The organism is Rhodococcus sp. 05-340-2 (genome assembly GCF_002258915.1).
Taxonomy (GTDB): Bacteria; Actinomycetota; Actinomycetes; order Mycobacteriales; family Mycobacteriaceae; genus Rhodococcoides.
Genome location: NZ_NOYU01000027.1, coordinates 692,058 through 807,400, shown reverse-complemented (window position 1 = coordinate 807,400; position 115,343 = coordinate 692,058). Strand labels below are relative to the sequence as shown.

81 protein-coding genes and 1 pseudogene (2 of these 82 cut by a window edge) are annotated in these 115,343 nt (G+C 65.0%); 31 read left to right on the top strand and 51 right to left on the bottom strand.

All coding sequences use genetic code 11. The features are described from left to right. From CH271_RS18660 to CH271_RS18650, 3 genes are all read right to left on the bottom strand, one after another. Positions 1–364: the 5' end (the start) of a DEAD/DEAH box helicase gene (locus CH271_RS18660; protein ID WP_037189258.1), read on the bottom strand. 1,358 nt of this gene lie to the left of the window's left edge; only the first 364 of its 1,722 coding nucleotides appear in the window; its start codon is at positions 362–364; its stop codon lies beyond the left edge, outside the window. A 277-nt stretch (positions 365–641) separates the two neighbouring features. Beyond that, positions 642–1,598, bottom strand: a complete 957-nt coding sequence (locus CH271_RS18655) for a M56 family metallopeptidase (protein ID WP_037189259.1) — start codon at positions 1,596–1,598, stop codon at positions 642–644. Between the two features lie 23 nt (positions 1,599–1,621). Continuing rightward, on the bottom strand, positions 1,622–2,038 hold the full coding sequence (locus CH271_RS18650; RefSeq protein ID WP_032398122.1) for a BlaI/MecI/CopY family transcriptional regulator: 417 nt from the start codon (positions 2,036–2,038) through the stop codon (positions 1,622–1,624). 199 nt (positions 2,039–2,237) lie between these two features. Here CH271_RS18650 and CH271_RS18645 point away from each other — a divergent pair, with 199 nt between their 5' ends. Continuing rightward, positions 2,238–3,539, top strand: a complete 1,302-nt coding sequence (locus tag CH271_RS18645; RefSeq protein WP_094634607.1) for an alpha/beta hydrolase — start codon at positions 2,238–2,240, stop codon at positions 3,537–3,539. Positions 3,540–3,607: 68 nt separating this feature from the next. Then, positions 3,608–6,175: a bifunctional lysylphosphatidylglycerol flippase/synthetase MprF gene (locus CH271_RS18640; RefSeq protein ID WP_373453584.1), complete on the top strand. Its 2,568-nt coding sequence runs from the start codon at positions 3,608–3,610 to the stop codon at positions 6,173–6,175. Positions 6,176–6,184: 9 nt separating this feature from the next. On the opposite strand, the gene CH271_RS18635 is transcribed toward CH271_RS18640, so the two are convergent. The 3 genes from CH271_RS18635 to CH271_RS18625 form a co-directional block, all read right to left on the bottom strand. After that, entirely contained in the window at positions 6,185–7,054 is an 870-nt protein-coding gene (locus CH271_RS18635) for an ABC transporter ATP-binding protein (protein WP_037189260.1), read from the bottom strand. Further along, a complete protein-coding gene (locus CH271_RS18630) occupies positions 7,051–8,064 on the bottom strand; it encodes a FecCD family ABC transporter permease (protein ID WP_358372084.1) in 1,014 nt (337 codons plus the stop codon). The genes CH271_RS18635 and CH271_RS18630 overlap by 4 nt, the downstream gene beginning before the upstream one ends. Positions 8,065–8,147: 83 nt before the next feature. Further along, positions 8,148–9,623, bottom strand: a complete 1,476-nt coding sequence (locus tag CH271_RS18625) for a FecCD family ABC transporter permease (protein ID WP_094634435.1) — start codon at positions 9,621–9,623, stop codon at positions 8,148–8,150. A 207-nt stretch (positions 9,624–9,830) separates the two neighbouring features. On the opposite strand from CH271_RS18625, the gene CH271_RS18620 reads away from it, so the two are divergent. The 8 genes from CH271_RS18620 (at position 9,831) to CH271_RS18585 (ending at position 17,041) form a co-directional block, all read left to right on the top strand. Then, positions 9,831–10,568, top strand: coding sequence for a hypothetical protein (locus CH271_RS18620; RefSeq protein ID WP_371828430.1), 738 nt, complete (start codon positions 9,831–9,833; stop codon positions 10,566–10,568). Positions 10,569–10,837: 269 nt separating this feature from the next. Continuing rightward, a complete protein-coding gene (locus CH271_RS18615) occupies positions 10,838–11,254 on the top strand; it encodes a PaaI family thioesterase (RefSeq protein ID WP_037189975.1) in 417 nt (138 codons plus the stop codon). A gap of 5 nt (positions 11,255–11,259) precedes the next feature. Beyond that, positions 11,260–12,540, top strand: coding sequence for a DUF6986 family protein (locus CH271_RS18610; RefSeq protein ID WP_143546069.1), 1,281 nt, complete (start codon positions 11,260–11,262; stop codon positions 12,538–12,540). A gap of 85 nt (positions 12,541–12,625) precedes the next feature. Further along, the gene (locus CH271_RS18605; RefSeq protein ID WP_094634434.1) at positions 12,626–13,258 is read left to right on the top strand and encodes an urease subunit gamma; all 633 of its coding nucleotides are present in this window, start codon (positions 12,626–12,628) and stop codon (positions 13,256–13,258) included. Then, positions 13,258–14,979: an urease subunit alpha gene (locus tag CH271_RS18600; protein WP_037189264.1), complete on the top strand. Its 1,722-nt coding sequence runs from the start codon at positions 13,258–13,260 to the stop codon at positions 14,977–14,979. Before CH271_RS18605 ends, CH271_RS18600 begins: the two co-directional genes overlap by 1 nt. After that, on the top strand, positions 14,979–15,635 hold the full coding sequence (locus tag CH271_RS18595; RefSeq protein WP_037189265.1) for an urease accessory protein UreF: 657 nt from the start codon (positions 14,979–14,981) through the stop codon (positions 15,633–15,635). Before CH271_RS18600 ends, CH271_RS18595 begins: the two co-directional genes overlap by 1 nt. Before the next feature lie 38 nt (positions 15,636–15,673). Beyond that, positions 15,674–16,378 carry an urease accessory protein UreG gene (gene ureG, locus CH271_RS18590; protein WP_094634433.1) on the top strand — a complete coding sequence of 235 codons (705 nt, stop codon included), beginning with the start codon at positions 15,674–15,676 and terminating at the stop codon, positions 16,376–16,378. Between the two features lie 6 nt (positions 16,379–16,384). After that, positions 16,385–17,041, top strand: coding sequence for an urease accessory protein UreD (locus CH271_RS18585; RefSeq protein ID WP_094634432.1), 657 nt, complete (start codon positions 16,385–16,387; stop codon positions 17,039–17,041). 113 nt (positions 17,042–17,154) lie between these two features. Here CH271_RS18585 and CH271_RS18580 read toward each other — a convergent pair whose 3' ends face one another. From CH271_RS18580 to dapA, 6 genes are all read right to left on the bottom strand, one after another. Next, on the bottom strand, positions 17,155–18,558 hold the full coding sequence (locus tag CH271_RS18580; protein WP_037189268.1) for an NAD(P)/FAD-dependent oxidoreductase: 1,404 nt from the start codon (positions 18,556–18,558) through the stop codon (positions 17,155–17,157). A 97-nt stretch (positions 18,559–18,655) separates the two neighbouring features. Further along, on the bottom strand, positions 18,656–19,456 hold the full coding sequence (locus CH271_RS18575; RefSeq protein ID WP_094634431.1) for a HugZ family pyridoxamine 5'-phosphate oxidase: 801 nt from the start codon (positions 19,454–19,456) through the stop codon (positions 18,656–18,658). A 23-nt stretch (positions 19,457–19,479) separates the two neighbouring features. Then, a complete protein-coding gene (locus tag CH271_RS18570) occupies positions 19,480–20,157 on the bottom strand; it encodes a GAP family protein (RefSeq protein WP_094634430.1) in 678 nt (225 codons plus the stop codon). A 7-nt stretch (positions 20,158–20,164) separates the two neighbouring features. Beyond that, positions 20,165–20,731 (bottom strand): isochorismatase family protein, encoded by a 567-nt coding sequence (locus CH271_RS18565; protein WP_094634429.1) that lies wholly within the window; start codon positions 20,729–20,731, stop codon positions 20,165–20,167. A gap of 33 nt (positions 20,732–20,764) precedes the next feature. Continuing rightward, positions 20,765–23,149, bottom strand: a complete 2,385-nt coding sequence (locus CH271_RS18560) for an ATP-binding cassette domain-containing protein (RefSeq protein ID WP_094634428.1) — start codon at positions 23,147–23,149, stop codon at positions 20,765–20,767. 6 nt (positions 23,150–23,155) lie between these two features. Beyond that, positions 23,156–24,100: a 4-hydroxy-tetrahydrodipicolinate synthase gene (gene dapA, locus CH271_RS18555; protein ID WP_256986444.1), complete on the bottom strand. Its 945-nt coding sequence runs from the start codon at positions 24,098–24,100 to the stop codon at positions 23,156–23,158. 72 nt (positions 24,101–24,172) lie between these two features. Here dapA and CH271_RS18550 point away from each other — a divergent pair, with 72 nt between their 5' ends. Then, positions 24,173–25,072: a LysR family transcriptional regulator gene (locus tag CH271_RS18550; RefSeq protein WP_094634426.1), complete on the top strand. Its 900-nt coding sequence runs from the start codon at positions 24,173–24,175 to the stop codon at positions 25,070–25,072. On the opposite strand, the gene helR is transcribed toward CH271_RS18550, so the two are convergent. Together helR and CH271_RS18540 are read right to left on the bottom strand one after the other, a co-directional pair. Further along, complete coding sequence (helR, locus tag CH271_RS18545; protein ID WP_179274671.1) at positions 25,033–27,249, bottom strand: RNA polymerase recycling motor ATPase HelR; 2,217 nt, start codon at positions 27,247–27,249, stop codon at positions 25,033–25,035. The two genes, CH271_RS18550 and helR, sit on opposite strands and share 40 nt — an antisense overlap. Before the next feature lie 197 nt (positions 27,250–27,446). Continuing rightward, entirely contained in the window at positions 27,447–29,642 is a 2,196-nt protein-coding gene (locus CH271_RS18540) for a sensor domain-containing protein (RefSeq protein ID WP_094634424.1), read from the bottom strand. Positions 29,643–30,474: 832 nt separating this feature from the next. Here CH271_RS18540 and CH271_RS29600 point away from each other — a divergent pair. Further along, positions 30,475–30,846, top strand: a pseudogene (locus CH271_RS29600) (GNAT family N-acetyltransferase); the annotation flags it as partial. A 138-nt stretch (positions 30,847–30,984) separates the two neighbouring features. On the opposite strand, the gene CH271_RS18530 reads toward CH271_RS29600, so the two are convergent. Continuing rightward, complete coding sequence (locus CH271_RS18530; RefSeq protein WP_052047483.1) at positions 30,985–31,374, bottom strand: transcriptional regulator; 390 nt, start codon at positions 31,372–31,374, stop codon at positions 30,985–30,987. Further along, positions 31,371–31,865, bottom strand: a complete 495-nt coding sequence (locus CH271_RS18525) for a hypothetical protein (protein ID WP_094634422.1) — start codon at positions 31,863–31,865, stop codon at positions 31,371–31,373. The genes CH271_RS18530 and CH271_RS18525 overlap by 4 nt, the downstream gene beginning before the upstream one ends. Positions 31,866–31,945: 80 nt before the next feature. Between CH271_RS18525 and CH271_RS18520 the strand changes: the two genes are divergently transcribed. The 4 genes from CH271_RS18520 to CH271_RS18505 all read left to right on the top strand — a co-directional run bounded on the left by CH271_RS18520 (position 31,946) and on the right by CH271_RS18505 (position 36,009). Further along, on the top strand, positions 31,946–32,419 hold the full coding sequence (locus CH271_RS18520; RefSeq protein ID WP_094634421.1) for a hypothetical protein: 474 nt from the start codon (positions 31,946–31,948) through the stop codon (positions 32,417–32,419). A 123-nt stretch (positions 32,420–32,542) separates the two neighbouring features. Continuing rightward, positions 32,543–33,217, top strand: a complete 675-nt coding sequence (locus tag CH271_RS18515) for a hypothetical protein (RefSeq protein WP_143546068.1) — start codon at positions 32,543–32,545, stop codon at positions 33,215–33,217. 47 nt (positions 33,218–33,264) lie between these two features. Next, positions 33,265–34,416 carry a GNAT family N-acetyltransferase gene (locus CH271_RS18510; protein WP_094634604.1) on the top strand — a complete coding sequence of 384 codons (1,152 nt, stop codon included), beginning with the start codon at positions 33,265–33,267 and terminating at the stop codon, positions 34,414–34,416. A 513-nt stretch (positions 34,417–34,929) separates the two neighbouring features. Next, on the top strand, positions 34,930–36,009 hold the full coding sequence (locus CH271_RS18505; protein ID WP_094634420.1) for a GGDEF domain-containing protein: 1,080 nt from the start codon (positions 34,930–34,932) through the stop codon (positions 36,007–36,009). A 60-nt stretch (positions 36,010–36,069) separates the two neighbouring features. Here the strand turns inward: CH271_RS18505 and CH271_RS18500 are convergent, their stop codons facing one another. The 3 genes from CH271_RS18500 to CH271_RS18490 all read right to left on the bottom strand — a co-directional run bounded on the left by CH271_RS18500 (position 36,070) and on the right by CH271_RS18490 (position 38,832). Next, entirely contained in the window at positions 36,070–37,743 is a 1,674-nt protein-coding gene (locus CH271_RS18500; RefSeq protein ID WP_256986442.1) for a cation:proton antiporter family protein, read from the bottom strand. A 209-nt stretch (positions 37,744–37,952) separates the two neighbouring features. Then, positions 37,953–38,408, bottom strand: a complete 456-nt coding sequence (locus CH271_RS18495) for a tellurite resistance TerB family protein (RefSeq protein ID WP_032398482.1) — start codon at positions 38,406–38,408, stop codon at positions 37,953–37,955. Positions 38,409–38,499: 91 nt separating this feature from the next. Further along, positions 38,500–38,832: a hypothetical protein gene (locus tag CH271_RS18490; protein WP_094634419.1), complete on the bottom strand. Its 333-nt coding sequence runs from the start codon at positions 38,830–38,832 to the stop codon at positions 38,500–38,502. 192 nt (positions 38,833–39,024) lie between these two features. On the opposite strand from CH271_RS18490, the gene CH271_RS18485 reads away from it, so the two are divergent. From CH271_RS18485 to pabB, 3 genes are all read left to right on the top strand, one after another. Beyond that, complete coding sequence (locus tag CH271_RS18485) at positions 39,025–39,363, top strand: RNA polymerase-binding protein RbpA (RefSeq protein WP_027497120.1); 339 nt, start codon at positions 39,025–39,027, stop codon at positions 39,361–39,363. A 281-nt stretch (positions 39,364–39,644) separates the two neighbouring features. Beyond that, positions 39,645–40,034: a chorismate mutase family protein gene (locus tag CH271_RS18480; RefSeq protein WP_230596206.1), complete on the top strand. Its 390-nt coding sequence runs from the start codon at positions 39,645–39,647 to the stop codon at positions 40,032–40,034. Positions 40,035–40,044: 10 nt separating this feature from the next. Further along, entirely contained in the window at positions 40,045–42,117 is a 2,073-nt protein-coding gene (pabB, locus tag CH271_RS18475) for an aminodeoxychorismate synthase component I (protein WP_094634418.1), read from the top strand. 55 nt (positions 42,118–42,172) lie between these two features. Here the strand turns inward: pabB and CH271_RS18470 are convergent, their stop codons facing one another. The 7 genes from CH271_RS18470 to CH271_RS18440 form a co-directional block, all read right to left on the bottom strand. Continuing rightward, positions 42,173–42,769: a hypothetical protein gene (locus tag CH271_RS18470; protein WP_037189282.1), complete on the bottom strand. Its 597-nt coding sequence runs from the start codon at positions 42,767–42,769 to the stop codon at positions 42,173–42,175. Positions 42,770–42,869: 100 nt separating this feature from the next. Next, a complete protein-coding gene (locus tag CH271_RS18465) occupies positions 42,870–69,641 on the bottom strand; it encodes a non-ribosomal peptide synthetase (RefSeq protein WP_094634417.1) in 26,772 nt (8,923 codons plus the stop codon). Positions 69,642–70,305: 664 nt separating this feature from the next. Then, a complete protein-coding gene (gene lnt, locus CH271_RS18460; protein WP_373453574.1) occupies positions 70,306–71,898 on the bottom strand; it encodes an apolipoprotein N-acyltransferase in 1,593 nt (530 codons plus the stop codon). Then, entirely contained in the window at positions 71,888–73,441 is a 1,554-nt protein-coding gene (locus CH271_RS18455; RefSeq protein ID WP_094634603.1) for an amidohydrolase, read from the bottom strand. The genes lnt and CH271_RS18455 overlap by 11 nt, the downstream gene beginning before the upstream one ends. A 59-nt stretch (positions 73,442–73,500) precedes the next feature. Beyond that, entirely contained in the window at positions 73,501–74,037 is a 537-nt protein-coding gene (locus tag CH271_RS18450) for an FxsA family protein (protein WP_037189285.1), read from the bottom strand. 80 nt (positions 74,038–74,117) lie between these two features. Beyond that, positions 74,118–74,774: a response regulator gene (locus CH271_RS18445; protein WP_094634415.1), complete on the bottom strand. Its 657-nt coding sequence runs from the start codon at positions 74,772–74,774 to the stop codon at positions 74,118–74,120. 16 nt (positions 74,775–74,790) lie between these two features. After that, positions 74,791–75,954 (bottom strand): sensor histidine kinase, encoded by a 1,164-nt coding sequence (locus tag CH271_RS18440; RefSeq protein ID WP_037189287.1) that lies wholly within the window; start codon positions 75,952–75,954, stop codon positions 74,791–74,793. Between the two features lie 17 nt (positions 75,955–75,971). Between CH271_RS18440 and CH271_RS18435 the strand changes: the two genes are divergently transcribed. Genes CH271_RS18435 through CH271_RS18425 form a run of 3 tightly spaced genes read left to right on the top strand, consistent with a single transcriptional unit; the run spans position 75,972 to position 79,641 of the window. Beyond that, on the top strand, positions 75,972–76,739 hold the full coding sequence (locus CH271_RS18435; RefSeq protein WP_094634414.1) for a TSUP family transporter: 768 nt from the start codon (positions 75,972–75,974) through the stop codon (positions 76,737–76,739). 11 nt (positions 76,740–76,750) lie between these two features. Then, entirely contained in the window at positions 76,751–78,277 is a 1,527-nt protein-coding gene (locus CH271_RS18430) for a TldD/PmbA family protein (protein WP_256986440.1), read from the top strand. Then, on the top strand, positions 78,274–79,641 hold the full coding sequence (locus CH271_RS18425; RefSeq protein WP_094634412.1) for a metallopeptidase TldD-related protein: 1,368 nt from the start codon (positions 78,274–78,276) through the stop codon (positions 79,639–79,641). Before CH271_RS18430 ends, CH271_RS18425 begins: the two co-directional genes overlap by 4 nt. Positions 79,642–79,653: 12 nt before the next feature. On the opposite strand, the gene CH271_RS18420 is transcribed toward CH271_RS18425, so the two are convergent. The 3 genes from CH271_RS18420 to cobN form a co-directional block, all read right to left on the bottom strand. After that, positions 79,654–80,079: a VOC family protein gene (locus CH271_RS18420; protein ID WP_037189993.1), complete on the bottom strand. Its 426-nt coding sequence runs from the start codon at positions 80,077–80,079 to the stop codon at positions 79,654–79,656. An 86-nt stretch (positions 80,080–80,165) separates the two neighbouring features. Then, positions 80,166–80,546, bottom strand: coding sequence for a PPOX class F420-dependent oxidoreductase (locus CH271_RS18415; RefSeq protein ID WP_094634411.1), 381 nt, complete (start codon positions 80,544–80,546; stop codon positions 80,166–80,168). A gap of 18 nt (positions 80,547–80,564) precedes the next feature. After that, positions 80,565–84,170: a cobaltochelatase subunit CobN gene (cobN, locus tag CH271_RS18410; protein ID WP_094634410.1), complete on the bottom strand. Its 3,606-nt coding sequence runs from the start codon at positions 84,168–84,170 to the stop codon at positions 80,565–80,567. A gap of 232 nt (positions 84,171–84,402) precedes the next feature. On the opposite strand from cobN, the gene cobG reads away from it, so the two are divergent. From cobG to cobJ, 3 genes are all read left to right on the top strand, one after another. Then, complete coding sequence (gene cobG, locus CH271_RS18405) at positions 84,403–85,533, top strand: precorrin-3B synthase (RefSeq protein ID WP_094634409.1); 1,131 nt, start codon at positions 84,403–84,405, stop codon at positions 85,531–85,533. 68 nt (positions 85,534–85,601) lie between these two features. Continuing rightward, positions 85,602–86,228, top strand: coding sequence for a precorrin-8X methylmutase (locus tag CH271_RS18400; RefSeq protein WP_094634408.1), 627 nt, complete (start codon positions 85,602–85,604; stop codon positions 86,226–86,228). Then, complete coding sequence (gene cobJ / locus CH271_RS18395; RefSeq protein ID WP_094634407.1) at positions 86,225–87,718, top strand: precorrin-3B C(17)-methyltransferase; 1,494 nt, start codon at positions 86,225–86,227, stop codon at positions 87,716–87,718. Before CH271_RS18400 ends, cobJ begins: the two co-directional genes overlap by 4 nt. Here cobJ and CH271_RS18390 read toward each other — a convergent pair. From CH271_RS18390 to CH271_RS18380, 3 genes are read right to left on the bottom strand one after another with little or no spacing between them, the layout of a single operon-like run. After that, positions 87,694–88,464, bottom strand: coding sequence for a cobalt-precorrin-6A reductase (locus CH271_RS18390; RefSeq protein WP_094634406.1), 771 nt, complete (start codon positions 88,462–88,464; stop codon positions 87,694–87,696). The two genes, cobJ and CH271_RS18390, sit on opposite strands and share 25 nt — an antisense overlap. Next, positions 88,443–89,699, bottom strand: coding sequence for a precorrin-6y C5,15-methyltransferase (decarboxylating) subunit CbiE (gene cbiE, locus CH271_RS18385; RefSeq protein WP_256986439.1), 1,257 nt, complete (start codon positions 89,697–89,699; stop codon positions 88,443–88,445). The genes CH271_RS18390 and cbiE overlap by 22 nt, the downstream gene beginning before the upstream one ends. Further along, positions 89,672–90,430: an SDR family NAD(P)-dependent oxidoreductase gene (locus CH271_RS18380; RefSeq protein WP_094634405.1), complete on the bottom strand. Its 759-nt coding sequence runs from the start codon at positions 90,428–90,430 to the stop codon at positions 89,672–89,674. The genes cbiE and CH271_RS18380 overlap by 28 nt, the downstream gene beginning before the upstream one ends. A gap of 45 nt (positions 90,431–90,475) precedes the next feature. Here CH271_RS18380 and CH271_RS18375 point away from each other — a divergent pair, with 45 nt between their 5' ends. Beyond that, positions 90,476–90,889, top strand: coding sequence for a TIGR03618 family F420-dependent PPOX class oxidoreductase (locus tag CH271_RS18375; protein WP_037189297.1), 414 nt, complete (start codon positions 90,476–90,478; stop codon positions 90,887–90,889). Between the two features lie 21 nt (positions 90,890–90,910). Here CH271_RS18375 and CH271_RS18370 read toward each other — a convergent pair whose 3' ends face one another. Together CH271_RS18370 and CH271_RS18365 are read right to left on the bottom strand one after the other, a co-directional pair. Beyond that, positions 90,911–91,489: a nucleotidyltransferase family protein gene (locus tag CH271_RS18370; RefSeq protein ID WP_094634404.1), complete on the bottom strand. Its 579-nt coding sequence runs from the start codon at positions 91,487–91,489 to the stop codon at positions 90,911–90,913. Further along, the gene (locus tag CH271_RS18365; protein WP_037189299.1) at positions 91,486–92,628 is read right to left on the bottom strand and encodes a M24 family metallopeptidase; all 1,143 of its coding nucleotides are present in this window, start codon (positions 92,626–92,628) and stop codon (positions 91,486–91,488) included. The genes CH271_RS18370 and CH271_RS18365 overlap by 4 nt, the downstream gene beginning before the upstream one ends. A gap of 27 nt (positions 92,629–92,655) precedes the next feature. Between CH271_RS18365 and CH271_RS18360 the strand changes: the two genes are divergently transcribed. Then, the gene (locus CH271_RS18360) at positions 92,656–93,633 is read left to right on the top strand and encodes a 5'-3' exonuclease (RefSeq protein ID WP_037189998.1); all 978 of its coding nucleotides are present in this window, start codon (positions 92,656–92,658) and stop codon (positions 93,631–93,633) included. Positions 93,634–93,652: 19 nt separating this feature from the next. Here the strand turns inward: CH271_RS18360 and CH271_RS18355 are convergent, their stop codons facing one another. From CH271_RS18355 to pafA, 7 genes are all read right to left on the bottom strand, one after another. Beyond that, positions 93,653–94,561 (bottom strand): DUF4333 domain-containing protein, encoded by a 909-nt coding sequence (locus tag CH271_RS18355; protein ID WP_094634403.1) that lies wholly within the window; start codon positions 94,559–94,561, stop codon positions 93,653–93,655. A gap of 94 nt (positions 94,562–94,655) precedes the next feature. Further along, positions 94,656–97,430: a DEAD/DEAH box helicase gene (locus tag CH271_RS18350; RefSeq protein ID WP_179274668.1), complete on the bottom strand. Its 2,775-nt coding sequence runs from the start codon at positions 97,428–97,430 to the stop codon at positions 94,656–94,658. Between the two features lie 27 nt (positions 97,431–97,457). Then, positions 97,458–98,429: a twin-arginine translocase subunit TatC gene (gene tatC / locus CH271_RS18345; protein ID WP_037189300.1), complete on the bottom strand. Its 972-nt coding sequence runs from the start codon at positions 98,427–98,429 to the stop codon at positions 97,458–97,460. A 110-nt stretch (positions 98,430–98,539) separates the two neighbouring features. Then, positions 98,540–98,806, bottom strand: coding sequence for a Sec-independent protein translocase subunit TatA (gene tatA, locus CH271_RS18340; protein WP_037189301.1), 267 nt, complete (start codon positions 98,804–98,806; stop codon positions 98,540–98,542). A gap of 86 nt (positions 98,807–98,892) precedes the next feature. Next, positions 98,893–99,888: a helix-turn-helix transcriptional regulator gene (locus CH271_RS18335; protein ID WP_037189302.1), complete on the bottom strand. Its 996-nt coding sequence runs from the start codon at positions 99,886–99,888 to the stop codon at positions 98,893–98,895. Continuing rightward, complete coding sequence (locus CH271_RS18330; protein ID WP_037189303.1) at positions 99,885–100,877, bottom strand: helix-turn-helix transcriptional regulator; 993 nt, start codon at positions 100,875–100,877, stop codon at positions 99,885–99,887. The genes CH271_RS18335 and CH271_RS18330 overlap by 4 nt, the downstream gene beginning before the upstream one ends. Positions 100,878–100,938: 61 nt before the next feature. Next, entirely contained in the window at positions 100,939–102,297 is a 1,359-nt protein-coding gene (gene pafA / locus CH271_RS18325) for a Pup--protein ligase (RefSeq protein ID WP_170944814.1), read from the bottom strand. Positions 102,298–102,395: 98 nt separating this feature from the next. Between pafA and CH271_RS18320 the strand changes: the two genes are divergently transcribed. Next, positions 102,396–103,865, top strand: coding sequence for a bifunctional phosphatase PAP2/diacylglycerol kinase family protein (locus CH271_RS18320; protein WP_094634600.1), 1,470 nt, complete (start codon positions 102,396–102,398; stop codon positions 103,863–103,865). Between the two features lie 33 nt (positions 103,866–103,898). Here CH271_RS18320 and prcA read toward each other — a convergent pair whose 3' ends face one another. The 5 genes from prcA to arc all read right to left on the bottom strand — a co-directional run bounded on the left by prcA (position 103,899) and on the right by arc (position 109,339). Then, positions 103,899–104,672: a proteasome subunit alpha gene (prcA, locus tag CH271_RS18315; protein WP_094634402.1), complete on the bottom strand. Its 774-nt coding sequence runs from the start codon at positions 104,670–104,672 to the stop codon at positions 103,899–103,901. Beyond that, entirely contained in the window at positions 104,669–105,610 is a 942-nt protein-coding gene (prcB, locus tag CH271_RS18310; protein WP_037189305.1) for a proteasome subunit beta, read from the bottom strand. Before prcB ends, prcA begins: the two co-directional genes overlap by 4 nt. Continuing rightward, on the bottom strand, positions 105,607–105,801 hold the full coding sequence (locus tag CH271_RS18305; protein WP_008716348.1) for a ubiquitin-like protein Pup: 195 nt from the start codon (positions 105,799–105,801) through the stop codon (positions 105,607–105,609). Before CH271_RS18305 ends, prcB begins: the two co-directional genes overlap by 4 nt. Positions 105,802–105,995: 194 nt before the next feature. After that, positions 105,996–107,495: a depupylase/deamidase Dop gene (gene dop, locus CH271_RS18300; RefSeq protein WP_037189306.1), complete on the bottom strand. Its 1,500-nt coding sequence runs from the start codon at positions 107,493–107,495 to the stop codon at positions 105,996–105,998. 80 nt (positions 107,496–107,575) lie between these two features. Continuing rightward, a complete protein-coding gene (arc, locus tag CH271_RS18295) occupies positions 107,576–109,339 on the bottom strand; it encodes a proteasome ATPase (protein WP_037190008.1) in 1,764 nt (587 codons plus the stop codon). A gap of 184 nt (positions 109,340–109,523) precedes the next feature. On the opposite strand from arc, the gene CH271_RS18290 reads away from it, so the two are divergent. Beyond that, the gene (locus CH271_RS18290) at positions 109,524–110,009 is read left to right on the top strand and encodes a hypothetical protein (RefSeq protein WP_256986465.1); all 486 of its coding nucleotides are present in this window, start codon (positions 109,524–109,526) and stop codon (positions 110,007–110,009) included. 36 nt (positions 110,010–110,045) lie between these two features. On the opposite strand, the gene CH271_RS18285 is transcribed toward CH271_RS18290, so the two are convergent. Further along, positions 110,046–110,912 carry a tRNA (adenine-N1)-methyltransferase gene (locus CH271_RS18285; RefSeq protein ID WP_052047554.1) on the bottom strand — a complete coding sequence of 289 codons (867 nt, stop codon included), beginning with the start codon at positions 110,910–110,912 and terminating at the stop codon, positions 110,046–110,048. A 320-nt stretch (positions 110,913–111,232) separates the two neighbouring features. Between CH271_RS18285 and CH271_RS18280 the strand changes: the two genes are divergently transcribed. Together CH271_RS18280 and CH271_RS18275 are read left to right on the top strand one after the other, a co-directional pair. Next, positions 111,233–112,111 carry a RecB family exonuclease gene (locus CH271_RS18280; RefSeq protein WP_373453583.1) on the top strand — a complete coding sequence of 293 codons (879 nt, stop codon included), beginning with the start codon at positions 111,233–111,235 and terminating at the stop codon, positions 112,109–112,111. Further along, on the top strand, positions 112,108–112,920 hold the full coding sequence (locus CH271_RS18275) for a thioesterase family protein (protein WP_037189307.1): 813 nt from the start codon (positions 112,108–112,110) through the stop codon (positions 112,918–112,920). The genes CH271_RS18280 and CH271_RS18275 overlap by 4 nt, the downstream gene beginning before the upstream one ends. Positions 112,921–112,934: 14 nt before the next feature. Here the strand turns inward: CH271_RS18275 and hisG are convergent, their stop codons facing one another. The 4 genes in view from hisG to metH are tightly spaced (at most 49 nt apart) and all read right to left on the bottom strand, a layout consistent with a single transcriptional unit that may run on beyond the window. Further along, a complete protein-coding gene (gene hisG, locus CH271_RS18270) occupies positions 112,935–113,786 on the bottom strand; it encodes an ATP phosphoribosyltransferase (protein WP_037190018.1) in 852 nt (283 codons plus the stop codon). A 48-nt stretch (positions 113,787–113,834) separates the two neighbouring features. After that, entirely contained in the window at positions 113,835–114,098 is a 264-nt protein-coding gene (locus CH271_RS18265; protein WP_032378490.1) for a phosphoribosyl-ATP diphosphatase, read from the bottom strand. 49 nt (positions 114,099–114,147) lie between these two features. Further along, on the bottom strand, positions 114,148–114,819 hold the full coding sequence (locus CH271_RS18260) for an HAD family hydrolase (RefSeq protein WP_094634399.1): 672 nt from the start codon (positions 114,817–114,819) through the stop codon (positions 114,148–114,150). Further along, on the bottom strand, positions 114,812–115,343 hold the 3' end of the coding sequence (gene metH, locus CH271_RS18255) for a methionine synthase (RefSeq protein ID WP_094634398.1). The gene runs 3,038 nt beyond the window's last position; 532 of the gene's 3,570 nt are visible here — the last part of the coding sequence; the start codon falls outside the window, past its right edge; the stop codon is at positions 114,812–114,814. Before metH ends, CH271_RS18260 begins: the two co-directional genes overlap by 8 nt.

Sequence of the window (115,343 nt, the reverse complement as noted above, 5' to 3'; positions counted from 1 at the left end):
CGAGGGATTCGACGACCTGGAACGCGAGCTCGCGGGTGGGGACCAGCACGAGCGAACGCGGGCGCTTGGCAGCCGGGCGGTCGGTGTGCAGCGACAGGCGCTGCAGGATCGGCAGGCCGAAGGCAAGGGTCTTGCCCGAGCCGGTCTGCGCACGACCGAGGACGTTCTTACCGGCGATCGCGTCGGGAAGTGCCTTCTCCTGAATGGGGGAGGGCACGGTGATCGAGTTGCGCGCCAATGCGGCGACGACTGCCTCGGGCAGTCCGAGATCGGCGAAGGTGAAGGCCGGTGCCGCTGCGGGCGTCGGGACTGCCGTGGTGTCGGAAGTGGTGGAAACGGGTGTGTTGGAAACAGCGTGGGTCACGCAGTAAAGCCTCTCCGGATTACGGGCACGCCAATAAGCCCGAAGCTGAGAGCACCCGAAGAACCGGGAAACACGAAAAACAGCCAGAACACATTGATACGAGCCAGGGCACTGTCACCTGGCCATCAGAATGCAGATGAGAACTGCATAAAGTGGGGCTGTTTGTGCCATTTCGATTGCTAGGTCGCGATGGCGACCGGTCTCTACTGTACGGGACGCAGCGCGAATTGTTCGAGTCGAGTCGATGTGACCTGTGCGACCCCGATCGCGTACGGACTCACCCGACGAGCTTGCTCAGTTCCTCCAGCCACGGCATGGCCACGTAGATCGTCGGAAGAACGAGGATCACGACGGCCGCCGCGTAGGCGGCCGCGGCGATGCGCACATCGCTGCCCGGGCCGCTCAAGCGCTGAACACGGATGAGGGTGTGCGGACCTCCGGCCGCCATCGCGCCACGCGGTGCGGTGGACCCGGCGCACGTGACCAGTGCCCTGGCCAACGGAGTGGGCCCGGTGACCTTGACTGCCGAGTCGTCTGCGAGCAGCTCGACCAGCAGCTGCACACTGCCGAGTGCCGACTTGCTGCGGACGATCCGTGGGAACGCTTCGTTGACGGCGGTGAACGCTTCGAGGACCAGGTCGTGGCGGGCGCGCAGGTGCGACCGCTCGTGACTGAGGATGGCGGTGATCTCCGCCTCGGAAAGGCTGGCCAACGTTCCCCGGCTGAGAACTACCCGCTGACGCAGACCGGGTAGGCAGTACGCGATCGGTTCGGCCGCGTCGAGTACGCGGATATCTGCATCGCGAAGACCACGAAAAGGGTTCTCGCCCAAGTCGCTTCGATCGAGAAGATCGACGAGCACGCGATGCCTGGATCGTCGACGACGGGTTCTGACCGCTACCCGAACGACCGAGAACATGAGCTTGGCACCGATACCCAGCGTGATGGCGAGGACGACGACGTAGAGGATCCACAGGGGGAGACCGAGCGCGTCGATCTCGTCGGTGGGTGCCGTGGTGGGGCGACCGTCCGGTCCTGGGACCAGCAACAGTCCGCCGATCGCGAGACCGGAGCTGAAAGCCGAGAGCACCGCTGCGAGAGCGATTGCCTGCCACAGCACGAGCGCCGCGCGCGGTGACCGGTACGGCCAGCTCGCGCGAGCGAGCACTGCCGGAACCGGCCCAGCCAGGATCAGCGCGAGTACTGCGAATACCAGCGCAGTCGTCGAGTTCATGTCCTCACTTACTGCCGCGAGCGTCAGTCCGTCGGACGGCCATCTCCAGCCGAAGGGGACTTCGATGTCGATTGTGCCACTTCCAACGCGGCCAGCGCCTCACGGAGGGCGGCGGCTTCGTCGGCCCCCACCTGACCGACGAAGTGCACGAGTGCCGCTGCGCGTCCACCCGATGCCGGTGCCTGCGACAGCGCGTCGACCATGAGGCTCGCGACCAGCTCGTCGCGGCCGTGCAACGGTGCGTACCGGTGCGCTCTGTCGTCGCGTTGCTGCACGACCAGCTTCTTCTTCGCGAGTCGCTGCAGCACCGTCATCACCGTCGTGTACGCGAGTTCGCGATGCGTCGCAAGTGCCTCGTGGACCTGTCGAACGGTCTGGGGATCCGACGACTCCCACAGATGGTCCATCACTGCGCGCTCTAGTTCACCAAGACCAGCCATTCGTCCGAGTCTACGGCTACTCCGACGCGGATGCGTACTACTCGTGGTAGTACCGACCGCCGAGGCAGTGTGCGTTCGGTCATAGTCGCCGCTGCCGGATTTCGGCGGGTCACCATCGACGCGGTGTCGCGGACGAATATTCTGACGGTAGTTCGTGCCGCATCTCGGTCCGAATCCGTCAGACGAGCGGAGCTCTCACGTGGATTGGTTCGATTCCCTTTCTTTGATCGACGGACCGTTGCCTGTCATCGTTGTCGTCGCCGGAGTACTCGGCGGTGTGTGGCTGCTCGTCTCCCGCTCGCGGCGGTACATGACGCGTGGGCTCCCGATTGCGGCAACGGCGGCCGTCGTGGTCACCGTGATCGGTTACCTGATCGTCGAAAAGGTGTGGCGACCACTCCCGGATCCGATCGAGACGTCCATCTATGTCTGGATCGGGGTCGGCCTCGCGTCCCTGTTCGCGGTGACCCCACGTTCGGTCGCGGCGCACGGGGTTGTGGGTACGTTCGCGTCGGTCGTCGCGGCCGTGCTCGTTGTCGCAGTCTCGGCGCTGAACATCAACCTGAAGTTCGAGGCGTATCCGACCGTGGGTACTGCACTGGGGGTCGAATCCGCGAGCCGCATTCAGTTCTCCGACGTGCCTGCGGCGGTTTCTCGGACCGTCACCGGAACGCCGCTCGATTCCGTATGGACCTCACCGGCAGGAATGCCGTCCGCAGGACGGATCACCTCGGCTGCCATCCCGGCCACGGCGTCGAACTTCTCTGCCCGCGACGCGCAGATATACCTTCCCCCTGCCTATTTCTCCGATCCACGTCCGCTGCTGCCGGTACTCGTACTCCTCGCCGGGCAGCCGGGCGACCCGGAGGACTGGCTCAACGGCGGCAAGCTCGCCGAGACGATGGACGACTTCGCCCGCGACCACGCCGGCCTCGCGCCTGTTGTGGTCGTGGCCGACGGCACCGGTTCGCCGATCGACAACCCGCTGTGCGTCGACTCACCGCTGGGCAACGTCGACACGTACCTCTCGCGCGACGTACCCGACTGGATCGACAGTTCTCTTCAGGTCGATCCGGATCGACGACACTGGGCGATCGGTGGACTGTCCTACGGCGGAACGTGTTCCATCCAGATGGCGACAAACCATCCTGACGTCTATCCCACCTTCCTCGACCTGTCGGGTCAGACCGAGCCCAGTCTCGGAGACAGGGACCGCACCGTCCGGGAGGCCTTCGGCGGAAATCCGGCAGCGTTTGCTGCCGTGAACCCACTCGACCTGCTGAAATCGCGTCAGTACCCCGATTCGGCCGGGATTTTCGTCGTGGGGTCGGACGACAACGACTACAAACCCGGTCAGCAAGAGATGTACAACGCGGCGAAGGCTGCCGGAATGGATGTGCAGTACGTGGAGGTTCCGGGCGGACACAGCTTCGCGGTGTGGTCGGAGGGGCTCCGACGCGAGCTGCCGTGGCTGGCAACGAGAACAGGGTTGATTTCGTGAACGTGACCGATCCGGAACGACCGTCCGCGGCGGACGCCGAACCACCCACACCCGCCGAACCGTCGTGGATGTCCCAGCGCGCCGAGTCACTGAGATCGGCTGCGTCTGCCGTGATGCGCCAGCTGCGGCGGGTGTGGGCGCTCATCGTGTTCGGTGCCGTGGGAGCACCGGTCAGTTTCGCTTTGCTCGCCGTCGTCTGGGTGATGGGGATCGTCGCTGCGGTCGTGGACAACCGGGGCGAGATGGACAAGTACTTCGCCGTGGGCATCATGCCGTTCGAGCACTGGCACCTGTGGACCCCGCTCACCTCGGGTCTGGCGGCACCCGACATCGCCGGTTGTGTGGTGGCCACGGTCGGGGTGCTGCTCGCCGCCGCACCGATCGAGCGGCGTATCGGATCGCGTCGCTTCGCCGTCGCCGCGTTCGTGACGCAGGTGGCCGGTTCGCTGTTCGGCCTCGGTCTCGCGGTCCTGGCCAAGACCTTCGACGCGGACTGGGGATTCCGGTTGCACGTCGGAACCGCTGTGGGCCCGACGACCTGGATCTTCGGTGTGGTCCTGGTCGCAACCTCGCGGATGGATACGTTGTGGCGCAGGCGAATCCGCGTCGGTGTGCTGGCCCTGCTGGTGACGTTGGCACTGTTCGGTGGACACCTGCAGGATGTCGTTCGGCTCGCTGCGGCGGTGATCGGTCTGATCGTGGGCCCGTGGATCGTCGGCCGATCGGCACGGGGCCCTCGATTGGCGGGTACCCAACGCGAAGGCCGAGTGCTGGTTGCGCTGATCGTCGCCGCGAGCGCCCTCGGCCCGGTGCTGGCGGCCCTGAGTCCCAATGCCGTCGGGCCGTTCGCTGTACTTCGTGATGTGGTGCGGGGGGTTCCGTACACGGCGGCCGAGGTGCGCGAAATCTGCGCCGACGCAACCACCGATCCGGTCGAATGCCGTCGTGGTCTGCTCGATCTCAGACTCGGGGGAGTCGGTCCGACGATCCTGAGCATCATGCCGTCCCTTTTCCTGCTCGTGGTCAGTGACGGCCTGCGTCGAGGCAGGCGTTTCGCGTGGGCGATGGCGGTGGTCTCGCAGGGAATTCTGCTCGCACTGTCGGTGGCCAACTTCGCAATCCGGTTCCTCGAGTCCGGTGACGACCAGTCCCTGTTCTACGGATTGGAATCGCCGACGGCGTACCGCACTGCGGTGCCGTTCCTGCTGCCACTGATCGTGTTGCTGGTCCTGATCGTCACGCGCAAGTTCTTCGACGTCTCGGCACCTTCGGGTACCTACCGTCGATGGGCGGGCTCGGTGGTCGGAGTGGCAGTCGGACTCGCCCTGATCTACTCGATCGGTGGATATCTGGCCCGTGATGGCTTCGCCGATTCACCGTCCTTCGGCGGATTGCTGGTGGACTTCCCGCAACGACTGGTTCCCCCGGTCTACCTGCAGTGGCTCGAACCCGCCCTGCTACCGCAGAGCACGCCGACGACCCTGCTCTTCGAGTGGACCGGCGTGGTGTTCTGGGTGGTGGTCTGTGTGCTCGCCGCCAGCACGTTCCTCACCCCGGTGTACGGCACCGAGACCGACGCCACCGAACGCGCTCGCGGATTGCTCATGTCGAGCAGTGGGTCTGCTCTGTCGTGGATGACGACCTGGCGCGGCAACAAGTACTGGTTCGGTCCGGACGGTCGCAGCTACGTCGCCTACCGGGTCATCTCCGGCGTGGCACTGACCACCGGCGATCCCGTCGGTCCGCGGGAGTCCTTGCGGGACAACGTCGTCGACTTCGCCGAGTTCGCGTCCGAGAACGGCTGGATCCCGTGCTTCTACTCGGTCACTCCCGAGGTCCGCCGCATCACCGACTCCCTCGGTTGGGGTGGAATCCAGGTCGGTGAGGAAACGGTTCTCGACCTGGACGGAATTGCGTTCACCGGCAAGCGATTCCAGGACGTGCGGACTGCCTTGAACAGAGCGAAGAAGGCCGGCGTCGTCGCCGAGTGGATTCGTTTTCCTTCTGCTCCGCTGGCGATCACGGACCAGATCACTGCGATCTCGGAGGAATGGGTCGCGGACAAGGGCATGCCCGAGATGGGCTTCACCCTCGGCGGTCTCGAGGAGGTCGACGACGAGAACGTGCGGTGCCTGATCGCCGTCGACGAGCACCGGACCGTGCACGGCGTGACCTCGTGGATGCCGGTGTACGAGGACGGCGTCATCGTCGGATGGACGCTCGACTTCATGAGACGCAGATCCGAGGGCTTCCGGCCCACGATGGAGTTCCTCATCGCATCGGCCGCTCTGCTGCTCGAGCAGGAGGGGGCCCGATTCCTCAGTCTCTCGGGCGCACCCCTGGCCAAGGTCGACGAGAAGCAACCCGAACACGTCTCCAGTGTCGAGCAGTCGACGCTGTCGGGGCTGCTCGAGCGGCTGCTGGACGTTCTCGGACGCACGCTCGAACCCGTTTACGGATTCCGTTCCCTACTGGCGTTCAAGTCGAAGTTCCAGCCTCGCTACGAGCCGATGCACATGACCTTCGCGGATCCGGCCGCACTGCCCAGCATCGGCAATGCGATCGGCCGGGCATATCTGCCGGACGTGTCGATCGGTCAGGGTGTCAAGCTGGTGCGCACGATGATCGAGCGGTGAGACTGCGCGCTACCGCTCGGTGGAAGCACCTGCGGTGGTGTGACTCTCGGACCGTACGGGTCCACCGACCGACCCGTACACGTGCCGGGTGCCGATCGGAACGATGAGGGGACGATCGGACATCGGATCGTCGATCACGGCGGCTTCGAGGCCGAACACGTCGAGGAGCAGTTCCTCGGAGATGACGTCCTGTGGCCTGCCGGACGTGACGATCCGGCCCTGCTTCATCACGATCAACCGGTCGCTGTAGCGAATCGCCAGGTTCAGATCGTGCAGGACCATGACGATGGTGCGGCCGAGTTCGTCGTGTAGGCGGTCGACGAGATCCAGGACCTCGATGGAGTGCGCCAGATCGAGGTAGGTGGTCGGCTCGTCGAGCAGAAGGATGTCGGTGCCCTGGGCCAGTGCCATCGAGATCCACGCGCGTTGCCGTTGGCCACCGGACAGTTCGTCGACGGGTCGGTCGGCGAGGTCACCGACTCCGGTCAGTTCGAGTGCGTTCGCCACCTCGGCCTCGTCGTCCGAGCTCCACTGCCTGATCCACGACTGGTGCGGGTGACGACCTCGCGACACGAGATCTGCGACGGTCAGTCCTTCGGGAGCGGTCGGTGCCTGAGGCAGCATCCCGAGGGTGCGTGCCACTTCTTTGGTCTTCATCGAAGAGATGGCCCGACCGTCGAGCATCACGCTGCCGGCCTTGGGCTTGAGCAGACGGCCGAGCGAACGCAGCAGCGTCGACTTTCCACAGCCGTTGGGTCCGATGACCGTGGTGATGACCCCGGTGTGGATCTCGAGATCGAGGTGCTCGACGATGACGCGGTCGCCGTAACCGAGGCTCAGATCGTTCGCGATCAGACGCGAGGTGTGGCTGGTTGTCATACGGAGGCCTTTCGATTACTGCGAACGAGTAGGTAGAGCAGGAACGGTCCGCCGAGGGCCGAGGTGACGATGCCGACCGGAAGCTCAACCGGCAGAATCGTGCGCGCGATCAGATCGCTTGCCACGACGAGCAATCCACCGAGCAGTGCCGACGCGATGATCGGCGGGCCGGGCGTTCGCAGCACCCTCAGCGCGATCTGAGGAGCGGCGAGCGCGACGAATCCGATGGGCCCCGCGGCGGCGGTCGCGATCGCGGCGAGTGCGACGGCAGCGAGCAGCATCATGGCCTGACTGTGTTGCAGGCGAACACCGAGCGATCGTGCGTTGTCGTCGCCGAGCCGCAGGGCACCCAGTGTGAACGTCGCGACGACGGTTCCGCCGCCGACGAGGACGACTGCGATGGCCACCGGCCAGACCGCGCCCCAATCGGCTCCGTTGAGCGACCCGTTGAGCCAGACCTGGGCACGGGAAACATCGTTGATATCGGCGCTGATCAGCAGCCAGCCGATCACCGCGGTGAGCATCGCGTTGACGGCGATTCCGACCAGAATGAGGCGGAACCCGTCGACGCCCTTGCGCCAGGCGAGGGTATAGATCGCGATCGCGGTGAGCACCCCGCCGATCAGTGCAGCGAGAGGAAGGCCGAGGGTGGCGAGCAGCCCGCTGAAACTGCCGCCACCGCCGAGCACGATCAGTGCGACTGCCGCGGCACTGGAACCGGCGGTGATGCCCAGGATGTCCGGGCTGGCGAGGGCGTTGCGGGAGATCGACTGCGTGATCGCGCCGGATATGCCGAGGGCGGCCCCGACGAGGAGCCCGGTCAGTGATCGGGGCAGTCGCAGGTCCATCACGATGAATCGTTCGATCCTCGAACCGCCGCCGAGCAGTACGTCGAGTACCTGCGCGATCGACAGCGGGAAGTCGCCTCGGCCGATGTTCACGCACATGACCAGCACCAGTGCCGCCGCCAGGAGGACGGTCGTCAGGACCATCAGTGGGCGTCGGACCATCGAGATCGGACCGAAGCGGAACGCCGGCCGGGTGCGAACGCGACCCTGGCCGGGCGTCGGTGTGGGGGACTTCAGGTCGGCGGTCACAGGCCGACCAACTTCCGGCGTCGGACGAGAGCGATGAAGAACGGCGCTCCGATCAGTGCCAGAACGATGCCGACCTGAAGCTCGCCCGGGCGCACCACGACTCGCCCGATGACGTCGGCGATCATGAGCATCACGCCGCCCATGAGACCCGCATAGGGCACGAGCCAGCGGTAGTCGGGACCGGTCACCGCGCGGGCGATGTGCGGAACGACGAGGCCGACGAACGCAATGGGCCCGCATGCTGCGGTCGCTGCGCCGGTGAGCAGCGTGATGGCGAGGATGCCGACGGTGCGGGTGACCCCGATGTTGGTCCCGAGCGATCGTGCGACGTCCTCGCCGAGGCTCATGACGTTGAGGCCGGGTGTGCTCGCCAACGCTATGAGGACACCGATCACCAGGAACGGCAGGACCTGCCACAGTACGTCGAGACCGCGTCCTGCAACGGATCCGACCACCCAGAAGCGGTAGCCGTCCAAGCTGGTCTGATCGAGCAGTACGACGGCGTTGGTCATGGCCGAGAGAAAGAATGCGACGCCGGCTCCGGCCAGCGCGAGATTGACCGGACTCGATCTGCCGGACCCGATCGACGACAGGCCGAACACCACGATGCTCGCCACCGCCGAACCGGCGAACGCGAACCACAGGTACTGACTCGGTGAGGTGAACCGGAACAGGTAGATGGCCATGACGACGAAGAACGCCGCCCCGGAATTGAGGCCGAGCAGGCTGGCGTCGGCCAACGGATTGCGGGTGTGCCCCTGGATGAGAGCGCCTGCGATGCCTAGCGCAATTCCTACGACCAACGCGAGCACCGTGCGGGGAACTCGCAGCGTGCGCACGATGATGTCGGTGTCGGTGCCCGTCGAATTCAGCAGGGCGTGGGCGATTTCGGCGAAGGTCAGTGGTCGCGCGCCGATGGCGATGCTGGCCAGTATTCCGGCTACGAGAGCTGCGACCAGGACGGCCAAGCCGAGCAATCTTCGGCGCCGAATCGCGGCGACCGAACCGTCCTTGGGAATCGGCTCGAATCCCTCCGCTGCCGCGGTCTTCTCTCGAACGATCTCGGACGACGAAGCGTCGATCCCGAACTGGCGCCGGAGGGCACGGCGAACACCGATGGGACCGTGCGTGGCGCTGTCACGCAGTGTCAGACCCATCCAGCGGCGGCCGGTGCTCTGGCCTTCGTTGCCGTCGCGGTAGCCGCGATTCCAGACGAACAGGGCTACGGCGACGCCCACCGCGATGGTGCCGAACACGATTCGGTCCGCCTGGCCGCCGCCGTTGTCGTCGCGAAGAGCATCGACGATCGACCAGCCGACGAACAGAGGGACCAGCACGATCAGTGCGTCGATCGCGGCTGCAGCGATGCGGGAGCTACGCGGCGGCGGCCCGGTGGGCACGTCTTCGGTCCCGTACGGCTCGTCGGAAGACCGGCGTGCGCCGTGGGGGCCGAGTAGCGGAGCTGTTGTCACAGTGCTCGTGACTCCTCGCTGTTTTCGAAGGGACTCGGTTTAGGTTACGGAACCCTTCCTCGACATGTGAGGTGAGGTAAGGGTAGCGGTGCCTGACCCGCTTTACGATCTGGTTAGGCTAACCTACATTCAGTGGGTAGGGGTGCGACGCGTGCACCCGCCGAGAACCTAAGGAGCGATCAGGTGTCAGTTGCAACAGCGTCATACATGGGCTGGGCCGATGTGCATCGATTCTCGAGTCGATCCGGCGGGGCGGCGCTGTTGGCCGACTCGTGCGCGACCCTGCGTGCACTCAACCCCGATTACCCGCGGATGTACGCGGTGGCAGCCATGGCGAACGAGGGCAAACGCCGTTGGTGGCAGTTGGCGGTGGGTCTCGACGACGGTCGCGTCGAGCAGATGTATCGACGATCGCTCGAGGATCTCGATGTTCCCGAGGCTGCGGCAGTGCAGGTCGCAACGGCCCTCATTCACGCCGTCGTCGGACGCGTGGCCGCGTTGCTGGTTCTGGAGGCACGCGCCTGGGATCCGGGCATCGACAATCTGTGGATCCACATGGACAGTGACGGCGGGATCGATTGGGCTGGAGTGGCATCGCCGATCCTGCGAGTGCTGCCCGAGGATTCCGCTGCGGGTGAGCCCGGCACGGTCACACTTCCGTGTGAACAGGCCCTGTTGGTCTGGACTGCGCATCGATGCACGACGTCGCTCGGCGCGGTGTTCCGGGCGATCGCCGACCGCGCACCGCTGGATGCGCGTGTCTTCTGGGCTCTGGTGGGTGACGCCATCCTCGGGGCCTCGACGTATGTGCCGATTCTGGCGGGGGCGAGCGCATCGGCAGGTGCGCGCCGGGGGCAGATGCTGCTCGACGCCATGGTCGCCGCCGGTGCTCCCGTGCGATCACGCGTCGGGGTTCCGGGGCGAGCGAGACTGCGGGCATCGTGAAGGCCTTGCGCCACAACTAAGGTTTGCCTATGCTGACTTCGTACCAACGGACCGCGCCGGAGTCCTGAGGGCTGCAGTGACTCCCGGTCCTTGCCACGGTGGGTCTCTCGTTCTTCGACGAACGAGAGGCCCACCGATTTTTTGTGGGTCGATCGTCGTGTATCTCTGAACGGGAGTCGACAGCCGAGTCGGCCACACTCTCGACGCAACCGGAAGGCATAGCAATGACGGACTCGAACGGCACCACGGGGGAGACCTCCTTCGACACGATGACGCCGGAACAGCTCACCGAATTGTGTGCAGGAGGGTTCGACGGGGCCGTCGGCCTCCGATACCTCGAGGTCTCCGGCGACAAGGTACGCGCGGAATGGACCGTCACCCCGCAGCTTCATCAACCGGCGGGAATCATGCACGGGGGCGTGCTGTGCTCGGTGGTCGAGTCGGTGGCGAGTATCGGTGGATCGGCCTGGTTCGGCTCCAGGGGACACGTGGTCGGCACCAACAACAACACCGACTTCCTGCGCGCGTCTCGATCGGGAACCCTGACCGCGCACGGACATCCGATTCATCGGGGCCGCACCCAGCAGCTCTGGCAGGTCGACATGACGGACGAGAGTGGACGCCTGGTTGCTCAGGGCAAGGTCCGGCTGGCGAATATCGAAAACACCGCGCATCTGGGACAGTGATGCCCATGACGGGACACAGCGACAGCGCCGACTCTTCCTTCCGGTCGGGCGCAACGGGACTGACTGCCGACGCGTTCGATCGCCTCGAATCACTCTTCGGTCCCATCGACGACGAACTCGCGCAGCATTATCCGGGTGACCGAGTCGGTGGCCAGCCCTCTCACACCGTCTATGTGTCGGCCGCGGATGCGTCGGCGGCTGTGCCGGCCGAATGGGGTGCCGCCGCCCTGGCAATCCTGGACGCCCACCCCGAGGCGTTCGCCGGACTCGACACCCAGAACGCACTGCCCCTCGTGCGCGACCGGCTCGGCCGTGCGCCCATCCAGGACCTCAGATTCGATTTCGAGGACGGTTACGGATGGCGATCCGATGTCGTCGAGGACCGTCACGCGACCACGGTCGGGGCTGCCCTGGCCACCCTTGCCGACGATCCGGCCGGTCCGACGTGGCTCGGAATTCGCGCCAAAGGGCTTGCCGCACATGAGCGTCGGCGTGGAATCCGCACCCTCGAGCTGGTCCTGGACGGAGCCGGGGGAGTACCGGACGGCTTCGTGTTCACCGTACCCAAGCTCCGTGCCGTCGAGCAGGTAGCCGCTGTGGTCGCCTTGTGCGAGGAACTCGAACGTGCGCACGGTCTGCCCGATCGAGCCCTTCGATTCGAGCTGCAGATCGAGAGCCCACAGGCGGTGATCGGGGCCGACGGCACGGCGACCCTCGCGCGGGCGATCACCAGGGCGGACGGCCGCTGCACCTCCCTGCACTACGGGACCTACGATTACAGCGCCGCCTGCGGAATCACCTCTGCGCAGCAATCACTCGCCCATCCGGTGGCAGACCATGCGAAGAACGTGATGTTGGTGGCAGCGGCACAGACCGGGGTGTGGGTGTGCGACGGTTCGACCCAGGTGGTGCCGACGGGCGATCCGACGCAGGTGGCGGCATCCGCTCGTCGACACTTCGAGCTGGTCACCAGATCCCTCGAGCGCGGCTTCTATCAGGGTTGGGACATGCATCCCGGCCACCTGGTGACGCGATGGTCGGCGACATTCGGCTTCTTCCGTCAGGCCATGCCGGTCGCTGCTGCTCGGCTGGGCAGCTACCTCGATCGCCAGGGTGGTGAGGTGATGGACGAGCCGGCGACGGCTCAGGCGTTGGCAGGTGTTCTGGTGCGGGGCCTGGATTCGGGCGCGTTCGGCATCGCCGAGCTGCAGAACGTGTCTGCTGGCATCGACCGAGACGTGCTGCGGGGGCTGCTCGATCGATCGGTGACGGTGCCTCTCGGATGAGGTGCGTCGGCGCGCTCCGCTGCCGGTAGGTCGCAAGCGTGTCAGAATTGCCGGGCACCATCACCGATCGGGACGGAGAACTCCAATGCGGTTGTCTCCGCACGAGCAGGACCGACTGCTCGTCAGCTACGCGGCCGAACTCGCTCGGCGTCGCCAAGCACGCGGCCTCAGACTCAATCACCCCGAGGCGATCGCGGTCATCACCGATCACCTCCTCGAGGGGGCCCGCGACGGCCGATCGGTCGCAGACCTGATGTCCTCGGGTCGCGAGGTTCTCGATGCCGACGACGTGCTCGACGGTGTGCCCGAGTTGCTCCCCGAGGTCATGGTCGAGGCGACCTTCCCCGACGGTACGAAGCTGATCACGGTGCACGAGCCGATCTCGCCCAAGCGCGGTGACGGTCACCTGATTCCGGGCGAGATCATCACCGTCGCAGGCGACATCGAGATCAACGAAGGCGCCGAGGTGATCTCCATGACCGTCGTCAACGCGGGAGATCGGCCGGTGCAGGTGGGCAGCCACGTGCATTTCCCGCAGTCGAATGCAGCTCTGCAGTTCGACCGCGAACGGGCGCACGGCTGTCGCCTCGACATCCCTGCGGGCACGGCGGTGCGTTTCGAGCCCGGCATCGAACAGACGATTCGGCTCGTGCCCCTCGGTGGCACGCGCGAGGTACACGGATTGAGCATGACACCTCCCGGAAAGTTGGACAGCTGATGGCGCGCATGAGTCGCAGTCGATACGCCCAGTTGTTCGGCCCTACCACGGGTGATCGAATCCGCTTGGCAGACACCGATCTTCTGATCGAGGTCACCGAGGACCGCAGTGGCGGACCCGGCAACGCCGGTGAAGAGGCCGTCTTCGGCGGCGGCAAGGTCATTCGAGAGTCGATGGGTCAGTCCAGGGCAACCCGCGCCGACGGTGCGCCCGACACCGTGATCACCGGGGTCGTCGTGGTCGACTACTGGGGAATCATCAAGGCCGATCTCGGTATTCGCGACGGACGCATCGTGGCACTGGGCAAGGCAGGCAATCCCGATACCATGACCGGGGTGCATCCCGATCTCGTCATCGGCCCGTCCACCGAGATCATCGCGGGCAACGGGAAGATCGTCACGGCAGGCGGCATCGACTGTCACGTCCACCTGATCTGCCCGCAGATCAAGGAGGAGGCTCTCGGCGGCGGCATCACCACCGTGATCGCCGGCGGTACCGGCCCCGCCGAAGGGAGCAAGGCCACCACCGTCACCCCGGGCGCATGGCACCTGTCCCGGATGCTCGAGTCGCTGGACGACTGGCCGATGAACATCGTGCTCCTGGGCAAGGGCAACACTGTCAATCCCGACTCGATGTGGGAGCAATTGCGCGCCGGCGCATCGGGATTCAAACTGCACGAGGATTGGGGATCCACCCCGGCCGCGATCGACGCGTGCCTGCGAGTGTGCGAGGACGCAGGCGTTCAGGCGGCCCTGCACTCGGACACCCTCAACGAGGCCGGATTCGTCGAGACCACCCTCGGTGCGATCAAGGGACGCGGAATCCACGCTTATCACACCGAGGGTGCTGGCGGCGGGCACGCACCCGACATCATCACCGTGGCGGCACAGCCGCACGTCCTCCCCAGCTCGACCAACCCGACGCGTCCGCACACCGTCAACACCCTGGACGAGCATCTCGACATGCTCATGGTGTGCCACCACCTCAGTCCATCGATTCCGGAGGATCTGGCCTTCGCCGAGAGTCGGATTCGGCCGTCGACCATCGCGGCCGAGGATCTGCTGCACGACATGGGTGCGATCTCGATGATCGGCAGCGACGCTCAGGCGATGGGCCGGATAGGCGAGGTGGTTCTGCGCACCTGGCAGACGGCACACGTGATGAAGTCTCGTCGCGGCTTCCTGGCAGGTGACAACGGAGCCGACAACAACCGAGTGATGCGCTACGTCGCGAAGTACACCATCTGCCCGGCCGTCGCACACGGCCTCGACGACGAGATCGGTTCGATCGAGCCGGGCAAACTCGCCGACCTGGTGCTGTGGGATCCGGCATTCTTCGGGGTGCGTCCCCACATGGTCATCAAGGGCGGCATGATCGCCTGGGCTGCCATGGGCGATGCCAACGCGTCCATCCCGACCCCACAACCCGAACTGCCACGTCCGATGTTCGGGGCGTCGCCGAAGGCAGCGGCCGCGACGTCGCTGCATTTCGTTGCCCCGCAGGCGATCGAGGATGGCCTCGCCGGGCGTCTGAACTGCGATCGTCGGTTGGTTCCGGTCAAGAACGTGCGCGGTGTCAGGAAGTCGGACATGGCACTCAACGACGCTCTGCCCGACATCCGAGTCGATCCCGATACCTTCACGGTCCGTATCGACGGTGACGTGTGGACGGAGCAGCCGGCAACCGAACTGCCGATGGCCCAGCGATACTTCCTCTTCTGATGCCCGATGCCCGACTACAGGTGACGACGCTTCTCTCGCTTGCCGATTCACGCCTGCCCACCGGTGGCCACGTGCACTCCGGGGGAGTCGAAGAAGCCATCGCGTCGGGCTTCGTTCGAGACATCACGACGCTCGAGGCGTTTCTGCGACGCCGTATCCGAACCTCCGGGGCAACGACGGCGTCCATAGCCGCATCACTGGTGCACGGGTCGTCGAGCACGGACGAGGCCGATGCCGAATCCGACGCCCGAACCCCGTCCCCGGCTGCCAGGTCTGCCTCTCGTGCCCAGGGCCGTGGATTGCTTCGGTTGGCCAAATCTGCCTGGCCGCATCATGATTGGGCGTCGATCGGACGGAGGCCGCACCTGGCCGTTGCCGCTGGGCACGTCGGACTCGCGGCGGGCCTGTCGGTTGCCGACACGGCCGCGGTGCAGGTGTACATCACCATGACCGGGTCGGCGATCGCCGCGCAGCGTCTGCTCGCGCTCGATCCGGCAGAGGTCGCGGCGTGCACCATCCGGTTGGGCGAGTTCTGCGACGACGTGACCGCTGCGGTGTGCCGGTGCCTGCCCGAGCTGATGGAGTTGTCGGATCCGTTGCTGGACATGTTCGCCGAAGCCCACGCCGTCCGCGATCGGCCGTTGTTCGTATCCTGAATACGGTTCCATTTTTCTCTAGTGACAAGGAGTTCGACATGCCCCCGCACCTGATCGACGGTGAGCCCCACGACCACGGTTTGGATCGGCCCAAGCGCGCACGGGTGGCAGGCGATGCGCTGCGCGTCGGGATCGGTGGACCCGTCGGTTCCGGAAAGACGGCGTTGGTGGCTGCGCTGTGCCGCGAGCTGCGCGACGAACTCTCGCTGGCCGTACTCACCAACGACATCTACACCACCGAGGATGCGGACTTCCTGCGTCGGCACGCGGTGTTGCCCGACGAGCGCATCACGGCGGTGCAGACCGGTGGCTGCCCGCACACCGCGATTCGAGACGACATCACGGCCAATCTCGACGCCATCGACGATCTGATCGAGAACAATCCGCCCCTCAATCTGATTCTGGTGGAATCCGGTGGCGACAATCTGACGGCGACATTCTCGTCCGGTCTGATCGACGTACAGATCTTCGTGGTCGACGTGGCCGGGGGAGACAAGGTGCCGCGCAAAGGCGGTCCCGGTGTGACGTTCTCCGACCTGTTGGTCGTCAACAAGACGGACCTCGCCCCGTACGTCGGTGCCGACCTCGGTGTCATGGAGCGGGACGCGGCACAGGTGCGCGAGGGACGACCGACTGCGCTGATCTCCCTCACCGACGATCCGGCGGCGACCATGGTGCTCGAGTGGGTGCGGGAGCAGCTGAAGGTGATCGCCGACGCCGACGCGCATGCCCACACGCACTGAGCGTCGATGCACACCGAGCTCTGCATCGACGCGAGCCGCAGCCGCAGCCCACGCATCACCTCGGTGGGCGGACTCGCCGGCCGCCAGACTGGACCGGACACGGTTCACCTGATCGGAACGGCGGCAACTCCTCTCGGCGGTGACACCATCGTGGTCAGAATCTCGGTGGCGGCCGGCGCGCGCCTGGAGGTGCGTAGCGTCGCAGCCTCGTTGGCGATGCCCGGTGGGCTGCATCGTCACTCCTCCGCGCAGTGGCACTTCGAGGTCGGTGCAGGTGCGTCGCTGATCTTCGATCCCGAACCGATGGTCGTCGTCTCCGACGCCTCGCATTCGGTGGTCAACACCGTTGCGCTGGAGCAGGATTCGACCCTGTGGCTGCGCGAGCGTACGCAGATCGGCCGCTTCGAGGAAGCGTCGGGGCACTGGAGCAGTGCTATGCGATGTGATGTCGGGGGCAGTCCGTTGCTTCGCCATCGAGTGGAACTGGGCGCGGGATCGGTTGCGCACGACGCGTTGTCGGCACCGCTGTCGATGTCCAGCACGCTGAGCTATCCCGATACCCGGGCGTCCGAGGTCGATCTCGCCGACGGGACCGTCCGGCTGGCGCTGGCCGGTGGCGGCTCGCTGAGTACCTCGGTGGGGCGGCGCCTTCAGCCCAGCTGATCAGGGTGTGACACCGGCAGATCGAACAACGAACGCATCGGCCGACGGAGTCCCGTCGGCCGATGCGTTGTGTCGGAGTCGGTTTCGGTGGTGAAGCCCCGGCGCGGGGCCGATCAGCCCGCGGCCTTCTCGCGTTCCTGCTCCGAATCCGCGGCGGCCGCGTCTACGGCACCCGAGCGTTCGAGGGAGTTGAGTTGCTCGATGGCGAGGCGCGCGAACACCTGCTGCTCGGTCGACGCCATCTGTGCGCGGCCCTTGCCGAGGAACGTCACGAACCACGAGATGACGGTCGTGATGCGGCTGCGGTAGCCCACGAGGTAGTACAGGTGCAGAGCGAGCCACATGAGCCAGGCGATGAATCCGCCGAATTCGAGTTTGCCGACCTTGGCGACCGCGTTGAATCGCGACACCGTTGCCATCGAACCCTTGTCGAAGTACTTGAACGGGGCTCGCTGGGCGGGATCGTCCTGGCCCTTGACCGACGCCTTGATCAGCTTGGCAGCGTAGGTCGCTCCCTGAATGGCGCCCTGCGCCATGCCCGGAACGTCCTTGACCGACATCAGGTCGCCGACCACGAACACGTTCGGGTGGCCCTTGACGGTGAGGTCCGGTTCGACCAGCACGCGTCCGGCGCGATCGGTTTCCGATCCGGACTGATCTGCGAGCTGCTTGCCGAGGGGGCTGCCCTGCACGCCTGCGGACCAGACCTTGCACTGCGCCTCGATGCGCCGGGTCGTGCCGTCCTTCTCCTTGACGGTCAATCCGTCGTTGTCGACATCGGTGACCATCGCGTTGAGTTGGATTTCCACGCCGAGCTTCTCGAGCCGTTCGGCGGCCTTGCGGCCGAGCTTCTCGCCCATCGGCGGCAGTACGGCGGGCGCGGCGTCGAGCAGGATGACGCGAGCGTCGCGCGGATCGATGTTGCGGAAGGCTCCGTCGAGCGTGCGATCGGCGAGCTCGGCGATCTGCCCGGCGAGCTCGACACCGGTGGGTCCCGCGCCGACGACCACGAAGGTCATGAGGCGGTCCTTCTCCTCTTGATCGTCGGAGAGTTCGGCCTGCTCGAACGCGCCGAGGATGCGTCCGCGCAGTTCGAGTGCATCGTCGATGGTCTTCATGCCGGGCGCGAACTCGGCGAAGTGATCGTTGCCGAAGTACGACTGCTGTGCGCCTGCCGCGACGATCAGGCTGTCGAACGGAGTGACGGTGATGCGCTCAAGGAGCTTGGACGTCACCGTCTTGGCCTCGAGATCGATGTTCAGCACGTCTCCGAGCAGCACCTCGGCGTTCTTCTGCTTGCGCAGGATGACGCGGGTGGTGGGCGCGATCTCGCCGACGGACAGGATGCCCGTCGCGACCTGATAGAGGAGCGGCTGGAAAAGGTGGTGTGTCGTCTTGGCGACGAGGGTGATGTCGACGTCGGCTTTCTTGAGCGCCTTGACGCCGAACAGACCTCCGAACCCGGAACCGATGACGACGACGCGGTGACGCTTCGATTCGAGCGGTTGGATGCTCATTGCCTGCTCCCTAACGATTGCGGTGTGTGGTCAACGGTAGTCGCCATCCATCGCGACGTCTCGACAAGGTCGTCGTGTCTGTGGTGGCAGTGCACACCTATCGGCTGGCTGCTGCGCGCTTCGCCAGTTCCACGGTCGCGGCCCGCAGTTCGGCAGCCGAGTCGATCGGAGTCGCATAACCGACCCTGGTGTACGCGATTCCGCGCGGAGTGAGCACCTTCAGATCCAGTCCGTAGCGGTCCGCGGCCGTGCACTCGGCTGACGTGGCGTCGGGAAAGCCGCCCAGTTCGCGGGCCATCGCGGTCAGCGACGCCGAGTGGTCGGCGTTGAGGTGCTCGATCGCGTACGCGGAGGTCGGCGACACCGGATCGGGCGTGGCCTGGGAATACGCTTCGGCGGTTGCAGAATCCATCCGGCCGTATCCGCCGACCCACCGGACCCGATGCACGCGCATGACCCAGAGCGTGAAGTCGCTGTAGTCCAGGTAGTACTTCGCCGCCGGTACGCCGTCGAGATGCGCGGCGCGTGCTGCGGCCAACTCGTCCGCCGCCGGCCGCTCGACCACGCCCGCCAGCGTGATTCGGCCCGATGCCAGTGGATCGGTCTGTGACTGCGGTGCCACGATCGACAGGCTCATCCGTTGATCGCCTGCGAGGTTGCGTCCGTGCTCGGCCATCCGCGAGACACACAGAACCGGAGCGCCGTCGAGCAATCCGTACGTGACGAAGGAAGCCCAGGGATCACCGTCCGCGGTCAGGCTCGCGAGAGTTGCGGTGTTGGTGGACGCAGCGATCGTGCGCGCTTCCTCGGCCGCGGAGGGACGACGGTCGTCGACGACCGGGGCCAGGGGAGGGGGAACGGACGGGGCGTCACCGGGATCGCCGTGATCGAGTGCCATGCGCAGAAGCTTACGGCGACGACCTACAGGAGGTCTCGGGCATGAACGAGCGCGTCGGCGACGAGTGCGACACCGAGCACAACGAAGATGACGCGCACCGTCGGCGGGCCGTACCGCGTCAGCGCCCGCACGGTCGCGGTGAACGCCCGCCGGGAACGACGACTCTTCCTCGACGCCAGAATCAGAACGAGGATGGGCGGGAGCAGCCCGATCAGGCAGTAGGCGACGACGATGACCGGCCACCACGTCGGACGGGGATCGTAGGTCGAGAGCATCGTCAGCCCGGCGAGATACGGCACTGCCGTCGGGCCCTGCACCAGACCGATGGTGAGTCCGGTCAGGGCGACGACGGGAATGCTCGAACCGGCTCGGGCTGCCCATGCCGGTGGGCGGCGCTCGGTGGTGCGCAGTGCACCGAGCGTGATCAGGACCAGCCCGACCACGAGCTCGGTGCGATACCGGAGCGTGGGAGTGAGGGTGATGTCGAACAGATCGGTGAAGAAGTCGATGCCGAGAACGGTGAGGATGCCGAACGTGGTCGTCGCCGTGAAGACTCCGCCGACGAACGCAAGCCCGGCTCGGAAAGGAGACCGACGGGTGGTTCTCGAGTGCACTGCGATGGCAGCGGTGATGCCGATCAGCAAGACGTCCAGAGAATCGAGTATCGCGAATCCGACGAGTGCGAGCAGCAAGGTCACCATGGAGGGTTCAGGGTATCGGTCGGCCGAAGGTGACCTTCTCGGTGACGACGGCCACGGCGGTGCGGCCGGGCGCGGTCTGGTTGTCCCAGTACATGTTCGTGTGCGCGATGACCTGTGCAGGTGGCGGCGCGCCCCACTCGGTCAGATCCTCCGTCGTGTGTGCGTCGCTCACCAGCGTCACGTCGTAACCGCGTACCAGTGCTCCGTGCAGAGTGGATCGCACACAGAAATCTGTCTGTGCGCCGGCGACCACGACGTGCCCGGCTTCGGCGGCGGCCAGTTCCTCCGCCAGAGTCGTGTCTTCGAAGGCGTCTCCGTGTTTCTTGTGGACGATCGGATCGCCCGGAACCACGGGCAGAGCGTCGAGAATCTTCCATCCGTCCGTCCCGAAGCGCAGCTCCTCCTCTGCGGAGTGCTGCACCCAGATCACCGGCGTGCTCGTCTCCCGTGCGCGCGACACCAGGGCCACGATGTTGTCGACGACGCGCTGCCTCTCGTGGACCCCGACCATCACGTCGTTCTGCACGTCGACGATCACGAGTGCGGTTGCGGTCCGGTAAGGCAGGGTGGTCACGGCATCTTCCTTGTTCTCGTGTTCGGTTGCACGTCAGCTCCCGACGTACGCAGCCAGGTGTCGGCCGGTCAGAGTCGAACCGTCCGCCACCAGATCGGACGGCGTTCCTTCGAACACGACCAGGCCGCCGTCGTGCCCAGCACCGGGACCGAGATCGATGATCCAGTCGGCGTGGGCCATGACGGCTTGATGATGCTCGATGACGATCACCGACTTGCCCGAGTCGACCAGCCGGTCCAGCAGCCCGAGGAGCTTGTCGACATCGGCGAGATGCAGTCCTGTGGTGGGTTCGTCGAGCACGTAGATCCCGCCCTTGTCGGCCATGTGCGTCGCCAGCTTGAGGCGTTGCCGTTCCCCACCCGACAGTGTGGTCAACGGTTGCCCGATCTTCAGGTAGCCCAGCCCGACGTCGTTCAATCGCTGCAGAATCTTGTGCGCCGGCAGCAGTTTGGCCGCACCGTCGGAGAAGAACTCCTCGGCCTCGGCGACCGACATCGACAACACCTCGTCGATGTTGCGGCCGCCGTAGTGGTACTCGAGTACCGATGCTTGGAATCGCTTGCCCTCGCACTCCTCACACACCGTGGCCACCCCGGCCATCATCGCGAGGTCGCTGTAGATGACGCCCGCGCCGTTGCACGTCGGGCACGCACCCTCCGAATTGGAGCTGAACAGCGCAGGTTTGACGGCATTCTCCTTGGCGAACGCCTTCCGGATCGGTTCGAGCAACCCGGTGTACGTCGCGGGATTGCTTCGCCGCGATCCACGTATGGCTCCCTGATCGACCGACACCACATCGGCTGTCCCCGAGAGCGATCCGTGAATGAGCGAACTCTTGCCCGAGCCGGCGACGCCGGTGACGACAACCAGAACACCGAGTGGAACGTCGACGTCGACGTCGCGCAGATTGTGGGAGTCCGCGCCGCGAATTTCGAGCACTTCGGAGAACTCGCGCACCGATTTCTTCAGTGATGCCCGATCGTCGAAGTGCCGCCCGGTAACGGTGTCGCTCTGCCGCAATCCGTCGACGGTGCCCTCGAAACAGACGTGCCCGCCTGCACTTCCTGCACCGGGGCCCAGATCGACGACGTGGTCTGCGATGGAGATGGTCTCGGGCTTGTGCTCCACCACCAGAACGGTGTTTCCCTTGTCCCGCAACTGAAGCAGCAGATTGTTCATCCGCTCGATGTCGTGGGGGTGCAGACCGGTGGTCGGCTCGTCGAACACGTACGTCACATCGGTCAACGACGATCCGAGATGGCGAATCATCCTGGTGCGCTGAGCCTCTCCACCGGACAACGTTCCCGACGGACGATCCAGGCTCAGGTAGCCGAGCCCGATCTCCACGAACGAGTCGAGGGTCTCGCCGAGTGTGGTCAGCAGCGGTGCCACCGACGGCTCCTTCAGGCCGCCTACCCACTTCGCCAGGTCGCTGATCTGCATCGCACATGCGTCGGCGATGTTGACACCCTTGATCTTCGACGACCGAGCACCTTCGTTGAGCCTGGTTCCGAGGCAGTCCGGGCAGGTGGTGAAGGTGATCGCGCGTTCGACGAAGGCGCGGATGTGGGGCTGCATGGCGTCGACGTCCTTGGACAGGAACGACTTCTGAATCTGAGGCACGAGCCCTGAATAGGTCAGATTGATGCCCTCGACCTTGATTTTCGTCGGCTCGCGATAGAGCAGGTCGTCGAGTTCCTTCTTGGTGTACTTCGAGATGGGCTTGTCCGGGTCGAAGTACCCACAGCCGCGAAATATTCGGCCGTACCAGCCTTCCATGCTGTAGCCGGGGATGGTGATCGCGCTCTCGTTGAGCGACTTGCTCGCGTCGTAGAGAGCGGTGAGATCGAAGTCGCTGACGGAGCCTCTGCCCTCACAACGCGGACACATGCCACCGGTCACGGAGAACGACTTCTTCTCGGTGGTCTGCCTGCCGCCCTTGTCCACCTTGTACGCGCCTGCACCGGACACCGACGCGACGTTGAACGAAAAGGCCTGTGCGGAGCCGATGTACGGCTTTCCGATTCGGCTGAACAGAATCCGCAGCATGGCGTTGGCATCGGTTGCGGTGCCGACGGTGGAATTCGGATTGGCGCCCATGCGCTGCTGATCGACGATGATGGCGGTGGTGAGTCCGTCCATGACGTCGACATCCGGGCGGCCGAGCGTGGGCATGAATCCTTGAACGAAGGCACTGTAGGTCTCGTTGATCATGCGCTGTGATTCGGCAGCAATGGTACTGAAGACGAGCGAGCTCTTTCCCGAGCCGGAGACGCCGGTGAACACGGTCAGTCGCCGCTTGGGCAGCTCCACATCGATGTCCTGAAGATTGTTCTGCCGAGCCCCCTGTACACGAATCAAATCGTGGCTGTCGGCAGCATGCGGTGCCGAGCCCTGCGTGACCTTCTTCGTCGCCATGAGCAGTCAGGCTAGTCGTACCGGAACCTGCACGCTTCTCGATTCCTGATCGATTCCGGTGGCGGACAGCGCGGCGTCGAGTCGTCTCAGGTCGGCCGCCGAGGACTCGAGGAGTGGGCGTCGCACGGTCGCGTCGGAGATGACCCCGATCCTGACGAGCGCGGCCTTGGCCATGATGGCTCCCTGCGTCGTGCGCATGACGGCGTCGGTCAACGGCAGGAGCGATCGCTGTACCGAGTTCGCCCTGTCGAGGTTGCCGGTTCGGACTGCCGCGATCAGCTCGGCGTAGCGGTCGGCCACCACGTTGCCGGTGACGCTGACCAATCCTGTTGCACCGGAGGCGAGGTAGGGGAGCGCGAGTTCGTCGATTCCGCAGTAGTAGGCGAGGTCCGTCGAGGACATGACGGTCATGGCCTCGTACAGATCTCCCTTCGCGTCCTTGACCGCACCGATGAGGGGGTGGCGGGAGAGCTCGACGAGCGTCGGTGCCTCGACGGCCACACCTGTGCGCGCCGGGACGTCGTACACCATGGCGGGCAGCCCACCTGCCTCGGCGATGGCGACGATGTGCTCCACGATGCCGGCCTGAGTGGGGCGCGAATAGTAGGGAGCGGTGATCAACAGTGCGTCGGCGCCGGCTGCGGCCGCGGACCGCGCCATCTCGATCCCCGCGGAGGTGTCGTTGGTGCCTATTCCCGCGATCACTCGAAGAGCGTGATCGCGATGCCTGCGGGCGCGGGCGATCAGCCGAGAGATCTCGTGGACTGCCAGGGTCGGTGCTTCACCGGTTGTCCCGGCGATGACGACGCCGTCGCATCGTGTCGCCGACAGGTGCGCGAGAAGGGCATCGACGCCGGACCTGTCGACCGATCCATCGGGGTGCATGGGGGTTGCCACAGCGACGAGGTTCGTGCCGAAGATCGTCGAGGCCGGCGACGGAGTGGTGGTCATGGTTCGAGTGTGGACCGCTCGATACATAAGGTCCAGCGAGGTATTTTCCGCAATACTGCGTACTGTTGCTTCATGATCGACATGAGTGCCCTGCACGCCCTGCGCGCTGTGGCAGCTCTGGGCACCCTCGCGCGCGCCGCCGACGAGCTCGGCTACACCTCCTCGGCGATCTCCCAGCAGATCAAACGACTCGAACGGCAGATCGGCACCCCGGTACTGGCCCAGGCCGGTCGGGGAGTCGTGCTCACCCCCTCAGGTCGGGCGGTGGTCGAGTCGGCGGGGGAGGTGTTCGACGCTCTCGAGCGGTGTGTCGAGGCGGCTCGATCCGCAGACGAGGGCGTGGCACGTGGTGTCGTTCGGTTGGTCGGCTTCTCGACCGCGGTTCGTGGTTTGCTGGCACCCGCGCTGATCGAGCTGAATCGACGGTATCCCGACCTGACGGTGCACATCAGCGAGGAGGATCCCGACCGCGCACTGCACAGCGTGTCTGCCGGGACTGCAGACCTGGCGCTCGTGCACGACGCAGACGGAGTATCCGCGCCCGCTCCGCCCTCGGTCGTTCGGCAACGGATTCACACGGATTTCGGCGACGTGATCATGAAGCGAACCCACCCCCTCGCCCGACCCGACATCGCGTTGACCCCTGCCGAACTCGCTCGGTACCCGTGGGTGACGAGCCCGGCCGGAACGGTGTGCCACCAGTGGTTTCGGCGGCTGTTCGCCGAGACGTCCGCCGAGGTCGACGTTCGCCATCTCGTGGACGACTTCTCCACGCAACTCGCGTTGGTCGAAGCGGACGATGTCCTCGCTCTCGTGCCTCGCCTCGCGCGTCCGTTGCTCGGTGCCGATCTCGTCGCGGTACCGCTCGAGCGAGCTCCCGTTCGTGAGGTGGAGGCCGCGTGGCGGCGCAGCGCCGACGCCAGCCCGGCAATTCATGCCGTGCTCGACGTCCTCGATGCGGCCTCGCGATGAGTGGTCAGGACGACCAGATGACCGGTCGCTCGCGTCATCGCCACATACTTGTCGACGGCACCGGCGATTCCTGATCCGAACGAATCCGGGTCGATCAGGACGACCAGATCGAATTCGAGTCCCTTCGTCGACTGCGGTGTCAGCGAGCGGATGCGACCCGACGGAGCAAACGTGGGATCACCGATGACGCAGGCGATTCCGTCGACGTTCGACTCCAGCCAGCGATCGAGGATCGACAACAGATCTGCCGCGTCACCGTACTCAACGGGCACACCGGTGCTGCGGATGGAGACCGGAACATTGGCGTCCGGCAGCGCCGCGCGGATCACCGGCTCGGCCTCGGTCATCACTTCCAGCGGGGTGCGGTAATTGACGCCGAGAGTGGAGATCTCCACCCGGTCGAGTCCCACACGTGCAAGCCGTTCGCGCCAGGACTCGGCGAATCCCAGCCGCGCTTGCGCGCGATCGCCGACGATGGTGATGCTGCCCGACGGGCACCGGCGCAGGACCATCTGCCACTGCGCGTCGGTCAACTCCTGCGCCTCGTCGACGACGACGTGTGCGAACGGCCCCACCAAGGGATCCGACGGGATCTCCTCGAAGCCCGCCGAATCGACGAGCGCATCGCGAATCCCGTCCTGCCGCAACTGCGCGGCCATCATCTCGTCGTCGTCGGCGGCCATGAGTTCGTCGACGACTCGGTCCATCCGCACGCGCTCCGCAGTTGCGGCTATCTCCCGACGCCGAGTGCGGCGCGCATGCTCGGGATCTCCCAGCCGCATCCGAGCGGCGTCGAGCAGCGGCAGATCGGACTCCGTCCATCGGGTCGGATCGGGGCGTTGGAGCGCGCGGACGTCCTCGGTGCCTAGCCAGGGTGCGCACGAGCGAAGGTACGCCGGCACGCTCCACAGGTCTGAGACGAGGTCGGCAGCGTCGATGATCGTCCAGGATCGTTCCAGCTCTGCACGTAGAGAATTGTTGTTCTGCAGAGACTTTCGTATGTCTTTCGGGGTCTCGCCGCCGTCGTGGCGGTCCGTCAGAATCGTGAGCAGTAGGTCCCAGACCTGTTCACGAGCCTCGTTGTGCGGAGTGCCGGGATCAGGTGCCTCGAACGCCTCGGCCCAATCGGCCGCAGTCAATGTCAGATCGGCCCATTCGGTCTCCACGATCATGGTCCGAGTCGGCGGCTGCTCGTAGAACGCAACGGCCGCCTCGATCGCCACTGTCATGTTCGCGGTCGCTTTCAGTTGCGCCACAACAGGATCTGCTTCCTCGGTCGCGTTCGATCCCTCGGCGACGAGATCCCGGAGGGTGCAGGTCTGCACACCGTCCTCGCCCAGACTCGGTAGGACGTCGGAGACGTAGGAGAGGTACGGCTCGTGTGGGCCGACGACGAGCACGCCGCCGCGACTGTGTCCTAGACGCGACTGCGTGTACAGCAGATACGCGGTGCGATGCAGAGCGACAACGGTTTTCCCGGTTCCAGGACCACCGTCCACGACCAGCGCGCCGTGGGAGTCCGCACGAATGATCGCGTCCTGATCTGCTTGAACGGTGCCGAGCACGTCACGCATTCGCGGTGAACGTGCCGAACCCAGACTGGCGATGAAGGCGGACTGATCGTCCAGTGCAGTTTCGGTGATCGGTCCGGTCAGGTCGAACACCTCGTCCCAGTAGTCGGAGATGGTGCCGTTCGTCCACCGATATCGACGACGGCTTCGCAGCCCCATGGGATTGGCGTGAGTAGCACCGAAGAAGGGTTCGGCTGCGGGGGAGCGCCAGTCGACGAGGAGTTGATCGCCCTCGGTTCCCAGCAGTCCGAGTCGTCCGATGTACACCGGCTCATCCGTGTCGATGGTCACGATGCGACCCAGGCACAGATCGACACCGTATCGACGGAGTGAACGGAGACGGCCGCCCAAGCGATGTATCTCGAAGTCCCGTTCCATCACCTCCCGGCCCATTCGGCCCGACGACTTCTGCGCGGTCTCCAGCCGCGCCGCCGTATCGAGACGAGACTTCTCGATACTCGACTGGACTGCTGAAAAGTGTTGCTCGTCAGGGCCGATCGATGCTGGGTCGCCCTTGTGTGCGAGATTGTCGGGTAGGTCGAAAACACTCGGGTGTACTTGTTTCACAGGACTCCGATCGATTGCTACGTGGCTGCAGCGAGCCATTCTGAGCCCTGCACGGGGTCTTGCCGCAAGCCCCGGGGTGCGCTATACATTGAAAGGGGAAAGAGGGGACAGTCGCTTTCGGTCCCGTCCCCAAACCTCGATGCCGACGAAACCGGCGGTGCATCAAGTGATTCGAAGTCGGGATCAGGCTACGGGTCCGTGTACTCGACCGGCGAGTGTGTCCATTTGATCGAAATTCATCGATCGCCGAGAAGTAGATCAGCGATGGCACCGGCACCGACCGGCCGACCCAAGAGGTACCCCTGCGCGAAATCGCAGCCGGTGGCGGCCAGTGCTTCGAGTTGCTCCTCGGTTTCGACGCCCTCGCCGACCACGGTGACGTCGAATGCGCGGGCGAGCGACACGATGGCCGAGACGATCGCGCGAGCCCGAGGGGACGGCAGCCGGGCAATGTACGACTTGTCGATCTTGAAGCACTCGAACATCGGGTAGCGGTCGAGATACGACATGGAGCTGTGGCCTTTACCCATATCGTCGAGCAGGAGTGCCACACCCATGGCGTGCAGGGCAGAGACGGTATCGGCGACCCGCTCGGTGTCCGCGACCCACACGGTTTCGGTGACCTCGAGTCCGAGCGCGAAGGCCGGCAGTCCCGTTTCTGCCAGCACGGAAGCGACCTGGGTGGGAAAGTCGGGATCGCGGAGTTGAAGCGCGCTGACGTTGACGCGAACCACGATGTCGGAGAACGTTCTCCACCGCGCTGCGGCCGTGCATGCGGTACGCAGCGCCCATGCGCCCAATGGTGTTGCAAGACCTGTTCTTTCAGCGACGCCGACGAATTCGCTCGGTTCGATGGGTCCGAGTTCTCGGTGATTCCAGCGGGCGAGTGCCTCGACGGCAACGATTTTCCGTGTGGCGATGTCCACCAACGGTTGATAGGCGAGAGTGAGTTCGTCGGCGCGCAGCGCCGTTCGCAGATCGATCGACAGTGACCTGATGCGATCGGCGTCGTAGAGATCGGTGGGATCGAACACCGCATGCCCGCCGGTCCCACTGTCCTTCGCGCGGTACATGGCCAAGTCGGCGCGGTGGATCAGCTCGTGCCGAGTCGAATTCGGTTCGGACACCGCAATACCGATGCTGGCGCTCAGAGGGATGGGCACGTCCTCGGCGGAGAAGGGAACGGCGATGGAACTCGAGATGTGACGTGCGAGCTCCTCCGCATGAGCAACGCTGTCCACACCTTCGCAGACGATCAAGAATTCGTCCCCGCCCAGGCGTGCGATGGTGTCGGCGTCTCGGATCGCCGAAGCGAGCCGTTCGACGAATTTGACCAACGCCCTGTCTCCGGCGTCGTGTCCGAGGCTGTCGTTGATGATCTTGAAGTCGTCGATGTCGAGCAGAAGCAGTGCTACGGTGCCGGACTGTTGTCTCGCGCGGTCCAACGCCGATTCGATGACCTCGTATGCGAGGGTACGGTTGGGCAGACCGGTCAGGGCGTCGTGTGTACTACGTCGTCGCAGCTGGAGCTCGAGATCGATGCGTCGAATCGCCGCGGATACGATGCCGGCCACCGAGCTGAGAAACGATACTTCTTCGTCGCGGTAGAGACGGGCCTCGACGCTGTGGATGGAGAGAACTCCCCATGCTCTTCCGGCGGCGGTGAGGATGGGAACTCCGACGCCGCTGCGGAGGCCGAGTGAGATCATCGTGTCGGTGCGAAAACGCTTCTCGGCGTGGCTGTCGCTGCACACGACAGGCTCCGAGAGAGTCAGGACGAATCCCACCAGAGAACCGTCCCCGGACGGAATGTCCTGACGCATGCCGAGTGCACCGCTGGCGGCGTCCATGGTCAGGTACGGGTCGGTCGGGTGCTCGAGATGGGCGATGGCGGAGTTTCCCACGCCGATCAGGGTGGCGGCGGTGTCGGTTGCTGCAGTGAGCAATCTGGGTAGCTCGGCGACGACGGCGAATCGACTCAGATCGGCGAGAGCCTTCTGCTCGAGCGCGTGACGACCGGCAATGACTGCGTCGGCCGCCATCCTGGCACTGCGCTGCTCCACCGTGTGTCGGTGCCGAATGGTGGATGCGACCACGTCGGGGCCACCATCGGCGCGACTGATCACATAGGAAGAGACCACGACCGGCATGCCGGTACCGGTCACCTGATGACGCAGCTCGCAGTAGCCCTCCCACTTGCCCTCGGAGAGCAGACCGGCGGCGATGTCGTCGGTCAGATCGAGTCCGTCGGAAGTCAGCAGATCCAAGGCGGAGACTTGGCCGATATCTGCCACGTCGTCGACGCCGATCAGTTCCGAACCTGCCGGATTGATGTACAGGATCTTTCCCGTGACGTCGGACAGTGCAACGAAGTCCGGAGAACGTTCCAGGAAGGATCGAAGACTCACCGGATCGTCCGGGAGATCGAACATCGGCCCTCCGATCCGTTTCACTCGGGATACGAGCGGCACCGGGCCCATGTTATTCGGCGTTCGCGGTCCTTGTGCCCGAATAGTACCCGCCGGGTAACAGCCCTGGTCTGCCTGTTGTCGTGCGTGGAGGGGATGTCGAGCGACGAAGTGTGCCACATCGCCCGCCATCGTCACCTCGACCGGCCGAATGTAGCGGTCAGGAGCTGCCGTAGGCCGGGCGATCATGCTCGATGGGACCACCGCACCCTTCGGTGTCGGCGCATCGGCCGGGTTCGTCAGCGCTGCGAACCTGGTGGACGGCGCGGTCGTCGAGTCGTTTCCTCGGAGCTGTTGGACGTCGGAACGGTCACCACACCGCCGGCCGATCCTCGACGCGAACGCGACCGAGGAATCGATGTGTGATGTCGGACCCGGAGTGGTTGTAGCTGTTCATGATTCGGCGAGTTTCTCGATGAGAGCGCACAGCGCGGGGGCGTGGAGGTCGATTCCGTCGTCGTGCTGCCGACCCCACGCGGCGAATCATGTCGGTGACGTCTCCGAGGCCCGCATGTCGGCCCAGTCGGGCGTGGTCGGAACATGGCTGTCGACTGATGTGGGTAGGCGAAAGCGTCGAACGGAAAGGTCGATTCAGCGAGCACTACAACACATTTGGGTAGGAACTGCCCGTGCGTGAGGGTGAACGACCAAGCCCGCAGCCGGGACGCTCGGACGGTGGGATCGATGGGCTCGGGGGGGGGGGGCAGGACATCGCGTCGACTCCATCCTCGGGCAGCTACGGTGAGCTGATGGCGGTGTGCGAGCGCTCGAGAATCGACACGATCGTGCCGGCCGCATGAATCGTTCCGGTAGGCCCGTCATCGTTGCCGGAGATCTCGACGACTTGCACGCGGTGGCATCGATCTGGACGAGCTCGACGGCCGTTCGCGATAGGCGCCGGACACCGTGCAACCTGTCATCGGCAGTCGCGGGGATCAGACGCAGACTCGACGTCGCCGGTGCGGCAATTCTGGTCGCCGAAACGGATTTTCGGACAGTCGGTTTCGTCCTCTTTGCCCCGCGCGGTCGTATCTTGGAGATCTTCTACCTGGCTGTGGATCCGGCGATGTGGGGCGAAGGAATTGCCACGCAGTTGTTGCGCAGCGTCGAGACTCATGCGCGCACTGTCGATTGCGCGACTCTGGAACTATGGGTGATCGATGACAACGACCGCGCAATTCGCGTGTACGAGAGTGCAGGGTGGATCGGAACCGATGTCACACAGGTGGACAGCGCATCAGGGCGAGTGGAGCGGCGGCTGGTTCGGGATGCTGGGTGGCGAAAATATCGCCCGGTGACATGCAGTTCAGCCCAATTCGGGTGTGGCACCGAAGGTCGGACTCCACGTCACGAGGGGTGGTCGCGACGGCGTTGGTTCCGGGTGGCCGTGGGCGATGACATGGAGTTCGGCGATATGGGAGTCGAACGCTTCCCGTCCGGCGCTTGTCAGCTTCACCCAGGTCAATCTCCGTGAGTCCGAACGTGACAGCGACGCAGTTTTCTTCATCGAGACATAGCCCGCGTCGGAGAGTGCTTTGAGGTGTTTCGACAGCGACGCGTCGCTGATCTCGAGTGTGTCGCGTATGACCGCGAAGTCGATCTCGTCGGTTCGGCGCAGAATTCCGCAGACGCGCAAACGGATCGGAGCATGGATGACGGCGTCGAATCTCGGGCCGGCGCCGGGAGATTCGGTCACGACCAGCTACTCCTGGTCCGGCGACCTGTGAGTTGCCGGATGCCTCCGGCGTGTAGATGGGTTCGGTACACGCTGTCGAACAGACGGCCCCCGAACAGCACGATGGCGAAGCACACGGCCTGCGGCAGAAGCACCCACCACGCAGACAGAGACGCCACCACGCCATAGGACATGCTCAACAAACCGAGCACGCCGACCAGGAGTCCCACGAGAACAGACCATCCCATCAGGCCCACTGCCGCCGGCCGCACCCCGGATATGCGGGGGTAGAGCAGAGCCAACGTTGCTGCTGCCGCAACCGGGACGGCGGCGAATGCCGCACTCACGTTGCCGTCCGGCAACGCCGGTGTGCCTACGTACAAGGCGGTCAATGCGGCGAAGGCCGGGTAGAACCAGAACGGTGCGGCGAGACGATCTGCGAGAGAGACGCGATCGGCGTGAAGTGCACCCAGCAGATCGCGTGCGTTGTCCGGTGACTGATGGCTTTCCATATTGGCAACTCTAACACTTTCCGCATAGGCAAGTGTTACGTTGAATCCTGAAAGTACACAGCGCACATCCATGGAGGGTCATGAAGAAGCACCCGGTCGTCACTCGTTCACTCGTCCTCGCCAGCGCGCTCGCAGCCGTGATCGGAACCAGCGCCGCACAAGCCGGTGCCCAGGAGAGGTACTTCTCGCCGCAACAACGGATCCATACGCTCGCCGAGGTTCCCCAATGTTTCGGCGGCACCGTCGATGTGAATGTCCAGAGCGGCTACGCGCCCAACGAGATTCGTGCGAATTTCACCACCCACCTGTACAGCCCGGCATGGGCTGGATCAGCCGACTACGAGTGCTATCTGAGCATCTATGCGGATTGGCGTAACCACGACACCGGCCTCAGCGGAACCGCCGAGCAGCGGGTGGCGAGCTGGCGGTTCATGGGCCCCAATGTGGCAAACCCTTACCTGGACATCGAGACAGGGGAGGGGCCGCTCACGGTTACCTTCAGAACGAGTGCCGCGCATGCACCGAATCCCACCTTCGAAGTGCCGGCCCGCTGAATGATGTCGATCGAACCGGCTTCCGGCAGGCGGGGAACTCTGGTGTCGGTTCACTGACCACGCGTGCGCCGACACCACGACGTCTTGGTATCGACTCGAAAGAGGAAAGAGGAAAGAGGAAACGTGGGAATTGCTCGGAAGTCCGTTGTTCTGGTCGCGACTGTGTGCGGGTTGGCCCTAGGTGGTTGTGCAAGTGGCGATTCGGACACCAGCGCCACGCCGGATACGACGGCTACGCCCGCAGGGACGACCACCCCGTCGTCGGTTGTGGCCGAGCCGCCGACTCAGCTCGAGGCCGAATCCCCACAGGAATCGGTAGTCGTTCCGCCGATGCGAACCCCGGAGGAAGCAGCGGACCTGGTGCCGGGTGGTGGCGGTGCGATCTTGCAGCCGTCGGGAGACGAACCAGGCAACGTCGATCCCGTGATGTTCCGGACGGGGAGTGATAAATACAACTTCATTTCGCCGACGGGCAACATCTCCTGCGGCATCTGGGATGCCGACGGTCCCGAGGGGCGAGTGGGATGTCAGGCCGCGGACGGCAGGAATCCCTTCGAAGGACCGCAATGCTCGAATGCCGAGAACGACAAGGTCGCTGTTCGCGTGACCGCCGCAGGTTCGGAAAGCATGTGCACTACGCAGGGCATCTATGTGGATGCGAACGCACCGGTGCTCGAGTTCGGCCAGGTGCTGTCGGTCGAGGGCGTGGTATGCCGATCCGGGGCCGACGACATCGTCGCCTGCACCGCACCTATGGGCGGATTCACGTTCTCCCGAGATATCAACTACACCTACTGATTCGGACGTTGCGGGGTGTGGGCCGACAGTCCACACTGGGACCCATCATGACGAACTACGATCTGCGCGCCAACCCACGTAAATTGCGGCCGCGGGCAGCGGTCCCGCGCGAGGCGACGATCGAAACGACGTCCAGCGGGGTTCCTGTTTCCGAGCGCGATTTCTTCATCGAGGAGTTCCGCGGGGTCACGATCGTGATCGCCCTTCCCGTGCTGAGCAGCGCAGCGCTGGACGCAGTGGAACGAACCGTCGGGGAGTTCGGCACTGGCGATACGCGGTTCATTTTTGTGGTTTCGGTCGACTACGTTTCGGAAGTCACCGCTGCAGTCGGTGGTGTGGCCTTGGCCGGTGCGACTGTCTGGGACGACGAGTCCGTCGCCCGTCTGTGGCTGGCCATCGCGGACTCGGAGTACGTCGTGATCGGGGCGGAGGCGGCCGCTGTCGCGCGCACTGCCGGCACCGTGTCTGCGAGCGTGCGCGCGTCGAAGATGGTCCTGACCGATCCGGGCGGGGGTTGGGGCAATCCTCGTCGAAGCTTCGCCGACATCGACCTGCACCGCGAGCGTCTGGTCGCACACCTGTCCGAGCGTGGGCTCGACGATTTCCCGCCCGCGGCCGAGGCAGCACTTGCAGGCGGTGCATACAGCGTAAACCTCTGCCGCGCCGAGGATCTCGAATTCGAGCTGTTCACATTCGACGGTCGGGGGACCGTCCTGACCCAAGGGCGCTACCTTCATCTGGCCTCGCTACAAGTGGACGATTTCCCGGCAATCGAGGCATTGGTCGCACAGGGAGTGCGAGAAGGGGTTCTCAAGCAACGCAGTCGGATCGAGATTGCCAGGATGGCTGTCGGAGGGCTCGGTGCGCGAGTGCTGCGCACCGGGCACCTCGCCGGTATCGTCGGACTCGAGGTGGACCGTTACGCCGGAACGGGATTCGGCGAAGTGTCGGGTTTGATCACAGTCGCCGAATTCTCCGGACTGGGAGCGGGTGGCCTGCTGATGGACGGACTGTTGGAGGTCTGCCGCACGAGGGGTATCGCGAATCTCTTCGCGGTCACCGTCAGCAGTGAAGCCGCGGAGTTCTTCGCCAAGCGCAGTTTCGTCGAGGTCGGGCGTCAGGATGTCCCTGCGGCGAAATGGGATGACTACGACGCCGATCGGCTCGAGTCAGCTCGTTGTTTCCTGCGATCGGTCTGAGCCGTCGTGGGGCAGCATCTGAAATCGACATATCCCGTTTACTTGACATAATGCTGATTATCGGCAAAACATGGCCGCAGCTCGGAGGCCGTGTCGATGGTCGGCAGGTCATCTCGCGTGCGCTGATACATTCCGGGTAGGTCCTTGTCGCCTGTCCATCGGCAATCCGCTTTCTCGAGTGGCCTCCGGCGGTCATCCGTGGAGTTGCCCAGCAGGCGGCTGCTCGCCGCGAATCGATGGAATGCTCGGTATCGACGTAACCCGGGCGGCCCTTTTCTGGTCGCCTCCTGGGGTCGACTTCCGGTCCAGCTCCATCACATCGAATCGTCACAGTGACGATTCGATGTGATGGAGCGGGAACTGCCATTCGTTGCCACCTGACATCGGCGATAATCGCTCGAGGCACAAACAGTCGTTGTGGTCAGTACTGGCCGATCGACTGGTCGAATCACCCGTTCCTGTTACGCTCCGAGGAATTGTTGCTCGGGGCAAAAACCAGCCGAAGGTCACTCGATGTTTGCCGTTCGTCCGTTCAGCTCGGCCTCGGGTCGAAATGCGTCACGCCCACGCGAGGACACGTCGGTGTCGGAGTTGTTGGATCTGGACGCGACTCGAACTCGCCTCATTCGATTGATCGTCGGCTTGGGCACGTTCTCGATCGGGCTCATCGGATTGCTCAGCGCACCGTCCGAGGAGTACAGCGGTTGGCGAGTGTATGCGGTGGTCGCCATCAGTCTGACCGCGTTTCCGGTCGCGCTGCGTTGGGTGTTCGGCAGATGGCCCGGCCGGCGTCTGCTGAGCGCGTTCATCGTGTATTCGGATATATCCATCGCGGTCAGTCTGGTGATGAAAGACACGGCGTTGACGGCAATGGGCGGAACGGTCTTGTTCGCTGTAGTCACGATGCTGGCCGTAATAGCGGTGCCGCCACTCCCCTGCGCCATACATATGCTTTTCGCTACGGCCATTCTGTCCGTCGTGGCCGTACGCACAATCCAGGCCGACATCGCCAGCGGCTGGGTCGTCGCCGCACACAGCTTGACCATGTTGTTGATATTCGCCTCTCCGCTGGTCTTGGTGGTGTACGTGAGCGAACTCCGTTCTCGTGCAAGAGAATCGCTGGTCGATCCGTTGACCGGTCTACACAACCGTCGCGGGCTGTTCTCTGCGGTTGCTGCCACCGCGATGGCGACGTCGGATGTCGAACCCAGGGTGATATGCGCCGTCGCCGCCGACGTCGACGGGATGAAGCGTGTCAACGACAACTACGGACACCACACCGGCGACGCTGTCTTGGTCGACGTTGCCCAGCATCTGCGAGCGTTGGCCGCAAACCGCTGGATCGTTGCACGATTGGGCGGTGACGAGTTCGCATGCATCGCCGTCGGTCGGCGTGCCGACCTCGCTGTTCGAACCGATGACCTCGTAGCGAGCCTGACACAGGCCCGGATGTTGTCCGGACTCACCGTCAGCGTCGGGTCGGCGGCCGTACACATCGACGCGGACAGCGATGTTCGGCAGTCTGCGCACGACGTACTGCGCATCGCGGACTCGGAGATGTATCGCGCGAAACGCAGTCGCTGGCCGGCGTGAGCAGGTGTCTCTCCCCCGGCCTTCGCGTTCCACTCGGCGTTGGGTGGTCACGCGCGTCGGTCACGGACGCTCCTCGAGAGGTACCGGTTCGGTTGTAGATCTGGGAAACTTCTTGTTCTCGGGCGTTCCGACAGCGGGGTCGAATTCGTCGCCGACGGGATCGGGGGACGTAGCACCCACCTGATCCGCCAACTCCAATCCCGCACCTGCGTAGACGTTGAACGCGATGTCCACGCCGTGCTCCTTGGCCCACTGCACTTCGTCGTCGTAGCGAGCCACGGCTGCGACCGTTCCACTGAATCCTGATTCGCGCAGACAGGCGAGTGCTGTGACGTTGGCACCGTGACGTGGCATCGCGAGCACGGCAATGCGGACCGACTCGGAATGCCGCAGTTGATTCCAGAAATCGAGATCGGTTGCGTCCCCCTCGATGACTCGCAGTCCTTGATCGGCGAGGCGGCGAATACGAGGCCCGTCGTAGTCGACTCCCACCACATCGAGACGGTAGTGATCGGTGAGTCGCTGATAGGCCGCGAATCCGACACGACCCATGCCGATCACGACGACCTCGGCGTCGCCGGCGTCGCCGGATCGCTCCTCGGGATGCAGGCTCTGCTCGTCCTGCTCGGGCAGACGTGTCGCTATCTTCTCGACCATCAGGTGCCCACGGCCGTTCACCAGAGCCGACGCGACAAAACTCAGAGCTACGGCGATCGACATTTCGACCAGCCATGCCGGTGCGAGGAGGCCGGTCGTCACACCTACCGAAACGACGATCAGACCGAACTCGGAGTAGTTCATCAGGCTCAGTCCGGCGAGGAGCGCGGTCCGATATCGCAACTTCATCATGGCGAACAAGCCCAGGTACAGGACGGATTTGAGTGGCAGCAGGAGCACCATGAGCAGGGCGACGCCAAGACTGGGTAGGTCCGGCAACCCGGACAGACCGATCGAGACGAAGAAGCCGACCAGGAGCAGTTCCTTGATGTGGAACAGCGATCGTGACAGTTCGGACGAGGCCGGATGCGATGCCAGCAACACACCGATGACCAGCGCGCCCAGGTCCCCTTTGAGTCCGAGGGCGGAGAACAATGCGTAACCCGGGACCAGCGCCATCACGATGCCGAACAGCGATTGCATCTCGCCGTGGCCCAGTCCGCTCCATATTCTCCGAAGGATCCGCGTCACCGGCCACAGCAGTACGAGCGTCACCGCCCATGGGCTCGGTAGTGAACCGCTGGTGATCGTGAGGAAAACCACGGCAACGATGTCCTGCATGACCAGGACACCGATCGCCACGCGCCCGTAGAGGGCGTGCGACTCCCCTCGCTCTTCGAGAACTTTGACCACGAACACTGTGCTCGAGAACGACATCGCAAAGGCGAGCAACGCTATCGTCGTCAGGCTCTGGCCGGACAACATGGCCAATCCGGCGACGGCGGCGAGCCACAGCACGGTGGTACCGACCACGATGCTCGCCACCAGATGCACCGAGGTCGTCAGCCACACCTCCCGGCGCAGAAGAATACGAACGTCGAGCTTGAGGCCGATAGCGAACAACAGCAGCGTCACGCCCAGATCGGCGAGGAGCTCGAGCTGGGGCACCTCACCGACATCGAGCGCATTGATGACGAAACCGGCAGCGAGAAACCCGACCAGAGGAGGTAGCCGTACCACCATGGCAAGTCCGCCCAAACCGAAGGCGATGACGAGGTAGATCGCGGCAATTGTCATGCACGGTCCCTTTGCTGGTGGGCTGCAACCGGATCTCCAACGGGTCGACGACATCGGCACATGCCGTCGGAGTGCCCCCAGTATCCCGGCATTGCGGGTATTTCACAGCGCACGAGTACCGACGAGAACGGCGATCGACGAAGTCGTCATTCGACTTCGTCGATCGCCGTGAGCACGATCGAGCTACCGGTCCCTCAGTGCGGAAGGTCTCAGAGCTCGAACTCGGCCGGATCGATTCCGACTGCGAAGCACGCATTGCGTACGGCAGCCTTCTCGTGATCGTCGAAATGGCCGTCCGCGCCGCCGATGATGATGCCGATCTGGATGACGGCTCGTGCCTGGTCGGGCTTCGACTTCAACTTGCCGATCGTCGCTGTCGCCTCGACCTTCCCGAAGTCGAAGTCTCCTTGCAGCTTGTCGCAGTACCAGTCGAACTTCTGTCGAAGCTCGTCGGGCTCGAACACCCGCAGGGCCTCGTTGCCGGCGATCAGGGATGCCGTTTTCTGGCGCTCGGCAGGATCGATGGTGCCGTCCGCCGCCGCGATCAGGGCACACATGGCCATGCTGCCGTTGGCGAATTCCTTGTTCTTGAACTGGCTGGTCTTGGTCTGCAGCTGGCCGTTCAATTCCTGTGCCTTGGACTTGAGTTGATCCCAGAACGCCATGGAGCTCCTCACTAGGTCGTACCGTCCGCGCAGTCGCACGGACGGTACGACCATTGTCCACGGAGTCGGTGAACGAGACAGGAACCGCAGTTCAGCGCAGCCGCTCTGCGTCCTGCGCCTTGGCCAACAGTTCGGCACACAGTCGGTGCAGTTCCGCGGCGTCGGCCCCTTCCGCCACCGCCGTGCCGACATCCTCGGCGGCACACCGAACCTCGAACGCTCGGTCGGCCGCCGCCGACACCTCCTCGGCGGTCAGCACGACGGCGTCGTCGGGAATCGACGTTCCTTTGATTGCGCTGCGCTGCTCGTAGGCGCGTTGACGGCACGATTGACGGCAGTACCGCCGCTTGCGGCCGGTTCCGGTGTCGGCGACCGGGCGCCCACACCAGGCGCAGGTCTGGTCGCGGCGGGTTCTGGCGGACATGGTCGTTCAGCCTACTGCGGTCGCGAGGTAAGATCGCTCGATAAGCTGCGCCGATGGGACCGCACCGGGGCTCATCGGCCCGGGAACGAACCGGCGCGCGGCGACGTTGTAGATCAGTGGGTAGACGGTGTAGTTCGATGTCGACGGATGGCTTCGACGCACGTACCTACTATCGATGGAGAGGACTTCACCATGGCAGATCGTGTACTTCGAGGTAGCCGACTGGGAGCGGTCAGCTACGAGACCGACCGTGATCACGACCTGGCTCCCCGCCGCGTTGCGCGCTACCGGTGCGACAACGGCGAGGAGTTCGACGTACCGTTCGCCGACGATGCCGAGATCCCCGGAACGTGGGCATGCCGCAACGGGTTGGAAGGGTCGCTGATCGAGGGCACCGCGCCGGAGGCCAAGAAGGTCAAGCCTCCCCGTACCCACTGGGACATGCTGCTCGAGCGTCGTTCGGTCGACGAGCTCGAGGAACTTCTCAAGGAGCGCTTGGACCTGCTGAAGGTGAAGCGCCGCGGCGCATGATTGTCGTTGCTCACTGCACCGCCTGATTGGAAACAATCCGGCGGTGCAGTTTTTTTTGTATATTTCGAACCCATTAGATGTTTTCGTTCGCTTTGTTGCATTCATTGTCGCCTGAACAGGGATTCCAATTACGATCGAGTGGCGGCGTGACAGTCCGAGGTGACATCATCGAGTATCGGTTGTCACACAGGTGGACGATTCGTGAACGGTCGCCGTAACGGTTGTCGGAAAATACCGATAAACAGCAGCACCGGAGTCGATAAATCAGGGGGCAACAACTCGTGAGCCAGGATTCTGATCAGCGCTCGACCGACGCTTTGCGTACGGCGGCCTCCGAAGCGGAATCGGAAGGTCATCGTGCGGTCGGCGAGCAAAAGCTTGCGGAGTTGAGGCGCGAGTTGGACGGAATCGACGAAGTTCTTCGCGCTGCAATTCGAGATCGCATCGATGTGTGTGTACGTGTTGCACACGTAAAACGTGAACACGCGATTCCGATGATGCAACCGGGCCGCGTCGGGCTGGTGACCGAGCGAGCGAGAGACTTCGCATCGGCCAACGGTTTGTCTCCCGACTTTCTCGAAGATCTGTACCGATCGATGATTGCAGAGGCATGTCGCGTCGAGGATTCGATCATCGATTCTCCGCCGCCCGGCCTCGACAGTGAACGGTAGAAGCACCCCGATGACGATCCATACGCTCCTGGTGGACAATTACGATTCGTTCACCTACAACCTGTACAGCCTTCTGGCCGAGGTGAACGGTCGGCCGCCGACGGTGGTCAAGAACGACGTCGAATGGACGTCACTGGATTTCGATGCCTACGACAATGTCGTGATCTCGCCCGGTCCCGGGCGCCCGGATCTGGAGCAGGACTTCGGGATCAGTGCCCGAGTGATCAACGAGTCCGGTCTACCGATACTCGGCGTGTGCCTCGGGCATCAGGGTCTGTGTCATCTGTTCGGTGGCACCGTGGATCTCGCGCCGGCGCCGATGCACGGCAGGATCACCGACATCACTCATACCGGTGTGGATCTGTTCGCCGGGATTCCGTCGCCGTACTCGGTTGTGCGGTACCACTCGCTCGTCGTGACCCGTACCCCTGCCGACTTCGAGGAAGTCGCATGGACGCCCGACGGACTGGTCATGGCAGTTCGGCACCGCAGCAAGCCCATGTGGGGAGTTCAGTTCCATCCCGAGTCGATCAGCACCGAATACGGCCGTGAACTTCTCGCCAACTTCCGCGATCTGACACTGACACAATCGAGTGCATCGAGTGCTGCGCGTACTCAGGATTCGATGTTCACCATCGAGACACGTTCGCTCGACGAGGCTTTCGATTCCGAGCAGGTATTCGAAGCCCTCTTCGCGGACGGCTCGAAGAGTTTCTGGCTGGACGGCAGCGCGGCTCTCGAACCCGACTGCAGGTTCACCGTCATGGGCGACTGCTCGGGTCCCCACGCTGAGTACGTGACGTACTCGGTTGCCGAGACGACGGTGACCGTGCAGGGTGCCGACGGTACGACCGAGCTCATCCACTCGACATTCTTCGACTACATCGACGACCGATTGCGAGAGCGGGCCACTCCCCCTCGGCACGACTTACCGTTTGCTTTCGGGCTCGGCTACGTGGGGTACCTGGGTTACGAACTCAAGGCGGACACCGGTGGGCAGCTGGTTCACACAGCTGCGACTCCCGACGCATCGATGGTCTTCGCAGATCGCGCGCTGGTGTTCGACCACGAGGCCGGCACCCTCTATCTGATGGGGTTGGCCACCACCCCCGGGGATCCTGTGTTGGCGCAGTGGTTCGACTCGGTCACCGACACCCTGCGTGGCCTGTCCCGAAAGGCCACCTCGGTCGACCGTGCGGGTGCGCCTGCGACCGGCACTCCCCTACTCGGAGCCGATCGGTCGCTCGAGCCCCGACTGCGCCACGACCGTGCCCACTATCTGGATCTGATTTCCCAGTGTCTTGCCGAGATTCGCTCCGGTGAGACGTACGAGGTCTGCTTGACCAACACGGCGACCGTAGCCGGTTCCATCGACGCAACCGCCACTTACTCGTACATGCGCGAGATCAACCCCACTCCGTACAGTGCGCTGCTGAAGTTCCCCGAGCTGTCCGTGTTGAGTGCGTCTCCGGAACGCTTCTTGCGCATCGACGCCGACCGCATCGTCGAGTCCAAACCGATCAAGGGAACGCGTCCCCGCGGGGCCACAGCGGAGGACGACAACGCACTCAAGGCGGACCTCGTCGCGAACGAGAAGGACAAGGCCGAGAACCTGATGATCGTGGACCTGGTGCGCAACGACCTCGCCCAGGTGTGCGTGCCGGGGTCGGTACACGTGCCGAAGCTGTTCGATGTCGAAACCTACGCTCCCGTGCACCAGTTGGTCTCGACCGTTCGTGGTCGCCTGCGCGACGACGCGTCCGCGGCGGACTGTATCCGTGCTGCGTTTCCGGGTGGATCGATGACGGGAGCACCGAAGATCCGCACGATGGCGATCATCGACAAGCTCGAAGACGGACCGCGGGGGGTGTACTCGGGTGCCATCGGTTACTTCTCGATCACCGGCACCGCGGACTTCTCGATCGTCATTCGCACGATCGTGGCCACCGAGCACGAAGTGACCTACGGGGTGGGTGGCGCAATCGTGGCACTGTCGGATCCCGACGAGGAATTCGAGGAGACGATGGTCAAGGCTGTATCGATGCGCCGAGCGCTGACCGGGCGAACAGCGAACAGCGGGTAGAGCACACGCGCTCCACCCGCTGTTCGTAGATCCTTCGGCTCGAGGCCGTCCTGCCTTACGGAGTGGTGAAGTATTCGAACACAGCAGGCTGGGCCTGCGGGTTTCCGTTGCTGGTGCCGATGACTGCGCCGGCCACCGTACCGATGACGGTTCCGATGATGCACCCGGAGATGAAGTTCGGGAAGATCGACACACAGCCGATGGCGAAACCGAGGCCTGCGCCGATCGCCGTGCCGACACCGCCGCCGTTGTTCCAGCCGATGGCGAGCTGATTGACCATGTTGTCGAATGCCTGCTGCTTGGTCCGCGGACCTGCGACCTCGGCGACGGGAACCGTCTGCGGAGTCAACGTCAGTTCGCGGCCCTCGGCACCGATCAGCGGTGCGATCGAATAGACGGTGCCGTTGATGGTGTACTCCAGCGGAACAGATGCAACCGTGGCGCCGGCCTGGTCGATGATGGACACGGTCTCGCTCGTGGCATCGACCCGGAACAGTCCGGCATCGAGGACGGTGGTGACCGTTCCGTCGGGGTTGACCGACGTCTCGTAGTTCACCGGGTCCGACGACGGGTCTGCCACAGCATGGCCTGCACCGGTGGCCACCGCAGCGGTCAACGCCACCGCTACCGTTGCTGTTCTGATCAGTTTCACTTCTGTCCCCTGGTGGTTGTGATTCGTATTCGACGGCATTCGTGTCGAATGCCGATGGTATTCGTAGATCTGCCCTTCGATGTGAAGAACACACCAATCGTTATTCGGGTGTATTACCGAGATGCGAATCGACGACCGGCCCGATCACCGTGGCAGCGTCCGCATTGGTCATCTCGTTGTGGAAAACGTCGACATCGTGGATGACGATATCTCCTGTCACATACGGCCGCCATTCTTGCGGGGATCGAACAATTCCATCGCTCGCACCCTTAGTTGCGGAGAAGAACAAAACATCTCCGTCGAAGACGTCCGGGACGAATTCGGCCATTATTCGAGTCGAGTTCTCGAATCCCGCATTGATACGTCGGAGATGGTCGGCAGAAATACCGGTCGTCTGCCCCAACGACTCGTCGAGTAGTTCGACGCCCCGTTCGTAGGTCAACGGCTCGGACGACGGTTGTGCCGTCAGGTCGAGCCCCAATCCCGCAAGCAGATTCTCGACGCTCAACGCTCCCCCGTCCGGTTCGCCGTCGTGGCCGTCGACGTAGCTGTCCAGCAGAGCGAGCGTCCGAACATCGCTGCCGGTGCTGCGCAGTTCCACGGCTATCGCATGAGCGAGCGAGCCGCCGAGCGACCACCCGAGAAGGTGGTAGGGCCCCACCGGCTGGACGGCACGAATCTCGTCGGCGTAGCGGTGTGCGAGATCGCGAATGGATCCGAAGGTCGACCCTTCCACGATGCTCGGCAGCTGCAGGCCGTACACGGGACGCTCGTCGCTCAGCTGTGAGACGAGACCGGCGTATCCCCACGACAACCCGATTCCCGGGTGGACGCAGAACAACGGGGCCTTGGACCCGGTACCGCGCAGCGGAATCACGACTCCGAACACCGAGTCGAGATCCGCGCCCCCGGCGTCGGCATCTGCGGCGACGCGTGCGGCCAGCCCTGCCGGTGTCGGATCGACGAACAGCGCTTGCAGTGGGACCCGGACTCCGATGGCGTTCTCGATGGCGGGCACGATCTTCGTGGCCACCAGCGACGTTCCGCCCAGCTCGAAGAAGTTGTCGTCCATGCCGACCCGATCGACCCCGAGAACCTGAGCGAACGCATCGGCGATAGCAGCTTCCACATCGGTCGTCGGTGCCCGGTACGGCGTTGTCGACGTCGTCAGTTCCGGAACCGGCAGTGCCCGCCGATCGAGCTTGCCCACAGGAGTGAGCGGAATGTCGTCGAGCTCGATGATCGCCGACGGAACCATATGCCGTGGAAGCATTTTGGCGACGCGATCGCGAAGTGCTTCGGTGTCGACCGATTCGCCGTCGGCCGCGAGGACGTAGGACACGAGAACTGTGTCACCGGACGCCGCCGTGTGCCCGATCGTGGCGGCGAACCCGACCTGGTCGTGCTCGGTGAGGGCGGAGTCGATCTCACCGAGTTCGATACGGAAACCGCGCACCTTGACCTGGAAGTCACTGCGGCCGACGAACTCGACGGCCCCTGCACTTCCCCAGCGCACGACGTCACCGGTTCGATACATCCGATCGCCCGGAGTGCCGAACGGATCGGCGACGAAGCGCTCGGAGGTCAGCCCGAAACGACCGAGGTATCCGCGGGCGGTACCGGGGCCGGCGATGTAGAGCTCGCCCGACACTCCGGCCGGAACCGGCCGCAGTCGTGCGTCGAGCACCTGGAACCGGAAACCGGTTCCAGGCCTGCCGACGTCCACTGCGCCACCGGGCACCAGCGGTCCACCGACACTTGCCTGGATGGTGGTCTCGGTCGGACCGTAGCCGTTGAACATCTTGCGGCCCGGTGCCCATTTCGCCACCAACTCCGGAGTGCATGCCTCACCTCCGACGGCAAGGACCCGAACGCTGCCCAGACGTGACTCGTCGATCGACGACAGCGCCGCGGGAGTCAGGAACGCATGGGTGACGTGTTCGGATTCGAGCAGGTCGGCCAAGTCGCCGCCGCCGAAGACTCCCGGCGGCACGATCACGACGGTGGCACCGACGCCGAACGCCATCGTCAGCTCGTAGATCGATGCGTCGAAACTCGGCGACGCGATGTGCGACACACGCGAATCCCGAGTGGGGCGGAATCGCTCGAGCACCTCGGCCTGGAGGTTGGCCAAGCCACGGTGCCGCACTGCAACGCCCTTGGGGCGACCGGTCGAACCCGAGGTGTAGATCAGGTAGGCGGGGTGGTCGATGTGCAGGGTCGCCGTGCGCTCGACGTCGGTCACCGCGTCTGCCGGATAGCGAGACAACTCCGCGGAAATTTCCGGATCGTCCAGCACCAGCCACGGAACGGTGTCGGGCAGCGATTCTCTGCTGTCGATGTCGGTCAGACCCATTGCGGCACGGGAATCTTCGAGCATGTGCGCGATTCGGTCCGCCGGGTAGTTCGGATCGACGGGCAGGAAGGCGGCACCGGTCTTGGCCACAGCCCACACCGACAGCACCGACTCGATCGATCGAGGCAGCGCCAACGCGACGAACGTCTCGGGACCGACGCCGTAGTCGATCAGCATTCGAGCGATTCGGTTGGACCAGCTGTCGAGATCGGCGTACGACAGGCTGATGCCTCGGTAGGTGACGGCGACTGCGTACGGGTCGAGCGCGACGGCCGCCGCGAGCAACTCCGGCCACGTCCGGACCGCCGCGTCCGCGTTTCCTCGCGCCGGCACCAACTCACGTTGCTCGTCGGCGCCCAGAATTTCGATGTCTCCGACCACCGTGTGTCGGTCGCGTCCGACGGCATCGAGAACTCGATTCAGTCGCGCCGCGATGGCCTCGACGCTGGCCGCGTCGAACAGCGATGTGGCGTAGTCGAACGCGGCCTCGAAGCCGGACGGACGCCCGTCCTCGTCGAAGGTCTCGGACAGCAGCAACTGCAGATCCTGCTTGGCCACGGGAACGTCGAAGTCGAAGCCCTCCACGCGTAGGTCCGGAAGCTCGACCGAGGCCTTCTCGTTGTTCTGGAACGACAGCGCAACCTGCGAGAGCGGAGCGTATGCGGTCGAACGAGTGGGATTGAGAACCTCGACGATTCTCTCGAAGGGCATTTCGGTGTGATCGAATGCGTCGAGATCGTGTGCCTTGACCTGGTTCAGCAGGTCGTCGAACGAAGCGGACTCGTCGACCCGACTGCGCAGCACGAGCGTGTTGACGAACATGCCCACGAGGTCGTCGAGTGCAGCGTCACCGCGCCCGGCCACCGGGGTGGTGATCGCGATGTCGTCGGTACCGCTCAAACGAGCCAGAACGACGGCGAACGCGGCGTGCAGAACCATGAACATGCTGACGTTCTGTTCGCGAGTGATGTCGACGAGGGCCCGATGGATGTCGGCATCGACGGTGAAGCGAACTCGGCCACCGCGGAAGTCCTGAGTGGTAGGCCTCGGCCGGTCCGTCGGCAACGGCAACAGATCGGGAAGACCCGCGAGCGCAGTGGACCAGTGCTCGAGCTGAGCCGCTGCCACGCTCGACGCGTCCTGCTCGTCTCCGAGCAGCGACCGTTGCCAGATCGTGTAGTCGGCGTACTGGACGGGCAGCGGCTGCCAGTTCGGTGCCATACCTGCGCTGCGCGCCGAGTACGCGAGCACGACGTCGCGAGCGAGAGGTGCCATCGAGGCACCGTCGGCAGCGATGTGATGCACCACCATGGCGAGCACGAAGACGGGATCCTGGGATGCGTCGACGTCGATATCGAGCACCTCGAACAGCTCGACGTGTACCGGAATTTCGGTGGTCACGTCGAATCCTCGACCTGCCAACAGAGCGACGCGATCGGTCAGAACAGCGGCATCGATCCGTTCGGATTCGACCACAGGCGCGACATCGGCGGCCGGGTGCACGAGCTGCACCGGGAACTCCGGGCCGTCGGGGAAGGTCGTGCGCAGAGACTCGTGGCGTCCCAGAACGTCGACCACCGCGTCGGCCAGCGCAGCGGTGTCGAGCCGCCCGGTCAGTTTGACGACCAGCGGCACGTTGTACGCGGCCGACGAGGTGTCGAACTGGTTGATGAACCACATACGCTGCTGGGCGAGCGAGAGCGGAATGTGCTCCGGACGCGCCGCCGCAACGAGAGCCGGGCGCTGCGCGCGAGTGTCGGACGTGCCGACCGCGCTTGCCAATCCCGACACCGTCGGGGTCTCGAAGATCGTGCGCACACCGATCGAGGTGCCGAACTCGGCGTTGACGCGAGCGATCACCCGCGTTGCACTGAGCGAGTCGCCACCGAGCTCGAAGAAGCCATCGTCTGCACCGACTCGATTCACCTCGAGAATCTCGGCGAAGACCGCAGCGACCGTCAGCTCGGCAGGCGTGCTCGGCTCTCGGTACGAGGTGGCCGAGCCGAACTCGGGTACGGGCAGTGCGGCGCGATCGAGCTTGCCCACCGGAGTGAGCGGAATCGACTCGAGCACGACGATGGCGCTGGGCACCATGTGCGACGGCAGTGCGGCGGCGAGGTGATCGCGCAGAACCGCCGTGTCGAAAGCATCGACCGTCTCTGCTGGGCTGTCTCCCGTCAGGCGTACGTACGCCACGAGAACAGTGGCACCGTTCGGCCCTGGAGTTCCGAAGGTGGCTGCAAAATCCACCGCCGGATGCGCGGAGAGTGCGGCGTCGATCTCCCCGAGTTCGATGCGGAAGCCGCGGACCTTGACCTGCGAGTCGCTTCGACCGACGTACTCGATGGTCAGATCGGCCGACCAGCGCACCACATCTCCGGTGCGGTACATCCGGGCGCCGGGAGCGCCGAACGGGTCGGCGACGAATCGCTCGGCCGTCAGCCCCATCCGATCGTGGTAACCGCGGGCCAGTCCGACGCCCGCGAGATACAGCTCACCTGCAACCCCGATGGGAACCGGCTGCAGCCGCGAGTCGAGGACCACCTCGTACACACCCCGCACCGGCCCGCCGATCGAGACCGGCTCGCCGGCGACCATCGGTGCGCTGATGTTGGACATGATGGTGGCCTCGGTCGGTCCGTAGCCGTTGAACAGGTTGCGACCGGGAGCCCACTTGGTGACCAACTCGGCCGGGACGGCCTCGCCGCCGACGACGACATCGGCGAACGTGTCGAGACCGGCCGGATCGACCGAGGCGAGGGCGGACGGGGTGATGAAGCCGTGAGTGACCGATTCCTCGGCCAGCAACGATGCCAGCTCGGCGCCGCCGTACACCGTGGGCGGAACGATCACCATCGTGGCTCCGACGCCGAACGCGAGCAGGTACTCGAGCACGGACGCGTCGAAACTGGGCGACGAAACATGCAGTGTGCGTGAGTCCTTCGTGACCCGGTAGCGCTCGCGCTGCTCGGTCGCGAAGTTGTCGAGGCCGGTGTGGGTGACTACGACCCCCTTGGGAACTCCGGTCGAACCCGACGTGTAGATCGTGTACGCGGCACTCGAGAGGGTGACGCGACCATGGCGTTCGTCCTCCGCGATGGGCTCGTCGCTCACCGCGTTCGGACCGTCTGTGCCGAGGTCGTCGAGAACGATCCACGGGACGGTCGACGGCAGACCGTCGAGATGAGCGCGGGTGGTGACACCGAACGTTGCGCCGGAGTCGGCCAGCATGTGTTCGATGCGATCGGCGGGGTAGTTCGGATCGACCGGTACGAAGGCGGCTCCGGACTTCGCGACGGCCCAGACCGTCAGCACCGACTCGATGGAGCGAGCGATCCCGAGCGCTACGAACGTCTCGGGGCGCACACCGTGGCCGAGCAGAATGCGCGCGAGCCGGTTCGACTGTCGGTCCAGCTCTCGGTACGTCAACTCGCCGTCGACGCTGCGGACTGCGATGGCGTCAGGATCGACGGCAGCTGCGTCGGAGAAGATCTCCGGCAACAACCGCGCCGACCGGCCCTCGAGTCCGAACACCGGAGCCAGAGAGGCGAACTCGGCATCGGCCAGCAGCCGGAGTCGAGCCAGTGGCTGCTGTTCGTCGGCAAGGACCGCGTCGAGTACCCGTTCGACTCGATCGACGATCGCGTGCACGTCCTCGAGCTCGAACAGCTCGGGCAGGTACTTGGCCTTGAGGTTGAGGCGCTCGTCGACCGACGACACCAGAGTCAGCGGGTAGTGCGCGGCGTCGGTGCCGAGGATGTCCGTCACCTGCATGCCTGCGAAATCTGTTGCCGCAGAAGCTCCGGCGCGATCGACCGGGTACGACTCGAACACCGTCAAGGTGTCGAATGCGACGCCGGCACCGGCCGCGCGCTGGATGTCGGTCAGACCGAGGTAATGGTGGTCCAGCAGTGACGCCTGCTCGGCCTGGACGCGATCGACCAAGGCTCCGAGTGTTTCGCTTCGATCGAGAGTGACTCGAACGGGCAGCGTGTTGATGAAGAGCCCGATCATGCCCTCGATACCGGAGACCTCAGGCGGCCGACCCGACACCGTGGCGCCGAAGACGACGTCCTCGCGTCCGGTCAGAGTGGCGAGCACGATGCCCCACGCGGTCTGAACGAGGGTGTTCAGAGTGGACCCGCGTCGCGCCGCGAAATCGCGCAGAGCCGCTGTGGTCTCTATCGACAACGACCGCTCGGTCTCGCTCGAGACGGTGGACAACTGGCGACCTCGATCACCGGTGACCAGTAGCGTCGGCTCCTCGACACCGGCCATCGCACTGACCCACTGCGCAGTGGAGATCGCGACGTCGCGTTGCCGCATCCACGCGAGGTAGTCCCGGTAGGCGGGCACACGCGGGAGCATCGAGTCGTCGGACTCGGTGACGTAGAGGGTGATCAGTTCCTTGACGACCAGCGGTGTCGACCATCCGTCGAGCAGGATGTGGTGATTGGTCAGCAGCAGTCGCCAGTGATCGTCGGCGAGGGTGATCAGCGTGAATCGAAGGAGCGGCGCAGAGTCCATCTCGAACCGCACACCGCGATCGGCTGCGAGGACGGCCTCGAGCGCAGCCTCGACGTCGGCCTCACCGCGCAGATCGACCTGGGACCACGGCACTGTGACCGAACTCTGCACGACCTGCAGCGATTCGCCGGTGCTGTTGTGTACGAAGGCTGCCCGCAAGTTCGGATGACGAGAGACGAGCTTGTTCACAGCTGCTTGCATCCGCTCGGCATCGACGACGCCACGCAGCTCGAGACCGAGCTGCACCATGTATGCATCGACGCCTGCGCTGTCGCTGCCGACCTCGCCTGCGAGGCGCGCATGGAAGAGCAGACCGGCCTGCAGTGGCGACATCGACCACACGTCGTCGAGGTCGGGGAACCGCTTCTCGAGCACCTCGATGGAGCGCTGATCGATGTCCACCAGCTCGAGGTCGGACGGGGTGAAGCCGCCCGCACCCTCGGCCGAGGCGTGCTCGGTGATCGCGGTCAGTGCTTGCGTCCACAGTTCGATCAACCGATCGACCTCGTCCGCACCCAGGATCCCGGCCGGGAACGCGAAGGTGGCGTCGAGCTGCGGACCGTCGGGTGTCGAGGTGGTCACGGCGTTGATGTCCAGCGCGGCAGGTACGGGCATGTCCGGGTTCTGCGCATCGCCCAGTTCGGCGTCGGCGACCGGAATCCAGCCCACGTCTTCCATACCCTCGGACGATCCGGTCGAGAATCGCCCGAGGTAGTTGAAGCTGACCTGTGGAGCGGCGAAGTCGGACAGCGCCTCGGTCCCAGCGGAATCGAGGTACCGCAACATGCCGTAACCGATTCCGTGATCGGGAATCTCGAACAGCTGTTCCTTGACGGCCTTGATCAGTGCACCGGCAGAGTCTCCACCCGACAACGCGTCGGCGATGTCCACCGAACCGAGGTCGAGTCGCACCGGGAAGATCGTGGTGAACCAGCCGACGGTTCTGCCGAGATCGGCTCCGGGAACCACGGCGTCTTCACGGCCATGGCCTTCGAGCGTGATCAGCGCACTGCGGACAGCGGCTCCCCGTTCACGACGCCATGCCGTGAGCGCGAGAGCCAACCCGGCCAGGAGGCCGTCGTTGACGCTGCCCCGGAAGACATTCGGCACCGTGGTCAGCAGACGCTCGGTGACCTCGACCGGAAGCGATGTGCGAATGCGCTGAACGGTGGCGTCGACATCGACGCTCTTGTCCAGTGGTCGCGAACCGATCGTCGGATCGTCGCCGCTGAGAATCCGCTGCCACAACCCGAGCTCGTCGGCGCGGCTCGCGGTGACCTCGGTCAATCCGGTGGACCACCGTCGCATCGACGTGCCGATCGGTGCCAGCACAGGCTCGTCGCCCGCGACGATCTGGCTCCAAGCCGTGGCCAGATCGGGAACGAGGATGCGCCAGGACACGCCGTCGATGACGAGGTGGTGCGCGACGACGAGCAGTCGGCCGGACCCGTTCGGGCCCTGGAACCACACCATCTGGACCATGACCCCGTCGGCGGGGACCAGTCGATCCGCTGCGGCGTCGAGTTCGGTTGCGGCGCGGGAGGAGAACTCGGCACCGTCCACGGAATCGACCGAGACGGCATGGATGACCGACGCGGCGGACACGGTCCCGATCGGAGATACGTCCTCGTGCCAGATGCCGTCCGCATCCTCGAACAGCCTCGACCGGAGCATGTCGTGACGATCGAGCACGGCCTGGACGGTGCGCTCGAGAGTCTCGCTCTCGATACCGACCGGAAGCTGAAGCAGGGCAGTCTGGGTGTAGCGACCGAAGTCGGTGCTGCGGTCCAACATCCAGCGAACGACGGGTGTGAGAGGCAGCGAGCCGACTCCCCCACCGTCGAGTTCTTCCAGTACGACGACGTCGCCCCCGAGAACAACGACCTCGGCCAACGCCGCGACGGTCTTGCGCTCGAAGATGTCGCGCGGAGCCAGGACCAGACCGGCCGCCTTGGCGCGTGAGACCAGCTGGATGGACATGATGCTGTCGCCGCCGAGAGCGAAGAACGAGTCGTCGACGCCGACGGTGTCGAGGCCTAGGACATCGGCGAACAACCCGGCGAGGATCGACTCGACTTCGGTTGCCGGCAAACGGCTTTCGGTCACGTTGGCGGAGAAGTCCGGAGCCGGCAGTGCTCGGCGATCGAGCTTTCCGTTGGCGGTCAGCGGCAGCTCGTCCAGCACGATCAACGCAGCCGGAACCATGTACGACGTCAGTGAGTGTCCGACGAATTCGAGAACGGCGGAGTGATCGAGTGTTCGACCCGCTTCGGCGACGACGTATCCGATCAGTCGATCACCGAATCCGTCGTCTCGAACCGAGACCACGGAAGCGGCGACACCGTCGAATGCGAGCAGCGCACTCTCGATCTCGCCGAGTTCGATGCGGAAGCCGTGCAGCTGTACCTGCATGTCACTGCGGCCCAGGTACTCGAGTGCCCCGTCGCGATTCCACCGCGCAGTGTCGCCGGTGCGGTACATGCGGGCACCGGCTTCTCCGGCCGGATCGGCGACGAAACGGGTGGCCGACAGACCGGCCCGGCCCAGGTAGCCGCGAGAGAGCTGTGCCCCGGAGACGTACATTTCACCGGTCACACCCGGCGGAACCGGATTCAGACGCGTGTCGAGCACGGCGACGCGCAGTGCGGGGATCGCCTGACCGATGACACTGGCCGAGGCCGACGCCGCGAACTGCTCGGTCAGGGCCAGGTGGCTCACGTGGACCGTCGTCTCGGTGATGCCGTACATGTTGACCAGAGTCGGCGCGGACTCGTCGTGTCGGGCGTACCAGCGAGCCAACTGACCGAGATCGAGTGCCTCGCCGCCGAAGATCACGTAGCGCAACGACAGGTCGGAGTCCGCGGTGCCGGCGAGGCTTTCGGTGGCCACTCGATCCGCTTCCGCGAACTGGTAGAACGCCGTCGGTGTCTGGTTGAGCACCGTGACCTTCTCGCGTGCCAGCAACTCGCGGAACAGCTCCGGGGAGCGCGCCGTGTAGTAGTCGACGACGACGAGCGTTCCACCGTGCAGCAGCGGTCCCCACAGCTCCCACACCGAGAAGTCGAACGCATACGAGTGGAACATCGTCCAGACGTCGCGATCGTCGAAATCGAAGAGATCAGCGGTGTTGGCGAACAGCGTCGCCACGTTGCGGTGCGCGATCTGCACACCCTTGGGTCGACCGGTGCTGCCCGAGGTGTAGATGACGTACGCGATCGAGTCGGCACTGGTGCCACCCGAGCGGTCCGCATCGGTCAGCGGCGCACCCGACATGCCGTCCAGTTCGGCGATCAGTTCGGGCGAATCGATCTCGAGGACATCGAGATCCGAGGCAGGTACTGCCGCACTGTCGGCGACCGTGGAGATCACACAGACCGGCGAGGCATCCTCGAGCATGAACGCCAGCCGATCCGCTGGGTAGGACACGTCGATCGGAAGGTAGCCGCCACCGGACTTGATCACCGCGAGCAGCGCGACGATGAGCTCCTCGTTGCGCGGCATCGCGACCGCCACGAGCGATTCCGAGGTCACACCGCGCTGGACGAGGAGTCGTGCGAGTCGATTCGACCGGTCGTCCAACTCGGCGTAGGTCAGCGTGCGATCTCCGAAGACGACTGCGCGCGAATCGGGGAATCGCGCTGCAGCAGTGGCGAATCGATCGAACAACGTTGCATCGGATGCCACGAGGCCCGCGTGATTCCACTCGCCCGTCATGGCGTCGAGCTCGCCCGGGAGCAGGAGATCGATGTCGCCGACGGCGCGCTCCGGATCGGCCGTCACGGCGGTGAGCACCGCGCCGAACCGCGCCGAGAACTCATCGACGGACGATTCCTCGAACAGGTCGACCGCGTAGGTGATCGCGGCGGTCATTCCGGCCGGTGCGCCGGACTCGTCGAACTCCTCGGCGACGGTCAGTTGCAAGTCGAACTTCGCAACGTGCGCGTCGATGTCGACTGCCTCGACCGTGAGCTCCGGCAGTTCGAGCGTCGCGGACGTGTTGTTCTGGAATTCGAGTAGCACCTGGAACAACGGCGAACGGTCGGTCGAACGGGTCGGGTCGAGAACGTCGACCAACCGCTCGAACGGAACATCGGTGTTCTCGAACGCCGCCAGATCGGCCGTACGAGTGGCTCGAAGCAGATCGGTGAACGAGAGCTGCGGTGCCACCTCCGTGCGCAGAACCAGGGTGCCGACGAACATGCCGACCAGATCGTCGAGTGCGGCGTCACCTCGTCCGGCGATCGGAGTACCGACCGCGATGTCCTCGGTGCCGCTGATGCGTGCCATCAGGATCGACCATGCCGCGTGGACGGCCATGAAGACGGTCGCCTCGTTGGCGCGTGCGAGGTCGACAAGTTCGGCATGAGTGGTGCGGCCGATCTCGAACCGAACACTGTTGCCGCGCATGGACTGCCGAGCGGGCCGCGGGTGATCGAGCGGCAACGGCAGCACGTCGGGAAGATCCGCCAGGGCTGTCTTCCAGAAGTCCAACTGTTGCGCGGCAATGGACGAGGGGTCGGACTCGTCGCCGAGGACGGTGCGTTGCCAGATCGCGAAGTCCGCGTACTGGACGTCGAGCGGTGCCCACATCGGAGCGCCGGCCGCTGCGCGAGAACCGTAGGCGACCATGACGTCTCGTGCCAAGGGTGCCATGGACGCGCCGTCGGCGGCGATATGGTGCACGACGATCGAGAGCACGAACTCGTCCGGTGCCACCCGGTACAGGACCGCGCGGAACGGTAGGTCGGTCGACACGTCGAATCCTGTTGCGGCAGCGGCCGAGATGGCCGCAACGACCTCGGTGGCGTCCAGATCGACGACGGCGAGTTCGGTCCTCGCCGTCCGAACGTCGAGGATCTTCTGCTCGGGGCGCTCCCCGTGGGTGGGGAACACCGTGCGCAGCGACTCGTGACGTTCCAGGACGTCCCCGACGGCCGCGCTCATCGCAGCGATGTCGAGTAGACCCGTCAGTCTCACCGCGAGCGGGATGTTGTACGCCGCCGAGGTCACGTCGAACTGATTGATGAACCACATTCGTTGCTGCGCGAGCGACAACGGAATCGAATCCGGTCGCGGCTTCGCCACGAGTGCGGGACGGCGCAGGGTGCCGACCGGGTTGCTGTGCACCCGCACCGCAAGTGACTCGACGGTGGGCGCCTCGAACAATGCGCGGACGGTGATCGTGGTTCCGAGGGCAGAGTTGACGCGGGCGGTGAGCCTGGTGGCACTGAGCGAGTCGCCACCCAGATCGAAGAAGCTCGAATCGATTCCGACGCCGTCGATCCCCAATACCTCGCCGAAGATGTCGGCAATGATCTGCTCGGTGTCGTTGCGCGGTGCACGCGAGTCGCCCCCGAGATGAAGATCGGGTGCAGGCAGTGCGTTGCGATCCAGCTTGCCGGCCGGTGTCAACGGAATCGACTCCAGTGCGACGAAGGCCGTCGGGATCATATGAGTCGGTAGTGAACTCGACACGTGCGTGCGCAGAGCTGCCGCGTCGACCTGCTCGCCGGATCTCGGAAGAACGTAGGCGACCAGAATGGTGTTGCCCGTCGGGCCGTCGACACCCACCGTGGTCGCGAACTCGACGGTCGGATCGTCGGTCAGGACGGCGTCGATCTCGCCCAGTTCGATGCGGAAACCGCGCACCTTGACCTGGAAGTCGCTGCGACCGACGTACTCGAGCGTTCCCGACTCGGTCCACCGCACCACGTCGCCGGTGCGGTACATCCTGGCACCGTTCTCGTCGAAGGGATTCGCGACGAAACGGTCTGCGGTCAGCCCGAAGCGGTAATGGTAGCCACGTGCCAGTGCCGGCCCGGCGAGATAGAGCTCGCCCGCAACTCCGACCGGGACGGGATGCAATCGTGCGTCGAGAACGACCTCACTGAAACCGATTGTCGGCGAACCGATGTCGATGGCGGAATCGACGTGCAGTCGATCACTGATGGACGAGAAGATCGTCGCCTCGGTGGGACCGTACGCGTTGAACATACGACGGCCCGGTGCCCAGCGGGCCACGAGCTCGGGCGGACACACGTCGCCACCGGTTGCGACCACGGCCAACTCGGTCAGCCCGGCCGGATCCACCGATGCCAGTGCAGCGGGCGTGACGAACGCATGCGTGACGCGCTGTGCTGCGAGCAGTTCGGCCAACTCGGTGCCACCGTAGACCGACGTCGGCGCGATGACCATGGTCGCGGCACCGGAGAACACCATGAGCAGTTCGAGTATCGAGGCATCGAAGCTCGGGGACGCGAACGCGAGAACCCGAGCGTCCGGGGTCACCTCGAAACGAGTCCGCTCCTCCTCGGCCAGATTCGCCAACCCACGATGGGTGACGGTGACGCCCTTGGGAACACCCGTCGAACCCGAGGTGTAGATCAGGTACGCGACCTGATCGATGTGCATCGGGCGAACACGGTCGCCGTCGCGAACCGGCGCGGTCGGGTGACCGGCGAGCTCGGCACGCGTGTCCTCGTGGTCGAGCACGGTCCACTGAGCAGAGCCGAGATCCGAGACCGCGGCCACGTGCTCGGACAGGGTCAGACCGATCGACGCGTTCGAGTCGACGAGCATGTGTTCGACGCGATCGCGCGGGTAGCTCGGATCGATCGGCAGGAATGCCGCCCCGGTCTTGGCGACTGCCCAGATGGCGAGTACGGATTCGACGGACCGTGGCAGAGCCAGCGCAACGACAGTTTCCGGGCCGGCACCGCGAGCGATCAATGTTCTTGCGAGAGCTGATGATTGCGCGTCGAGTTCGGCATAGTCGACGGTGCGGCCGGCGCTCCACAGAGCGGTGCCGTGCTGGTTCGAAGCAGCGGCGTCGGTGAAGATATCGGGAAGCATCCGAGCATCGGACGATGCCGGTCCCCGAACCGGTGCCACCCGGCGCAGTTCTTCCTCGGACAGCAACGACAGCGATCCGACACGTCGACCGGTGTCGGTGGCAATGGCTTCCAGAACCCGCACGATTCTGTCGACCGTCGCCGCGACGACGCTGTGCTCGAACAACTCCGGTAGGTACTTGGCCTCGATGTGCAGCCGATCGTCGACCATGGCGACCAGCGTCAGCGGATACTGCGCTGTGTCGCTGCCGTCGTGCACGTCGTGCACCTGCATTCCGGCGAGGTCGGTCTCCGCCGACAATCCCGCGCGGTCCATCGGGTACGACTCGAACACCGTCAGGGTGTCGAAGGCGACGGAAGGTCCCACCGCTCGCTGAATGTCGGTGAGGCCGAGGTAGTGGTGATCGAGCAGAGCGGCCTGTTCGGCCTGCACCCGCTCGAGGTACTCACCGAGTGTCTCCGACGGATCGAGCACGATCCGCACCGGCAGAGTGTTGATGAACAGACCGACCATCGACTCGATGTCGGAGACCTCAGGCGGGCGTCCGGACACCGTGGCACCGAACACGACGTCGGAGCGTCCGGTCAGAGTGCCGAGGACCAGGGCCCACGACGCCTGGACCATGGAGTTCATCGTGACGCCACGGGCACGAGCGACGCTGCGCAGGCGGTTCGTCTGCTCCACGTCGAGCGAGACCAACGAACGCCCGGCCAACGTCGACTCCTGGCGTCGGCTCTCCACCGGCGTCAGGAGCGTCGGCTCGGACAACCCTGCGAGCGCGTTCGTCCACGCTTCCAGTGCCGACGAGCGGTCGCGCTTGGCCAGCCACGACAGGTAGTCGCGGTAGGCGGGAACCCGCGGGAGCACGGTGTCGTCGCCGTCGACGACGTAGAGCGTCAGCAGGTCCTTGAGCAGCAGCGGCGTGGACCAACCGTCGAGCAAGATGTGGTGGTTGGTCATCACCAGACGCCACTCGCCCGGTGCCACGGTGATGAGCATGAAACGCAACAGAGGTGCTTGCGCCATGTTGAATCGGGTGGCACGGTCGTCGTGTTCGATGCGATCGAGCTCGACGGCTCGATCTTCGACGTCCAGTTCGGTCAGGTCGATCGACGACCACGGAGCGTCCACGTCGTGGTGAACGATCTGGATGGACTCGCCGTCGTTGTTGTGAACGAAAGCTGTTCGCAGGTTCGCGTGTCTACGCAGGAGCGCCCGAGCAGCACGCCGGAATCGCGCCTCGTCGACGCTACCGCGCAACTCCAACACGAGTTGGACGATGTAGGCGTCCACGGACTGATCCGACAGCTCGGCGTGGAACAGCAATCCGGCCTGCAGGGGCGTCATGGACCAGATGTCGTCCAGCGTGGGATAGACCCGTTCGAGGTCGTCGATGGAACTCTGATCGAGCCGCACCAGATCGAGATCGGACGGCGTGAAGCCACCTGCCCCCGGTCGCTGGGCGAGCTGTGTCAGCGCGGTCAGAGCCTGACGCCAAAGCTCGGCCAGTTCGCCGACCTCGTCGGCGTCGAGCACACCGGTGGGGAAAGCGAACGTCGCCTCCAACCGCGGGCCGGTCGGCGTCGCGGTGGTGACGGCATTGATGTCGAGCACTGCTGCGACCGGTAGATCGTGGTCCTGCGAATCGCCGACACCGGAGTCGTCGACCGGCAGCCAGCCGTGTCCGCGAAGCTCGTCCGGAACATCGGTGCTGTAGCGCCCGAGGTAGTTGAAACTGATCTGGGGAGCGGGGAAGTCGCGCAGAGCAGCGGCACCGTCCTCGTCCAGGTAGCGAAGCATGCCGTACCCGATGCCGTGGTCGGGAACTGCCAGCAACTGTTCCTTGACCGACTTGATCAGACGCGCTGCGTCGACACCGCCGGCGAGGGCATCGTCCAGGTCCAGACCGGCAAGGGTCAACCGAAGCGGGTAGATCGTGGTGAACCAACCGATGGTCCGGCCGAGATCGGCACCGGGTACCACGTGGTCCTCGCGGCCGTGACCCTCCAGCGAGATCAACGCGTCGTCCATGGCCACTCCCCGACCACGTCGCCACACCGCCGTGGCGAGCGCGAGAGCGGCGAGCAGGCCGTCGTTGACGCTGCCGTGGAACGCGTCGGGCAGTGCCGTCAGCAGACCCTCGGTGACGTCGGTGGACAGCGACAACTCGACCTTGTCCACTGTGCCGTACACGTCGATCTCGCGATCGAGTGCTCGCGATCCGATGAGCGGATCCGGTTGTGCCAGAACATCGCGCCAGATCGCCAGCTCGTCGCCGCGGGTGGCGGTGACCTCACGCAAACCGTGCGACCAACGACGCATGGAGGTGCCGACCGGAGCCAGCTCGGGCGTGTTTCCGCCGATGATCTGGGCCCATGCCGACGCCAGGTCCGGAACCAGGATTCGCCAGGACACGCCGTCGATGACCAGGTGGTGGGCGACGACGAGCAGACGGCTCCCCTCGGAGCCGGCGTCGAACCACACCATCTGGATCATCACACCGGAATTGGGAGCCAGCCGGCCGACTGCTGCTTCTGCCTCGACCGTGGCCTGCTGCGAGAATCCGTCTCCGCGAACGGTTGTCGACGTCACGCGGTGCACCACCGAGTTCGCCGAGACCGATCCGACGGGCAGGACCTCCATCGTGGGGTGCTCGCCGCGGTGCAATACGCCGCGGAGCATGTCGTGATGATCGAGGACCGTCTGGACGGTGGCCTCGAGCACCTCCAGCTCGATGTCGACCGGAAGAGTGAGAACCGCCGTCTGCGTGTGCTTGTCGAGGACTGCCGTCCGATCGAGCATCCATGCCACGATCGGAGTCAGCGGTACGTCGCCGACACCGCCACCGGGCAACTCCTCCAGCACGAGAGGTGCGGTGCCGTCCGCGGACGCGACCACCTCGGCCAGAGCCGCAACGGTCTTGTGCTCGAACACATCTCGTGGCGACAGGGACAGTCCGGCCGCCTTGGCGCGCGAGACCAGCTGAATCGACATGATGCTGTCGCCGCCGAGGGCGAAGAACGAATCGTCGACGCCGACGCGGTCCAGGCGAAGAACCTCGGCGAACAATCCGGCCAACGTCTTCTCGACCGCATTGTCCGCATCGCGACCGGCCGTGACCTGAGCGGACCAATCCGGTTCGGGGAGTGCGGTGCGGTCGAGTTTGCCTGCCGGAGTGAGAGGAATCGACTCCAACATCACGAACGCCGACGGCACCATGTGCGCAGGCAGCATCGAACCGGCATGCTCACGCAACGCATCGACCTCGACGACCGTACCCGCCACCGGCAACACATACGAGACCAACACCGTACTGCCGGCAGCACTCTCACGCCCGATGGTCACCACGAAATCGACACCCGACACCGCAGCCAACACCGAATCGATCTCACCCAACTCGATCCGGAAACCACGCACCTTCACCTGAAAATCGCTACGCCCCACATACTCCAACGCACCCGAGGCATTCCACCGCACCACATCACCGGTGCGATACATCCGCGAACCCGCACCACCGAACGGATTGGCCACGAACCGATCCGCCGTCAAACCCAACCGCGCGTGATACCCACGAGCCAACGCCGGACCCGCCAGATACAACTCACCCACCACACCCACCGGCACCGGATTCAACCGCGAATCCAACACCACCTCCGCGAAACCGATCGTCGGAGAACCGATATCGACCGACTCCCCCACCACCAACGCCGACGAAATCGACGAGAAAATCGTCGCCTCCGTCGGACCGTACGCATTGAACATCCGCCGACCCGGCGCCCACCGCGCCACCAACTCCGGCGCACACACATCACCACCGGTCACCACGACCTCGACCGACTCCAACCCCACCGGATCCACCGACGCCAACGCCGCAGGCGTGACGAACGCATGCGAGACCCGCTCCTGCGCCAACAACGACGCCAACTCCACCCCACCGAACACCAACGGCGGCGCAATCACCATCGTCGCCCCACCCGAGAACGCCAACACGAACTCGAGAATCGACGCATCGAAACTCGGCGACGCAAACGCCAACACCCGAGACGACGGCCCCACACCGAACCGCACCCGCTCCTCGGCAGCCAAGTTCCCCACACCACGATGAGTGACCACCACACCCTTGGGCACACCCGTCGAACCCGACGTATAGATCAGATACGCCGCATCATCGAGCCGCAACACACCCGAACGCTCCGCATCCAACACCGGAGCAGACGACCGAAACGCCAGATCCGCCACCACATCCGCATCATCGAGCACCACCCACGACACCCCACCCACACCCGACAGCGCACCCACATCGGCACCCAACGTCACACCCACCACAGCACCCGAATCGACCAACATGTGCTCGATCCGATCCACCGGATAATTCGGATCCACCGGCAAGAACGCACCACCGGCCTTCGCCACCGCCCACACCGCCACCACAGACTCCACCGACCGCGACAACGCCAACGCCACGAACGAGCCCGGACCCACCCCACACGACATCAACATCCGCGCCAACCGCGACGACGCCGCATCCAACTCACCATACGAAACAGACCGCGACCCCGACACCACCGCAACACCACCGACACCAGCAACACCCACCGCACCAGCCAACAACTCCGGCAACACCACACCCACCACAGACCGCGGACCACGAACCGGAGCCAGCGAGTCGTACTCGTTGGCAGACAGAATTTCGATGTCACCGACTCGGATGGACGGCGTGGCCGTCACCGCGTCGAGGATTCGGACGAGGCGATCGGAGAGAACGCGGACGGTATCTGCGTCGAACAGTTCTGTGGCGTAACGGAATCCGGCTTCGATGCCGGCCGGTGCTCCGGACCTGTCGAATTGTTCCGAGATCGTCAACTGCAGGTCGAAGTTGGAAATGTCGTTGGGTAGCTCGATGCTCTCGATCGACAGTCCGGGCAACGTCACCGTCGGTCGGTCGGTCTGCTGGAACTCGAGCATCACCTGGAACAACGGTGCATGGGCAGTCGATCTCGCGGGATCGACCGCATCGACCACTCGCTCGAACGGGACATCCGAATGAGTGAACGCGGCCAGGTCGACGGAGCGAACGTCCGAGAGCAGGTCCTCGAACCGTGTCGAACCGGGCACCTGGGTACGCAGTACGAGCGTGTTGACGAACATGCCGACGAGTTCGTCGAGGGCGGCGTCTCCTCGGCCCGAGATCGGCGTTCCGACAGAGATGTCCTCGGTACCGGACAGTCGCGCCAGAAGGACGGCCAGAGCTGCGTGCACGATCATGAAGGAGCTCGAATTGTGCTCGGCGGCAACAGCAGCAAGGCGAGCGTGAACCGACGCGTCGATCTCGAACGTGACGCTCTCGCCGCGCAGGGATGCCACTGCGGGACGCGGGCGATCGGTCGGCAACGTCAGGACCTCGGGGCTGCCCGACAGTGTGTCGACCCAGTAGGTGAGCTGCTTGGCCATCAACGACTCGGGATCGGACTCCGCGCCGAGGAACCGGCGCTGCCACAGCGCGTAATCGGCATACTGCACCGGCAACGGTTCCTGGCTCGGTGCGTGCCCTGCGGCGCGGGCACTGTAGGACACCATCAGGTCGCGGGCGAGCGGGGCGCTCGAGAAACCGTCGGAGGAGATGTGGTGCACCACCATCACGAGCACGTGCTCGTCCTCGCGCACCCGAACCAGGCGGACTCGCAGCGGAACATCCGCCACCACGTCGAAGCCCGAGCCGGCGACGTCGGCGATCAGCTCCGAGACGTGACGCTCGTCGTCCGCGAGAATCGGAGTCAGATCCGGCTGTGCCGTTGCCACGTCGAGGATCGACTGCACGGGAACGTCGTCGGTCAGCGGGAACATCGTGCGTAGCGACTCGTGCCGGCTCAACACGTCGCCGATGGCCGAGTGCATCGCGTCGACATCGAGCACACCGTTCAAGCGCATGGCGAACGCGACGTTGTAGGCAGCCGACTCGGTGTCGTACTGATTGATGAACCACATCCGCTGCTGTGCCAGCGACAGCGGCACCACATCCGGTCGCTCCTGCGGGACCAGCCCCGGCGCGGCTGCAGCGTCGTGCTCGCCGATGTCGATGCCTGCCGACAACGCGCGCACGGTGGGCGCGTCGAACAGATCCCTGATGCTGATATCGGTTCCGAGTGCGGCGTTGATTCGCGCGACCAACCGCATCGCGATCAACGAGTTGCCACCGATCTCGAAGAAGCTCGACGTGACGCTGACCTGAGCGATACCGAGCAGATCGCCGAAGATACCGGCGACGATCTCTTCGACCGGGTTCTCGGGGCCGAAGAACTCCGACGCGGCGACGGTGAATTCGGGCGCAGGCAATGCCTTGCGGTCGAGTTTGCCGCTGGCGTTGACCGGGAGCGAGTCGAGTACCACCACGTGTGAGGGCACCATGTACCCCGGGAGGCGGCGCGCGGCCTCGGCGGTCAGAGAGGTGGGGTCGACGGCGAAGCCGTGCGCACCGACCACGTAGGCCACGAGGGTCTCACCGGTGTTCGGGTCCTTGTGCACCAACGCGATCGCCTGGGCGACCGACTCGGATCGAAGGAGAACCGACTCGATCTCGGGGAGTTCGATGCGGAGTCCGCGCAGCTTGACCTGGAAGTCCGTTCGGCCGATGTACTCGAGTTCGCCGTCGGCACGCCAGCGCACCAGATCGCCTGTGCGATAGAGCCTCTCGCCCGGCTCGCCGAACGGATCCGCGACGAAGCGATCCGCTGTGAGATCGCCGCGACCGACGTACCCACGAGCGAGTTGCACGCCGGCGAGATACAGCTCGCCGGGAGCACCGATCGGAGCCGGTCGCAACGAGGCGTCGAGCACGTACAAGCGGGTGTTCCACACCGGTGCGCCGATGGGGATCGAGACGGCGTCGCGCCCGGTGACGTGGTAGTAGCTGACGTCGACTGCCGCTTCGGTCGGACCGTAGAGGTTGTGCAGTTCCGCGAGGGAGAACTGTGCGAACTGCGCGGCGGTGGCAGGCGGAAGCGCCTCGCCGCTGCAGAACACCAGTCGAAGCGAGACACATTCCGCGGCCCGCGCCCCTGCCGCGAACACCGCGAGCATCGACGGTACGAAGTGCGCCGTGGTGATGTGCTCGTCTGCGATGATGCGGGACAGGTACACGGGATCGCGGTGTCCGTCGGGTTCGGCCACGACGAGCTTGGCACCGACCTGCAAGGGCCAGAAGAACTCCCACACCGAGACGTCGAACGTGGCCGGTGTCTTCTGGAGAACGGTGTCCGCAGGCTCGAGGTGATACTCGTGCTGCATCCACAGCAACCGGTTGACGATGGCTGCGTGCGTGACGGCGACACCCTTGGGCCGACCGGTCGAACCCGAGGTGTAGATGACGTATGCGGTGTTCGAGCCGTGCAGTCTTCCCGAACGGTCCGAATCGGTGACCGCGGAGTGGTCGCGATCGGACACGTCGAGCAGGTCGACGGCGAGGACCGGAGTTGCGACCGGGATGTTGATCCAGTCGCGGCTGGTGGTCAGGATGCACACCGGCTGAGCGCTGGAGAGGACGTAGGACGAGCGCTCGACCGGATGGTCCGGGTCGATCGGCACGTACGCACCACCGGCCTTGACGATCGCGTACATGCCGACGAGCAGGTCGATCGACCGTCGGATCGCGAGGCCGACATGGGATTCGGGTGTGACGCCGAGCGAGATGAGGTGTCGCGCGAGCTGATTCGCTCGTTCGTCCAATTCGAGATAGGTGATGTGCTCGTCCTCGAACACGAGTGCGGTCGAGTACGGACTGCGCTGCACCTGTCGATCGAAGAGGCTGCTGAGCGTCATGTCGACGTCCCCGGCCGGAACCTGCTGGTGGACCGGAGGTTCGATCAGACGTGCGGTGTCGTTCCACTCGAACAGGACGAGCTCCCGCTCCGCGGCGGACAGGATGTCGATGTCGCCTGTGCGTACGTCCGTCGAGGTGCCGATGGTCGACACGATCCGCAGGAACCGATCCACGAACCGGTCGATGGTCTCGGGGTCGAACAGATCTGTGGCGTAGGTGAACGAAGCCGACAGTGCACCGGACCCGTCCACCGGCTCCTGGTCCACGCGCAGCTGTAGATCGAATTTTGCTGTGTCGGTGCCGATCTCCTCGAACCGAACGGTGAGATCGGGTAGCTCCAACGTGACCGCTGCATTGTTCTGGAACTCGAGGAGAACCTGGAACAGCGGTGAATGGTCGGTCGACCTCACCGGATCGAGTACATCGACCAGACGCTCGAACGGGATGTCGTTGTTGTCGAAGGCGGCGAGGTCGGAGCTACGAGTGTCGGCGAGCAGTTCGGCGAATGTTGCTCGAGGCTCGACCTGTGTTCGCAGTACGAGAGTCCCGACGAACATGCCCACGAGGTCGTCGAGGGCCGCGTCGCCGCGACCGGCGATCGGAGTACCGATAGCGATGTCCTGAGTGCCGCTCAGGCGCGCGAGCAGCAGCGCGAGTGCGGAGTGGACGACCATGAACAGCGTCGAGTCCTGTTCGGCGGCAACCGAACTCAACCGAGCGGCAACGTCGCCGGGAATCGTGAACGGGGTGACACTGCCGCGCATCGACTGCCGGGTGGGGCGCGGGCGATCGAGAGGCATCGGCAGCACATCCGGCAGATCTGCCAGAGCCGACTGCCAGAATTCGATCTGCCGCGACGCCACCGAGGTGGAGTCGCTCTCGTCGCCCAGAACGGCGTGCTGCCACAGCGCGAAGTCCGCGTACTGGACGGCGAGTGGCTCCCACAACGGAGCCGAACCCGCGGATCGGGCACCGTAGGCGACCATCACGTCTCGAGCCAGCGGTGCCATCGACGCACCGTCTGCCGCAATGTGGTGGACGACGATGGAGAGTACGAAGCTCTCCTGGCCGGTCCGGTACAGCACCGCGCGGAAGGGAAGATCGACCGTGACGTCGAAACCTGTTGTCGCAGCAATGTGGACGAGCGCGTCGACCGATGCGGAGTCGACGTCGACCACGTCGAGGGGGAGCTTCGATCCGGTGACGTCCTCGATCGGCGCGATCACCTGATTCGGTAGGTCACCCACCGTCGGGAACACCGTGCGCAGCGACTCGTGCCGCGACAGGACGTCGCCGACGGCTGCAGCCATCGCATCCACGTCCAGGCGACCCGTCAGGCGCACGGTGAGCGGGATGTTGTACGCGGGCGAGGACACATCGAACTGGTTGATGAACCACATCCGCTGCTGTGCGAGAGACAGCGGAATCGAATCGGGCCGGTCGACAGGGACGAGCGCCGGACGGCGATGCAGCGACGCGCCCTTGGCTTCGGCACGTTCCGACAGAGCTCGCACCGTCGACGCCTCGAACAGATCCAGCACCTTCAGGTCGGTTCCGAGAGCCGAGTTGACCCGCGCGATCAAACGCGTTGCCACGAGGGAGTTTCCACCGAGATCGAAGAAGCTGTCGGTCACGCCGACTCGATCGACCTCGAGAACGTCGCAGAACACGGTCGCCACCACGGCCTCGTATTCCGTTTCCGGGGCCTCGAATGCACCCTGTGAACCGAGTTCGGGTTCGGGGAGTGCGGTGCGGTCGAGTTTGCCTGCCGGAGTGAGAGGAATCGACTCCAACATCACGAACGCCGACGGCACCATGTGCGCAGGCAGCATCGAACCGGCATGCTCACGCAACGCATCGACCTCGACGACCGTACCCGCCACCGGCAACACATACGAGACCAACACCGTACTGCCGGCAGCACTCTCACGCCCGATGGTCACCACGAAATCGACACCCGACACCGCAGCCAACACCGAATCGATCTCACCCAACTCGATCCGGAAACCACGCACCTTCACCTGAAAATCGCTACGCCCCACATACTCCAACGCACCCGAGGCATTCCACCGCACCACATCACCGGTGCGATACATCCGCGAACCCGCACCACCGAACGGATTGGCCACGAACCGATCCGCCGTCAAACCCAACCGCGCGTGATACCCACGAGCCAACGCCGGACCCGCCAGATACAACTCACCCACCACACCCACCGGCACCGGATTCAACCGCGAATCCAACACCACCTCCGCGAAACCGATCGTCGGAGAACCGATATCGACCGACTCCCCCACCACCAACGCCGACGAAATCGACGAGAAAATCGTCGCCTCCGTCGGACCGTACGCATTGAACATCCGCCGACCCGGCGCCCACCGCGCCACCAACTCCGGCGCACACACATCACCACCGGTCACCACGACCTCGACCGACTCCAACCCCACCGGATCCACCGACGCCAACGCCGCAGGCGTGACGAACGCATGCGAGACCCGCTCCTGCGCCAACAACGACGCCAACTCCACCCCACCGAACACCAACGGCGGCGCAATCACCATCGTCGCCCCACCCGAGAACGCCAACACGAACTCGAGAATCGACGCATCGAAACTCGGCGACGCAAACGCCAACACCCGAGACGACGGCCCCACACCGAACCGCACCCGCTCCTCGGCAGCCAAGTTCCCCACACCACGATGAGTGACCACCACACCCTTGGGCACACCCGTCGAACCCGACGTATAGATCAGATACGCCGCATCATCGAGCCGCAACACACCCGAACGCTCCGCATCCAACACCGGAGCAGACGACCGAAACGCCAGATCCGCCACCACATCCGCATCATCGAGCACCACCCACGACACCCCACCCACACCCGACAGCGCACCCACATCGGCACCCAACGTCACACCCACCACAGCACCCGAATCGACCAACATGTGCTCGATCCGATCCACCGGATAATTCGGATCCACCGGCAAGAACGCACCACCGGCCTTCGCCACCGCCCACACCGCCACCACAGACTCCACCGACCGCGACAACGCCAACGCCACGAACGACCCCGGACCCACCCCACACGACATCAACATCCGCGCCAACCGCGACGACGCCGCATCCAACTCACCATACGAAACAGACCGCGACCCCGACACCACCGCAACACCACCGACACCAGCAACACCCACCGCACCAGCCAACAACTCCGGCAACACCACACCCACCACAGACCGCGGACCACGAACCGGAGCCAGGCGAGCGCGTTCGGCAGCGGACAACATGTCCGCGTCACCGATTCGCAGGTCCGGTTCGGTGGTCAGAGCGTCGAGAATCCGTACGAGGCGGCGGGCGAGTTGAGCCACGCTCGTGTCATCGAACAGTTCTGTGGCGTAGTCGAAAACGACAGCGTGAGTGTCGGATTCGTCGACGGTAACGACCAGATCCATACCGACGCCGTCACGCGGCAGTGCGGAAGGACCGAACCGGAGCGCAACCTGAGCAAGGGGGCTGTGTGCTTCCGATCGGGGCAGACCGAGGGCCGCGGCGACGGCGTCGAAGGACGTATCGCTGTGCGCCATCGCCGCATCGAAGTCGGTTTCGGACGCATCGACTAACTCGGCGAACGAGTGCCGAACGTCGGGTCGCGTCCGCAGCACCACGGTGTTGCCGTCACCCGCAGGCACGGCGATCGACACGTCGTCGGTGTTAGCCAGCCGCGAAAGCAGTACGGCGAGAGCGGATTCGAAGACCACGAACGGAGTGGTGGAACGGTCGGCCGCCAGTCGAGCCACCGCGGACCACGATTCGGATCCGATCGTCACCTCGTGGGATGCGCGAACATGGCCGATGCTCGAGGGCCGCGAGCGGTCGATCGGAAGATCGAGAAGATCCGGGGCGTCGGAGAGCCGGTCGGTCCAGTAGGCGAGATCGGCTGCGGCGCGTCGCCGGCGTTGGCCTTCGCGTGCGCTGGCCGGATGTACGTCGAGGACTGCGACATCGGGCCCGGCCGCGATGAAGGATTCCACCATGTCGACGAAGCTCGAATGGTGTGCCGTGAGGTCGTCGTCGTCGTACCGGTTGGGGTTGGCCCTGAAATCGACGAACGTCCTGGCCGGAGAACCGCTCTGGTACACGTTGACCAGAAGATCCTCGACCGGGCCCGAGGTGACGATGTTGAACTCGCCGACGATGGACCCGAGGTTGATCTGCTGATGGAACAGCATCATGTTGACCATCGGGCCGGACAGCTGTTTTTCGCTTCCCGAGGCCGCCAACTCGCGCCGAATGTCCTCGATGCTGAAGCGCTGATGTCGCAGGGCTCCCATCAGTTCGAGCTGTACCTGCTGTACCAGCTCGCCGACGGTAGCGTCCTGGGGGACGTGGATCGGAATGGGTGCGACGTTGACGAGCATTCCACCGGACCGGCGAAGCAGTGCGGTGGTGCGCGCGGACACCGGGATGTTGACCGAGACGTCTTCTCGCCCGGTCATCCGCGAGAGGTAGCAGCCGAAGGCGGCGATGAACACCGCAGCAGCGGTTCCGCCCTTGGTCGCGTCGGATGCCTCGAGCTCGGTGACGACATCCTCGGGTAGAGCGACGCTGCGCAGCTTGCTGGCGGCGATCGTGCGACCGGCAGTGTTGGACAGAGACGCTCCGTCGTGGATGTCCGCGGCGCGAGCCGTCCAGTACTCCTTGTCGGACTCGAAGCGGGACGACGTCCGGTATTCCTGATCGAGCTCGTACAGTCGGCGTAGCTCGGCCGCCTTGTTCGGGGCAGGCTCGACGTGTTCGACGGCCGCGGTGTACAGCGCAGCGGTTCGGTTGACGAGCGTCATGGCACCGTAGCCGTCGAGCGCGACATGGTGGATCTTGCTGTACCAGAGGTTGCGATCGTCCTCGACCTGAATGATCCAGCTCTCGACGAGGGGATCGTGTTCCATGTCGACGGGCTGGACGTAGTTCTCGTCGATCCACTGCAGCGCCGAGGTCATGGGATCGTCTTCGCCGCGCAGATCCAGGTAATGCACCGACTGGTCGATGGAGTGATCGACCATCTGGACGGGCTCGCCGTCCACCTCGGCCAGTCTCAGGTACGCAGATTGGAATTCGTGCGCCGCGAGAGCCGTCGCATCCTGGAGAACGGCGATGTCGAGGTTGCCGCGGAGGTCTACATACTGTGCGATACAGACCGGGACGTCAGGGGCCAGCTGCTGAGCGAACCACATGCCACGCTGAGCGGACGACAGCGGGAATCCGTTTTCGAAGCCGGGCCCGGTCGGGGGCGTCTGAGACCCACCGGTAATTGCTGCGCGCATTCACTTGCCCTTCGGCGGCACGGTCACGGCGGCGAAGGCCGACGTCGGGTGGATCGACCCGGAGCCCTCGGTTCGGTTCGGACTGTCGAGCCGCGGCGGCCTGTGCGCGCGATTGAGCAATTCTGGCTTCCGTTCTGGTCTGCGTTCGTGTCGATTCACACACGTTCGGTGGTGATATGGCTCTGTATCAATTCGGCGCGATCGGGCGACCGGATTGAAACAGGGAGAGAACCCGGTTCTACCGAATAGAACAAACCGTGAGTTCAGTGAACGAGTGTGTGGTGACTCTCGAATTCATCGTCCTGTACGACATGAACTCCCCTCCCCGCCAGGCGTACGACACGGTCGACAATGTCGGCGTCGATACTGCGCTCACATACCAACGCGAAACCGTCGGTCATCCGCTGAAAGCCGACCTGAAAATTCCGTGTCGAGCACCCCAACGGCTTACAAAGATACAACATCGGCACGGTTCTTTTGTGCAGTAATCATAAGAACCATCGATCACTGCCTCCAGCCTGTTACAGAAGTGACCGAGAGTGCTACCCGAGCAGATGCTATTCGGTCGAACGAATGACTCCGCACGACACATCGCTCGGCAATATTCGTTCGTATCCGACTCGGCGGTGCGATAAACCCACCGTTTACCGACTCGGCGTTTGTTTCAGGAGTCGGAGCGGCGACGTCCGGCCAAAAGCGTCGCGCCGAGCGCTCCGACGGCTGCCAGACACAGCACCAATTCCGATCCGAAGCCGATTCGAGTCGCGACGGTGAGGGATTGTCGCAGTACAACACTGGACACCAGCACGTCCGGGCTGAAGAGCGGCGTCTGCTGAAGGACGTCACCGTCCGGCGACACGATTGCGCTGACGCCACTCGTAGCGGCCACCACAACCGTTCGTCCGTGCTCGACGGCTCGCACTCTGGACATCGCGAGTTGTTGGTAGGTCATTTCGGTGTCGCCGAAGGTCGCGTTGTTGGTGGGTATGGCGATGAACTCCGCGCCCGACCGGACCGATTCCTCGAGTGCGCGATCGAATGCGACTTCGTAGCACGTTGCTATTCCGGCCGCTATTCCCCCAGCGTGCACCACTCCGTTTCCGCTACCGGGGACGAAATAACCCGCTCGGTCGGCATATTCCGAAAACAATCGAAAAAAACTTCGGAATGGCAAGTATTCGCCGAACGGTTGAATTATCTTCTTGTCGTGCCGCTCACCGGGCCCGTCCGTACCGTTCCACGCAATCACCGAATTCGTGTTCGTACCATCGGCATTGACAAGTACGGTGCCGACGAGAATCGGGGCCCCCACAGCCACCGACGCCTGTGTGATGAGAGTCGCAGCGTCGGTATTTCTCAACGGATCGATATCGGACGCGTTCTCGGGCCACACGACGAGATCCGGGGCAGGTTGCCTGCCGGCCTCGACGTCGGCGGCCAATGTCATGGTCTCTCGGACGTGATTGTCCAACACCGCGCGGCGCTGTGCGTTGAAATCCAGACCCAGCCGCGGAACGCTTCCCTGGACGGCCGCGATCGTCACTGTCCGTTCGTCGCCCTCCGGCGCGTCGTTGCCGTGCAGCGTCGGTAGCAACCCCAGCGCCACGATGGAGGCGATCGTCGTTGCGGCGACCGGTCCGAGGAACGAACGCGCTCCGTCTCGTCGACTGCCCGCGACCAGCAGCGCCGCCGTTCCGGTTCCGGTCAGTGCCACACCGAAACTGAGCAACGGTGCACCGCCGACGCTCGCCAAGGGAAGCAACCAGCCCTCGGGTTGTCCGAATGCCAATCTGCCCCACGGAAAGCCACCGAAGGGAACACTGGATCTGAGCCATTCGGTCAGGCTCCAGGCCAATGCCATCGACAGCGGCCACCATGCGCTCCGTGCCGACAACACACCGAGCACTCCGAACAAGCCGACGAAGACGGACTCGGCGGCGGCGAGCGCCAGCCACGGCATCGGTCCTACGTACACACCGATCCACGGGAGGAGCGGAACGAAGAATCCGAGTCCGGCGGCACAGCCGTAGCCGAATCCCCCTTTCAGCGATACCGACCTCCGGCCGCCGAAGCCGGTCAGGACGAGGGCCAGCAGCGCGATACCCAGCGGGGCCAGAAACCACAGGGTTCGCGGAGGGAAGCTCGCGAATATCAGTGCGCCACCGGCAACGGAGAGAGCCGTCGACATCGCGGCCCGGCGCAGCCGCTCCGCTGACGAGGCCACCGTCCCGACACCCGAAGCGGACTCAGTTCTCATGAATGACCTGTCCGCGGTGCACGGTCATCGAGCACTGTGGGCTCGTGGACGACGGGTCCAGACCGGGCAAGGGAGATACTCCTGCGCGTGGGTCCGTCGACCATCGTTGCACGCTGTCCTTGGGTGCTCGGACGACGAGTTCGTCGACCTCCCACACCGCGAAGGACGCGGGCGCTCCCGGCACCAACGTCCCCGCCAATCCGTCGCGAACTCCGCCCGCTCGCCAGGCTCCGCGGGTACCGGCCGAGAAAGCGGCCCGAGGCGAGATGGCACTGCCCGGCGTGTGGTGATTGACCGCGGCTCTGACCGTCGCCCAGGGATCGAGTCGGGTGACCGGCGCATCCGAACCGAATGCCAGCGCCACCCCCGCCGATGCCAAGCGCGCGAACGGATGGAGCGCCGATGCACGGTCTGCGCCGAGCCGTGCCGAATACAACCCTCCAAAACCGCCCCACTGGGCGTCGAACATCGGTTGCATGCTGGCTATCACCCCCCAGGAGGCCAGTTTGTCGGCCTGCTCGGGCGTGACCATTGCCAGATGTTCGAGCCGATGCCCGCACGCGGCGACGGCTGCAGTTCCCAGCTCGGTCACCACCCGCTCGAATGCGGTGACGGCAGCCGAGATCGCAGCGTCACCGATGACGTGGAACCCCGCCTGAACTCCGGCGGACGTGCACGCCGAGATGTGTGCAGCGATCGCATCGACGTCCTCGTACGGCACGCCCGATCCGGAGTCGTCCGCATACGGCGACGACAACCACGCGGTCCGCGATCCCAGCGAGCCGTCGACGAAGATGTCACCGGCCAGCCCATGAGCGCCGGTCTCGCCGAGCAGCTGCCGCGCCTGCTCGGCCGTCTCGACCAGCTCGCCCCAGTATCCGCGAACCTCCACCCCGTGTTCGGTGGCCATCAGTTCACGGAAGTCGTCGATACCCGACACGATCGGACCGGCACATTCGTGGACTGCGACGATTCCCTGCGCCGCCGCACTGTCGAGCGCAGCCGTTCGAGCCCGATCCCGGGTACCGGGCGTGATCATCGACCGCGCCGTCAGCCGCGCGAGGTGGTGCGCGGCAGCTGTGAGAGGGGACTGCCCGGAGAAGCCGGTGGCGGATTCCATTCCGGTCGCGGCGACGCGCAACGGCGTCGAGACGGCAGCCGAATGCGAATCGATGCGTGTGAGGTACACCGGGCGTCCCGGCGCTGCCGCGTCGAGGTCGACCGTCGACGGTGCGCGATGTTCGGGCCACGAGCTCTCGTCCCAGCCGTGTCCCCAGATCAGTGCGTCCGAGGACGACGATGCGTGCTCGGCGAGCACCCGCATGCAGTGTTCGAGCGAGGTGCAGCCGGACAGATCGAGTCCGATCGACGACAGACCCAGATCGGTGACGTGCACGTGAGTGTCGACGAACGCCGGTGCCACGAAGGCCCCCGCCAGGTCGGTGACGCGGACTCCTGGATGGAGCGCTCGCCCGGTGCGATCCTCACCGATCCAACTGACGATTCCATCGGTCACGGCCATGGCGGTGGCGTCCGACGCCATCGGACTGTAGATCCGTCCGCCGCAGAACAATTCGGTGGTCACGAACGACCAGTCTGCCCCTACCGGTGTGGCTTCCGGAAATCCCCGGCGGCGGGATCGAATCGATCGGCCTCGATCACCTGTCCCTCGAGGATCAATGCAGAACCGGATGCATTCGGTGCTCGGCTGGCGTCGTCGACATGATCGTCGAGGATCTCACCGTCGATGACGGTGGGGCGCATGCGCCGGGTCGCGGTCGCAACCTGCGGCAACCAGCGTGCGGCGGCCCACATCACTGCCGGGCGCAGCAGCCACCTGGTCGGCGGGATCAACAACAGCAACCCGATCACCGTGGTCACCAGTCCCGGCACGAACATTGCGACCGACCCCGCGGCGAAGAGTGCGCCATCGGCCACGGCACCACCGGCCGATCGCTCGCCTCGGGATGCCCGCTGCAGACCGTCCAGCACACGTCTGCCCTGCGATCGCACCAGCAACGACCCGACCAGCGATCCGCCGATCAGCAGTACGACGGTCCAGAGCACACCGAGTGCGCTTCCCACGGCGACCAGCGCTGCGACCTCGACCACGACATAGAGTACGAACAGAGCGAGCATGACGGTCCTTTCTTCGCTTCACCGGTACAACGCGCGGGGCATCGAAATCGCTCCCGGGTGACCGGTTTGCCGGGAAATTCTCAGGAACCCGGTCGGACGAGGCCGGTTTCGTACGCCAGCACGACCGCCTGGACTCGATCGCGGATGTCCAACTTCGTCAGGATTCGACCGATATGGGTCTTGATCGTCGCCTCGGACAGATGCAGAACGGCCGCTATCTCGGCATTGGACAAGCCGGTCGCCAAGTGCACCAGCACCTCGCGTTCACGGCCGGTGAGTGAGTCGAGAACAGAGGCATCGGTGGTCGACGGAGTCTGTGAGACGAACCTCGAGAGCAAACGCTTGGTGACCTTCGGTGAGACGACGGCATCGCCTGCAGCCACGCTGCGAATCGCGGAGACCAGGTCCTCCGGTGGAGTGTCCTTGAGCAGGAATCCACTGGCCCCCGCCCTGAGCGCACCGAGGACGTGCTCGTCGAGATCGAAGGTCGTCATCACCAGAACCTTGGCGTCCGAACCCGATTCGGTGATGGTGCGGGTGGCGGCCACGCCGTCGACGCCGGGCATCCGGACGTCCATCAGCACCACTGCCGGTTTCAGTCTGGCCACGGCCTCGACGGCACCGGCCCCGTCGGAGGCCTCCCCCACCACCTCGATGTCGTCCTGCGCCTCGAGCACCATGTTCAATCCCATGCGCATGAGTTCCTGGTCGTCCACGACGACAACGGTGATCGGCACCGACCCAACCTAACCCTCACTCGATCGGCAGCGTTGCCCGCACGAGCCAATTGCCGTGTGGCGTCCGACCCGCATGCAGGGTGCCTCGAAGCACCGCTACTCGCTCGCGCATCCCGAGCAATCCGTGTCCACCGCCGTCCGCCGACGTCGGGGTGCCCGAGCCGGTGCCGTTGTCGGAAATCTCGACGCTCACCTCCTCTTCTGCGCGAACCACTTTCACGACCGCGCGCGGCGCATGACCGGCGTGCCGTAGGACATTGGTCAGCGATTCCTGGACCAACCGGTGCACTCCGAGGCTGATCGCCGGGCTGATGTCGTCCAGGTTTCCCGTCTGTTCGAGCTCGACGTTCAAGCCGGCGCGACCCATCATCTCGACGACACGGGCCAGGCCTGCGGTCCCGTACTGGGGCATGTCGTCCGAATCGGGAGACGTCCGCAACAATGCGACCGTTCGACGTAACTCCGCCAGCGCCGATCGGCCCGTGGCGGAGATGTTGGCAACGGCCTGCTCCGCGCGATCGGGGTTGCGCCTGATGGCGTACGAGGCGCCGTCGGCCTGGACCACCATGACACTGACGCTGTGGGCGATGACGTCGTGCAGTTCGCGCGCGATACGCGTGCGCTCGGTGATCACGGCCTCTTCGGCACGGCGATCCCTGTCGTACTCGGCCACGACGAGACGGGCCTGCGTCGCTTCGTCGTATGCCCTGCGGGCACCGAGAAATTCCGCCGCAACCCACGACAGCGCATACATCAGCGCGCTGAACAACAGCGTCGTGATCACCGGTTGGGTGAACAGGTACAAGTTCGCGGCGGTGTACGCAGCGAGGGCGGCGGCATAGATGCCGCCCTGAACTCGACCGACGTACGCAACCAGCGTGTAGAGCATGATCGGTAGCGCCAGGGCGGCCGGGTGACCGTTGTAGGCATCGCCCACGAGGCTGCCCGCTATGTCGGAGCCGAGTGTGGTGACGAGAGTGAGTGCTGCGATCGAGCGAGGCAGACGACGCCGCCACGCGACGGGAATCGTCAGCACGACCGAAAAGACCAGGAACAACGGTCCGTTCAGACCGTCGACCGAGCTCACGAACACCAGAATGTCGACGACGAACAGCCCGACCGCCAGCAGGGCATCGGCCACGAACGGCTGCCCACGGAGCCACAGACTGAATCGACGCATGTGATTGAGTTTGCCGTATGACTGCTGCCGACTGGGGATTGCTGATGGTCGCTGCCACGACCGCCGGTTGGGTCGACGCAGTGGTGGGCGGAGGTGGCCTCATCCTGCTGCCCGCGATTCTTCTCGTGGCACCTCAGCTCACGCAGCAGGCAGCACTGGCGACGAACAAGGCGACGGCCGTATTCGGTACCGTCGCCGCCGTCGTCACCTTCGCGCGGAAGGTCTCGCTCGACTGGGCGGTGCTGATTCCGGCCGGCGTCCTCGCCGCCGTGGCTTCGGCGGCAGGCGCAGCTGCGGTGTCGTTGATCGACCGCGAGCTGTTCATCCCGATCATCATGGTCGTTCTCGTGGGTGTGGCCGTACTGGTCACCTGCCGTCCGACCATCGGTCTGAGCGCGGCATCGTCGCCGCCCACCCATCGCAAGGTTCTGATCGTCATCGGGTGCGCAGCCGCCGGAATCGGCTTCTACGACGGCATTCTCGGGCCCGGTACCGGAACGTTCCTGATCATCGTCTTCGCCACGATGCTCGGAACCGAGTTCGTTCGCAGCGCCGCGATGGCCAAGGTGATCAACGTCGGGTCCAACGTCGGTGCCCTCACCTTCTTCGCCGTCACCGGCAGTGTCTACTGGCAGCTCGGAGCAGCCATGGCGGTGTGCAACGTGTTCGGTGCCGTCCTCGGATCGAGGACAGCGGTCGCCCGCGGTGCCGGATTCGTGAGAATCGTCCTGCTCGTCGTGGTCGTGGGCATGGTGATCCGACTCGGATGGCAACAATTCGGCTAGCGTCTTCAGGCGTGACGAGACAATCGGATCGATCGGTCGACGCCGACTTCCTTGCTCTGCCCCTGCAGGCCCTCGCGGACGCCGCCCTGAGCGCCGCCCGCTCGGCCGGGGCAACGCACGCCGATGTTCGCGTGCAGCGCTTGACGACTCAGTCCATATCGCTGCGCGACGGCTCCGTTCAATCCGCCATCGACGCCGGTGAGATCGGCCTCGCCGTGCGGGTCGTGGTCGACGGCACCTGGGGTTTCGCATCGCACGCCGAACTCGGCACCGACGCAGCCGCAGCCACGGCCCGCAGTGCGGTCGAGGTGGCCACAGCGCTGCGCACGCTCAATCGCGAACGCGTCGAACTCGCCTCCGAGCCGGTGTACTCGAATGCGACGTGGGTGTCGGAGTACGACATCGACCCGTTCGAGGTACCCACCGCCGAGAAGGTGGCACTGCTGGCGGAGTATTCGTCCCGGCTGGCGGCGTCGGACGGCGTCGATCACGTCACCGCCTCGGTTCTGCAGGTCAAGGAGCAGTCGTTCTACGCGGATCTGGCCGGTAGCAGCATCACGCAGCAGCGGGTGCGACTGCATCCCCAGTTCGAGGCCACCACGGTTGATCGATCCGCCGGTGCATTCGAGACCATGCGCACCCTCGCGCCACCCGTCGGACGAGGCTGGGAGTACCTGGGTGAGCACAGCACGTGGGACTGGGCCGACGAGCTGGCCCGGATCCCCGAGTGGCTGGCCGAGAAGGTGAAGGCACCGTCCGTCGTGGCAGGACCTACCGATCTCGTCATCGATCCGACCAACCTGTGGCTCACCATTCACGAGTCGATCGGGCACGCAACGGAATACGACCGTGCCATCGGCTACGAGGCCGCCTACGCCGGCACTTCGTTCGCGACCCCGGACCAGTTGGGGACGTTGCGCTACGGATCGCCCATCATGCACGTCACCGCCGACCGTACCGAGATCAACGGCCTGGCCAGCATCGGCTGGGACGACGACGGAGTCGCGTCGCAGAGATGGGACCTGGTACGCGACGGGACACTCGTCGGGTACCAACTCGATCGAGTGTTCGCCCCGAAACTCGGTCTCGAGCGGTCCAACGGGTGCTCGTACGCCGATTCTCCGCATCACGTACCGATCCAGCGGATGGCGAACGTGTCGCTGCAGGCCGACCCCGAGACCGATCGATCGACCGCCGACGTCATCGGGGAGGTGGAGGACGGCATCTACGTCGTCGGCGACAAATCCTGGTCGATCGACATGCAACGCTACAACTTCCAGTTCACCGGTCAACGCTTCTACAGAATCCGCAACGGCGTGCTCGACGGCCAGGTCCGTGACGTGGCGTACCAGGCGACGACCACCGAGTTCTGGGGCTCGATGGAACTGCTCGGCGGGCCGTCCACGTGGCGACTCGGCGGCGCATTCAACTGCGGCAAGGCCCAACCCGGCCAGGTGGCCGCCGTCAGTCACGGCTGCCCCGTCGCGTTGTTCCGCGGCGTCAACGTCCTCAACACCCGATCGGAGGCAGGTCGATGATCGCGCCGCAGCTCGTGATCGAACGTGCACTCGCCTGCGCGAGTGTCGACGACACCATCGTGATCGTCACCGACTCCAGCGACGCAACACTGCGGTGGGCCGGAAACTCCATGACCACCAACGGAATTGCCACCTCCCGGCGCTGGGAGGTGATCTCGATCGTGCGAGAGGCCGACACCGTTCGAGTCGGCACCGTGTCTTCGACGAGCGTCGATCCGGACGACATCGAGGCCGTGGTACGTGCGAGCGAAGCGGCCGCGCGATCGGCTGAACCCGCCGACGACGCGATGCCCTTGCTGCCTCGAGAGTCGGCCTCGGACCCGCGAGACTGGGACCGCCGAGCACAACACACGTCGATCGACGTGTTCGGCTCGCTGGCAAGGGAATTGAACGTCGGTTTCGACGGCGAGGACACGTTGTACGGATTCGCGCAGCACACCGTCGACAACGTCTGGCTCGGAACCTCGACCGGTGTGCGTCGTACCTTCACGCAGCCCACCGGATCGGTCGAGATAAACGGCAAGCGATCCGGGGCGAGCGCCTGGGTGGGCACCGGAACCACCGACTTCGCGGACGTGTCGGTCGAGGCGATGTTGGCGGAGCTGTCCACCCGACTCGGCTGGGCCCGGAACACCGTCGAACTGCCCGCCGGTCGCTATCAGACTCTGCTGCCCCCGTCGGCGGTGGCCGACCTGATGATCTACCTGATGTGGACCATGGAAGGCCGCGGAGCGCAGGAAGGCCGTACCGCGCTCTCGCGGGCAGGTGGAACGCGAGTGGGCGAGAAACTCACCGACCTGCCGCTCACCCTGTTCTCCGATCCACACGCATCGGGACTCGAGTACGCGCCGTTCGTGGTGGCCGGGTCGTCGAGTGATTCGGTGTCGGTGTTCGACAACGGCATGGACATCGAGCGCGTCGACTGGATCCGCGACGGATCGGTATCCGCCCTTTCCTATCCACGTGCATCGGCGCAGAAGTTCGGAGCTCCCGTCGCGGTCCCGGGCGAGAACCTCGTTCTGACAGGCGGCACGGACGTCGGCCTCGATCAGATGGTTGCCGACACAGAACGCGGGCTGCTCCTGACGACGCTCTGGTACATCCGTGAGGTCGATCCGACCTCGCTGCTGCTCACCGGGCTGACCAGGGACGGCGTCTATGCCATCGAGAACGGTCGAATCACCGGTGCGGTGAACAATTTTCGCTTCAACGAGAGCCCGCTGGATCTGCTACGCCGCGTCACCGAGGCGGGCGCAACGGAGGCGACACTGCCGCGCGAGTGGAAGGACTGGTTCACCCGCACGGCTATGCCGCCGCTGCGCATTCCCGACTTTCACATGTCGTCGGTCAGCGCCGCCCAATGAGGCCGGTCCGAACTACTTGTCGGGTCCGGTGAGCTCGAGAGCGATGTTGTCGGGATCCCTGAACTCGACGATGGACATGCCGGGCCCAGCATCCTTGATGCCCTCGTGTGCGATGCCCAGCTCGTCGAGCGTCTTCACGGCGTCTTCCAGCGCTGCACGGGTGTCGACGGTGAAGCTCAGGTGATCGAGCCCGCAACGGTCTTCGGCGAACGTGTCGTCGTTCGGTGCGACCGGGCGCAGACCGAGCAGACCGCCGCCGAATTTGTAGATGACGCCACCGAAGAGGAACCAGAGGGCCTTCTTGGTCTCTTCGTCCGCGTCGGGATCCCAGGCGTAGGCGACGTCGAAACCGAACACCGAGTCGTAGAACGACCGGGACCGGTCGATGTCGCTGACGGTGAGGCGAACATGGTTGTAATCGGTCACTGCGATAGGCACGTGGTGCTCCATTCCGGCAGCAGGGGAAGCTGCCTCACGAAGCATTCGGAACTGCGCATACGAGCGATGGTGCCGAGTTCTGCTTCTCAGGCGGCGGTGATCGCCAGCCCGACGGAACCACTCTTGCCCCGGCGGAGCACGCTGCCCTTGACGGTGAGCCATCCGAGAATGCCGTACTTCGACGCGATGGCTGCACGTGCCTTCTCCGTCTGGGCCGCGTCGAGTATCTCGGCCCGTGCGTCGACCGCGTCGCCCTGGGGGTTACCGCGCATGTCGCACGGGGCCAGGGTGACTGCGGGGTTGCGCCGAATCCGCTTGACCTTCCACGAATCGGCCACCGTCCACACCAGCAGCCGATCCCCGTCGAGAGCACCCCACAGCGGGGTCGGCACCCCGGTGCCGTCCTTCTTGAACGTCGTCAGCAGTACGTACTTGCCCTTGGCAATGTCTTCGAAGGTGGCAGCCATACCGCTCAGAGTACGTCGCTACTCCCCTTCGAGCTCGCCCTCGGTTTCCAGATACACCTGGCGCAAGCCGTCGAGAACCTGCTTGTTCGGCTCGGCCCACATCTTTCGCTCGGCCGCTTCGAGCAGCCGCTCCGCGATACCGTGCAGGGCCCACGGATTGGACTGTTGCATGAACTTCTTGTTCTGCTCATCGAGCACGTACGTCTCGGCCAGCTTCTCGTACATCCAGTCCTGCACCACGTCGGTCGTCGCGTCGTAACCGAACAGGTAGTCCACGGTCGCCGCCATTTCGAACGCGCCTTTGTAGCCGTGCCTGCGCATGGCCTCGAGCCACCGCGGGTTCACCACCCGGGCGCGGAACACCCGCGCGGTCTCTTCCGACAGTGTGCGCGTGCGAACCGATTCCGGCCGTGTGCTGTCACCGATGTACGCCTCGGGCGATTTTCCGGTCAACGCACGCACGGTTGCGACCATGCCGCCGTGGTACTGGAAGTAGTCGTCCGAATCGGCGATGTCGTGCTCACGCGTGTCGGTGTTCTTGGCGGCGACGGCAATGCGCTTGTAGGCGGTGCGCATGTCGTCCGAGGCCGGAACGCCGTCGAGACCACGTCCGTACGCGAAGCCGCCCCAGGTGGTGTAGACCTGCGCCAGGTCGTCGTCGCTGCGCCAGGTCTTGCTGTCGATCAGCTGAAGCAACCCGGCGCCGTAGGTCCCCGGCTTCGATCCGAAAATTCTTGTCGTGGAACGTCGTTCGTCGCCGTGCTCGGCAAGATCGGCCTGCGCATGCGCTCGCACGTAGTTCTGCTCGGCCGGCTCGTCCAACGCGGCGACCATCCGGACCGCATCGTCGAGCAGGGCCAGTACATGGGGAAACGCGTCGCGAAAGAAGCCGCTGATGCGGACCGTCACGTCGATGCGGGGACGGCCGAGCTCGACGAGGTCGATCACCTCGAGTCGCGTCACCCTTCGCGACGCCTCGTCCCACACCGGAGAGACTCCGAGCAGCGCGAACACTTCGGCGATGTCGTCGCCGGAGGTCCGCATGGCCGACGTACCCCACACCGACAGCCCGACGGATTTCGGCCACTCGCCGTGATCCTGGCGGTAGCGAGCGAGCAGCGACTCCGCCATCGCCTGCCCGGTCTCCCACGCTAACTTCGAGGGCACGGCCTTCGGATCGACGGAGTAGAAATTGCGGCCGGTGGGCAGCACGTTGATGAGTCCGCGCAACGGTGAACCGCTCGGACCCGCCGCGATGAAACCGCCGTCGAGCGCGTGCAGCACCTGGGCGATCTCGCGTGAGGTCCCGCGCAGACGCGGAACGACCTCGGATGCGGCGAACTCGAGAATCTGTGTGACCACGCCGCCGTGCTCGCCGGCCACCCGCGCAGCCGCGGCGGGATCCCACTGCGCTGCCTGCATCGCCGCGACCAACCCGTGGGCCACGGCCTCCACAGCGTCGACGCGGGTACGGTCCTCGTCGCCGTCCTCGCTGAGTCCCAGTGCTTCTCGCAGGCCGGGGACCGTCTGCTCTCCGCCCCACATCTGCCGGGCTCGGAGCATCGCGAGCACCAGCTCGACCTCGGCGTCTCCGACGGGTTCCTGGCCCAGGATGTGCAGTCCGTCGCGGATCTGTACGTCCTTGATCTCGCACAGCCACCCGTCGACGTTCAGCAGCATGTCGTCGAACACTTCTTCGTCGGGGCGCTCCTCGAGCCCGAGGTCCTTGTGCATCTGCGCCGCCGTCATCAGCGTCCAGATCTGCTGGCGGATGGCGGGCAGCTTGGCCGGGTCCAGTGCCGAGATGTTCGCGTGCTCGTCGAGTAGTTGCTCGAGCCGGGAGATGTCGCCGTAGCTCTCCGCGCGCGCCATCGGCGGAATCAGGTGATCGACGAGGGTGGCGTGCGCTCGGCGCTTGGCCTGCGTGCCCTCCCCTGGATCGTTGACGAGGAACGGGTAGATCAACGGCAGGTCTCCCAGGGCCGCATCGGTTCCGCAGGAAGCGGACATACCGAGTGTCTTGCCCGGCAGCCATTCCAAGTTGCCGTGCTTGCCCAGGTGCACCATGGCGTCCGCGCCGAAGCCGCCGTCGGCCTGCGTGGCCGAGATCCACCGGTAGGCCGCCAGATAGTGATGGCTCGGCGGCAGGTCCGGGTCGTGATAGATCGCAACCGGCTTCTCGCCGAATCCGCGCGGTGGTTGCACCATGATCACCACGTTGCCGAATTGCATTGCAGCGATGACGATCTCACCGTCCGGATCGGCAGACCGATCCACGTAGAGATCACCCGGTGCCGGGCCCCAATGCGCGATCACGCCGTCGCGCAGATCCGCGGGCAGCTGCTCGAACCACCGGCCGTACTGCGCGGCCGAGATGCGAATGGGATTGCCCTCGAGCTGGGCATCGGTGAGCCAGTTGGGATCCTGGCCGCCACGGGCGATGAGCGCATGGATGAGGGCGTCACCGTCGCGAGCAGCCAGACCCGGCACCGAATCCGGGCCGTCGAGCGGTCCGAGGTCGTAGCCGGCGGTGCGCATGTCCGACATCAACGCGATCGCGCTCGCCGGAGTATCGAGGCCGACGGCGTTTCCGATCCGCGCATGCTTGGTGGGGTAGGCCGAGAACATCAGGGCGATACGGCGATCGGCAGCCGGAATGTGCCGCAGCCGCGCGTGCCGTACTGCGATGCCTGCCACCCGAGCGGCACGCTCGTGGTCCGGGACGTACGTGGTCAAGCCGTCGTCGTCGATCTCCTTGAACGAGAACGGGACCGTGATGAGCCGGCCGTCGAACTCCGGGACGGCGACCTGCGTTGCCACGTCCAGTGGGGAGAGTCCGTCGTCGTTCTCGGCCCACGTCGCGCGAGAACTCGTCAGACACAGACCCTGCAGGATCGGTACGTCGAGTGCGGCCAGCTCGGCGACGTCCCAGGCCTCGTCGTCGCCGCCGGCCGACGCTCCGGCCGGTTTGGTGCCACCTGCGGCCAGCACGGTCACGATCAGGGCGTCCGCCGACTTCAGAGTGTCGAGCAGGTCGGGTTCGGCCGTGCGCAGTGAGGCACAGTAGATCGGGAGCGCGGTGGCTCCGGCGTTCTCCACTGCAGTGGCGAGGGCATCGATGTACGTGGTGTTTCCGGCCAGATGCTGGGCGCGGTAGTACAGGATCGCCACCGTCGGACCCGCGGAGTGCGGAGCGGAGGATCGTTCGAGGTGGCCCCATGTCGGCAGGTGTCGCGGAGCGTCGAAACCGTGGCCGGTCAGCAACACGGTGTCGGAGAGGAAGTTGTAGAGCTGCTCGAGATTGTCGGATCCGCCCTCGGCCAAGTAGTTGTGCGCCTGCGCGGCCACGTTGGCGGGCACCGTCGAGATCTCCATCAGGTCCGCGTCTGGTGTCTGTTCACCGCCGAGCACGACGACCGGCAGCCCGGTCGCCAGAACAGCTTCGATGCCCGACTCCCACGACCGTCGCGAGCCCAGGATGCGCACGATGATCAACTCGGCCGACTCGGCCATCGCCGGGATGTCCTCGGCGAGCAGCCGGGAAGGGTTGCCCCAGGTGAAGTCTGCTCCGCTGGCACGGGCGCTGAGCAGATCGGTGTCCGACGTGGACAGCAACAAGAACACGGGTAACGCCCTCCTCGGGGGTTTCGCGCCCCTGAAAATCGGTGAAAACTGCTCTTCGACTCGTCGGCGAGAGGGTCTGACTCCAGCCCCGACCCGAAGGATCGAAGGCCGTCACAGTGGCGCGACCGTACCGGATTCTCGCCGGTTTCCTCTCGGCCGGAGCCGTGGACATCGAATGCTACCGGGGCGAGCGTGGAATCGGGCCACCCGTTGCGCTTGTAGCCTGGTGACCATGAGTTCGCCAGAGAGGTCGGTGCCCGACGGCTGCCCCGGAGCGCTGACGACGCATCTGGCCGCGGACGGTCCGCTGGCGCGTGTCCGCCTGCCGGGCGGGGTTTTGCTGCCGGGGCAGATGCAGGTGTTGGCACAGGCCGCCGCGGAGTTGGGTGACGGCACGTTGGAGCTGACCTCGCGGGGCAACATCCAGGTCCGCGCGGTGTCGGACCCGGACGACTTCGCGACCAGGTTGGCCGATGCAGGGTTGCTTCCGTCCTCGACCCACGAGCGAGTGCGCAACATCCTCGCCTCACCCCTGTCGGGCCGGGTGGGCGGTCTCACCGATGTGCGTGCCCTGGTCGGTGGGCTGGACGAGGGCCTGCGTGCGCGACCCGATCTGGCAAACCTGCCGGGTAGGACGCTGTTCGCTCTCGACGACGGCCGAGGCGACCTGTGCGGACTGGAACCGGATTTCGGTGCCTACGCCCAGTCCGACGGGTCCTACGCGGTGCTGTTGGCGGGCCGGGACAGCGGCGTTCGCGTGGACCGCGACGGCGTCGTGTCGACGCTGCTGGACTGCGCAGGTGCCTTCGTGGAGCTGCGGCAGACCCAGTGGCGGGTGGCCGAATTGGACGACGGACCGGCCCGGATCGTCGACCGCCTCGGGCTCTCGGCCGGCCCCGTGGTGTCGATGCCCGCGCCCGTGGAGGTGCCACCGATCGGATGGCTCGACCAGGACGACGGCCTGGTGGCGCTGGCTGCGGGATTGGCGAACGGCGTGCTCGGAGCGCGGCTCGCCGAGTTCCTCGCGGCCATCGACCGCCCGCTGATCATGACTGCGTGGCGATCGCTGATCGTGTGTGATCTGGACGAGGAACCGGCCGAACAGGTCGTCCGCGTACTCGCCCCGATGGGACTGATCTTCGACGCGGGATCACCGTGGATTCGGGTGAGCTCGTGCACCGGATCGCCGGGGTGCGAGAAGTCGTTGGCCGACGTACGAGCCGACCTCTCCGCGGCAGTCGATGCCCGGATGACTCCGCGCGACGAGCGGCAACACTGGTCCGGGTGCGAACGGCGGTGCGGACGACCCAAGGGCGAAGTGACCGACGTCATCGCGACAGGAATCGGCTACCGCGTGTCCTGAGTGGGTGCCTCGGCCGCAGGTAAGACCGGCTTTCTGCTGAGGGGTCCCTCTCCCCTATCGTGAAACGCATGCACGACTACGTCCGCGACGGCGCGGAGATCTACCGACAATCCTTCGCGACCATCCGAGCCGAAGCAGATCTGTCTCGATTCGCACCGGACGTTGCACAGGTCGTCGTGCGCATGATTCACGCGGTCGGAGAGATCGATCTGACCGAGACCATCGGGTACACCCCAGCCGTCGTGACCTCCGCTCGCGCGGCACTGAACGCGGGCGCGCCGATTCTGTGCGACGCCAACATGGTCGCCGCAGGCATCACTCGTCGCCGACTGCCCGCCGACAACGAGGTGCTGTGCACGCTGTCCGATCCTCGGGTACCGGATTTGGCGAAGAAGATGGGCACCACGAGAACCGCTGCGGCGCTGGAGTTGTGGGGCGACAAGCTCGACGGCGCCGTCGTAGCGATCGGCAATGCACCGACGGCGCTCTTTCACCTGATGGAGATGCTGGCTGCCGGAGCGCCGAAGCCTGCGGCCATCGTCGGCGGCCCTGTCGGTTTCATCGGAGCAGCGGAGTCCAAGGAAGATCTGATCGCTGCCGGCCTCAGCGTGGAGTACCTGGTCGTTCGAGGCAGACGTGGTGGCAGCCCCATCACCGTCGCCGCGGTCAATGCCATTGCGAGCGAACAAGAATGACCGGCACCGGAAAACTGTGGGGAGTCGGCGTCGGTCCCGGCGATCCGGAATTGTTGACCGTCAAGGCCGCTCGCGTGATCGCCGAGGCCGATGTGGTTGCTTTCCACAGTGCACAGCACGGTCGCAGCATCTCCCGCGGACTGGCGGCCGGGTACATGCGGGACGGGCAGATCGAGGAACATCTCGTCTATCCGGTGACCACAGAGGCCACGGCGCATCCCGGCGGATATCAGGGTGCGATCGACGAGTTCTACGAATCCGCTGCCGCACGGCTGGCAACCCATCTGGACGCCGGACGCTCCGTAGTACTTCTCGCCGAGGGCGATCCGCTGTTCTACAGCTCCTACATGCACATGCACAAACGGTTGGCCGACCGCTTCGATGTCGAGGTCGTGCCCGGCGTGACGTCTGTCAGCGCGGCCTCGGCCGCGCTGGCAACTCCGCTCGTGGAACGAGACGAAGTGTTCACCGTGCTTCCCGGCACACTGCCCGCAGACGAACTCACGCGTCGACTGCGCGGCACCGACGCGGCCGTCATCATGAAACTGGGCCGGACCTACCCGACGGTGCTCGAGGCACTCGAGCGTTCCGGCCGCCTCGACGAGGCGCGCTACGTGGAACGCGCCAGCACGCCCCAGCAGCGAATACTCGACGCCGCCGACGCCGACAACGTGCCGTACTTCTCGATGATCGTCGTGCCGAGCCCGTCCAACCGAGCCGAAACACCCACCGGCACCGGAGAAGTGGTCGTCGTCGGCCTCGGCCCCGGCGACGACGCATGGACGACCGACGAGGTGCGCGCCGAACTCGCCGCCGCCACCGATCTGGTCGGCTATGTCACCTACATCGATCGCGTACCGCCGAGGCCCGGGCAGATTCGGCACGCCAGTGACAACAAGGTCGAATCCGAACGAGCGGCGTTCGCACTCGATCTCGCCAAGCAGGGCCGACGCGTAGCGGTGGTCTCCTCGGGCGATCCGGGTGTGTTCGCGATGGCCACCGCCGTGATCGAAGTGGCAGCCGAGCAGCAGTGGAACTCGGTACCGGTGCGGGTGGTGCCCGGAATGACGGCCGCCAACGCCGTCGCCAGTCGAGTGGGTGCACCACTGGGTCACGACTACGCGGTCGTCTCCCTCTCCGACCGCCTCAAGCCCTGGGACGTCGTCGCAGCGCGGCTCTCGGCTGTCGCCGGAGCCGACATGGCGATCGCGATCTACAACCCGGCGTCCAAGTCGCGGACGTGGCAGGTTGCGGCAATGAAAGAGCTTCTGCTCGAGCACCGTTCGCCGCAGACCCCCGTGGTCATCGGACGCGCCGTGGGCAGCCCGCAGGAATCCGTACGTACCGTGACGCTCGGCGATTTCGACCCGGAGTCGATCGACATGCGGTGCCTGCTCATCATCGGATCGTCGATGACGACGGTGGTGGAGACGGGAAGCGGGCCGAAGGTGTTCACGTCCAGGCGCTACCCATCAGCAGGCAGCGCATAGCGATTCGTCAACCAGTCCACGGCCGCAGCGACCGCGTACACGGTCGGTGCCGCAGTAGGTGATGCTGGACGGTCGACCATCAGCACCGGGATCGAGGCTGCACGTGCCGCATCGAGTTTGGCTCGCGTCATGTCGCCGCCGCTGTTCTTGGTGATCAACAGGTCGATTCGGTTGTCTGCGAGCATCATCGACTCGTGGGGGACGTCGAAGGGCCCACGGCTCAGTTGCAGTGACATGTGCGGCGGCACCGGACCTGTCGGAGGGTCGATCGCCCTGACCAGAAACCACGAGTGATCGACACTTGCGAAATGGTGAACACCCTGCCTGCCTGTCGTGAGGAACACCCGGCTGCCGGGGGTGATCGCCGACGCCGCGTCGGGCAACGAGGAAACCGAGGTCCATCGATCACCCTCGCCCGCGGTCCACGGTGGCCGCGTCAGCACCAGGAGCGCGACCGACGCTGCCCGAGTGGCCTGTTCGGCGTGCGCTGCGATGGTGGAGGCGAACGGGTGTGTCGCGTCCACCACCACGTCGATCGTGTTGTCTCGCAGCCACACTGCAAGGGCATCCGGACCTCCGAAGCCGCCGATTCGCGTCGGCCCGACGGGCAGTATCGGCTCGGCGACCCGGCCGGCCAGCGAGGTGATCGTCTCGATCCCCTGCACCGTGCCCAGAGCGGCCGCGAGTGCCCGCGACTCCGTCGTACCACCGAGAATCAGGACTTTCACGGTTTGGTCGTACTCCATTGTGTGACCGGCAGCTGCGGTCTCCACGTCGTGAACGCGCCCAGCGGTTCACCACGATAGATCTGGAACCTGCGGAGCTCTCCGCCGTACTTCGCGGCAGCGGTCAGCAACAACGAATCCGATTCGGCGGTCACCGAATTTGCTACCACTCGTCCGCCGGTGCGCACCGCGGCCCAACACGCCTCGAGCATGTCGGCGCCGGTCAACCCACCACCGATGAACACCGCATCCGGTGCCGCGTCTGCGTCCGCGACCACCGCGAAACTCTCCGGGGCGCCGCCGTGCACCACGAGGCCCGGAACTCCCAGATGCAGTGCATTGGTCTCGATCTGCTCACGGCGCGCCTGCGAACTCTCGAACGTCACTGCACGACAGGATTCGTCGGTCCGCATCCATTCGATGGCAATGGTTCCCGATCCGCCCCCGATGTCCCACAACAGCTCTCCGGGCCCTGGCGCCAACGCGCTGAGTGTCAGTGCTCGAACTTCCCGCTTGGTCATCTGACCGTCCCCGGTGTACGCGGAATCGGCCAGGCCGGGAATGCGGGTGTGGCGGGCAGCGTCGGGATCTCGGACGCACAGCAGTGCAACGACATTGAGTGGGTCGACGCTCTCGAACGTCGACTCACGCGCAATCCCGCCGACGATGCGCTCGGCCGGTCCGCCGAGCTGTTCGAGGACCGTCATCTCGCTCGCTCCGAAACCGTTGGCGGACAGCACCACCGCGATCTCACCCGGCGTGCTGCTGCCCCGGCTCAACACCAGTATCCGACGACCGTCGGCCAATTCGGGCAACACCGTCTCGGCCGGACTGTTCACCAGTGACACCGTCGTGGTGTGGTGGAGCGCCCAGCCCAACCGGGCACACGCCAACGACACCGAGGACGGGGCCGGATGCACCCTCAAGCGCTCGGCACCGAACTCCCGCGCCAGCGTCACTCCGATGCCATGGAACATCGGATCCCCGCTGGCCAGCACGCACACGCGAGAACCTGCGCAGGCGTCGATCATCGGCCGCAGATTCGGCACCAACGGACTGGGCCATGTCCTGGTCTCGGTGCAGTGCTCCCGCACCCCCGCGACCTGGCGAGCGGAGCCGAACACCACATCTGCTTGCTCGACGGCCGTGCGGGAACCGAGAGGCAGTCCGTCCCAACCGTCCGCACCGATTCCCACGACCACGATCGGAGTGGGCTCGGGTGCCACCATCAGCGCGGCATTCTGCGCCAGAGCCATTGCGGCAGTAGACGCATGGCGAAGAACACCGGTCGCAGAGTCCCAGGTATCCACACGCTGGCCCGGCGCTTGCGCAGCGCCGCGACAACACTTTCGGCGACCTGACCCGGCGTACTCGACATGGGTGCCGGTGTCATCCCCTCGGTCATGGAACCGATGACGAATCCGGGACGTGCGAGCAGGAGATGCACCCCGCTGCCGTGCAGTGAGTCACTCAGTCCGCTGGCGAACCCGTCGAGACCGGCCTTCGCGGATCCGTACACGTAGTTGGCGCGTCGCACTCGAACACCTGCGACCGACGAGAACACGACCAGGTCGCCACTCCCCTGTGCTCGCAGCAGTTTCGAGGCGTGTGTCAGCACCGAAACCTGAGCCAGGAAGTCGGTGGTGATGACGTCGAGAGCGTGCTGCGCGTCGTCCTCGGCACGCGCTTGATCCCCGAGGATCCCGAACGCCAGCACCACGATCCCGATAGGACCGTGTCGCTCGGCAACCCGGCCGAGAAGCTCGGCGTGAGTGTCCATCGCGTTCGCGTCGAACTCGACGGTGTGGACGGCGTCCGCGCCCGCCTGCTGCACTCGTCGTTGCTGGGCGTCGAGGTCGGTGCTGCGCCGAGCGGCCAGTACGACGGTTCGCCCCGACGCGAGTCGGGTAGCGACCTCGAGTCCGATCTCGCTGCGACCGCCCAACAGCAACAGCGTTCCGGCCGCGGGTTCTCCTCGTCTGCTCACGCCGATCAGTCTTGCCGATGAAATCGCATTCACTACAGTCGGGGCATGGCCGCCATCCCCGCAGACGCGACTGCCCTCGCCGACGACGCATTCGAATTCCTTGCCGAGCGGCACCTGGCCACTCTGACGACACTGCGACCCGACGGAACTCCGCACGTCGTCGCCGTCGGCTTCACCTACGATGCCGAATCGCGATGTGCTCGGGTCATCACCAACGACGTGTCGCAGAAGGCGATCAACGCCGGTCGCGGTGCCTACGCTGCGGTCACTCAGATCGACGGTGCCCGCTGGCTGACGTTGGAGGGGCCCGCGTCGGTGCGAAACGACCGTGAATCGGTCGTCGATGCGGAGAACCGCTATGCGCAGCGCTACCGCGTACCCAGGGAGAACCCCACCCGGGTCGTCATCGAGATACAGGTGCAGCGCGTGCTGGGTAGCCGTTCGCTGCTGAATCGCTGACGAGAGCCACCTCCTCGACCCTCACGCCCAGGGTAGGACGGTCAGGTTCGGCCATTCGGTGGTCCACCGAGCAGCCTTCGCCTCGTACACGTGCTGCATCGGTAACCGCGGGTTCGGCCGCACGATTCCCGCGAAGAGATCGTCGAATCCGTGCGGTGCGTACACGACGTCCGTTCCGCCCCCGTCGGTGGTGATGCCGAAGCAGCACGTGGTGGAGACGAAATGATCGATCGCATCCTCGGTACTTCGGTACGGCGCGATCGCAGAGCCGAAATGCTGCTCGTACCACAGGTGTACGCGCGCCTCGTTGCGTACTTCGACGTCCACACCGAGGTCGGCGAACACCGAGGCCGCGGACTCGATCACCTCGTTCTCCGCTTCGTAGGACAGATCGGAGTCGTCGAAGTAGAAGAAGTCGTAGTCCCGGATACCCGCACGAAGATCCCGACCGGTCAGGTGATTCCACACCGTCTGGAAGAGGCCACCCGCCGTCAGATACCACCCGGGCAGCCCGAGCTGCGGTGCGCGTCGAAGAATCTCGCCGACAGCGGGATTGGATCGAACGATCGAGACAAAGTCGGTCTCGTCCGGTGGCGTCACACCGGCAGGACGGCCAGACCGTGCGGCCTGAGGTTGACCGACTCGCACCCGTCTGCGGTGACCACGACGATGTCCTCGATGCGTGCACCCCACCGTCCGCGGAAGTAGATTCCCGGCTCGATGCTGAACGCCATCCCTTCGGTCAGCGTGATGTCGTTACCCGCAACGATGTACGGCTCCTCGTGTACCGACAGGCCGATTCCGTGACCGGTGCGGTGGAGGAACGCCTCCCCCAGACCGGCGTCGACCAGGACGTCGCGGGCGGCCGCATCGATGGACTGCGCCGTGACACCGGGCACCACCGCATCGACAGCTGCCTGCTGGGCCCGCTCCAGTACCGCGTACTGCTCGGCGATCTCCGCCTGCGGCTCGCCGAGACTGTAGGTCCGGGTCGAGTCGGAGTTGTATCCCGGTGCGACGGGTCCCCCGATGTCGATCACCACGATGTCGCCCGCCTCGACGACTCGATCGGATACCTCGTGATGCGGATCGGCACCGTGAGGCCCGGATCCGACGATGATGAATTCCGGTGCTGTGTGGCCTTCTTCGACGATCGCGGCCGCGATGTCCGACGCGATCTGAGCTTCCGTGCGGCCTACTCGAAGCCATTCACCCATCCGGGCGTGCACGCGGTCGATGGCGTGACCGGCGCGCCGCAACGCGTCGATCTCGGCTGCATCCTTGACCATACGAAGTTCGCGCAGCACGTCCGTGGCCAGTACAGGGACCGTGCCGAAGACACCGGCCAGCGGCACGAAATGCAGGGCGGGCATGGCGTCGGCGACGGCTGTTCTCGTTCCGCCGGGAACAGCGGCCGACACCAGTGCGTACGGATCCACACCGTCGACCCAGTCGACGAGCGTCAGAGACAGCTCCTGAGCCGCGGAATCACCCAGCGCGGCGAGCTCGAGCCGCGGAACGACGACCGTGGGGGTGCTGCCGTCCGCCGGAACCACCAGAGCGATGAGACGCTCGAACGAGCTGGCCTTCGAGCCGATCAGGTACTGCAGATCCGGACCCGGCGTGATCAACAGGGCATCCAAGCCCGCTTCCGACGTCAGGCGAGCCGCGCGGGCGAGCCTGGACGCATAGACATCGCTGGAGAAACGTGAGGAACTGACCGAAGAATCGACACTCATACCTTCAGGCTAATGCCGTACGGCAAGATGAGCGCCATGACCGCCCCCGGAAAGTCTCCGTTGCTGCTCCTCGACGGTGCGAGCCTGTGGTTCAGGGCTTACTACGCACTGCCCGAGTCGATTACGGCCCCAGACGGGCGACCCGTCAATGCCGTTCGCGGCTTCCTCGACATGATCTCGGCGTTGATCGCGCGCACCGAACCCAGCCGACTGGCCGTGTGTCTCGATCTGGACTGGCGGCCACAGTTCCGCGTCGATCTCGTGCCGTCCTACAAGGCGCACCGTGTGGCCGAGGCTGCCCCGGAGGTCGCCGAGAGCGAAGAAGTTCCGGAAACGCTGACACCGCAGGTGGACATGATCATGGATGTGCTCGCCGCATTGGGGATCGCGACCGCGGGCGCAGACGGTCTCGAAGCCGACGACGTGCTGGGGACCCTGGCCGCGCGCGAGCGTCAGGACCCCGTGGTCGTGGTCAGTGGAGACCGAGACCTGCTTCAGGTTGCCGCCGACGAGCCGAACGAGGTGCGCGTTCTCTACGTGGGACGTGGGCTGGCCAAAGCCGAATTGTTCGATCCCGCACTGGTTTCCGAGCGCTACGGGGTGCCACTTCATCGAGCGGGTGCGGCGTACGCGGAACTCGCCTTGCTGCGCGGCGATGCCTCCGACGGCCTGCCCGGCGTCAAAGGTATCGGGGAGAAGACGGCATCGAGCCTGATGATGACCTACGAATCCGTCGGTGCGTTGCGCGCTGCGGCACTCGACCCGTCGTCGGACATGGCCAAGGGCATCCGAGCGAAGCTGGCCAATGCCGGCGACTACCTGGACGCGGCGCTGCCCGTCGTCCGGGTTGTCACCGACGCCGATGTGGTCCTGTCGAAGTCCGACGAGATTCCGGCCGAGCCCGCCGATCTCGACGCGCTGAACACGCTCGCAGAGACCCTCGGTATCGAGAACGCCGTGGCCCGCCTCGTCGCTGCGATGGCGGCCACGGCGTCGACGACCTGACCGAGTGACCGAAACGGGTCTACTTGGGTAGAGAGACCTCGTAGTTGGCGTCGTCGTCGAGGAAGGTCAACGTCACCGTCTTGAAAGCACCGTCGACCGTCAGGGTGCAATCGACACTGGTCCGGGCCTTGACCTCGATGTCCTGGGGACAGGACACACCGGAGACGTCGGACGCACCGTAGGACTCGGTGACGACCGTGCGAATGCCCTCCTCTGCCGCCGCAGTATCGAGGGTGGTCGTGCGTCCGAACGCGAAGAACGACACCACAGCGATCACCGCGATTACTGCGACCACGGCACCTGCGATGATCAGGGGCGTCTTCGACTTGGCCCCGGGCTGCCCGGGCCCCTGCTGATTCGGATATTGCTGGTTGGGATATTGCTGGTTGGGATTCCAAGGCTGCTGTGGTTGCTGACCGTATTGCCCTGGCCCGTATTGTCCACTACCGAATTGCTGTGGTGCGTAGGGGTTCTGGTATGCCGCATCGCCCGATGCAGGCGCGCCGGCACCGGGATAGGGTGCGCCGTACTGCTGACCGGCGGGGTACTGCGCGGTGGGGTTCTGTCCCTGGGGATAGCCGCCCTGCGCGTTCGGGGCCTGGGGGTACTGCCCCTGCGGATAGCCGGCGGGTGGGTATTGGCCTTGGGGGTATTGGCCCTGAGGGTACTGGCCTTGGGGGTACTGCCCCTGAGGGTACTGGCCGCCGGGCTGCTGTGGGCTCTGCCCGTACGCCGTCTGGCCGGGTTCGCCGTAGGGCGCGGCCGGCGGCTGTCCGTACTGACCCCACGCCGAAGGCGTCGGAGTCTGTGACTCGGCCGAAGAACCACCAGGCTGCGTCTCCGGCGTGTCTTTCGCGGCGCCGTCCTGCTGATCGGGCTTGCGCGACCAGCTGTTGTCCGGATCGTTCGGACCGTATGGGCCGCTCATCTCGCCTCCACTGAAAATTCGGATTCGTCGGGGGTACAGTAACCTGCCCGTACGACTCGCCGCTGTACCGACCCGGCAGTCGGATTCGGTCCCGTCATGCGGCATCGACCGCGACCACGCCGCGGCGGAGAGCTGCGATCGCCCGCGCCGCAGTTCGCGACAGTTCCGGCTCCGGGGCAGCGAGCCGAACCTGATCCAACAGGTCGATCACCTGCCGACACCAACGCACGAAGTCTCCACCCGAGAGTGCTTTGCCGTTGTCACCCGCTGTGACGAGAGCATCGACCAACGAATGGTTCGACGCCCACTTGTAGATCGCCTTCACGAAGCCCATGTCGGGTTCTCTCGTCGGGGGAAGCTTGTGCCGAACTTCGTCGGACCGCAGCTCGTGCCACACCCGCACGGTCTCGGTCAGCGCGTGTCGAATCGGACCCGTCGGACCGTGCGGAGTGATGTCACCCTCCGACCTGGACTCGTAGACCACAGCCGAGACCACGGCCGCCAGTTCCGCCGGAGAAAGGCCCTGCCACAGGCCGCCGCGCAAGCACTCGGCGACCAGCAGATCGGACTCGGAATAGATCCGACTCAGCCGCGCGCCGTCGTCGGTGACCTTCGGATCCTTGCCTGCCGTCACGTAACCGCGGTCGGCGAGCAAGGCCAGGATGCGGTCGAAGGTCCGGGCGAGGGAGTTCGTCGTCGCCGATACCTTCTGCCGCATCGTTTCGGTCTCTCGCGCCAACCGGTTGTATCGCTCACCGGTGCGGCCGAGCTCGTCGCGGTCGGGGCGCGCGTGCACCGGATGCGATCGGATGGCTCGTCGAAGGGTGGCCAGTTCCTTGTCGTCCGCTGCGGTCGATTTGCGTCGGATGCGGTCCGACGGCTGCGAGATTCCGCGCGTCACCAGGGCGGTTGCGAGGTCTCGCCTGGTCTTCGCCGTGCGATGGTCGACAAAACGGGGCAGCCGCATGGTGCCCAGAGGTGTGGCAGGAGAGGGGAAGTCCGCTGCCGAGAGTCGGCCGGCCCACTTGTCCTCGGTCAGTACGAGCGGACGCGGATCGGCTCGGTCGTCATCGGGCTCGAGAACCACGGCAAGGCCGCTGCGGCGACCGGTCGGCACCGAGATCACATCGCCGCGGCGCAGTGCGCGCAGCGAATCGACTGCCTTGTCTCGCCGATCGGATCTGTTCTGGCGTTCGAGGGTCTTCTCGCGATCCTTCAGTCGTTCGCGCAGCCGCGCATATTCGAAGTACTCCCCGTCGGGGCCGCCGAGGCGTGCACCGAGTGCCTCCAGCGTCTGCATGTTCTTCTCGATACCGCGAACCATCCCGACGACGGAGCGGTCGGCCTGGAACTGTGCGAACGACCTTTCGAGCAACAGACGTGAATCGGCTGCACCGAACTGTTCGATCAGGTTGATCGACATGTTGTACGCCGGCGCGAACGAACTGCGCAGCGGGAACGTACGGGTCGACGCCAGACCCGCGACCTCGGTCGGCTCCGTGCCCGGCTGCCACAGCACGACGGCATGTCCTTCGACATCGATGCCGCGGCGTCCGGCCCGGCCGGTCAGCTGGGTGTACTCCCCCGGCGTCAACTCGGCGTGTGTCTCACCGTTGAACTTGACCAGCTTCTCGAGCACGACGGTTCGGGCAGGCATGTTGATCCCGAGAGCCAACGTCTCGGTGGCGAACACCGCCCGGACCAGGCCCTTGACGAACAACTCCTCGACGGTGTGCCGGAAGACCGGCAACATCCCGGCGTGATGGGCGGCGAATCCGCGCTCGAGTGCGTCGCGCCACTCCCAGAAACCCAGAACCTCCAGGTCCTCGCGCGGCAGCTCCGAGGTGTGCTTCTCGACGATGTACCGAATTTCCTCCGCCTGCTCGGGCGTGGTCAACACCAGCCGCGAACGCATGCACTGGGTCAGAGCGCCGTCGCACCCGGCGCGGCTGAAGATGAAGGTGATCGCAGGGAGCAGACCCTCTTCGTCGAGCTTGGCTATCACATCGGGACGGGCCAGCGGGCGGTTGTTCGCGCCACTGCCATGGCCGCCACCTCGACCGCCGCCGCCTGACCGACCGCCGCGGCCTCTGCTGTGTGGAGCGTGCCAGCGGTCCATCGAGTCGAGGGACTGACGCTGTTTGACGTGCCGGACGAGTTCCCGATCGACGACGATCTTCTGGCTGCCATCGGCAGACTGGGCTCGCGTGTCGAACAGATCGAACAATCGGCGGCCCACCATGATGTGCTGCGAGAGGGGCACCGGGCGGTTCTCGTCCACCACGACGGAGGTGTCACCGCGAACCGTGCTCATCCAGGCACCGAACTCCTCGGCATTGCTCACCGTTGCCGACAGGCTGACCAGTCGAACGTCGTCGGACAGGTGCAGGATGACCTCTTCCCACACCGCGCCTCGGAAACGGTCGGCCAGGTAGTGCACCTCGTCCATGACGACGTGCGAGAGGCCCCGCAACGTGTCCGATGATGCGTAGAGCATGTTGCGCAGCACTTCGGTCGTCATGATGACGATGGGGGCATCGGGGTTGATCGACGAGTCTCCGGTCAGCAGCCCGACCGTGTCGCGCCCGTACCGCGCGGTCAGCTCGGCGAACTTCTGGTTGCTCAGCGCCTTGATCGGGGTGGTGTAGAAGCACTTACGTCCCGCGGCGAGCGCCAGGTGCACCGCGAACTCGCCGATGACGGTCTTGCCGGCACCGGTGGGGGCACAGACCAGAACGCCGTGGCCGTTCTCCAGAGCAGTACATGCATCGACCTGGAACCGATCGAGCGGGAAACCGAGTTCGGCCGAGAAGCGTTGCAGCTGAGTCGGTTTGGGACTCAGCTGGACGTCCGCCGTAGTCTCCGTCATGCGCTGGTCCCAACGAAGCGGCCGGAATCAGATGGTGTCGTCGTACTGTGACTGGGTGCGGGTCGCAGCACCGAATCCGCTGGGCGGCGGTGTCGGAGCGACAGCGTGTGGGGACTCGATCGTACTTGCGCCTTCGATACGTGTTGCTTCGTCATCTGACACATCACCCCATTCGTCTCTTCTCTTGCGCAACTTACGCTTGTCGTGAATCCGCGCAATCTGCACTGCCATCTCGAAGAGAACCGTCAACGCCAAGGCCAAGGCCAGCATCGAGAACGGGTCCTGCCCCGGAGTTGCGATGGCCGCGAAGACGAACAGCCCGAAGATGAGACCTCGACGCCATGCCTTGAGTCGCTCGTAGGTGAGTACGCCGACAAAATTCAGGGCTACGACCAGCAACGGAATCTCGAAACTGACGCCGAAGATGATGAGGAGGTTGATCAGGAATCCGAAGTACTGATCGCCGCTCAGGGCAGTGATCTGCACGTTGTCACCGATGGAGAGCAGGAAGTGCAGGCCTTTGGCGACCACGAAGTAGGCCAGGACGGCTCCGGCGACGAACAGCGCTGCCGCTGCGGAGACGAACGACACTGCGTGTCGACGTTCGTTGGCGTACAGGCCCGGCGTGATGAACGCCCAGATCTGATACAGCCAGATGGGGCAGGCCAGCACGACACCGGCGGTGAACGCGACCTTGAATCGCAACAGGAACTGATCGAACGGTCCGGTCGCCAGCAGACGACACTGGTCGTCGTTGCTCAGATTCGCGCGAAGGCTGGGATCGAGCGTGCAGTAGGGACCCCGTAGGAGGTCGCCGAGGCTCTCGACGCCGAAGATGGTGTGCGAGTACCAGAAGAACCCGAAAGCAGTCGTCACTGCAACTGCTACCAACGACCACAGGAGCCGGGTTCGCAGCTCGTACAGGTGATCGACCAACGACATGGTGCCGTCGGGATTGACTCGGCGCTTGCTACGCCGCGGATCGAACGGAATGCGCATGGTGTTCTACGGTCAGCCTTCTTCGGTCGGACGGCGGCGGAGGGCCGTCACCGACAGCAGTGAACCTTCGGTGCCACTTGGCACCGAAGGTGTGCTGAGCGGCCGTGCGCTCAGGCAGACTTGGCGTCGTGCTGGGTCTCGCTGTTCGGCTGCACGACGGGCGCAGGCGAGGGCAGCTGTGCGGGAGCGGTCGGCTGCTGTGCCGTCGCAGTGTCGGCGTCCGACTTGCCGTCGTTCTGCATCTCCTTCACCTCGCTCTTGAAGATGCGCAACGACCGGCCGAGTCCGCGAGCAGCCTCGGGCAGCTTCTTGGAACCGAACAGAATGATGACGACCACCGCAACGATGGCCCAGTGCCAGGGACTGGTGAATCCCATGCGAACCTCCTACAGATCAGATGAATCGAGCGTACCCGACCGCGGGTACCGCCTCCGGCAGCGGCGGCCGCGGGTTTGCCCCGCGTTCATGTGGCGACGGTGCCGTCCACGCCGGTGGCGTCGAGCTCGGCGTACGCATCCAGGGCCGAACGCGCTCGGTCGCGGACGGAGTTCACCAAGGATTCAGGTGCCAGTACCGTGACGCCGCCGCCGAAGCCCAACGTCAACCGAGTCATCCACTGCAGCGTCGCGAACCGCATCGTGACCACTATCGACCCGTCCGCATCCGCAGCGACCTGTGTCATCGGGTAGTAGTCCAGGATCCAGGTGAAGGCAGGCGACACCTTCAGCCGCGCCTGCGACAGCGAGGGATCGTCGTTGAAGATCTCGAAGGCGTCCTCGTCCTGCACCGATTCCGGCGGCGCAGCCGGTTCGTCGAGCTCGGTGGCCGAGTCGATGCGGTCGAACCGGAACAGTCGAACTCCCTCGGCGCTTCGGCACCACGCCTGCACGTAGCTGTGGTCGTCGACGACCACCGTCCTGATCGGGTCGACGGTTCGCTCGGTGACCACATCCCGCGACGCGGAGTAGTAGGTCAGTTCCAACGCGTGCCGGTGACGCAGGGCAGATCGGACGGTACTCGAGACCGGGCCCTCCTCTGCACCTGCTCCGTCGTGATCGGACGAAAGTGGCACGTTGGCCGCCGCCGAGCCTGCTGCGGTCTCGATCTTCGCGATCGCTCGCTGAGCGGCGGACGGGTCGACCATGCCGGGCATCGACGTCAGAGATCGAAGCGCAACCAACAGAGCCGTCGCCTCGGTCGACGTCAGGCGTAGCGGTCGATCGATCCCGGCGGAGAACGTCACGTCGATGCTCTCCTCGGAGAACGACAGATCGATCAGATCACCCGGGCCGTAGCCGGGCAGACCGCACATCCAGAGCTGATTGAGATCGGCCATCAGCGTCGCCGTCGACACCCCCAGCTCCCGCGCGGCCTCCTCGGCGCTCAACCCGGGATTCGCCATGAAGAACGGCACCATGTTGAGCAACCTGGCCAGCCGAACCGACAGTCGCGCGCTCATCGCTCGTTCTCCACGTCGGCCGCTGTCTGCAGGGTCGAGATCACGTCTGCGCGCAGCTCGGCGGGTTCGAGTACCACCGCATCCGCTCCGTGACCTGCGATCAACCGCGAGATCCAATCCCAGGACCGCACGGGAACCTCGACGACAGTGCCGCTGCGGGTACCGAGGCTCTGCACGCCGACCACCGTTCCCATCCTGCGCAATTCCAGCGCCCTTCCGTCGTGCAGCCATACCCGGGCCGTGCCCGATACCGAGGACGTACCCGCGACTCGACGGACGATGTCCTGCAGATCGACGCCGTCGGGCCTGCGGACGCTCTGCGGGGTGCCGAACGACTTGACCTCGTCGCCGATTCGGGAGAGGCGAAACGTGCGAGTGTCGTTGCGGTCCACGTCGTGTCCCACCAGATACCAGCGACCGCGAAACGTCACGACACCCCAGGGCTGGACGGTTCTGGTGGTGAACGGCTCGGTCAACGACGGGCGGTGTTGGAACCGCACCGACTTGCCGTCGTCGATCGCGGCCAGCAAAGCACCCAGCGCAGGTTCGGAGCCCCGAGTGCGTGCGGGAACCGCGGTCACCGACGCGGCGGACTCGTTCTGGTCGACCTGAATTCCCGCGGCTCGGAGTTTGAGCAACGCACTCTGTGCCGCGGAGGTGAGCTCGGGCGACTCCCACAGCTTGACGGCGACCGCGACGGCGGCCGATTCCTCGCTGGTGAGGTCGATATCGGGCAGTTCGTAGGCATCGCGGTTGATGCGATAGCCCTCGACGCCACCGAATCTGGTGGCGGTACCGGTCTCCAACGGGACACCGAGGTCACGCAGTTCGTTCTTGTCCCGCTCGAACATTCTGCTGAACGCTTCGTGGCTGGTGGAGTCGTCGTATCCGGCAACGCTCTCGCGGATCCACTCCGCGGTGAGGAACTGACGTGTCGACAGCAGACAGATGACCAGATTCATCAGGCGTTCGACTTTGGTGGTGGCCACGACAGTCGAGCCTAGTTCCTCGTGGGTGGCCGCAGCGGTAACGACCCGACTGCGTCGGGCACTACATCGACGCGATCAGCCTCTCCACTCGCTCGTCGACCGAGCGGAACGGATCCTTGCAGAGCACGGTTCGCTGAGCCTGGTCGTTGAGCTTGAGGTGCACCCAGTCGACCGTGAAGTCGCGACCTGCCTCCTGGGCGGCCGTGATGAATTCTCCGCGCAGCTTGGCTCGGGTGGTCTGGGGCGGCAGGTCCACGGCCTCGTCGATCTGTTCGTCCTCGGTGACGCGCTTGGCCAACCCCTTGCGCTGCAACAGGTCGAACACTCCCCGGCCGCGCTTGATGTCGTGGTAAGCCAGGTCCAGCTGAGCGATCTTGGGATCGGACAGCTCCATCGAGTACCGGTCTTGGTACCGCTGGAACAGCTTGCGCTTGATCACCCAGTCGATCTCGGTGTCCACTTTCGCGAAATCCTGTGTCTCGATGGCGTCGAGCGTTCGTCCCCACAGGTCGACGACCTGTTCCACCTGAGTGTTCGGCTCGCGCGTCTTGAGGTGTTCGACGGCTCGTGCGTAGTACTCGCGCTGAATGTCGAGGGCGCTGGCCTGTCGTCCCCCGGCCAGTCGAACGGGACGCCGTCCGGTGAGATCGTGACTGACCTCGCGGATGGCGCGAATCGGATTGTCCAATGCGAAATCTCGGAAGGACACACCCGCCTCGATCATTTCGAGAACGAGGGCTGCCGTTCCGACCTTGAGCATCGTCGACGTCTCGGCCATGTTCGAGTCGCCCACGATGACGTGCAGGCGGCGGTACTTCTCGGCGTCGGCGTGCGGTTCGTCGCGAGTGTTGATGATCGGCCGGGAACGAGTGGTTGCCGAGGAGACGCCTTCCCAGATGTGCTCGGCGCGCTGCGACAGGCAGAACGTCGCAGCCTTCGGCGTCTGGAGTACCTTGCCTGCGCCACAGATCAACTGGCGCGTGACCAGGAACGGCAGCAGCACGTCCGAGATTCGGGAGAACTCACCGGCACGCTGGACGAGGAAGTTCTCGTGGCAGCCGTAGGAGTTTCCCGCCGAGTCGGTGTTGTTCTTGAACAGATAGATATCGCCCCCGATGCCCTCTTCTGCCAGGCGCTGCTCGGCGTCTATGAGCAGGTCTTCCAAGACCCGCTCGCCGGCGCGGTCATGGGTGACCAACTGCAGCAGACTGTCGCACTCGGCGGTGGCGTACTCGGGGTGCGAGCCCACGTCGAGGTACAGGCGGGCACCGTTGCGAAGGAACACATTCGAGCTGCGACCCCACGAGACGACTCGGCGAAACAGATAGCGAGCCACTTCGTCCGGACTCAGCCGTCGATGTCCGTGGAAAGTACATGTGACACCGAACTCTGTCTCGATGCCCATAATTCGTCGCTGCACACTTCGACACTACAACGCAACCCTCGAAACGATGTGTCGGAGCGCCCCGATGTCGTCCGTCCGTGAAGATGCCGTCGCACGTGCCTAGGCTGGGCGTCATGACTTCCACGCGCACCTCGATCTCGACGACCGTTCACGCGTGGGATCTGTCCCTGGTCGCACGAAGTGCCGCCCTGCGGCAGAGCAGAGCGGACGGCGGCCTGCGCGCACTGAGTAACGCCGCCGACCACGGTCGTCTGTGGCTCGGCGCGGCCGCACTTCTCGTGGCTGCAGGTGGCCCGGCCCGACGCGGCGGCGTTCGGGGTCTCGTGGCGCTGGCGGGTGCGAGCTCGGTGGCGAACGGGCTGCTCAAACCGCTGTTCCCGCGGACTCGTCCCGATTCCGAATCGGTTCCCGTCCTGCGCCAGGTCCTGGCTCCGCCGGTGTCGTCGTCGTTTCCCTCCGGACATTCGGCGTCTGCGGCTGCGTTCGTCACGGCGGTGGCGATCGAATCCCCGGTGGCGGGCGCGCTGCTGGCACCCGTCGCGGCCGCGGTGTGTTACTCCCGGGTCCACGTCGGGGTGCATTGGCCGACGGACGTCATCGCCGGTGCCGCTCTCGGCTCGGCCATCGCATTGTCCACCCGTCGCTGGTGGGCCGTGCGGTCGGCAAAGCCCGCCGATCTGGGCTCCCCGGCCGAGGTCGAGCCACTGCATGGCGGCGAGGGGCTGCTGGTGCTGGTCAATCCGGGTTCGGGCGACGATTCGGAAGCGGTGCCCGATGCGATCCGTCGAGCACTTCCCGACGCCGATCTGTTCGTGCCCGATCCCGATCAGGACTTCAACGAGCAACTGGAGCAGCGGATTCGAAGCACGTCTCCGCGCGCCCTCGGTGTCTGCGGTGGCGACGGCACGGTGGTCAGTGTTGCCGCATCGGCGGTGCGGAACGGCTTGCCGCTCGCAGCATTTCCGGGTGGCACCCTCAACCACTTCGCTCGCGACACCGGGCTGACCGTCGTGGAGGACACTGCTGCTGCCGTCGAAGCGGGCACCGCCGAACTGGTGGACATCGCCGAGGTGTCCGTCGACGGCCGCAGCGTGTCGTTCGTCAACACCGCCACATTCGGTGGCTACCCCGACTCGGTGCGGCTGCGTCAGAAGCTGCAGCGCCGAATCGGCAAATGGCCGGCCGCCGCGATCGCGATGACAAGGGTGCTGGCTGCTGCCGAACCGTTGAACATCCGGCTCGACGGCACCAGGCACTCGGTCTGGATGCTGTTCGTCGGTAACGGCAACTACGTACCGACAGACCAAGTCCCCATGTCTCGCAGCAGCATTCACACCGGAACGCTCGATGTTCGGTTTCTGCCGTCCGAGCCGAAGGCATCCAGGACCAGACTGCTGTGTGCAACGTTGACCGGTACCCTCGGCTCGTCGCCCGCCTACGTCCGTCGAGCGGTGAAGAAGCTGACCGTCGAGGTGGAGGGTGCCGCCGTCGCGCTCGCGGCCGACGGCGAAGTGGTAGGCGACGGAACGTGGTTCGAGTTCACCAGTGACAAGAACGGCCTCGCGCTCTACCGGAAGCGGTAGCGCACGAGGCCGTACAAGTGTGGGGACCGACCGTCAGGAAGGCGGTGCGCCCTCGGTGTCGGGTACCGTCTCGACCGCCGCAGTCGGCGTCGGCAACATGTCCTCCAACGCGGCTCCGGCAATGCGTCTGAACGCTCGTCGCGGCCGCCCCTGGTCCAGCACCGCAACCTCGAGCGCCGACACCTCGAGAACCTTCTTCTCCGGCTCGCCACCCGCCGCAGGCGGTGTCGCCGGACCTGCCGTGAGTGCGTCGACGGCGACACGAACCGCGTCGGCGAGATCGAGCCCGGAGCGGTACGTGTCCTTCAGTGCAGCCACGATCGGCTCGGTGGTCCCGCCCATGACGACGAAATCCTGCTCGTCCACGATGGATCCGTCGTAGGTGATGCGGTAGAGCTGCGTCGCGATCGGCTCGTCCTGATGCGACACCTCCGCGACACAGATCTCGACCTCGTACGGCTTGAGCTGCTCGGTGAAGATCGTGCCGAGTGCCTGCGCATACGTCTTGGCGAGCGAACGGCCGGTCACGTCACGCCGATCGTAGGTGTATCCCTTGATGTCGGCGTGTTGAATACCGGCCTTGCGCAGGTTCTCGAACTCGTTGTACTTGCCCACGGCCGCGAAGCCGATCCGGTCGTAGAGTTCGCTCACCTTGTGCAACGCTGTCGAACGGTTCTCGGCCACGAACAGGACCCCGTCCGCGTACGTCAGCACGATGACGCTGCGGCCGCGGCCGATTCCCTTGCGCGCCAACTCCGAACGATCGCGCATGATCTGTTCGGCAGATGCGTAGTACGGCATCGTCATGGTGCGCTACCCCCTTCGCTCACTTGTTGGCCGGCCCGGGTGTGATGCTCGGCGCCGCCGGAATGCGCTGCACTCTCGGTTCGCTCCGCGAGGACGGACCGAGCTGCAGCCGAAATTCGCTCGTGCGCAACATCGTCCGCCCCGACGCTGGTGATGGCGACGGCCGTCGGGTAGATCCCGCGGGTGACGTCGGGACCACCGGTGGCCGAATCGTCGTCGGCGGCGTCGTACAGCGATTCCACCGCCGCACGTATCGCCTCCTCCTCGGTCATTCCGGGGCGATAGAGCTTCTTGAGCGCGGACTTGGCGAACAGCGATCCCGATCCCACCGCGTGGTAGCCCGAACGCTCCTCGTAGCGCCCACCGACCACGTCGTAGGACACGATCCGTCCGGCTCGATCCGGATCCGAGATGTCGATGTCGAATCCGACCAGCAACGGGACGGCGGCGAGCCCCTGCATCGCGGCACCGAGGTTGCTTCGCACCATCGACGACAGCTTGTTGGCCTTGCCGTTGAACGTGAGCGGCACGCCTTCGATCTTCTCGTAGTGCTCGAGTTCGACGGCGAAGAGCCGTACCAGTTCGATCGCGATGCCTGCCGTCCCGGCGATACCTGCAGCGGAGTAGTCGTCGGTGACGTATACCTTCTGCATGTCGCGATTGGCGATCAAATTGCCTTGTGTGGCACGCCGATCACCGGCGATCAGAACTCCGCCCGCGTAGGTCAGTGCGACGATCGTCGTCCCGTGCGGAGCGATGCCGGACTTGTCCGAGCCGCCGTTCGCGGTGTGAGACGCCAGATCCGCTGCGATACCGCTCTCGGGCAACAGATGAGGGGCGTGCTGGCGCAGGTAATCGGAGAACGACGAGCTGCTCGACCCGAAGGGGATCGCCGTGCCGTCGCCGACCGACCGCGGGTCCGAACGATCCACCGTCACTGGCCGCCCTTCTGAACGTAGGCGCGGACGAAGTCCTCGGCGTTTTCCTCGAGCACGTCGTCGATCTCGTCGAGAAGGTCGTCGGTCTCCTCGGCCAGCTTCTCGCGTCGTTCCTGACCACCGGCTCCGGTGTCGCCGGGAACCTCATCGTCGTCGCCGCCGCCAGAGCGCCGTGTCTGCTCCTGTGCCATAGTCGCCGACCTCCTCCGTATATCGAGAAAACAGATCTACTGCACTCTCACCGGTCGATTCCAGGTGCACCGTCGTGGATGTGCAAGTGCAACCGAACGTTCCGCCGAAAGTGCACGGACCTTTACCCTACCGACAGACCGACTCCGCCGGTTGGCAAGACACCGCGAATAGTCGGCACCGGTTCTCGGGTGCGTCAGTTGGTGAGCTGATCGACGAGTTCTGCGGCGCTGTCGACCGACTCGAGCAGTGCCCCGACGTGCGCTTTGGTGCCTCTGAGCGGCTCGAGGGTCGGGATGCGAACGAGGGAGTCGCCGCCGAGATCGAAGATGACCGAGTCCCAGCTCGCTGCAGCGATGTCGGCCCCGAACTTGCGTAGGCACTCGCCGCGGAAGTACGCCCTCGTATCGTCCGGCGGGGTGCCGACGGCATCGAGTACCTGCTGCTCGGTGACCAGTCGATCCATCGACCCACGAGCAACCAGTCGGTTGTAGAGGCCTTTGTCCAGCCGCACATCGGAGTACTGCAGGTCGACCAGATGCAGCCGCGGAGCCGACCACCCGAGCCCCTCCCGCTGGCGGAACCCTTCGAGCAGGCGCAGTTTCGCCGGCCAGTCCAGCAGATGTGCGCACTCCATCGGATCTCGTTCGAGAAGGTCGAGAACCATGGCCCACTTGTCGAGCACGTCCAGTGCGCGCGCATCGTCGCTGCCCTCGGCAGCCACGAATTTCGCAACGCGCTGGTGGTAGATCCGCTGCAGCGCAAGACCCGTCAGTTCGCGGCCGTCGGCGAGAGCGACGGCCTTGCGCAGCGTCGGATCGTGGCTGATCTGATGGACTGCGGTCACCGGCCTGGCCAGCTGCAGATCGGACAGGTCGACCCCCGCTTCGATGAGGTCGAGCACGAGCGCTGTGGTGCCGACCTTGAGGTAGGTCGACATTTCGGCGAGATTCGCGTCGCCGATGATGCAGTGCAGGCGGCGGTACTTGTCCGCATCCGCGTGCGGTTCGTCGCGCGTGTTGATGATGCCGCGCTTGAGGGTGGTCTCCAGGCCCACCTCCACCTCGATGTAGTCCGCCCGCTGCGAGAGCTGGAAGCCCGCTTCGTCACCGGACTGGCCGATTCCGACGCGTCCCGACCCGGTGATGACCTGCCGCGAGGCGAAGAACGGCGACAGACCGGCGACGACGGCCGAGAACGGTGTCTCGCGCGACATCAGGTAGTTCTCGTGGGTGCCGTACGACGCACCCTTACCGTCGACGTTGTTCTTGTACAGCTGAAGGCGCGGTGCTCCCGGGACGCTCGACGCATGGCGGGCGGCAGCTTCCATCACGCGTTCGCCTGCTTTGTCCCAGATCACTGCATCCAGCGGGTCACGTACCTCCGGAGCCGAGTACTCGGGGTGAGCGTGATCGACGTACAGGCGAGCACCGTTGGTGAGAATCATGTTGGCTGCGCCGATCTCGTCGGCGTCGATCACCGGCGCGGGGCCGCTGAAGCGTCCGAGGTCGAAGCCGCGAGCGTCACGCAGAGGCGACTCGACCTCGTAATCCCAGCGCGTGCGCTTGGCCCGCGGTACCCCTGCAGCGGCCGCGTAGGCCAACACTGCCTGGGTCGACGTCAGGATCGGATTGGCGGTGGGCTCGGTGGGCGAAGAAATGCCGTACTCGACCTCGATACCGATGATGCGCTGCATGAGTCGAGCCTAGACGGCACCTGGACACAGATCGGGGCGCGCCCTGTGCGGACGCGCCCCGATACTGCTCTGTGCAGGATCTACAGGTACTGGCCGGTGTTGGCCTCGGTGTCGATCGCCCGGCTCGCGCTGGCGTTCTTGCCGGTGACCAGCGTGCGGATGTAGACGATCCGCTCGCCCTTCTTGCCGGAGATTCGAGCCCAGTCGTCCGGGTTCGTGGTGTTCGGCAGGTCTTCGTTCTCGGCGAACTCGTCGACGATGGAGTCGAACAGGTGCTGAATTCGTAGACCGCCGTTGCCGGTTTCCAGTACCGATTTGATGGCGTACTTCTTCGCGCGGTCGACGATGTTCTGGATCATGGCACCGGAGTTGAAGTCCTTGAAGTACAGAACTTCCTTGTCTCCGTTGGCATACGTGACCTCGAGGAAGCGGTTGTCGTCGCTTTCGGCGTACATGCGCTCGACGACGCGGTCGATCATCCCTCGGATGCACGCAGCGCGGTCTCCACCGAACTCTGCGACATCGTCGGCGTTGACCGGCAGCGAATCGGTCAGGTACTTGGAGAAGATGTCCTGTGCCGATTCGGCGTCGGGCCGCTCGATCTTGATCTTGACATCCAGGCGACCGGGCCGCAGGATCGCGGGGTCGATCATGTCCTCACGGTTGGAGGCACCGATCACGATGACGTTCTCGAGCCCCTCCACGCCGTCGATCTCGGCGAGCAGCTGCGGAACGACCGTCGTCTCGACGTCGGACGAGACTCCCGAACCACGGGTGCGGAAGATCGAGTCCATCTCGTCGAAGAACACGATGACCGGGGTGCCCTCGGACGCCTTCTCCCGTGCTCGCTGGAAGATCATGCGGATGTGACGTTCGGTCTCGCCGACGAACTTGTTGAGCAGTTCGGGGCCCTTGATGTTGAGGAAGAACGACTTCGCTTCCTTGGCGTCCTGCCCGCGTGCCTCGGCGATCTTCTTGGCCAACGAATTGGCAACAGCCTTGGCGATCAACGTCTTTCCGCAGCCGGGAGGACCGTAGAGCAGAACACCCTTGGGCGGACGCAGCGAGTATTCGCGAAACAGATCCTTGTGCAGGAACGGGAGTTCCACGGCGTCGCGAATCTGCTCGATCTGTCGACCGAGACCACCGATGTCCTCGTACCCGACGTCCGGCACCTCTTCGAGGACCAAGTCCTCCACCTCGGCCTTGGGGACTCGCTCGAAGGCGTAGCCGGCCTTGGTGTCGACGAGCAGGGAATCGCCAGGGCGCAGTTTGCGGGACGGTTCGTCCGGGTCGACGGGACCCTCGTCGTTGACCATGTCGATCAACGGCTTGGCCAGCCACACGACTCGCTCCTCGTCGGCATGACCGACGACGAGCGCCCTCGATCCGTCGCCCAGAAGCTCACGCAGAGTGCTGATCTCGCCGACCTGGTCGAAGGTGCAGGCCTCGACGATGGTCAACGCTTCGTTCAGGCGCACCGTCTGTCCCGGTGCCAGCGAGTCGGCCTCGATGTTGGGTGAGCACGTCAGCCGCATCTTGCGTCCGGAGGTGAACACGTCGACCGTTCCGTCGTCGAAGACGCTCAGCAGAACGCCGTAGCCGCTCGGTGGTTGGCCGAGGCGGTCCACTTCCTCCCGGAGCGCGATGAGCTGTTGCCTGGCCTCTTTCAGGGTGTCCATCAGCTTCGCGTTGCGGAGCGAGAGCGAATCGACGCGACCTTCGAGTTCGCGTACCTGCTCGGGGGACTCCCCCAGTTGACGGCGCAGTGAAGCAGCTTCGGCTCGCACGGCGTCCAGTTCGGCTCTGGCCGCGGCCACATCCGGATTGTCTGTTGAGCTCATGAGCGACTCCTCCCAGTGACGATCTATCAACGCTACCGGCACCGGCCCGAATGTGCGGACCGACACCACGATCGGGACGGAGAAGCAGTGTGTTCGACCGCACCCGAGCGTCGGTCGAGTTCATGTTAGCCTCACCTGACCAAACAGCGGACCGACCACGGAATCAGGGGCTTCACCAGTGAAGATGCGCATTTTCTCGGCAGGTGTCGCGCTCGCGGCAGCAGTGATGTCGGTAGCCGGGTGCAGCTCGGCCGACGAATCCGATCAGACCGATCACAATTCGACGTCGGCCGCCGAGAGCAGCGCCACGGCAACCGATGCACCCGCCGTCGCGCCGCCGACCTCCGGCGAACTCGAAGCATCTCTGTTGCAGCTGGTGGCCCCGGACGTCGACGCGGCGACGAAGGCGGCCGCGGTCGAGAACGGACAGGCACGCTTGACCAACCTCGAAACGATGACCGCGGCCCTGGCGAACTACGGCGCGATCACCTTCGAGGTGGCCGAACCGACGGTCGAGGGCGAGACATCCACCGCCGACGTCGCTATTGCCACTCCTCGGGGAACGGCAGCTCCATCCCCGCAGACCTGGGTGCTGATCGACGGCGACTGGAAGCTTTCCGATGCCAGCACCTGCCAGATCCTCGCGATGGGGCAGGCTCCCTGCGCCTAGACCGAGGTCGGGAATCGCCGGTGGCGGCTCTTGTCGTCAGCCCTTGCCGGATCGACGCTGCGGCTTCGGCGTGACGGTGCCCTCGGCGAGGCGTCGGACACTGACGAGGAATGCAGTGTGCCCCTGCATCCGATGCTCGGGACGAACCGCCAGTCCGACGACGTGCCAACCCCGCACCATCGACTCCCACGAACGGGGTTCGGTCCAGCACTCCTGCGCCCGAAGGGCTTCGACGACCTTGGACAACTGCGTCACCGTGGCGACGTAGACGAGCAGCACGCCGCCCGGAACGAGAGCTTTCGACACGGCGGGCAGTGCGTCCCAGGGCGCGAGCATGTCGAGGACGACCCGATCGACCTGCTCACCGGGACGGTCGACACCGAACTGATCCACGTCGGCCACCGTCAGGTGCCAGTTGGACGGCCGCTCGCCGAAGAAGGTCTCGACGTTCTTGATCGCGTAGTCGGCATGGTCCTGGCGGATCTCGTAGGAGATGACCGTTCCTGCCGTGCCGACCGCACGCAGCAGCGAGCACGTCAGAGCGCCCGATCCGGCACCGGCCTCGAGCACGCGCGCCCCGGGAAACATGTCACCCTCGTGCACGATCTGGGCTGCGTCCTTGGGGTAGATGACCTGCGCGCCACGCGGCATCGACAGCACGTAGTCGGTCAGCAGCGGCCGCAGCGCGAGGTAAGGGGTGCCGTTGACGGACGTGACGACGCTGCCCTCGTCGGCACCGAGAAGTTTGTCGTGGGTGATTCCGCCCCGATGGGTGTGGAACTCCTTGCCCGCCTCGAGAACCACCGTGTAATGGCGGCCCTTCCCGTCGGTCAGCTGGACTCGATCTCCGACGCGGAACGGCCCGCTGCGGGCTGGTCCGGTCGGAACCGGCTCGACCGGGATGCCGTCGTCGGCCGTCGAAGCTTCGTCGAGTTCGATTTCGTCGACACTCGCGGTGACCACTTCGTCCGCACCGATGACCGGGGCATCGACGATCGCGTCGACCTCGGACCCGTCGGTAGACGCGGACGCGGAATCACCGAAGGACACAGCATCACCGGACGGCACAGCGGAACCTGCTTTCGTTGCTCTGTTGGACGCCCGACCTGTTCGGTCCGACACCTGGGACGACTCGACGTGCCAGACTACGGCCTTGACCGAAGATGTCGGACCAACGGCATAGTCTCGCAGTCGTGAGTATTTCCGTGTCGACGCCCATCGACTTGCCTCTACTCGATCTCGGCGACACTGCGCACCCGTCGCCGTCGACGACCGGTTCTCGTAGTACGCCGGCGTTGTCGCCTTCGCGCGCAGGTGATTTCAAGCAGTGCCCACTCCTCTATCGCCTCCGTGCCGTCGACCGAATTCCCGAGGTCTCCACCGAAGCTCAGGTGAAGGGAACTGTGGTGCATGCCGCATTGGAGGCCCTGTACGCGTTGCCAGCACGGGATCGTGTGCCGACCACTGCGCGAGAGCTCGTCGATCCGGCCTGGGAGCGAGTGGTCGCTCGGTCACCCGACATAGAGACTCTGGTCCCGGTGGACGAACGACCGGCGTTTCTCGACCGGGCTCGCGCGCTGGTCGCCGGCTATTACGAGCTCGAAGACCCCACTCGGTTCGAGCCCGAGTCTTGCGAACAGCGAGTGGAGGTCGTGCTCGACGACGGTACGCCGCTGCGCGGATTCATCGATCGGATCGACGTGGCACCGAACGGGATGATCCGCGTCGTCGACTACAAGACGGGCCGGGCTCCACGGGAGTTCACCGAGTCCAAGGCGCTGTTCCAGATGAAGTTCTATGCCCTGATGATCATGCGGATGCGTGGAGTCGTTCCAGCGCAACTGAAGTTGATGTATCTCTCCGACATGCAGGAGCTGACCTACACCCCCGACGAGGGTGAACTGCGAAGGTTCGAGCGCATGCTGTCCGCGATCTGGAAGGCGATTCTGGCGGCGGGTGAGACCGGTGACTTCCGCGCCAAGAAAGGCGCACTGTGCAAGTGGTGCGACCACCAGGCGCTGTGTCCGGAGTTCGGCGGTACTCCCCCGGCTTATCCGGGTTGGCCCACGGCCGCTGCCGAACCGACGGGCGCCGAGCTGTGACGGTTCCGAATGCCTTCTTCGTTCCCGCCGGGGTCGGCAGAGAAGGCCACGAGAGGGTCACCGCCACCGAGCACACCGTCAGCCTGTGGGCACCGACGATGCAGCACGGCGCTCCACCGTCGGCCCTGTTGGTCCGTGCGCTCGAGCGAGTGGACGCCAGGGAGGACACCCGTATCAGTCGCGTGGCCGTCGACATTCTCGGGCCGATTCCTGTCGGGGACATCGAGATCCGGGCATGGACGGAGCGACCCGGTGCCAATATCGAACTCGTCGTCGCGGAGCTCTGGGCGGAAGGCGCCTCGGGAACTGCGCGCGCGGTGGCCCGCGGCAGCGCATGGCGCATGCGCACCGTACCGACCGACGACGTTGCACACTCGGGCGATCCGGTGATGCGACCGGTGAGCGACGGTGTCGACTACGCCTTCGGTGGCACCTGGTCGTCGGGCTATCTCGACGCCGTCGAGTTCAAGATGCTCACCGGGCTCGGTGCGGATGGGCCGGGCGAGATCTGGGCCAGGCCCACACCTGTTCTCGTGCAGGGTGAATCGATGACGCCCCTCGAAAGGCTCTTCTCGATCGCGGACATCGCCAACGGAATCGGAGCGAAACTGCCGATCGACGAGTGGACGTTCTTGAACACCGACCTGACCGTGCACGTGTTCCGCGTGCCGCAGGGCGAATGGATCGGGGTGTCGGCGGAGACCTCCACCGGGCCCGACGGTATCGCCATGTGTGCGGGCACACTCAGCGACGAACTGGGTCCGGTCGGTCGCATCGCTCAGACGGTGTTGGTTCGGCGTCGGAGCTGACGGCCGTATCGGATCTAGAAGGCGCGGCAGGACCTGATGTCGGAGGCGAGGATGGCCTTGGCACCGAGCTCGGCGAGCTGATCCATGACGTTGTTGTGCACCTTACGAGACACCATGGCGCGCACGGCAACCCAGTTGTCGTCGACCATCGGTGCCAAAGTCGGCGACTCGATTCCAGGAGTGATCTTGACTGCTTCGTCGAGGATCGACTTGGGGCAGTCGTAATCGAGCATCAGATACTGCTGCGCGAAGACGACACCCTGTACGCGGGCGATCAGTTGCTTGCGTGCGGAGTCGGTGCCCGGGGTACCTGCTCGTTCGATCAGCACACCCTCCGAATCGCAGAGAGATTCGCCGAAGGCGACGAGGTTGTTCTGACGCAGCGATCGTCCCGACTCCACGACGTCGGCGATCGCGTCGGCGACCCCGAGCTGGATGGAGATCTCGACTGCGCCGTCGAGGCGAATGACGGTTGCCTCGAGTCCTCGGGCGGCCAGATCCTTACGAACCAGGTTGGGATAGGACGTCGCGATGCGCAGTCCGCCCAGGTCCTCGGGTGCCCACTCCTTGCCCGCCGGCGCGGCGTAGCGGAAGGTCGAACGACCGAATCCGAGTGCCAGCCGCTCCTCGACCGCGGCACCGGAATCCAGCGCCAGGTCGCGTCCGGTGATGCCCAGATCCAGCTGGCCGGATCCGACGTAGATTGCGATGTCCTTGGGGCGGAGAAAGAAGAACTCGACGCCGTTGGCCGGATCGAGAACCGTCAGGTCCTTCGAGTCGCTTCGGCGTCGGTAGCCGGCTTCGCTGAGAATCTCGGCGGCGGACTCGGACAGTGCGCCCTTGTTGGGTACGGCTACGCGCAGCATGGAGTTTTCCTTCATCGGTGAATTCGTAGGAGGGGTGCGGATCTTGCCTCACAGATGTCGGTAGACGTCCTCGAGCTCGATGCCTCTGCCCACCATCATCACCTGAACCCAGTACAGAAGCTGCGAGATCTCCTCGGCGAGCGCCTCGTCGCTTTCGTGCTCGGCCGCGATCCACACTTCACCAGCTTCTTCGAGGACCTTCTTGCCCTGGAAATGAACTCCGGCGTCCAACGCTGCGACAGTGCCCGAGCCCTCGGGACGGGTCTTCGCGCGGTCGGTGAGCTCGGCGAACAGGGAATCGAAAGTCTTCACGGCTGCATATTCTTTCACGTCGTCGATCAGGGGTGCGAATCGGTCGAGATCAGGACGACCATGCCCGTCTGACGTCGTCCGCGGTCAGTCCGACGAGACCGTCGCGAATGGTGTATCCCGGTGTGGCCTGCACTGCGATTTCGGATGGAACCACCAGTACCGGGCAGCCGGCACTGTGCGCCGACAACGACCCGGTGGGTGAATCCTCGACCGCAAGGCACGAGGCGGCATCCAGTCCCAGCAGTGCAGCACCACGTAGGTAGGGCGCCGGATGCGGCTTGCCTGCCTCGACCTCGTCGCCGGTGACCGTGATGTCGAAGTACTCGCGCCCCAAGGTGTCCAGAGCCCGCTCGACCAGACCCCGCTCGGTGTTGGTGACCAGCCCCGTGGACAGACCCATCTCTCGCACGAGAGCGAGAGCATCCTTGGCACCGGGGCGCCAGGGAATTCCCTCGGCGAAGAGATCCCCGACTCGCGTGGTGAGCCACTCGCGGCCCTGGATCAGGTGCTCGTCGGTGACCTCGACCGCGGCATTCGCCAATACCTTGCGCAGGGCATCCCACATCGAGTTGCCGAGGGTGCTTTCGCGCACCTCCGCGCTGAGTTCCGTTCCCAGTGTGCGGGAGTACTCACCGATGGCGACGTCCCAGATCTTCTCCGAGTCGAGCAGTGTGCCGTCCATGTCCCACAGGACACCGTGCAGGTGAGTTGCGCTAGACATTGAAGTACTTGGCCTCCGGGTGATGAAGTACGAACGCATCGGTCGACTGTTCGGGATGTAGCTGCAGTTCCTCGGACAGCTTCACGCCGATTCGCTCGGGTTCGAGAAGAGCGGCGAGCTTGATGCGGTCCTCGAGATCCGGGCACGCGCCGTAGCCGAACGAGTAACGAGCACCCCGATATTCGAGTTTGAAGAAGCCCTCGGCCTCGGTGGGATCCTCCGAGGCAACGGAATTGCCGTCGGACAGCTTCAGCTCCTCGCGTACCCGGCGATGCCAGTACTCGGCCAAGGCTTCGGTGAGCTGGACGCCGATTCCGTGGACCTCGAGGTAGTCACGGTACGAGTCGGCGGCGAACAGCTCGTTGGCGAAGTCCGCGATCGGCTGGCCCATCGTCACCAGGTTCATCGGCAGAACATCGACCTTGCCCGATTCCCGTGCAGCCGAACGCGATCGAACGAAGTCCGCGATGCAGAGGAAGCGGTCGCGGTGCTGCCGCGGGAACGTGAACCGAAAGCGTTCGGGC

Coding starts and splice junctions, on each gene's coding strand:
- CH271_RS18610 (WP_143546069.1), top strand. CDS start 11,260: ATGACGGGACACAGCGACAGCGCCGACTCTTCCTTCCGGTCGGGCGCA.
- CH271_RS18575 (WP_094634431.1), bottom strand. CDS start 19,456: ATGGCACTCGATCACGGCGATCCCGGTGACGCCCCGTCCGTTCCCCCT.
- tatC (WP_037189300.1), bottom strand. CDS start 98,429: ATGCGCATTCCGTTCGATCCGCGGCGTAGCAAGCGCCGAGTCAATCCC.
- arc (WP_037190008.1), bottom strand. CDS start 109,339: ATGAGCTCAACAGACAATCCGGATGTGGCCGCGGCCAGAGCCGAACTG.
- pabB (WP_094634418.1), top strand. CDS start 40,045: ATGACGATCCATACGCTCCTGGTGGACAATTACGATTCGTTCACCTAC.
- prcA (WP_094634402.1), bottom strand. CDS start 104,672: ATGACGATGCCGTACTACGCATCTGCCGAACAGATCATGCGCGATCGT.
- CH271_RS18490 (WP_094634419.1), bottom strand. CDS start 38,832: ATGTCCGCCAGAACCCGCCGCGACCAGACCTGCGCCTGGTGTGGGCGC.
- hisG (WP_037190018.1), bottom strand. CDS start 113,786: ATGCTGCGCGTAGCCGTACCCAACAAGGGCGCACTGTCCGAGTCCGCC.
- CH271_RS18500 (WP_256986442.1), bottom strand. CDS start 37,743: ATGACAATTGCCGCGATCTACCTCGTCATCGCCTTCGGTTTGGGCGGA.
- CH271_RS18320 (WP_094634600.1), top strand. CDS start 102,396: ATGACTTCCACGCGCACCTCGATCTCGACGACCGTTCACGCGTGGGAT.
- CH271_RS18305 (WP_008716348.1), bottom strand. CDS start 105,801: ATGGCACAGGAGCAGACACGGCGCTCTGGCGGCGGCGACGACGATGAG.
- CH271_RS18510 (WP_094634604.1), top strand. CDS start 33,265: ATGACGAACTACGATCTGCGCGCCAACCCACGTAAATTGCGGCCGCGG.
- CH271_RS18595 (WP_037189265.1), top strand. CDS start 14,979: ATGCCCGATGCCCGACTACAGGTGACGACGCTTCTCTCGCTTGCCGAT.
- CH271_RS18640 (WP_373453584.1), top strand. CDS start 3,608: ATGTCCCAGCGCGCCGAGTCACTGAGATCGGCTGCGTCTGCCGTGATG.
- cbiE (WP_256986439.1), bottom strand. CDS start 89,699: ATGGCTCTGGCGCAGAATGCCGCGCTGATGGTGGCACCCGAGCCCACT.
- CH271_RS18360 (WP_037189998.1), top strand. CDS start 92,656: ATGAGCGCCATGACCGCCCCCGGAAAGTCTCCGTTGCTGCTCCTCGAC.
- CH271_RS18550 (WP_094634426.1), top strand. CDS start 24,173: ATGATCGACATGAGTGCCCTGCACGCCCTGCGCGCTGTGGCAGCTCTG.
- CH271_RS18620 (WP_371828430.1), top strand. CDS start 9,831: ATGGGCTGGGCCGATGTGCATCGATTCTCGAGTCGATCCGGCGGGGCG.
- cobG (WP_094634409.1), top strand. CDS start 84,403: ATGAGTTCGCCAGAGAGGTCGGTGCCCGACGGCTGCCCCGGAGCGCTG.
- CH271_RS18485 (WP_027497120.1), top strand. CDS start 39,025: ATGGCAGATCGTGTACTTCGAGGTAGCCGACTGGGAGCGGTCAGCTAC.
- CH271_RS18390 (WP_094634406.1), bottom strand. CDS start 88,464: ATGGAGTACGACCAAACCGTGAAAGTCCTGATTCTCGGTGGTACGACG.
- CH271_RS18605 (WP_094634434.1), top strand. CDS start 12,626: ATGCGGTTGTCTCCGCACGAGCAGGACCGACTGCTCGTCAGCTACGCG.
- CH271_RS18570 (WP_094634430.1), bottom strand. CDS start 20,157: ATGGTGACCTTGCTGCTCGCACTCGTCGGATTCGCGATACTCGATTCT.
- lnt (WP_373453574.1), bottom strand. CDS start 71,898: ATGAGAACTGAGTCCGCTTCGGGTGTCGGGACGGTGGCCTCGTCAGCG.
- ureG (WP_094634433.1), top strand. CDS start 15,674: ATGCCCCCGCACCTGATCGACGGTGAGCCCCACGACCACGGTTTGGAT.
- CH271_RS18525 (WP_094634422.1), bottom strand. CDS start 31,865: ATGGAAAGCCATCAGTCACCGGACAACGCACGCGATCTGCTGGGTGCA.
- CH271_RS18520 (WP_094634421.1), top strand. CDS start 31,946: ATGAAGAAGCACCCGGTCGTCACTCGTTCACTCGTCCTCGCCAGCGCG.
- CH271_RS18455 (WP_094634603.1), bottom strand. CDS start 73,441: ATGGCGTCGGACGCCACCGCCATGGCCGTGACCGATGGAATCGTCAGT.
- helR (WP_179274671.1), bottom strand. CDS start 27,249: ATGGCTCGCTGCAGCCACGTAGCAATCGATCGGAGTCCTGTGAAACAA.
- CH271_RS18505 (WP_094634420.1), top strand. CDS start 34,930: ATGTTTGCCGTTCGTCCGTTCAGCTCGGCCTCGGGTCGAAATGCGTCA.
- CH271_RS18495 (WP_032398482.1), bottom strand. CDS start 38,408: ATGGCGTTCTGGGATCAACTCAAGTCCAAGGCACAGGAATTGAACGGC.
- CH271_RS18585 (WP_094634432.1), top strand. CDS start 16,385: ATGCACACCGAGCTCTGCATCGACGCGAGCCGCAGCCGCAGCCCACGC.
- dop (WP_037189306.1), bottom strand. CDS start 107,495: ATGCAGCGCATCATCGGTATCGAGGTCGAGTACGGCATTTCTTCGCCC.
- CH271_RS18350 (WP_179274668.1), bottom strand. CDS start 97,430: ATGACGGAGACTACGGCGGACGTCCAGCTGAGTCCCAAACCGACTCAG.
- CH271_RS18465 (WP_094634417.1), bottom strand. CDS start 69,641: ATGCGCGCAGCAATTACCGGTGGGTCTCAGACGCCCCCGACCGGGCCC.
- CH271_RS18290 (WP_256986465.1), top strand. CDS start 109,524: ATGCGCATTTTCTCGGCAGGTGTCGCGCTCGCGGCAGCAGTGATGTCG.
- tatA (WP_037189301.1), bottom strand. CDS start 98,806: ATGGGATTCACCAGTCCCTGGCACTGGGCCATCGTTGCGGTGGTCGTC.
- CH271_RS18365 (WP_037189299.1), bottom strand. CDS start 92,628: ATGAGTGTCGATTCTTCGGTCAGTTCCTCACGTTTCTCCAGCGATGTC.
- CH271_RS18540 (WP_094634424.1), bottom strand. CDS start 29,642: ATGTTCGATCTCCCGGACGATCCGGTGAGTCTTCGATCCTTCCTGGAA.
- CH271_RS18440 (WP_037189287.1), bottom strand. CDS start 75,954: ATGCGTCGATTCAGTCTGTGGCTCCGTGGGCAGCCGTTCGTGGCCGAT.
- CH271_RS18600 (WP_037189264.1), top strand. CDS start 13,258: ATGGCGCGCATGAGTCGCAGTCGATACGCCCAGTTGTTCGGCCCTACC.
- CH271_RS18630 (WP_358372084.1), bottom strand. CDS start 8,064: ATGGTCCGACGCCCACTGATGGTCCTGACGACCGTCCTCCTGGCGGCG.
- CH271_RS18435 (WP_094634414.1), top strand. CDS start 75,972: ATGACTGCTGCCGACTGGGGATTGCTGATGGTCGCTGCCACGACCGCC.
- CH271_RS18375 (WP_037189297.1), top strand. CDS start 90,476: ATGGCCGCCATCCCCGCAGACGCGACTGCCCTCGCCGACGACGCATTC.
- CH271_RS18655 (WP_037189259.1), bottom strand. CDS start 1,598: ATGAACTCGACGACTGCGCTGGTATTCGCAGTACTCGCGCTGATCCTG.
- CH271_RS18415 (WP_094634411.1), bottom strand. CDS start 80,546: ATGGCTGCCACCTTCGAAGACATTGCCAAGGGCAAGTACGTACTGCTG.
- CH271_RS18400 (WP_094634408.1), top strand. CDS start 85,602: ATGCACGACTACGTCCGCGACGGCGCGGAGATCTACCGACAATCCTTC.
- CH271_RS18260 (WP_094634399.1), bottom strand. CDS start 114,819: ATGTCTAGCGCAACTCACCTGCACGGTGTCCTGTGGGACATGGACGGC.
- CH271_RS18650 (WP_032398122.1), bottom strand. CDS start 2,038: ATGGCTGGTCTTGGTGAACTAGAGCGCGCAGTGATGGACCATCTGTGG.
- dapA (WP_256986444.1), bottom strand. CDS start 24,100: ATGACCACCACTCCGTCGCCGGCCTCGACGATCTTCGGCACGAACCTC.
- CH271_RS18450 (WP_037189285.1), bottom strand. CDS start 74,037: ATGCTCGCTCTGTTCGTACTCTATGTCGTGGTCGAGGTCGCAGCGCTG.
- CH271_RS18425 (WP_094634412.1), top strand. CDS start 78,274: ATGATCGCGCCGCAGCTCGTGATCGAACGTGCACTCGCCTGCGCGAGT.
- cobJ (WP_094634407.1), top strand. CDS start 86,225: ATGACCGGCACCGGAAAACTGTGGGGAGTCGGCGTCGGTCCCGGCGAT.
- CH271_RS18580 (WP_037189268.1), bottom strand. CDS start 18,558: ATGAGCATCCAACCGCTCGAATCGAAGCGTCACCGCGTCGTCGTCATC.
- CH271_RS18355 (WP_094634403.1), bottom strand. CDS start 94,561: ATGAGCGGCCCATACGGTCCGAACGATCCGGACAACAGCTGGTCGCGC.
- CH271_RS18635 (WP_037189260.1), bottom strand. CDS start 7,054: ATGACAACCAGCCACACCTCGCGTCTGATCGCGAACGATCTGAGCCTC.
- CH271_RS18335 (WP_037189302.1), bottom strand. CDS start 99,888: ATGAGCGCGCGACTGTCGGTTCGGCTGGCCAGGTTGCTCAACATGGTG.
- CH271_RS18560 (WP_094634428.1), bottom strand. CDS start 23,149: ATGGCGACGAAGAAGGTCACGCAGGGCTCGGCACCGCATGCTGCCGAC.
- CH271_RS18615 (WP_037189975.1), top strand. CDS start 10,838: ATGACGCCGGAACAGCTCACCGAATTGTGTGCAGGAGGGTTCGACGGG.